The sequence below is a fragment of the Neobacillus rhizophilus genome, from assembly GCF_018343535.1.
In the GTDB taxonomy this organism is placed as follows: Bacteria; Bacillota; Bacilli; order Bacillales; family Cytobacillaceae; genus Neobacillus; species Neobacillus rhizophilus.
The window spans coordinates 288,357-403,699 of record NZ_JAGYPF010000001.1 but is presented as its reverse complement, the minus strand read 5'-3'; the positions used below and the strand labels follow the sequence as shown (position 1 = coordinate 403,699).

General features: G+C 39.5%; 125 protein-coding genes, 1 pseudogene and 1 riboswitch (2 of these 127 cut by a window edge). Of the genes and pseudogenes, 65 read left to right on the top strand and 61 right to left on the bottom strand.

The features are described 5' to 3' along the window. Positions 1–324: the start of a GNAT family N-acetyltransferase gene (locus tag KHA99_RS01955; RefSeq protein ID WP_213115751.1), read on the bottom strand. Its footprint begins 468 nt before the window's first position; 324 of the gene's 792 nt are visible here — the first part of the coding sequence; it begins with the start codon at positions 322–324; its stop codon lies off the left edge, out of view. A gap of 272 nt (positions 325–596) precedes the next feature. On the opposite strand from KHA99_RS01955, the gene KHA99_RS01950 reads away from it, so the two are divergent. From KHA99_RS01950 to pdxR, 5 genes are all read left to right on the top strand, one after another. Next, entirely contained in the window at positions 597–1,106 is a 510-nt protein-coding gene (locus KHA99_RS01950) for a YbaK/EbsC family protein (RefSeq protein WP_213115750.1), read from the top strand. Positions 1,107–1,259: 153 nt separating this feature from the next. Then, on the top strand, positions 1,260–1,400 hold the full coding sequence (locus KHA99_RS01945; protein WP_213115749.1) for a YrzI family small protein: 141 nt from the start codon (positions 1,260–1,262) through the stop codon (positions 1,398–1,400). A gap of 113 nt (positions 1,401–1,513) precedes the next feature. Then, positions 1,514–1,888, top strand: a complete 375-nt coding sequence (crcB, locus tag KHA99_RS01940; protein ID WP_213115748.1) for a fluoride efflux transporter CrcB — start codon at positions 1,514–1,516, stop codon at positions 1,886–1,888. After that, positions 1,885–2,247 carry a fluoride efflux transporter CrcB gene (gene crcB / locus KHA99_RS01935; protein WP_213115747.1) on the top strand — a complete coding sequence of 121 codons (363 nt, stop codon included), beginning with the start codon at positions 1,885–1,887 and terminating at the stop codon, positions 2,245–2,247. Before crcB (KHA99_RS01940) ends, crcB (KHA99_RS01935) begins: the two co-directional genes overlap by 4 nt. Positions 2,248–2,434: 187 nt before the next feature. Beyond that, positions 2,435–3,862: a MocR-like pyridoxine biosynthesis transcription factor PdxR gene (gene pdxR, locus KHA99_RS01930; RefSeq protein WP_213115746.1), complete on the top strand. Its 1,428-nt coding sequence runs from the start codon at positions 2,435–2,437 to the stop codon at positions 3,860–3,862. 271 nt (positions 3,863–4,133) lie between these two features. On the opposite strand, the gene KHA99_RS01925 is transcribed toward pdxR, so the two are convergent. Beyond that, positions 4,134–5,027, bottom strand: coding sequence for an alpha/beta hydrolase (locus KHA99_RS01925; RefSeq protein ID WP_213115745.1), 894 nt, complete (start codon positions 5,025–5,027; stop codon positions 4,134–4,136). Between the two features lie 101 nt (positions 5,028–5,128). After that, positions 5,129–5,533, bottom strand: a complete 405-nt coding sequence (locus KHA99_RS01920; RefSeq protein WP_213115744.1) for a hypothetical protein — start codon at positions 5,531–5,533, stop codon at positions 5,129–5,131. Positions 5,534–5,705: 172 nt separating this feature from the next. Here KHA99_RS01920 and KHA99_RS01915 point away from each other — a divergent pair, with 172 nt between their 5' ends. The 7 genes from KHA99_RS01915 to KHA99_RS01885 all read left to right on the top strand — a co-directional run bounded on the left by KHA99_RS01915 (position 5,706) and on the right by KHA99_RS01885 (position 10,297). Beyond that, positions 5,706–7,298, top strand: a complete 1,593-nt coding sequence (locus KHA99_RS01915; protein ID WP_213115743.1) for a long-chain-fatty-acid--CoA ligase — start codon at positions 5,706–5,708, stop codon at positions 7,296–7,298. A 166-nt stretch (positions 7,299–7,464) separates the two neighbouring features. Then, complete coding sequence (locus KHA99_RS01910) at positions 7,465–7,743, top strand: autorepressor SdpR family transcription factor (protein WP_213115742.1); 279 nt, start codon at positions 7,465–7,467, stop codon at positions 7,741–7,743. Then, a complete protein-coding gene (locus KHA99_RS01905) occupies positions 7,740–8,366 on the top strand; it encodes an SdpI family protein (protein WP_213115741.1) in 627 nt (208 codons plus the stop codon). The genes KHA99_RS01910 and KHA99_RS01905 overlap by 4 nt, the downstream gene beginning before the upstream one ends. 121 nt (positions 8,367–8,487) lie before the next feature. Further along, positions 8,488–8,979 carry an acyltransferase family protein gene (locus KHA99_RS01900; protein WP_213115740.1) on the top strand — a complete coding sequence of 164 codons (492 nt, stop codon included), beginning with the start codon at positions 8,488–8,490 and terminating at the stop codon, positions 8,977–8,979. 17 nt (positions 8,980–8,996) lie between these two features. After that, positions 8,997–9,503 carry a hypothetical protein gene (locus KHA99_RS01895; protein ID WP_213115739.1) on the top strand — a complete coding sequence of 169 codons (507 nt, stop codon included), beginning with the start codon at positions 8,997–8,999 and terminating at the stop codon, positions 9,501–9,503. Between the two features lie 78 nt (positions 9,504–9,581). Continuing rightward, positions 9,582–10,028 (top strand): SRPBCC family protein, encoded by a 447-nt coding sequence (locus KHA99_RS01890; RefSeq protein WP_213115738.1) that lies wholly within the window; start codon positions 9,582–9,584, stop codon positions 10,026–10,028. Between the two features lie 23 nt (positions 10,029–10,051). Continuing rightward, positions 10,052–10,297 carry a replicative helicase loader/inhibitor gene (locus KHA99_RS01885; RefSeq protein ID WP_213115737.1) on the top strand — a complete coding sequence of 82 codons (246 nt, stop codon included), beginning with the start codon at positions 10,052–10,054 and terminating at the stop codon, positions 10,295–10,297. Positions 10,298–10,352: 55 nt separating this feature from the next. Here KHA99_RS01885 and KHA99_RS01880 read toward each other — a convergent pair whose 3' ends face one another. Beyond that, the gene (locus KHA99_RS01880) at positions 10,353–11,189 is read right to left on the bottom strand and encodes a DUF4405 domain-containing protein (protein ID WP_213115736.1); all 837 of its coding nucleotides are present in this window, start codon (positions 11,187–11,189) and stop codon (positions 10,353–10,355) included. 215 nt (positions 11,190–11,404) lie between these two features. Between KHA99_RS01880 and KHA99_RS01875 the strand changes: the two genes are divergently transcribed. Next, the gene (locus tag KHA99_RS01875; protein ID WP_213115735.1) at positions 11,405–11,842 is read left to right on the top strand and encodes a GNAT family N-acetyltransferase; all 438 of its coding nucleotides are present in this window, start codon (positions 11,405–11,407) and stop codon (positions 11,840–11,842) included. Between the two features lie 33 nt (positions 11,843–11,875). Here the strand turns inward: KHA99_RS01875 and KHA99_RS01870 are convergent, their stop codons facing one another. From KHA99_RS01870 to treP, 6 genes are all read right to left on the bottom strand, one after another. After that, positions 11,876–12,925 (bottom strand): potassium channel family protein, encoded by a 1,050-nt coding sequence (locus KHA99_RS01870; protein ID WP_249366478.1) that lies wholly within the window; start codon positions 12,923–12,925, stop codon positions 11,876–11,878. Between the two features lie 159 nt (positions 12,926–13,084). Further along, a complete protein-coding gene (locus KHA99_RS01865) occupies positions 13,085–13,702 on the bottom strand; it encodes an RraA family protein (protein ID WP_213115733.1) in 618 nt (205 codons plus the stop codon). A 521-nt stretch (positions 13,703–14,223) separates the two neighbouring features. Next, a complete protein-coding gene (locus KHA99_RS01860) occupies positions 14,224–14,901 on the bottom strand; it encodes an SOS response-associated peptidase (protein ID WP_213115732.1) in 678 nt (225 codons plus the stop codon). 86 nt (positions 14,902–14,987) lie between these two features. Next, positions 14,988–15,701, bottom strand: a complete 714-nt coding sequence (treR, locus tag KHA99_RS01855) for a trehalose operon repressor (protein ID WP_213115731.1) — start codon at positions 15,699–15,701, stop codon at positions 14,988–14,990. Between the two features lie 14 nt (positions 15,702–15,715). Next, positions 15,716–17,383 carry an alpha,alpha-phosphotrehalase gene (gene treC, locus KHA99_RS01850; protein ID WP_213115730.1) on the bottom strand — a complete coding sequence of 556 codons (1,668 nt, stop codon included), beginning with the start codon at positions 17,381–17,383 and terminating at the stop codon, positions 15,716–15,718. 64 nt (positions 17,384–17,447) lie between these two features. Then, positions 17,448–18,872 (bottom strand): PTS system trehalose-specific EIIBC component, encoded by a 1,425-nt coding sequence (gene treP, locus KHA99_RS01845; RefSeq protein WP_213115729.1) that lies wholly within the window; start codon positions 18,870–18,872, stop codon positions 17,448–17,450. A gap of 457 nt (positions 18,873–19,329) precedes the next feature. Between treP and KHA99_RS01840 the strand changes: the two genes are divergently transcribed. Further along, entirely contained in the window at positions 19,330–19,881 is a 552-nt protein-coding gene (locus KHA99_RS01840) for a GNAT family N-acetyltransferase (RefSeq protein ID WP_213115728.1), read from the top strand. Between the two features lie 150 nt (positions 19,882–20,031). Here the strand turns inward: KHA99_RS01840 and KHA99_RS01835 are convergent, their stop codons facing one another. Then, on the bottom strand, positions 20,032–20,424 hold the full coding sequence (locus KHA99_RS01835; protein ID WP_213115727.1) for a thiol-disulfide oxidoreductase DCC family protein: 393 nt from the start codon (positions 20,422–20,424) through the stop codon (positions 20,032–20,034). 170 nt (positions 20,425–20,594) lie between these two features. On the opposite strand from KHA99_RS01835, the gene KHA99_RS01830 reads away from it, so the two are divergent. Together KHA99_RS01830 and KHA99_RS01825 are read left to right on the top strand one after the other, a co-directional pair. Then, entirely contained in the window at positions 20,595–20,966 is a 372-nt protein-coding gene (locus KHA99_RS01830) for a DUF2500 domain-containing protein (RefSeq protein WP_213115726.1), read from the top strand. Between the two features lie 160 nt (positions 20,967–21,126). Beyond that, positions 21,127–22,200 (top strand): NAD(P)H-dependent flavin oxidoreductase, encoded by a 1,074-nt coding sequence (locus KHA99_RS01825; RefSeq protein ID WP_213115725.1) that lies wholly within the window; start codon positions 21,127–21,129, stop codon positions 22,198–22,200. 176 nt (positions 22,201–22,376) lie between these two features. Here KHA99_RS01825 and KHA99_RS01820 read toward each other — a convergent pair whose 3' ends face one another. The 4 genes from KHA99_RS01820 to KHA99_RS01805 all read right to left on the bottom strand — a co-directional run bounded on the left by KHA99_RS01820 (position 22,377) and on the right by KHA99_RS01805 (position 26,623). Beyond that, positions 22,377–23,045: a YwrJ family protein gene (locus tag KHA99_RS01820; RefSeq protein ID WP_213115724.1), complete on the bottom strand. Its 669-nt coding sequence runs from the start codon at positions 23,043–23,045 to the stop codon at positions 22,377–22,379. Positions 23,046–23,230: 185 nt separating this feature from the next. After that, entirely contained in the window at positions 23,231–24,829 is a 1,599-nt protein-coding gene (locus tag KHA99_RS01815) for a hypothetical protein (protein WP_213115723.1), read from the bottom strand. Positions 24,830–24,885: 56 nt separating this feature from the next. Further along, positions 24,886–25,401, bottom strand: coding sequence for a hypothetical protein (locus tag KHA99_RS01810; protein ID WP_213115722.1), 516 nt, complete (start codon positions 25,399–25,401; stop codon positions 24,886–24,888). 151 nt (positions 25,402–25,552) lie between these two features. After that, the gene (locus tag KHA99_RS01805; protein ID WP_213115721.1) at positions 25,553–26,623 is read right to left on the bottom strand and encodes a CotH kinase family protein; all 1,071 of its coding nucleotides are present in this window, start codon (positions 26,621–26,623) and stop codon (positions 25,553–25,555) included. A gap of 191 nt (positions 26,624–26,814) precedes the next feature. Here KHA99_RS01805 and KHA99_RS30615 point away from each other — a divergent pair, with 191 nt between their 5' ends. The 4 genes from KHA99_RS30615 (at position 26,815) to KHA99_RS01790 (ending at position 29,664) form a co-directional block, all read left to right on the top strand. Further along, the gene (locus KHA99_RS30615) at positions 26,815–27,378 is read left to right on the top strand and encodes a hypothetical protein (protein WP_249366391.1); all 564 of its coding nucleotides are present in this window, start codon (positions 26,815–26,817) and stop codon (positions 27,376–27,378) included. Between the two features lie 30 nt (positions 27,379–27,408). Next, entirely contained in the window at positions 27,409–27,786 is a 378-nt protein-coding gene (locus KHA99_RS30610) for a hypothetical protein (RefSeq protein WP_249366390.1), read from the top strand. Positions 27,787–28,024: 238 nt separating this feature from the next. Next, complete coding sequence (locus KHA99_RS01795; RefSeq protein ID WP_284037926.1) at positions 28,025–29,380, top strand: arsenic transporter; 1,356 nt, start codon at positions 28,025–28,027, stop codon at positions 29,378–29,380. 137 nt (positions 29,381–29,517) lie between these two features. Next, entirely contained in the window at positions 29,518–29,664 is a 147-nt protein-coding gene (locus KHA99_RS01790) for a hypothetical protein (protein ID WP_213115718.1), read from the top strand. On the opposite strand, the gene dsdA is transcribed toward KHA99_RS01790, so the two are convergent. From dsdA to KHA99_RS01775, 3 genes are all read right to left on the bottom strand, one after another. Next, positions 29,661–30,998 (bottom strand): D-serine ammonia-lyase, encoded by a 1,338-nt coding sequence (dsdA, locus tag KHA99_RS01785; RefSeq protein ID WP_249366389.1) that lies wholly within the window; start codon positions 30,996–30,998, stop codon positions 29,661–29,663. The two genes, KHA99_RS01790 and dsdA, sit on opposite strands and share 4 nt — an antisense overlap. A 146-nt stretch (positions 30,999–31,144) precedes the next feature. After that, entirely contained in the window at positions 31,145–31,243 is a 99-nt protein-coding gene (locus KHA99_RS01780) for a YjcZ family sporulation protein (RefSeq protein ID WP_249366388.1), read from the bottom strand. Positions 31,244–31,336: 93 nt separating this feature from the next. Next, on the bottom strand, positions 31,337–31,618 hold the full coding sequence (locus KHA99_RS01775) for a DUF2642 domain-containing protein (RefSeq protein WP_213115715.1): 282 nt from the start codon (positions 31,616–31,618) through the stop codon (positions 31,337–31,339). 187 nt (positions 31,619–31,805) lie between these two features. Between KHA99_RS01775 and KHA99_RS01770 the strand changes: the two genes are divergently transcribed. Beyond that, positions 31,806–32,594 (top strand): hypothetical protein, encoded by a 789-nt coding sequence (locus KHA99_RS01770; RefSeq protein ID WP_213115714.1) that lies wholly within the window; start codon positions 31,806–31,808, stop codon positions 32,592–32,594. 57 nt (positions 32,595–32,651) lie between these two features. Here KHA99_RS01770 and KHA99_RS01765 read toward each other — a convergent pair whose 3' ends face one another. Next, the gene (locus KHA99_RS01765) at positions 32,652–32,831 is read right to left on the bottom strand and encodes a hypothetical protein (protein ID WP_213116939.1); all 180 of its coding nucleotides are present in this window, start codon (positions 32,829–32,831) and stop codon (positions 32,652–32,654) included. Positions 32,832–33,065: 234 nt separating this feature from the next. Between KHA99_RS01765 and KHA99_RS01760 the strand changes: the two genes are divergently transcribed. Both KHA99_RS01760 and KHA99_RS01755 read left to right on the top strand, forming a co-directional pair. After that, entirely contained in the window at positions 33,066–33,329 is a 264-nt protein-coding gene (locus KHA99_RS01760; protein WP_213115713.1) for a metal-sensitive transcriptional regulator, read from the top strand. Between the two features lie 153 nt (positions 33,330–33,482). Further along, positions 33,483–34,259 carry a sulfite exporter TauE/SafE family protein gene (locus KHA99_RS01755; RefSeq protein ID WP_213115712.1) on the top strand — a complete coding sequence of 259 codons (777 nt, stop codon included), beginning with the start codon at positions 33,483–33,485 and terminating at the stop codon, positions 34,257–34,259. Positions 34,260–34,356: 97 nt separating this feature from the next. Here KHA99_RS01755 and KHA99_RS01750 read toward each other — a convergent pair whose 3' ends face one another. After that, positions 34,357–34,677 (bottom strand): hypothetical protein, encoded by a 321-nt coding sequence (locus KHA99_RS01750; protein ID WP_213115711.1) that lies wholly within the window; start codon positions 34,675–34,677, stop codon positions 34,357–34,359. Positions 34,678–34,753: 76 nt separating this feature from the next. Beyond that, positions 34,754–35,911 (bottom strand): MFS transporter, encoded by a 1,158-nt coding sequence (locus KHA99_RS01745; protein WP_213115710.1) that lies wholly within the window; start codon positions 35,909–35,911, stop codon positions 34,754–34,756. Positions 35,912–36,122: 211 nt separating this feature from the next. Between KHA99_RS01745 and KHA99_RS01740 the strand changes: the two genes are divergently transcribed. After that, positions 36,123–36,890 (top strand): ABC transporter ATP-binding protein, encoded by a 768-nt coding sequence (locus KHA99_RS01740; protein WP_213115709.1) that lies wholly within the window; start codon positions 36,123–36,125, stop codon positions 36,888–36,890. Continuing rightward, a complete protein-coding gene (locus KHA99_RS01735; protein WP_213115708.1) occupies positions 36,877–38,802 on the top strand; it encodes an FtsX-like permease family protein in 1,926 nt (641 codons plus the stop codon). Before KHA99_RS01740 ends, KHA99_RS01735 begins: the two co-directional genes overlap by 14 nt. Before the next feature lie 17 nt (positions 38,803–38,819). Here KHA99_RS01735 and KHA99_RS01730 read toward each other — a convergent pair whose 3' ends face one another. Next, complete coding sequence (locus tag KHA99_RS01730; RefSeq protein ID WP_213115707.1) at positions 38,820–39,803, bottom strand: sensor histidine kinase; 984 nt, start codon at positions 39,801–39,803, stop codon at positions 38,820–38,822. Further along, on the bottom strand, positions 39,800–40,474 hold the full coding sequence (locus tag KHA99_RS01725; RefSeq protein ID WP_213115706.1) for a response regulator transcription factor: 675 nt from the start codon (positions 40,472–40,474) through the stop codon (positions 39,800–39,802). Before KHA99_RS01725 ends, KHA99_RS01730 begins: the two co-directional genes overlap by 4 nt. A 169-nt stretch (positions 40,475–40,643) precedes the next feature. On the opposite strand from KHA99_RS01725, the gene KHA99_RS01720 reads away from it, so the two are divergent. Then, complete coding sequence (locus tag KHA99_RS01720) at positions 40,644–41,153, top strand: hypothetical protein (protein WP_213115705.1); 510 nt, start codon at positions 40,644–40,646, stop codon at positions 41,151–41,153. Positions 41,154–41,298: 145 nt separating this feature from the next. Here the strand turns inward: KHA99_RS01720 and KHA99_RS01715 are convergent, their stop codons facing one another. Genes KHA99_RS01715 through KHA99_RS01705 form a run of 3 tightly spaced genes read right to left on the bottom strand, consistent with a single transcriptional unit; the run spans position 41,299 to position 44,612 of the window. After that, on the bottom strand, positions 41,299–42,939 hold the full coding sequence (locus tag KHA99_RS01715) for a PhnE/PtxC family ABC transporter permease (RefSeq protein WP_213115704.1): 1,641 nt from the start codon (positions 42,937–42,939) through the stop codon (positions 41,299–41,301). Further along, positions 42,932–43,693: a phosphonate ABC transporter ATP-binding protein gene (locus tag KHA99_RS01710; protein ID WP_213115703.1), complete on the bottom strand. Its 762-nt coding sequence runs from the start codon at positions 43,691–43,693 to the stop codon at positions 42,932–42,934. The genes KHA99_RS01715 and KHA99_RS01710 overlap by 8 nt, the downstream gene beginning before the upstream one ends. A 16-nt stretch (positions 43,694–43,709) precedes the next feature. Beyond that, positions 43,710–44,612 (bottom strand): putative selenate ABC transporter substrate-binding protein, encoded by a 903-nt coding sequence (locus KHA99_RS01705; protein ID WP_213115702.1) that lies wholly within the window; start codon positions 44,610–44,612, stop codon positions 43,710–43,712. 404 nt (positions 44,613–45,016) lie between these two features. Between KHA99_RS01705 and KHA99_RS01700 the strand changes: the two genes are divergently transcribed. Then, positions 45,017–45,487, top strand: a complete 471-nt coding sequence (locus tag KHA99_RS01700; protein WP_213115701.1) for a hypothetical protein — start codon at positions 45,017–45,019, stop codon at positions 45,485–45,487. A 128-nt stretch (positions 45,488–45,615) separates the two neighbouring features. Next, entirely contained in the window at positions 45,616–45,846 is a 231-nt protein-coding gene (locus KHA99_RS01695) for a spore germination protein (protein ID WP_213115700.1), read from the top strand. 84 nt (positions 45,847–45,930) lie between these two features. Here the strand turns inward: KHA99_RS01695 and KHA99_RS01690 are convergent, their stop codons facing one another. Then, a complete protein-coding gene (locus KHA99_RS01690) occupies positions 45,931–47,241 on the bottom strand; it encodes a nucleobase:cation symporter-2 family protein (protein WP_213115699.1) in 1,311 nt (436 codons plus the stop codon). Beyond that, positions 47,241–47,834: a xanthine phosphoribosyltransferase gene (locus tag KHA99_RS01685; RefSeq protein ID WP_213115698.1), complete on the bottom strand. Its 594-nt coding sequence runs from the start codon at positions 47,832–47,834 to the stop codon at positions 47,241–47,243. The genes KHA99_RS01690 and KHA99_RS01685 overlap by 1 nt, the downstream gene beginning before the upstream one ends. A 129-nt stretch (positions 47,835–47,963) precedes the next feature. After that, a riboswitch (purine riboswitch) is annotated at positions 47,964–48,065 on the bottom strand. Between the two features lie 279 nt (positions 48,066–48,344). On the opposite strand from KHA99_RS01685, the gene KHA99_RS01680 reads away from it, so the two are divergent. The 4 genes from KHA99_RS01680 (at position 48,345) to KHA99_RS01665 (ending at position 53,985) form a co-directional block, all read left to right on the top strand. Continuing rightward, the gene (locus KHA99_RS01680; protein WP_213115697.1) at positions 48,345–50,000 is read left to right on the top strand and encodes an AMP-binding protein; all 1,656 of its coding nucleotides are present in this window, start codon (positions 48,345–48,347) and stop codon (positions 49,998–50,000) included. Positions 50,001–50,011: 11 nt separating this feature from the next. Then, positions 50,012–51,559 carry an acyl-CoA carboxylase subunit beta gene (locus KHA99_RS01675; protein WP_213115696.1) on the top strand — a complete coding sequence of 516 codons (1,548 nt, stop codon included), beginning with the start codon at positions 50,012–50,014 and terminating at the stop codon, positions 51,557–51,559. A 245-nt stretch (positions 51,560–51,804) separates the two neighbouring features. Then, the gene (locus KHA99_RS01670; protein WP_213115695.1) at positions 51,805–52,995 is read left to right on the top strand and encodes a glycine C-acetyltransferase; all 1,191 of its coding nucleotides are present in this window, start codon (positions 51,805–51,807) and stop codon (positions 52,993–52,995) included. Positions 52,996–53,022: 27 nt separating this feature from the next. Then, on the top strand, positions 53,023–53,985 hold the full coding sequence (locus KHA99_RS01665; protein ID WP_213115694.1) for an L-threonine 3-dehydrogenase: 963 nt from the start codon (positions 53,023–53,025) through the stop codon (positions 53,983–53,985). A 316-nt stretch (positions 53,986–54,301) separates the two neighbouring features. Here KHA99_RS01665 and selD read toward each other — a convergent pair whose 3' ends face one another. Continuing rightward, the gene (gene selD / locus KHA99_RS01660; protein WP_213115693.1) at positions 54,302–55,354 is read right to left on the bottom strand and encodes a selenide, water dikinase SelD; all 1,053 of its coding nucleotides are present in this window, start codon (positions 55,352–55,354) and stop codon (positions 54,302–54,304) included. A gap of 176 nt (positions 55,355–55,530) precedes the next feature. On the opposite strand from selD, the pseudogene KHA99_RS31460 reads away from it, so the two are divergent. Further along, a pseudogene (locus tag KHA99_RS31460) lies at positions 55,531–55,716 on the top strand (Rdx family protein); the annotation flags it as partial. A gap of 75 nt (positions 55,717–55,791) precedes the next feature. On the opposite strand, the gene KHA99_RS01650 reads toward KHA99_RS31460, so the two are convergent. Further along, positions 55,792–56,196, bottom strand: a complete 405-nt coding sequence (locus KHA99_RS01650) for an Hsp20/alpha crystallin family protein (RefSeq protein ID WP_213115692.1) — start codon at positions 56,194–56,196, stop codon at positions 55,792–55,794. Positions 56,197–56,298: 102 nt separating this feature from the next. Here KHA99_RS01650 and selA point away from each other — a divergent pair, with 102 nt between their 5' ends. Beyond that, the gene (gene selA / locus KHA99_RS01645) at positions 56,299–57,705 is read left to right on the top strand and encodes an L-seryl-tRNA(Sec) selenium transferase (RefSeq protein WP_213115691.1); all 1,407 of its coding nucleotides are present in this window, start codon (positions 56,299–56,301) and stop codon (positions 57,703–57,705) included. A gap of 66 nt (positions 57,706–57,771) precedes the next feature. Here selA and KHA99_RS01640 read toward each other — a convergent pair whose 3' ends face one another. After that, a complete protein-coding gene (locus KHA99_RS01640; protein ID WP_213115690.1) occupies positions 57,772–57,912 on the bottom strand; it encodes a small acid-soluble spore protein P in 141 nt (46 codons plus the stop codon). 113 nt (positions 57,913–58,025) lie between these two features. Between KHA99_RS01640 and KHA99_RS01635 the strand changes: the two genes are divergently transcribed. Next, positions 58,026–58,295: a hypothetical protein gene (locus KHA99_RS01635; RefSeq protein ID WP_213115689.1), complete on the top strand. Its 270-nt coding sequence runs from the start codon at positions 58,026–58,028 to the stop codon at positions 58,293–58,295. Between the two features lie 62 nt (positions 58,296–58,357). Here the strand turns inward: KHA99_RS01635 and sspO are convergent, their stop codons facing one another. Then, a complete protein-coding gene (sspO, locus tag KHA99_RS01630) occupies positions 58,358–58,507 on the bottom strand; it encodes a small acid-soluble spore protein SspO (RefSeq protein WP_213115688.1) in 150 nt (49 codons plus the stop codon). A gap of 322 nt (positions 58,508–58,829) precedes the next feature. Between sspO and acnA the strand changes: the two genes are divergently transcribed. The 9 genes from acnA (at position 58,830) to KHA99_RS01585 (ending at position 68,684) form a co-directional block, all read left to right on the top strand. Next, a complete protein-coding gene (gene acnA / locus KHA99_RS01625) occupies positions 58,830–61,535 on the top strand; it encodes an aconitate hydratase AcnA (RefSeq protein WP_213115687.1) in 2,706 nt (901 codons plus the stop codon). Between the two features lie 607 nt (positions 61,536–62,142). Further along, positions 62,143–63,840, top strand: coding sequence for a ribosomal protection-like ABC-F family protein (gene abc-f / locus KHA99_RS01620; protein ID WP_213115686.1), 1,698 nt, complete (start codon positions 62,143–62,145; stop codon positions 63,838–63,840). A 116-nt stretch (positions 63,841–63,956) separates the two neighbouring features. After that, positions 63,957–64,493 carry a peroxiredoxin family protein gene (locus KHA99_RS01615; protein WP_213115685.1) on the top strand — a complete coding sequence of 179 codons (537 nt, stop codon included), beginning with the start codon at positions 63,957–63,959 and terminating at the stop codon, positions 64,491–64,493. A 209-nt stretch (positions 64,494–64,702) separates the two neighbouring features. After that, complete coding sequence (locus KHA99_RS01610; protein WP_066304847.1) at positions 64,703–64,834, top strand: FbpB family small basic protein; 132 nt, start codon at positions 64,703–64,705, stop codon at positions 64,832–64,834. A gap of 65 nt (positions 64,835–64,899) precedes the next feature. Continuing rightward, positions 64,900–65,040: an acid-soluble spore protein N gene (locus KHA99_RS01605; protein ID WP_213115684.1), complete on the top strand. Its 141-nt coding sequence runs from the start codon at positions 64,900–64,902 to the stop codon at positions 65,038–65,040. 134 nt (positions 65,041–65,174) lie between these two features. After that, positions 65,175–65,405 carry a small acid-soluble spore protein Tlp gene (gene tlp / locus KHA99_RS01600; RefSeq protein ID WP_213115683.1) on the top strand — a complete coding sequence of 77 codons (231 nt, stop codon included), beginning with the start codon at positions 65,175–65,177 and terminating at the stop codon, positions 65,403–65,405. 190 nt (positions 65,406–65,595) lie between these two features. Further along, a complete protein-coding gene (locus KHA99_RS01595; RefSeq protein ID WP_249366387.1) occupies positions 65,596–67,887 on the top strand; it encodes an AAA family ATPase in 2,292 nt (763 codons plus the stop codon). Between the two features lie 26 nt (positions 67,888–67,913). Then, on the top strand, positions 67,914–68,345 hold the full coding sequence (locus KHA99_RS01590) for an acyl-CoA thioesterase (RefSeq protein WP_213115682.1): 432 nt from the start codon (positions 67,914–67,916) through the stop codon (positions 68,343–68,345). Positions 68,346–68,369: 24 nt separating this feature from the next. Next, positions 68,370–68,684, top strand: coding sequence for a hypothetical protein (locus KHA99_RS01585; protein ID WP_213115681.1), 315 nt, complete (start codon positions 68,370–68,372; stop codon positions 68,682–68,684). A gap of 119 nt (positions 68,685–68,803) precedes the next feature. On the opposite strand, the gene KHA99_RS01580 is transcribed toward KHA99_RS01585, so the two are convergent. From KHA99_RS01580 to plsY, 4 genes are all read right to left on the bottom strand, one after another. Further along, positions 68,804–69,565 (bottom strand): CPBP family intramembrane glutamic endopeptidase, encoded by a 762-nt coding sequence (locus tag KHA99_RS01580; RefSeq protein ID WP_213115680.1) that lies wholly within the window; start codon positions 69,563–69,565, stop codon positions 68,804–68,806. A gap of 46 nt (positions 69,566–69,611) precedes the next feature. After that, on the bottom strand, positions 69,612–70,763 hold the full coding sequence (locus KHA99_RS01575) for a CapA family protein (protein ID WP_213115679.1): 1,152 nt from the start codon (positions 70,761–70,763) through the stop codon (positions 69,612–69,614). 539 nt (positions 70,764–71,302) lie between these two features. Then, the gene (locus tag KHA99_RS01570) at positions 71,303–71,473 is read right to left on the bottom strand and encodes a hypothetical protein (protein ID WP_213115678.1); all 171 of its coding nucleotides are present in this window, start codon (positions 71,471–71,473) and stop codon (positions 71,303–71,305) included. Positions 71,474–71,593: 120 nt separating this feature from the next. Further along, positions 71,594–72,193, bottom strand: coding sequence for a glycerol-3-phosphate 1-O-acyltransferase PlsY (gene plsY, locus KHA99_RS01565; RefSeq protein ID WP_213115677.1), 600 nt, complete (start codon positions 72,191–72,193; stop codon positions 71,594–71,596). A gap of 163 nt (positions 72,194–72,356) precedes the next feature. On the opposite strand from plsY, the gene KHA99_RS01560 reads away from it, so the two are divergent. The 13 genes from KHA99_RS01560 (at position 72,357) to KHA99_RS01500 (ending at position 87,689) form a co-directional block, all read left to right on the top strand. Next, positions 72,357–74,096 (top strand): glycosyl hydrolase family 18 protein, encoded by a 1,740-nt coding sequence (locus tag KHA99_RS01560; RefSeq protein ID WP_213115676.1) that lies wholly within the window; start codon positions 72,357–72,359, stop codon positions 74,094–74,096. 451 nt (positions 74,097–74,547) lie between these two features. Then, entirely contained in the window at positions 74,548–75,387 is an 840-nt protein-coding gene (locus KHA99_RS01555) for a sensor histidine kinase (RefSeq protein WP_213115675.1), read from the top strand. A gap of 90 nt (positions 75,388–75,477) precedes the next feature. Further along, entirely contained in the window at positions 75,478–75,897 is a 420-nt protein-coding gene (locus KHA99_RS01550) for a CoA-binding protein (protein ID WP_213115674.1), read from the top strand. 282 nt (positions 75,898–76,179) lie between these two features. After that, positions 76,180–78,159 carry a DNA topoisomerase IV subunit B gene (gene parE, locus KHA99_RS01545; protein ID WP_213115673.1) on the top strand — a complete coding sequence of 660 codons (1,980 nt, stop codon included), beginning with the start codon at positions 76,180–76,182 and terminating at the stop codon, positions 78,157–78,159. Then, positions 78,156–80,594 (top strand): DNA topoisomerase IV subunit A, encoded by a 2,439-nt coding sequence (parC, locus tag KHA99_RS01540; protein ID WP_213115672.1) that lies wholly within the window; start codon positions 78,156–78,158, stop codon positions 80,592–80,594. The genes parE and parC overlap by 4 nt, the downstream gene beginning before the upstream one ends. Before the next feature lie 99 nt (positions 80,595–80,693). Further along, positions 80,694–81,452 (top strand): YybI family spore inner coat protein, encoded by a 759-nt coding sequence (locus tag KHA99_RS01535; protein ID WP_213115671.1) that lies wholly within the window; start codon positions 80,694–80,696, stop codon positions 81,450–81,452. A 256-nt stretch (positions 81,453–81,708) separates the two neighbouring features. Next, complete coding sequence (locus KHA99_RS01530) at positions 81,709–82,167, top strand: MarR family winged helix-turn-helix transcriptional regulator (RefSeq protein WP_284037776.1); 459 nt, start codon at positions 81,709–81,711, stop codon at positions 82,165–82,167. An 18-nt stretch (positions 82,168–82,185) separates the two neighbouring features. Then, positions 82,186–83,913: an ABC transporter ATP-binding protein gene (locus KHA99_RS01525; protein WP_213115670.1), complete on the top strand. Its 1,728-nt coding sequence runs from the start codon at positions 82,186–82,188 to the stop codon at positions 83,911–83,913. After that, the gene (locus KHA99_RS01520) at positions 83,910–85,802 is read left to right on the top strand and encodes an ABC transporter ATP-binding protein (protein WP_213115669.1); all 1,893 of its coding nucleotides are present in this window, start codon (positions 83,910–83,912) and stop codon (positions 85,800–85,802) included. Before KHA99_RS01525 ends, KHA99_RS01520 begins: the two co-directional genes overlap by 4 nt. Before the next feature lie 219 nt (positions 85,803–86,021). After that, positions 86,022–86,303 (top strand): hypothetical protein, encoded by a 282-nt coding sequence (locus KHA99_RS01515; RefSeq protein WP_213115668.1) that lies wholly within the window; start codon positions 86,022–86,024, stop codon positions 86,301–86,303. Positions 86,304–86,471: 168 nt separating this feature from the next. Further along, positions 86,472–86,948 (top strand): CarD family transcriptional regulator, encoded by a 477-nt coding sequence (locus KHA99_RS01510; RefSeq protein ID WP_213115667.1) that lies wholly within the window; start codon positions 86,472–86,474, stop codon positions 86,946–86,948. 141 nt (positions 86,949–87,089) lie between these two features. Next, the gene (locus KHA99_RS01505; RefSeq protein ID WP_213115666.1) at positions 87,090–87,287 is read left to right on the top strand and encodes a sporulation protein Cse60; all 198 of its coding nucleotides are present in this window, start codon (positions 87,090–87,092) and stop codon (positions 87,285–87,287) included. 201 nt (positions 87,288–87,488) lie between these two features. After that, positions 87,489–87,689 (top strand): cold-shock protein, encoded by a 201-nt coding sequence (locus tag KHA99_RS01500; RefSeq protein WP_213115665.1) that lies wholly within the window; start codon positions 87,489–87,491, stop codon positions 87,687–87,689. Positions 87,690–87,903: 214 nt separating this feature from the next. On the opposite strand, the gene KHA99_RS01495 is transcribed toward KHA99_RS01500, so the two are convergent. The 3 genes from KHA99_RS01495 to KHA99_RS01485 all read right to left on the bottom strand — a co-directional run bounded on the left by KHA99_RS01495 (position 87,904) and on the right by KHA99_RS01485 (position 90,463). Continuing rightward, on the bottom strand, positions 87,904–88,329 hold the full coding sequence (locus KHA99_RS01495; RefSeq protein ID WP_213115664.1) for a universal stress protein: 426 nt from the start codon (positions 88,327–88,329) through the stop codon (positions 87,904–87,906). A 691-nt stretch (positions 88,330–89,020) separates the two neighbouring features. After that, entirely contained in the window at positions 89,021–90,109 is a 1,089-nt protein-coding gene (gene xerS, locus KHA99_RS01490; RefSeq protein WP_213115663.1) for a tyrosine recombinase XerS, read from the bottom strand. A gap of 192 nt (positions 90,110–90,301) precedes the next feature. Continuing rightward, the gene (locus KHA99_RS01485) at positions 90,302–90,463 is read right to left on the bottom strand and encodes a hypothetical protein (protein ID WP_213116938.1); all 162 of its coding nucleotides are present in this window, start codon (positions 90,461–90,463) and stop codon (positions 90,302–90,304) included. Between the two features lie 261 nt (positions 90,464–90,724). On the opposite strand from KHA99_RS01485, the gene KHA99_RS01480 reads away from it, so the two are divergent. Then, entirely contained in the window at positions 90,725–91,090 is a 366-nt protein-coding gene (locus KHA99_RS01480; protein ID WP_213115662.1) for a c-type cytochrome, read from the top strand. 227 nt (positions 91,091–91,317) lie between these two features. On the opposite strand, the gene KHA99_RS31305 is transcribed toward KHA99_RS01480, so the two are convergent. Continuing rightward, positions 91,318–91,725 carry a CBO0543 family protein gene (locus tag KHA99_RS31305; protein WP_254124615.1) on the bottom strand — a complete coding sequence of 136 codons (408 nt, stop codon included), beginning with the start codon at positions 91,723–91,725 and terminating at the stop codon, positions 91,318–91,320. Between the two features lie 348 nt (positions 91,726–92,073). On the opposite strand from KHA99_RS31305, the gene brnQ reads away from it, so the two are divergent. Then, a complete protein-coding gene (gene brnQ, locus KHA99_RS01475; protein ID WP_213115661.1) occupies positions 92,074–93,426 on the top strand; it encodes a branched-chain amino acid transport system II carrier protein in 1,353 nt (450 codons plus the stop codon). A gap of 137 nt (positions 93,427–93,563) precedes the next feature. Here the strand turns inward: brnQ and KHA99_RS01470 are convergent, their stop codons facing one another. The 7 genes from KHA99_RS01470 to KHA99_RS01440 form a co-directional block, all read right to left on the bottom strand. Continuing rightward, the gene (locus KHA99_RS01470) at positions 93,564–94,889 is read right to left on the bottom strand and encodes a cation:proton antiporter (RefSeq protein ID WP_213115660.1); all 1,326 of its coding nucleotides are present in this window, start codon (positions 94,887–94,889) and stop codon (positions 93,564–93,566) included. A gap of 154 nt (positions 94,890–95,043) precedes the next feature. Beyond that, positions 95,044–95,871, bottom strand: coding sequence for an SPL family radical SAM protein (locus KHA99_RS01465; RefSeq protein ID WP_213115659.1), 828 nt, complete (start codon positions 95,869–95,871; stop codon positions 95,044–95,046). 145 nt (positions 95,872–96,016) lie between these two features. Next, positions 96,017–96,772 carry an amino acid ABC transporter ATP-binding protein gene (locus KHA99_RS01460; RefSeq protein ID WP_213115658.1) on the bottom strand — a complete coding sequence of 252 codons (756 nt, stop codon included), beginning with the start codon at positions 96,770–96,772 and terminating at the stop codon, positions 96,017–96,019. A 22-nt stretch (positions 96,773–96,794) separates the two neighbouring features. After that, positions 96,795–97,508: an amino acid ABC transporter permease gene (locus KHA99_RS01455; protein WP_307851964.1), complete on the bottom strand. Its 714-nt coding sequence runs from the start codon at positions 97,506–97,508 to the stop codon at positions 96,795–96,797. A 12-nt stretch (positions 97,509–97,520) separates the two neighbouring features. After that, positions 97,521–98,228, bottom strand: a complete 708-nt coding sequence (locus tag KHA99_RS01450; protein ID WP_213115657.1) for an amino acid ABC transporter permease — start codon at positions 98,226–98,228, stop codon at positions 97,521–97,523. A gap of 21 nt (positions 98,229–98,249) precedes the next feature. Beyond that, entirely contained in the window at positions 98,250–99,122 is an 873-nt protein-coding gene (locus KHA99_RS01445; protein WP_213115656.1) for a transporter substrate-binding domain-containing protein, read from the bottom strand. Then, complete coding sequence (locus tag KHA99_RS01440) at positions 99,112–100,293, bottom strand: acyl-CoA dehydrogenase family protein (protein ID WP_213115655.1); 1,182 nt, start codon at positions 100,291–100,293, stop codon at positions 99,112–99,114. The genes KHA99_RS01445 and KHA99_RS01440 overlap by 11 nt, the downstream gene beginning before the upstream one ends. A 700-nt stretch (positions 100,294–100,993) precedes the next feature. Here KHA99_RS01440 and KHA99_RS01435 point away from each other — a divergent pair. Then, complete coding sequence (locus KHA99_RS01435; RefSeq protein WP_213115654.1) at positions 100,994–101,227, top strand: hypothetical protein; 234 nt, start codon at positions 100,994–100,996, stop codon at positions 101,225–101,227. 70 nt (positions 101,228–101,297) lie between these two features. Here the strand turns inward: KHA99_RS01435 and KHA99_RS31125 are convergent, their stop codons facing one another. The 10 genes from KHA99_RS31125 to KHA99_RS01385 all read right to left on the bottom strand — a co-directional run bounded on the left by KHA99_RS31125 (position 101,298) and on the right by KHA99_RS01385 (position 109,131). Continuing rightward, positions 101,298–102,191: a redoxin domain-containing protein gene (locus KHA99_RS31125; RefSeq protein WP_213115653.1), complete on the bottom strand. Its 894-nt coding sequence runs from the start codon at positions 102,189–102,191 to the stop codon at positions 101,298–101,300. A gap of 75 nt (positions 102,192–102,266) precedes the next feature. Next, positions 102,267–103,043, bottom strand: coding sequence for a sulfite exporter TauE/SafE family protein (locus tag KHA99_RS01425; protein ID WP_213115652.1), 777 nt, complete (start codon positions 103,041–103,043; stop codon positions 102,267–102,269). Between the two features lie 48 nt (positions 103,044–103,091). After that, positions 103,092–103,451 (bottom strand): rhodanese-like domain-containing protein, encoded by a 360-nt coding sequence (locus KHA99_RS01420; RefSeq protein ID WP_213115651.1) that lies wholly within the window; start codon positions 103,449–103,451, stop codon positions 103,092–103,094. Positions 103,452–103,718: 267 nt separating this feature from the next. Further along, positions 103,719–104,102, bottom strand: coding sequence for a DUF302 domain-containing protein (locus KHA99_RS01415; protein ID WP_213115650.1), 384 nt, complete (start codon positions 104,100–104,102; stop codon positions 103,719–103,721). Positions 104,103–104,431: 329 nt separating this feature from the next. Next, positions 104,432–105,559 carry an MBL fold metallo-hydrolase gene (locus KHA99_RS01410; RefSeq protein ID WP_213115649.1) on the bottom strand — a complete coding sequence of 376 codons (1,128 nt, stop codon included), beginning with the start codon at positions 105,557–105,559 and terminating at the stop codon, positions 104,432–104,434. Positions 105,560–105,598: 39 nt separating this feature from the next. Next, positions 105,599–106,168, bottom strand: coding sequence for a sulfurtransferase TusA family protein (locus KHA99_RS01405; RefSeq protein ID WP_213115648.1), 570 nt, complete (start codon positions 106,166–106,168; stop codon positions 105,599–105,601). Between the two features lie 42 nt (positions 106,169–106,210). Further along, on the bottom strand, positions 106,211–106,507 hold the full coding sequence (locus KHA99_RS01400; protein WP_213115647.1) for a rhodanese-like domain-containing protein: 297 nt from the start codon (positions 106,505–106,507) through the stop codon (positions 106,211–106,213). 11 nt (positions 106,508–106,518) lie between these two features. Next, entirely contained in the window at positions 106,519–106,998 is a 480-nt protein-coding gene (locus KHA99_RS01395) for a DsrE/DsrF/DrsH-like family protein (RefSeq protein WP_213115646.1), read from the bottom strand. Positions 106,999–107,050: 52 nt separating this feature from the next. Then, positions 107,051–107,278 (bottom strand): sulfurtransferase TusA family protein, encoded by a 228-nt coding sequence (locus KHA99_RS01390; protein ID WP_213115645.1) that lies wholly within the window; start codon positions 107,276–107,278, stop codon positions 107,051–107,053. Between the two features lie 188 nt (positions 107,279–107,466). Continuing rightward, a complete protein-coding gene (locus KHA99_RS01385) occupies positions 107,467–109,131 on the bottom strand; it encodes a CoA-disulfide reductase (RefSeq protein WP_213115644.1) in 1,665 nt (554 codons plus the stop codon). Positions 109,132–109,401: 270 nt separating this feature from the next. Here KHA99_RS01385 and KHA99_RS01380 point away from each other — a divergent pair, with 270 nt between their 5' ends. Both KHA99_RS01380 and KHA99_RS01375 read left to right on the top strand, forming a co-directional pair. Continuing rightward, complete coding sequence (locus KHA99_RS01380; protein WP_307851963.1) at positions 109,402–110,388, top strand: MBL fold metallo-hydrolase; 987 nt, start codon at positions 109,402–109,404, stop codon at positions 110,386–110,388. Between the two features lie 95 nt (positions 110,389–110,483). Beyond that, the gene (locus KHA99_RS01375) at positions 110,484–110,738 is read left to right on the top strand and encodes a DUF2533 family protein (RefSeq protein WP_213115643.1); all 255 of its coding nucleotides are present in this window, start codon (positions 110,484–110,486) and stop codon (positions 110,736–110,738) included. Between the two features lie 45 nt (positions 110,739–110,783). On the opposite strand, the gene KHA99_RS01370 is transcribed toward KHA99_RS01375, so the two are convergent. Both KHA99_RS01370 and KHA99_RS01365 read right to left on the bottom strand, forming a co-directional pair. Then, on the bottom strand, positions 110,784–111,269 hold the full coding sequence (locus tag KHA99_RS01370; protein ID WP_213115642.1) for an MltG/YceG/YrrL family protein: 486 nt from the start codon (positions 111,267–111,269) through the stop codon (positions 110,784–110,786). Next, positions 111,259–111,639 (bottom strand): hypothetical protein, encoded by a 381-nt coding sequence (locus tag KHA99_RS01365; RefSeq protein ID WP_213115641.1) that lies wholly within the window; start codon positions 111,637–111,639, stop codon positions 111,259–111,261. Before KHA99_RS01365 ends, KHA99_RS01370 begins: the two co-directional genes overlap by 11 nt. A 269-nt stretch (positions 111,640–111,908) precedes the next feature. Here KHA99_RS01365 and KHA99_RS01360 point away from each other — a divergent pair, with 269 nt between their 5' ends. Together KHA99_RS01360 and KHA99_RS01355 are read left to right on the top strand one after the other, a co-directional pair. Continuing rightward, positions 111,909–112,130, top strand: a complete 222-nt coding sequence (locus KHA99_RS01360; protein ID WP_249366467.1) for a ferritin family protein — start codon at positions 111,909–111,911, stop codon at positions 112,128–112,130. Between the two features lie 68 nt (positions 112,131–112,198). Next, entirely contained in the window at positions 112,199–112,546 is a 348-nt protein-coding gene (locus KHA99_RS01355) for a spore coat protein (protein WP_213116855.1), read from the top strand. Between the two features lie 58 nt (positions 112,547–112,604). Here the strand turns inward: KHA99_RS01355 and KHA99_RS01350 are convergent, their stop codons facing one another. Beyond that, positions 112,605–113,408 carry an RDD family protein gene (locus KHA99_RS01350; RefSeq protein WP_213115639.1) on the bottom strand — a complete coding sequence of 268 codons (804 nt, stop codon included), beginning with the start codon at positions 113,406–113,408 and terminating at the stop codon, positions 112,605–112,607. 101 nt (positions 113,409–113,509) lie between these two features. Between KHA99_RS01350 and KHA99_RS01345 the strand changes: the two genes are divergently transcribed. Continuing rightward, the gene (locus KHA99_RS01345; RefSeq protein WP_213115638.1) at positions 113,510–114,484 is read left to right on the top strand and encodes a stage II sporulation protein M; all 975 of its coding nucleotides are present in this window, start codon (positions 113,510–113,512) and stop codon (positions 114,482–114,484) included. Here KHA99_RS01345 and KHA99_RS01340 read toward each other — a convergent pair. After that, a protein-coding gene (locus tag KHA99_RS01340; RefSeq protein WP_213115637.1) for a DUF58 domain-containing protein crosses the window boundary here: on the bottom strand, positions 114,462–115,343 show its 3' portion. Its footprint extends 477 nt past the window's final position; the window shows 882 of its 1,359 coding nt (coding positions 478–1,359); the start codon falls outside the window, past its right edge; it ends in the stop codon at positions 114,462–114,464. The genes KHA99_RS01345 and KHA99_RS01340 overlap by 23 nt on opposite strands.

The following is a 115,343-nucleotide window of genomic DNA, read 5'->3' as shown; positions in this document are numbered from 1 at the left end:
TTTATTCCAAAGTTGGACAGGGGAGACAAGCTCTTCATATCGAAAGCCGCTGGCATACAATTCTTTGATTAAAGGTCCTTGATTTTCAATATTGAAGATATAGAATCTTGGGGTCAAGTTTCTTTTTTGATAAAAATCCAGTACCTCTTCAATGACAGACTTAGGATCAGAAGGAGCTTCATGGATATGCGCATGATTGGCATCATAATATACTGGCTGATTTTCATTATGAAACAAATACCCCCAAGATGTATCTATTCTATTTGTAAAGGTATCCAGGTAAGCAATGTCTAATTCTAAAACTTTACTAAATAATGAATTCACTTATTTAACCTCCCAATTGTGTATTTATTTCCATTAAATCATAATAAGCGATAGAGAGACTACAAAAACAGGAAAATGAGCCTAATCTCAGGGTGATTGCAAATGTATATCAATTTTATATTGTTTATGTAGATAAATGATAGCAGTATCTAACAATATGGTTGCAGGTATCCCTAAGTGCTGTAAAGCTTCAAAGATAAGCATTTGATTTGTTTAGCGTCACGAAAATTGTTATGATACTTCATAAAATTGATGGGAAAGGATGGAATAGAATGTCTTTAGAAAGTGTGAAAGCCCATTTCAAACAATGGGGACGGGAACAGGATGTGATGGAGTTTGATTCGTCGAGTGCAACAGTGGAGCTTGCTGCTGAAACCATCGGCGTTATTCCTGCGCGTATTGCCAAAACTTTGTCCTTCAGAGGGGAAGAAGAAAAAGCCATTCTGGTTGTGGCGGCTGGAGATGCAAAAATTGATAATAAAAAATTCAGGCAAACCTTTGGTATTAAAGCCCGCATGTTATCTGCCGAAGAAGTGTTGGAACAAACGGGACATGCTGTAGGCGGTGTATGTCCGTTTGGTTTAAAAAATGATCTAGATGTATATTTAGATGTTTCCATGAAACGTTTTGAAACTCTCTTTCCAGCATGCGGGAGCGCAAATTCTGCAATCGAGTTGACCGGTGATGAAATTTTCGAATATTCCCTCGCCAAGGAATGGGTCGATGTTTGCAAAGATTGGGAAGGTGCAGAGCTTCCGGAAAAGGTAGCAGTACGCAGCTAAAAAGATTTATTCTGTACATAAATTGATCAAACGAGATAAACTATTCTCAGACTAAAGGAGTAGGAAAATCTCCATCATAGTCACGATTTTAGAAATGGGAAATCCTTCTATACTTGAGATAAATAAAGGAAACATTAGAAGGAGGAACTCAAAATGAACGTGAATATGTTATTTTTTACCTTAACAATAAAAAAACGCAAAATAAGCATGGAAGAGGCCGCACACCAAGAGTTGGTCGATCAGCTATATGAGGAACATAAGGACCGGCAAATTTCCTCACATTTGTTTTTCTAAAATAGGGAATCTTTCTTTTTTAAAAATCAGGGTTTATAATAATTTTGTTGTTATCTCCTGCGGGGTGTTTCCTTGCAGGAGTTTTTTATATCGAAGCCAAGGGGGCATTTCGTTTGGTTTATTTTTTAGTGGGCATTACCGGTGCGCTAGGTGCAATTTTAAGGTATTGGATTGGGCTCTGGCTGTTTAAAGGTGATTCTTTTCCTTTTTCCACCTTAACCATTAACTTAATCGGGAGTTTTCTGCTTGCGTGGTTTACGACTAATTTGTTTAAACGGGTTTCGTTGCCACCTATGATTGCAACTGCGATTGGGACAGGGTTCGTCGGCTCATTTACTACATTTTCCACGCTCAGTGTTGAAACCGTCCAATTGTTTCATGATGGAAAAGTTGTTTTAGGCGTATTATACGTTGCTATTAGTGTTATCGGTGGTCTTATAATGAGCCGATTAGGATTTAAATACAGTGAGGTGGTACAAAAATCATGACATTTGTCCATTTAATACTGGTCGGATTAGGGGGATTTTTTGGCGCAATTGCCCGTTTTTTGATAAGCAAGCAGTTAAATGCAAATGCAGCAATTCCACTAGGAACTTTAACCGTTAATTTGGCCGGCGCATTTCTTCTAGGAATTATTAGCGGGGCTAAGACCGACCCAACGCTCGCCCTATTGTTTGGAACCGGGTTCATGGGAGCCTTTACCACTTTTTCAACGTTAAAATTGGAAATGCTACAATTCCTTTTGAAAAAACAAAAATGGCAATTTTACCTTTATACATTTTTAACCTACATAATCGGAATTTTTCTTGCTTACTTAGGATATTTATTGGGTAGCCAATTTCAATAAAGAAAAAAATGAGTTCGGATTGAGTTTACCCTCAGAAATTAAGAATTGGCAATCATGTATGTTTTTTTGGTTACGGATTCACTAAGAAAAAATCTTATAGGTGAACTCAATTTAATTGCAAACTGGTATAATCAAAAACATCAGATTAAATGATTTTAGTAGGGTCAGTTTTTGGAGGGGATTGGCAGTGCTTGAGGTAATGCCTGTATTGGTTCATAAAAGCCCAACGCCTTTATATATGCAGCTTGCGAACTTTATCAAAGGTGAAATTTTAAAAGGTAATATTAAACCTCTGGAAAAATTGCCATCCAAACGAAATTTGGCTAATTATTTGGGACTAAGTCTGAACACGGTTCAGTCTGCCTATGACCAGCTTTGCGCGGAGGGATTTCTGGAAAGCCGTCCGCGTTCAGGATTGTTTGTTGTTGAATTGCTGGAGGATTTAATGGTCAGTCATGATAAGGTGGAGCCTGTTGGGATGGCTGAGGAATTGAAGGAACCTGCTGAAAAAATAGATTTTAATTCAGGAAAGGTCGACCTAGAACATTTTCCATTGAGTGTATGGAGAAGGCTGTCGGTTCAAGCCTTATATGAGGATCAGTGGGATTTGTTTTATACTGGCAATCCGCAAGGGGAAAGGCTGCTTCGAGAGGAAATTGCCAAGTATTTATTTCAGTCTAGAGGTGTTCGTTGCACAGCAGAACAAATTGTTATTGGCGCGGGGACACAGGTTTTGATGGGGCTCCTTTGTTTAGTGATTGGAAGGGATGAAATTTATGCCTTGGAGAATCCAGGATTTCACCGGACAAGGGCAGTTTTGCAGAATTTAGGTGTCCTCACTGTTCCTGTTCCTTTAGATGAGGAAGGGATTACTGTAGAATGTTTGCACGGGAGCGGCGCCCGTGTCGTGTATGTCACCCCATCCCATCAGTTCCCGCTGGGAATGATTATGCCCATTGCTCGACGAATAGAATTGTTGAAATGGGCAGAAGAAATGGACGGATACGTTATTGAGGATGATTACGACGGGGAATACCGTTATAAAGGAAAACCGATTCCATCTTTGCAAGGGCTGGATTCATCCGAAAGAGTTGTTTATTTAGGCACCTTTTCAAAGTCGTTGATTCCATCCTTGCGAATCAGTTATATGGTCCTGCCTGAAGGACTGCTGGCCAGATACAGGGAGCACTTCATCATCTATAAACAAACGGTCTCCCGGCTTCATCAGGATACGCTTTATCGTTTTATGCACGAAGGTCATTGGCAAACCCATTTAAATAAAATGAGGACACTTTACCGGAAAAAGCAAGCCTTCCTGATTTCAGCGATTCATAATTTTATGGGTGAATGGGTGAAGGTAATCGGTGAAAAATCAGGTTTGCATATTGTTTTGGACGTTAGGAATGGCATGATGGAGGAGGAGTTGGTACGGAGGGCGATGGCTGCTGGAGTAAAGGTGTATCCGTTGTCTGTATATTATGCGGAGTTGGCTGGCGGGGTGGATTCGAAGGTTTTACTTGGGTACGGCGGGCTGTCGGAGAATCAGATTCAAGAGGGGATACGGGTTCTGGCGGATGCATGGGGGCTAACAAAAAGTGAAACGGCGAAAGGTTAACCGAAATTGGATATAGGACAAAAATGGGTTGGCAAAGAGGATAATGTTTACTAGAGGGTTTCTAAACGACAAAATGCTTTGGGTTGGGCTGGAAAATGACGTTCATAAAGCCGAAGAAGACCAAAATAATGGGATTTCAAGAGGGAAATGTCCTTCATAAAGGTGATGAGGATCATAACGAAGGGAATCCAAGAGGGAAATGTCCTTCATGAAAGTAATGAAGATCAAAACGAAAAAACGCCTGGAAGTCCCAAGCGTTTTGAATTTAACTCTATAACCCTAATCGCTTAACCACAAATTCCCCAATTTCATCGATATCCTGCTGGCCCTCCGGAATATTGAAGGTTTGGAAGACGTGCCACATATCATCCCAGATTTTCAAGCTGACATCTACGCCAGCCGCCAGTGCACGGTCCACTAAACGAATAGAATCATCCAGCAAAATTTCATCATTCCCGGCATGAACGAGCATGGGCGGCAGGCCTGTTAAATCTGCATAGATTGGAGATACGTGCGGGTCGCGCGGGTCCAGGTCCCGAATATATAAAGCTGGTACGAGACGAGACTGATCTGGGTTTAGCCATGGGTCAATACCTCTTCTTGTTTCCATTGATTCCCCTGTGCCCTCCAAATCAGTCCAAGGCGATAACAGGACGGTTAATGCCGGCAATTTGTCGCCAGCCTCACGTAAAGCAAGCAGAGTGGACATTGTTAATCCGCCGCCGGCCGAATCTCCGCCGATGATAATTTTTTCAGGAGAAACACCTGAATCAACCAGCCAACGATACACCTTTAGGGCATCTTCAACTGCTGCTGGATATGGATTTTCTGGTGCAAGCCGGTATTCTGGCACCAATACTCGGGCACGAGTTGACCTTGACAGTTTAGACGCCAGATATCTATGCGTGTTGCAGCTGCCCATTATGTACGCCCCGCCGTGAAGGTAAAGAAATACCCGGTCTTCTTCAGCGTTCGGAGCCGTTACCCATTCGGCAGGAATTCCTTCAATCGTTTTTTTTTCCACATTAATATCAGGGGCCACAGGAGTTAGTGCGGATAAGGCTTCTAATCCGTTTCGTGTCGCTTCAAGATTAAATTCAGCGAGTTGGTTTGTTAACGATGCCTTTAACATTTGACGTATCATTAAACTTTCTGAACTTACCATGACAAAATCCCCCTTTAAAAAATAAATACGCATTAGTACTTCGATAAAGTTTGGGGAATTCCTCCATAATGTAAAGAGATAATAAAACTTTCTGTCAGTATTTAGCGAGGTGTGACCGGTTTTACCGAAATTGCAGGGGAATGAGTTGTAACGATGCAGCCCTCCAATTGATTTCCCTTTAGTAACCCCAGTTCAAGCGCTGCTTTTATCTTTGAATCGTCGGGTTTCTTAATCACCTGAATGAGGTCGTTCAATTGCAGTTCTTCCAGTCTTTTCACTGTTTCTTCCTCATGGAATTTTTCAGATTTTCGGATTTGCCTTTGCAATTTAAAACCACTGACGGTAATTTCGCCCTTCGTGTCCCTTCCTACTAAATTATTAAAATAGCTTTGGAAAACATCTTTTAATTCATTCATTTCCAATTCGATTTCTTTTTTCTTTTTGTTTAGTTCGTAATACTTTGCCAACATCTCACCTGTTATCAAGGAATCATTGCCTCGAAGCATTTCCTCGCCCTCCTTTTACGAACGTACATTCTAATTTATGGGATTTCCCACCAAATTAGTACTCAGGTGCAATTAATTATTTTTAGACAAATTTTTGTATTTTTATTTAAAAATTTTATGATAGAATAATATTAAGTTGGAATATTCAAAAAATTAAAAAGAGGTGAAAAAAATGAATGTACCTTTAATACTTCCGGAATTTTTGGACCGGGCCGTTTCTCTTTATGGGGACAAGCAGGCTGTTTTTTGCGATGAACGAGTTTTTACATATTACGAGCTGAATGGGAGAGTAAACCAGCTTTCTCATGGGTTAAGGGCTTTAGGGGTGGAAAAAGGGGAACGGGTTGCGTATCTTGCACCGAACACCGTTGAAATGCTCGAAGGCTTTTATGGCGTTTTCCAGCTTGGGGCCATCATGGTGCCGCTTAATATCCGCTTAAAGCCTGAGGATTACTTGTTTATTTTAAATCATAGTGAATCGAAAGTGCTGCTGGTTGACCAGGACTTGTATCATTTAATCATTCCGATTAAAGAGCAGCTCGAAACAGTCAAACACATTATTGTTCAATATAAAGATGAACAAACCGATGAGGTAGATTATGAGAAATGGCTGGCCGGTTACCCATCAGGGAATTTCGATCGTTCTGAGCTCGATGAAGACGATGTCTGCAGCCTTCTCTATACAAGTGGTACAACAGGAAACCCTAAGGGAGTTATGCTGACGCACCGCAATAATTATCTCCACGCATTAAGCACGATGCACCACCTGCGCGTCAGCGACCGGGATGTCTATCTTCATGTTCTTCCAATGTTTCACGTAAATGGTTGGGGCTCGCCATTTTATTATACGGCGAACGGTTCTACACATGTTTGCTTGAAAAAGGCTACTCCTGAATCAATTTTTCAAGCTATTCAGAAGCATAAGGTGACAGTGCTGCACATGGCACCGACCGTGCTGAATTCTTTATTGCAATACTATGAAAAAAATAAACCGGTAATAGAGCATAACGTTCGGGTGGTCATTGCTGGTTCTGCACCGCCGCCGGCGTTTGTGACCCGCGTAGAACAGGAGCTTGGTTGGGAGTTTATTCAGGTGTACGGAATGACAGAATCTACGCCTCTTAGCTTGGTTTCAACAATCCGCTCTGAACTTATACACCTGGCACCCGAAACAAAAGCACGCATAAAAGCAAAAGCGGGTTATCCAATGATTGGTTCTGATGTAAGAGTAGTTAACGAGCATGGGGAAGAGGTAGCCCATAACGGCCAGGAAATTGGGGAAGTCGTAACAAGAAGCCACGGTGTTATGCTTGGCTATTGGAAAAACCCGGAGGCGACCATGGAAACAATCCGCAACGGCTGGCTCCACACAGGCGACATGGGAACGGTCGATGAATACGGTAATATTGAGATCGTTGATCGGAAAAAGGATATTATCATCAGCGGTGGAGAAAACATTTCTTCTATCGAAGTGGAAGGGGCGCTTTACGAGCATCCTGCGGTATTAGAGGCTGCCGTCATTGCAGTTCCACATGAAAAATGGGGCGAAACTCCACATGCATACGTTGTATTGCGTGAGGGTGCAGAAGTCAGCGAGGCGGAAATCATTTCGTTTTCCCGTGAAAAATTGGCTCATTTTAAAGCGGTTACAGGGGTCACCTTTGTAAAGGAACTTCCGAAGACTGCCTCTGGAAAAATCCAAAAGGTCCACCTTCGCAATGAATACTGGAGCTCAAAAGGAAAAACAGAACGGTTCGTTAACTAAAAAGTTTTAGAATTAATAAGCGGGTTGGATCTTTGTTTCCAGTCCGCTATTTTGTATTTTCTACAAGAATCAATTGCATTTATTTAACAAATTGGTTTATTATATATTTAGATAATTTTCTAAATAACTAAATTCATGCAATTAGTTAGTGAAAAGAGGGTTGACCATGAATGATGCTTTCAAGGCGCTGTCCGATCCAAGCAGAAGAAAAATACTCCATTTATTAAAAAAACAGGACTTGTCCGCAGGGGAAATTGCTTACCATTTTAACATGACAAAGCCAAGTATATCTCATCATCTAAATTTATTAAAACAAGCAAATTTGGTGGATGCAGAGAAAAAGGGCCAGCAAATTATCTACTCCTTAAACACAAGTGTATTTGAAGATGTTGTTACATGGTTTATGGACTTTATAACGAAAGATGAAGAGGGTGATAAAAGATGAAAAAATATTGGTTTGGCTTGTTTTTAGTTGTTATTACGTTCATTGCAACATGGATTGCTTATCCATATTTACCAGAACAAGTCGCAAATCATTGGAACTATAAAGGGGAACCAAACAGCTTCGTTCATAAGTCAAGAGGCGCTTTCCTTCTGCCTGGCATTATGTTAGTCTTTTATGTTATGAGGATTCTTTTGCCGAAAATCGACCCAAAGAAATCGAATTATCAGAGATTTGGAAGCGCCTATTCTTGGATCATGAATGGAATATTGTTATTTCTGTTCTTGTTTCAAGCTGTGCAAATTACCAGTGAACTAGGAATCATTGAGCCTCAACACGTTATTCCTGAATTAATTGGTTTATTATTTATCTTTATTGGTAACTTAAGTCCAAAATTTAAGCCCAATTATTTTATCGGAATTCGTACACCATGGACCTTAGCGAATGAGGATGTATGGAGAAAAACGCATCGCTTTGGCGGAAAGGTTTTTGTAGTGTTAGGTATATTGATGCTATTTGTACCGATAATACCGGCTGCTATCCAAGTCTATTATGTGGCCATTGCCATAATCGTTTCTTTAGCCCTTATTGTATTATCATCGTACTATTTTTTCATAAAAGTTTAACGTGAAACTCCCGAAATCGGGAGTTTTTTTTCTCCCTTTTTAGGTAAATTTTCCTTGTAAGAGGCGGGTGGAATCACTACAATTAATCTAGAAATAATTTAGTTTCAGATGGGGAGTCTGTTTGGGGGAGAATCGAAGATATGATATTGATTGGCTGAGAAATTTGGGAATCCTGCTGTTATTTCCATTTCATTCCGCCAGGGTGTTTGATTATTGGGATCCGCAGGATGGACCGATTTTCCCAGGTGTGGATATACTTATATCTATTTTAAGAACCTTCAATGTTTGGCTAACGCTTGCGGTGATTTTGGGTTTCGGTCACAAATTTTTGAATTTTCCTCACAAGGCTATCCCGTACATGAATGAAGCAGCATTTCCTATCTATATTATTCACCAGAGTGTTTTAGTTGTCATAGGTTACTATGTTTTAACAATCAATCTTGGTATGATTCTTTCGTTTTTCCTCATTATGGTCCTAACTTTGCTTATTTCTTGGCTAATATATGAGTTTATCATTAAGCGGACAGCCATTACGAGATGGATTTTTGGTGTGAAGGTAAACCGAAACAATCAAAAGAATTTAGTAATATGGGAGCGACACCATGAAAATTAAAATAGGTGGGGAACGATTTGAAGAGACATTTTTTTGATTCGCTAGAGGATGAAGCACTGGGCGGGGCATGTTTCGAGCCTTATATCCCGTTAATTCGCGGTAGGGATACGAAAGTAAAGGAAGAGCTATATCAAAAATTGACTACAGGGCAAAAGGCTTTATTCATGTTTTATGCTTATTTTAATCATGCTAAAAATTCAATAGAAGAATTTTATTGGTGGGGGGCATATTATTATGCTCAGCCCAGAGCGTGGAAGGCAATCAAAAACGGGCTGGAGTATTTTGGAGCAAATGAAATGATGTGTCTCTTCGTAAAATTGGAACAGCTTTTTGAAGCAGGGAATTTTTCAAGGAGTATAGAGGATTTTAATGTTTCCTATAATGACATTGAAAAGGACCCCGAACTCATGGAATCTATCGCGTTACTTAATATTGATTTTACCGAAATTAGTCCAAAGACGTTAAAGGATATTGGAGAAAAAATCAGGAGCAATCCAAGCGAATATATTCAGATAGTGGACTAATAAAAAGATATAATGGTATAAAATAAACCGTATGAGACAACCCTGATTATGTTAATAGGTGAAAGAGAGTGATTAGAAATGATTAATTTAACAAGGTTTCAAATTAAGAAACCTGCCAAAGATGTATTTGAGGCCTTTGTCGATCCTTCGAAAATCGGGAATTTTTGGTTCTCTTCGAGTTCAGAAAGATGGGCAGCGGGAAAGACCATCAAATTGGAATATGATTTGTACAATGCTGAATTGGAAATTAAAGTTGTTGAAGTAGAGGAGAATAATAAAATTGTCTTCTTTTGGGGTCCGCCAGAGGACGAACATACTGTAACCATCAGCTTAAAAGAAATGGATTCGTCCGGCACGATTATTGAAATAATGGAAGAAGGCTTTCAAGAGAATGACGCTGCATTAATACATAATATACTGGACAATAAAGAAGGGTGGGTATTTATGTTGACCTGTTTAAAAGCTTACCTGGAATTTGGCGTGAATCAATTACGGGGCGGATTACTGAACAATCATAATTCCTAGGGATTAGCCAAGGAGAACCTTCAATGACTAAACAAGAGGCGTTTAAACTGATTGTCTTGATTGAAAGGGTATATCCTCTCTTTGTGGCAAAAAATGAAACGGTCCAGCAATGGTTTAGCGTTTGTGCCGAGTTAGATTACAAGTTCGTACTTGGGAGGATTCACGAGCATATTAGAATAAGTCCATATCCCCCTGCAATTATTGATATTCTTTCTAAAGAATTGAAAAGTAACAATTGGATGAATGAATATCTACTCAAATTATCATAAGAAGTAAAAAAGTCCGGAACTATAAACCGGACTTTTTTTAATCACAGATACATTTTTATGTCATTTGAGGATGGGTCAATTTAGATTTCCGTTTTTTTCTTAAAATTCGCTTTTCAATATAATAAGTAGGAATGATGATCACTGCCCAAATAGCAAAATAGTTAAGAACTACGAGAAATGGATTGCTTGATCCTCCATGTCCTTCTTTTCCATGAAATTTTTCCTTTCGAAAATCTCCATTAGGAGGTCCTTGCTTTGGCATCGCAGTTGAGTTCTCTGTATTTACCGTATTTCCATTATTAGATGTTTGAGTACTTTGCTGCATTTGTATCGGTTTGAACTCACCCATGCTCGGTGTAGCTGTTGAAGCGAACCATTGAATTCCACCTGCTAAAATAGCGAGTGACAGGACAACGGATGCAATAACACCTTTCCTAAATTTCCCTTCCTTTGTTTTAAATGCCTTTTTGCAGATACTCATTACCCACTGCCAATGTACACCAACATGAAGTCCAACAAATGCAAGTGTGGCATCAGCAGATAATCCATGTAATTCACGAATAGTGTGATTTCCCTGAATGGCGAGACTTGGTAATACAACTCTAGAAATTAATATGCCTGTGATAATAACACCTGCCATCGAAATTAACAACAGTACTTTTAAAAGATAACTAAATCGTGTTTTATTAGGAAGCTTCGGGTCAAAGATCTTTTTCGTTGTATTGACCACCCAGCGATAGTTCAAGCCGATGTGTACTAGAATAGCTACCCCTATTACCAGTCCGGCAATTTCATGAAACGGCAATCCATCTAATACTCTTGGATTCATTAGCAGCACAAACGTGATAGCCATCAACAAATCGAGAACAATCTTTGTATAATTCTTTTTCATCTTAATTCCTCCAAATTGATTCACCTTAACTGTTTCCCATTATGGTGCGTGAACCTTAAGAAATCCTTAAGCCAAAAAATAAATCCTTATTTATTGAAAAAAGAACTTTTCATTTTTGGGGAATAAAAAAGACTATCAAAAATGAATCCAATTGAAGTAGAATAAAGTGTACCATAAAAAGGAATAAGGGGAAATAAAAGGGGAGAGGTGCATCAATGAACCTTATCAAAGCTACAATAAATGACCTGGATGCGGTAACGGAGCTTTTTGATTTATACAGACAATTTTACGAGCAATCGCCTGATACCGAAGGCGCACGGGAGTTTTTAAAGACGAGAATATTAAATGGGGAATCGGTTATTTTCGTTGCTTATGAGGGAGGGGAGGCGGTTGGCTTTACGCAACTGTATCCGACCTTTTCATCTGTTAGCATGCAACGGTCTTGGATATTGAATGATTTGTATGTGAAAAAAGAATACCGTGGCAAGGGCATCGGTGATAAATTAATCAATAAGGCAATTGAAATGGCACGGGATACTGGAGCAAAAGGTGTACTACTTGAGACAGCCTCTGACAATTTTCCTGCCCAAGGTCTTTATGAAAAAATTGGCTTCAAAAGAGAAACGCATTACTTTTATTATTTTTCTATTTAGGGGTGGGTGCTTTATCCACCCCTTTTTTTAAATTTATTTTTCAACTCTTGAAGTTAATTGGCTGATGGTCTCCTTATCACAAATGACAAACAGCTGTGCATCATTGGGAATCATTTGGTCCAGCTTTTGATTAATGTGCATGTCGCCCCGGTCGGCTACTAATGTTGCTCCTAGATTCAAGAGTTCAAAAAAAGCGTCTCGGTAGGTTTTCCATTCTTTCTTTTTCGGAATTTCATACATAGAATCTCCGTACTGTGTACTCATTAATTCAGAATACATATGGGTCACGCCATGCGAGAATAAAGAGCGTACGGCAGCATGCGAAATCATTTCCTGGGTTGGAATAAACTCATCGACTTGAACATGTTTGAACAATTGAATGTGGTTTTCATTAATGACTTCAGCCGTGACGTGAATATCTATTTTTAATTTTTCCTCAATCGTAGTGATAGCGGTCGCCACTAATAAGGTTTTGCCGTCCACTAGGAGAGGGTCCTTGGTTAAAAAGTTATCCTGCGCAATCTGGTCCGCAAAAATGATCACACCTTTGGCTTTTGGAAGGTTGGAATTCAAGAGTGTTTCTTCGTCAGTCGCATCTCCGCGGACATAAAACAGGCGTTCCTCCGAAATTGGAGCTTTTTCTAAGTTATCAATAATGACAATATCCGTCTTTTTGTCTGTCTTCAGAATTTCCTTTACAGCCAATTTTGTTTTTGGGCTCCAGCCAACCAGGATAATATGATGTTTCCCTGTATATTTCATCTTTCCTCCGACCTTTAACTTATCTATTACGTACACGGTATTGATGACTCTACCTACAAATAAACTGATTAAGCCAATGCCGGTGATATAAAGGAAGATGGTATAAATTTTTCCTGCATCCGTTACCGGCGCATAGTCACCGAAACCTACTGTCGCTAGCGTTGTTAATACCCAGTAGATTGAGGTAATGTACGATTCAAATGTTTTTGGCTCTATCCAAAAAATTCCAAGTGCAGCCAATAATATGTATAAAAGCACAAAAGGAACTAATATTTTATCCCGTAGCATAATCAAATGATAAAGAATCTTTTTTATCTTCATCCCCACAAGCAACCATCCCAGCCAAAAATCTTCATTGATAATCCTTATGTTTCCCAAACTTCGCCAAATAAGTATAAGAATTGAAAACAGTCAGGCAGCAATTTAAAGTAGGATGAAAAAATATAAAACCCCTATTCCTATAAGGAAAGGGGGTCATTTTTATTTGGAAAGCATTTCATCCAAATGTTTAAAAATCGCTTCACGATTGCCGGAAATCTTTTCTTCTCTTAGCTGGTCTTTTTTCAATTTGTTCTGAGATTTAGTTAAAACCTCTTGTTCAATTGATTGTGGGACTACAACTACTCCATCCGCATCTCCAACAACGATGTCACCAGGATTTATAGTGACTCCGCCACAGGAAATTGGGACATTGATTTCGCCGACACCTGCTTTGCTGCTTGCAGCGACCGCCGTTCCTCGGGAGAAAACAGGGAAGTTTAATTCTTTAATACCCACAATATCACGGATGACACCATCAACCACTAAGCCGCCGATTCCGAGAGTCTGCATCATGCCGACAACAAAATCACCGGCAATAGCACGGTATTGGTCTCCTTTGGCATCGACAACCAAGATATCACCCGGTTTAGCGTTGCGAATCGCTTTTAAAACGGCCAAATTATCACCGACCGGAATTTTAACAGTAAAAGCCCGCCCTGCAAGCTTGTACTCTTCCTTAAGAGGTTTAATGGAAGGGTGGAGGTTATTTAAGCCATCCATACCATCGGAAATGCAGGTTGTCGGCAGATTCTTAAATTCGTTTAATAGGTTATCCATACTAGCGATGCTCCTTTATGTAAAGTTTACTTTATTATACTACTATTCTAACAAATTGGAATATTAGGAAATTCATTGTTGAGAAGAACATAAAAATTGCCGCCGGCAGAAAAGCCAGACGGCCATATCGATATACTAAATAAAACTGCTTTTTCCTGTCCAACTGTCACTGATATCTTGGTCATTTACCGTACAAATCGGTATATAAAGCGGAACAAAGTCGCCGTTTTGCTCTCCATGCGGAAAAGGTGCTGGTAAGCGGTGAACCTCTTACCAAAAGGTATCACAAGCCGCCGCGATAAATAAAAGATGGAGCCACTAGAGATTTGCTGATGGTATTTTACATTGTATTCATGTTATGGGGGAATCAGACCATTTACACAGGTAGAGTTTTTGGACAAAAAAAAAGAAAGTGGCTTCCGGCCACTTAAAAGAAGGAAAAACTTAATGGGTTAGTACATCATATGACAGAATGTGGACGTGCATATAGGCAACTTGTCCATAGTCGAAAAAAATGTGCGTTAGCATATTTTTTGAATGAGATCAATCGAGTTGTTTTTTGGCGAGTTTACAAGTGAAGAGACTTCATACGCTTCCATCTGATTTTTATTAAAGGGCACAAGGAATTGTTTCAGGAAATTCGTATTCGTAATAGAGGGGTCAAGCCATGTATGTTCGTCCTCTGGTTTTAAAATGACCGGCATTCGGTCATGAATATCCATCATCAATTCGTTCGGGGCTGTTGTTATGACAGAGCAGGAAAAGACAGATTTCCCTTCAGTGGATTTCCATTGTTCCCATAGTCCGGCCATTGCAAAAAGGTTTTCATCCTTCAGTTTAATCCGCATTGGTGTTTTCGTTTTATCATCATTTCGTTTCCACTCGTAAAAACTATCAGCAATAATAAGGCAGCGCTTTTTCTGGAACGGCTTTTGGAAGCTTGGTTTTTCTGTTAAAGTTTCTGCCCGAGCATTGATCATTTTATGACCAATCGATATGTCTTTGGCCCAGGGAGGAATCAACCCCCATTTTAAAAAGCCCATCCTGTTGGACGTTCCATCGTTGATGACTGCCAATACCAATTGAGAGGGGGCAATGTTAAAGCTTGGCAAATAATTTTCCTCGTCAAGGAATGCTTGTATATCAAACCGGTCAAGAATCTGATCAATCGTTGCTGTTAACGTAAATCGCCCGCACATACTTTTCACCTCAGGTTCTTAAGTTAGGTTTATTGTAGCAAAAAATCAAAAAGGAAACCTCTTTTACAAGAGATTTCCATTCAGAATCAATGTGTTCTTCGAGCAAAGTCGACGAACCGAAACTTATCGGGACGGTGCCGGGATTCCGTGTATTGAAATAGACTGGCATCATCCAGGTATACAAGGTTTTTAATAACAACGATGTTATGAAAACCGCCAAGATCAAGAAGGGCACGGTCCTCATCCGTCGGTTCTTCAACCACTATTTCTTTTTTTGCAAAACTGATGGTAAGATTCAAGTCTTTTTCCAAGTACTCATAAATAGAATCTGCGCAGACTTCTTCCGTTAATTCAGGAACAAACTTTTTATTCAGGAAGTCCTTATCTAAAATGATCTTTTCTCCGCCGATTTCCCGTGTCCGCACGACCTTCCAGACCTGATCTTTCCCGGTAAGCTGGAGCTGCTGCCGAATATAGCCGTCAGGTTTCATTAATTCCAACTCATTCACGATGGTTCTTGGTTTCCGGCCCATTTTTTTCCCAAGTTCTTTAAAGCTCACCAGTCCGGAAACAGGGAAGTCGAACTTGGAGACATCAATGACGATGGACCCTTTGCCGCGGACTTTTTGAATATATCCATTTTGCGACAGCAAATTTAGCGCTTTTCGAATCGTTTCCCTTGATGTCTGGAATTGTTCCGTTAATTCATTCTCAGAAGGCAGCAGCGTCTGAGGTGAGATTTCTCCGCTTTTAATTTGTTCAACAATCGTATTATAGATGGTTAAATATTTGTTTGTCATAAAGACATCACCAATCACTTCTTTATATGGTAAACGATGGACTCATATGGCCGCAAATTAATTTGGCACCCAAGTGCAGCTGAATCCTCATAATTAGAGATTAACATTTCACAATGTTCACCATCAAGATGGAAGTGAGATGGGAGAGTGACCGTCTTTTCTTTTCCGTAAAAATTATTTAAAACTATCATTTTTTCAACGCCATTGGAACGAACATAAGCAAAAACCTCTTTGTCATCTTCTAAAATTAATTCAAAGTCGCCGTCCATTATGATATCATAATTTTTTCTAAGCTGAATGAGTTTTTGATAATAATAGAAGATAGAATCAGGATCCTGCATGGCATTTTCGGCATTGATTTCAGGGGAATTTTCCGCTGTATTAATCCAGGGAGTACCTTCCGTAAACCCAGCATTGCGGCTGGAATCCCATTGCACTGGCGTTCTTGAGTTATCCCGTGACTTTTGCTTCAAGATATCAAGGATTTCTAGTTCACTCATTCCCTCGTTTTTCTTGATTTCAAAAATATTAAAGGATTCCACATCACGGTAGTCCTCAATGGAATTAAAATTCGGATTGGTCATTCCGAATTCTTCCCCCTGGTAAATATAAGGGGTGCCCTGCATCATGTGGATTGCAGTTGCCAGCATTTTCGCTGATTCTTTATGGTATTTGCCATCGTCACCAAATCGCGATACCACGCGAGGTTGGTCGTGATTGCACCAGAAAAGGGCATTCCAGCCGCCTCCCTGATTCATTTCTATTTGCCAGTCAGACAGAATCTTTTTTAAGGCGTGGAAATCGAAATCCGCTTTCGTCCACTTATCGCCATTCGGGTAATCAACCTTCAAGTGATGGAAGCTAAACACCATATTTAATTCTTCCCGCTCAGGTTTTGTGTAATTGATGCAGTGGTCAATCGACGTCGAAGACATTTCGCCCACGGTAATCAAATCATATTTCGAAAAAACTTTTTCGTTCATCTCATGCAGAAACTCATGGATTCTTGGACCATCTGTGTAAAATTTGCGGCCGTCGGTGTCATCCTGCGGGAATTGCTGGTCTTTCGAAATTAGATTGATAACGTCGAGACGGAAGCCATCGACTCCTTTTTTTAGCCAAAAATGCATCATTTCGTATAAGGCTTCGCGGACCTTTTCATTTTCCCAATTGAGGTCCGCTTGGGTCACATCGAAAAGATGAAGGTAATATTGGCCAGTCGTTTCGTCATACTCCCAAGCCGAACCACCAAATTTAGACTGCCAGTTGTTAGGCGGTGCTCCTTTTACACCATCCTTCCAAATGTAGAAGTCACGGTATGGGTTATCCTTCGAGGATTTGGACTGCTTAAACCATTCATGTTCTGTTGAGGTATGATTGATGACAATATCCATCATGATTTTTAAACTTCGTTTATGGGCCTCTTTCAGCAGCCGTTCGAAATCTTCCATTGTGCCATATTCAGGATATATGCTGTAATAATCGCTAATGTCATATCCATTATCTCGTTGTGGCGATTGATATATAGGGGTGAGCCATAGAACATCGACACCTAATTTTTTCAAATAGTCGAGTTTATCAATGATACCTAGAAGATCGCCGGTACCATTACCGGTTGTATCCTTAAAGCTTTTAGGATAAATTTGATAAACGACTGCATTTTTCCACCAAGCTGTTAACATTTTTTGCACCTGCCTAATTTAGTAATGTGAAAAGGAGGGAGCTGTTCTCCCTCCTTGATTGGAGTTATTTTTTCAAAGAAAATTTATTCATTCCTGTTTTTGCAAAGATATTTGTTAACAGGAATGGAACTACAATAGCAATAATCATGCAGACTCCAAACATCGCCATATGTTTTGCTTGTATCGATAAGATACCAGGAAGACCGCCGACCCCAATTGAGTTAGCCATAACACCGCTTGCTACAGATACAACGCCTGCAACCATTGAACCAATCATTGCTGCCAAGAATGGGAAACCATATTTTAGGTTAATTCCAAACATCGCCGGCTCGGTCACCCCTAAGTAACATGAGATGGTCGCCGGAATCGAAACTTGCTTTTCTTCTTCGTTTTTGCGGTTGATGAAAATCATCGCAAGAACGGCTGAACCTTGAGCTATATTTGATAAAGCAATCATTGGCCATAGGTTTGTACCGCCAAGTTCACTCATTAATTGAAGGTCAATTGCGTTTGTCATATGGTGTAAGCCTGTAATGACTAGTGGGGCATAAGCAAATCCAAAGATTGCTGCAAACAACCAGCCGAATGAAGATGTTAAGCTTGAATAAACCACATGAGAAATGCCTGAACCGATTTGCCAGCCGATAGGACCTAAAATTGTGTGCGCAATTAATACAGCCGGAACCAGTGCGAAAAATGGCACAACAATCATCGAAATTGAATTTGGCACCACTTTACGCAGTCTTGTTTCAAGGAAGCCTAAAGTTAAGCCGGCTAGAATCGCAGGGATTACTTGAGCTTGATAACCAATCATCTTTATGTGTGCAAAACCAAAATCCCATGTCGGAATTTCTTTCGCTCCTGCAACGGCATATGCATTTAGCAATTGCGGTGATACTAAGGTAATTCCGAGAACAATACCAAGAATTTGCGATGCGCCCATTTTCTTGGCTACGGACCAGGTGATGCCGACAGGAAGGAAGTGGAAGATTGCCTCACCAATCAGCCAAAGAAATGAGTGGACACCGGCCCAAAATTGCGATACTTCTATAATTGTTTTTGTTCCATCATCTAATAGTTTTATATCACCGATAATATTTCGGAATCCAAGGATTAAACCGCCGACAACAAGGGCCGGAATTAATGGGGTGAAGATTTCAGCTAAATGCCCCATCATGCGCTGCAGCCAGTTCTGATTTTTCTTCGCTGCAATTTTCGCTTCTTCTTTTGATGCTCCTTCAACACCAGCAATTTTTTCAAATTCATTATAAAAGCTTGAAACTTCATTTCCAATGATGACCTGAAATTGACCAGCTTGGGTAAATGTACCTTTTACAAGTCCGATTGATTCTATACTTTTTACATCAGCTTTTGATGGATCATTTAAAACAAACCGCATTCTTGTTACACAGTGAGTAACGGCCGCAATGTTTTCTTTACCGCCAATATGTTTGAGTAATTCCTTTGAAGGATCTGTGTATTTACTCATCTGATTTCCCCCTAACGAATGGGTGATACCCCATTTGTTTCCTATATTTTTATCAAACCCTTAATTTTATACAGGTTTTGTATGCGTTTACCAGATTGTTTAGATGACCTGTATATACAAGTTTTGATTACGTTTTCATTATGACTTGTATATACAGGTTTGTCAACAATGAATTTTTACTGGAAAAGTTAGGTAAATAGTAGGGGGTTGGTAAAAAGGTATAGTTTTTTCCTGAATTTTTGAAATACTTTTGGTCTTTAACACTTTAAACTATTGAATGAATTTTTAGAAAATGTTACACTATAGATGTTTAAATTCTTCTGAGTTTAGACCTCCTAATTTGAGGCTTAGTTGTGACCGCTAAGTTCTCACTTTGGCCCTTGACTATGTTCAGGGTCTTTTTTTATTGGATTTTTGGGTATGATGATAGAAAGCACAATATGGAGGTTGTCCGTTATTGGAATTTAAAACAATTGATTACTGGGATGAGGCTTTGTGGGGCAAAGTTTTTCCCATCTATGAAGTGGCTTTTGCCGAAAAAGGGGCAAAACCGGAGAAAATCGTCCGTAACATGTTCCGGAAAAAGCTTTGTTTTTTGCATGTGGGGTTTTTGGACAACCAGGCTGCGGTGATGGCGATTAGCGGAAAGCTTGGTAGAATATCTGCGTTATTAATTGATTACCTTGCAGTACAAGAGGCATTTCAAAACCAGGGAATTGGTAATAACATGATTACTTATGTTAAAGAATGGGCGGCACAAGAAGGCCAATATGAGAGTCTTGTTATAGAGGTTGAATCAGACTTAACCCCCGAAAACCTCGCAAGAATTCGTTTTTGGGAAAAATGCGGCTTTACCATAACTGATTATATTCATCATTACATATGGGTACCTGAACCGTATCGGGCAATGTTTTTAAAACTGGTCCATGGCACCGCGCTGCCTGAAAGCGGTGAGGAAATTTTTAAGTATATTGGTGTCTTTCATAAAAAGTCGTTTACCGGTTCTTGAAAATTACGAGTTTTATTTCTGAATTTAACCCTTTTATTTGCGATTTTGCAATTATTATTTTGGAATACTAATTAGTAATAATCTTTTAGAAAAGAGCCTAAAAGAAAAAGCACCGCAAAAATGGGTGCTTTTTGTTGTTGTGGCCATATTTTAGTCTAAGAATCTACTTTTCCATTCCGGTCTTGGCAGCATGCAGGTTTCGTTTTTTCCGAACCATTTATAACGGTTTTTGGCGATTGTTTTATATAAAAGGTCGCGAATAGGTCGGGGGATGATGAACAGAACATTGAGTAGTTTCCATGCCCCAGAAAGTTCTCTGCAAATTTTTAGTGCTGCTGTTGATTCAAAGTGGATTTTTTCATTTTCTATAAAAACAATACTGTTAATGTCAGGGGATAAACCGAACTTTTTGAGCAAGTATTGCCCTGTTTCACCTTGTAAGGAAGCAAATTTGAAATGGCCAGAGGGATCTCTTTTTAAAATAAATTGGACACTGCTGGTGCAAAGATTACACACTCCATCAAATAGAATAATTCGTCCCATTTATTCACCAACTTTTTATTGTTTACTCGTTTATATTCACTAGCATAACATAATTTTAGCCGTGAATTAATGGCCTGTATTCAAAAATATCATTATTTTCCAAATTTATCTTGCAGGAAAACGAATCTAATCGTTATAGTTTAATCAGGGAGAAATAGGGGGCGGAAAAGATGGGTTTTGATGCAGGTTTTGATATGTTTAGTATTATGTCAATGATCTTCCCAATTATCTTTATCATTGTTTTTGGCTTTATTATTTTTTCATTTGCCAAAGGGATGAAAGAGTGGAGCAATAATAACAAACAACCGCGTTTAAATGTGGATGCAAAGGTTGTTTCAAAGAGGACTAAGGTTAGTGGCGGTGCTGGAGATGCGCCTTCAAGCACGTGGTATTTTGTGACGTTTCAGTTTGAAAGCGGGGACCGGACCGAATTCAAGGTAGACGGGCGAGAATATGGGCACCTTGCAGAAGGCGATACAGGAGAACTAATATTTCAAGGAACCCGATACCACGGTTTCACCCGCCGCCAAACCGGGCCATAAAAACATATATTCAGGAGAACCCTCCATAAGCTAGGGATTCTCCTTCTTTTTGGACAAATTTCCACAGTGAACGGACATTTGTACACGGACGGTGTCTGACACCATCAAAATGATGCACAAGAACCGTCCCCATTAACCAAAAAATTTGGAGGTAGAAAATATGTGGGAAAATTCTTTAACGAAGTTGCTTGAAGTTAGGTATCCGATTATTCAGGCGCCGATGGCTGGAGGGGTGACTTCTTCGGAATTAGTGGCCGCTGTTTCCAATAGTGGTGGTCTCGGAATGATTGGCGCGGGTTATTTAAGTCCAAGTCAATTGAGGCAGCAAATTCATGAAATTCGTGAGTTGACGTCAAGAAATTTCGGTGTGAATTTATTTGTTCCAAGTCCTTATAATGTCGATGAGGATAAGATAAACTATGCCAAATCCGTTTTAATGCCGCTGCAGGAGGGATTGGGAATAGAGGGAAATCCAAGTCTCCCTAGTTTTGAAGCAGACCTAAAGACGTTTCATGAACAGGTTGATATCATCATCGAAGAAAAAGTCCCAGTGTGTTCGTTTACCTTTGGGCTGCCGTCAGCAGAAATCATCGCCAAACTTAAACAGCATTCCATAACCCTGGTTGGAACGGCCACTACAGTACAGGAAGCGAAATTGAATGAAGAGGCAGGGATGGATGCGGTTGTGGTTCAAGGGATGGAAGCGGGCGGACACCGCGGAACGTTTTTAGGCGGGGACCAACAAAGTTTAATCGGTTTGATGTCCCTCCTTCCACAAGCAACTGACAGTATAAGCATTCCGATTATTGCGGCAGGCGGGATCATGGACGGGCGTGGAGTCATGGCGGCTAAATGTTTGGGCGCCTTAGGAGTGCAAATGGGGACTGCCTTCTTGGTATGTGAGGAAAGCGGTGCCAATAAACTGCATAAGCAGGCAATTTTAGAAGCGGAGGAGGACCAAACTGTTTTGACCAAAGCCTTTTCCGGCAAAATGGCAAGGGGGGTTAACAATCGGTTTATCCATAAACATGAGCAAATGGAGAATCATCTACCAGCCTATCCAGTGCAGAACGAACTGACAAAGGCAATCAGAAAAGCCTCGGCTGCTAAAGGAAACCACGAATATATGTCACTTTGGTCCGGACAAAGTCCAAGGCTGGCTAGAAACATAACTGTGAGCGAATTAATTGGCAGGATAATATCAGAGGCTGAAAACCTTCAAACGCATTTATAACTTTAAAAAACGGCCTGCCAAAAAAACAACAAAAAGGCTGAATCAGACTCAACAAGATTCTGGTTCAGCCTTTCTTATGAGTAAATTGTCCACGGCGGTGCTTGACACATATAGACACCACTTTATATTGTGCCTAGAGCTTGTTTACTTTACGGGCAGATAGGCATGGATAATTGCTAAGTCATGTGGAGGGTTTTGATGTGATGGAGGTTGAGGTAGACTGGGTCTTCTTTGGCTGAGATTAATTCGACGAAGTTGTTTTTTATGTTTTGGATTTTGCCTATGACATTTTCGTTTTCTCCAATGTTGAAGACAACTAGTTCTCCTTTTAGTTTTTCAATTTGGATTTCGAATGATCGAGCAAAGGTAATACTGCTTGGATTAACAGGTAAATTGGAGTTGCTTAGGCCATAAGGTCTTTTATTATTTGTGTAAGGTATAAGCCATTTTAAATGATTTAAGGAGATAAACATTGTTTTATAAATAGGTGAGTAAAACACAAAATAATTGTTCATGATGCTGATAATGTAACCATGCAGTGCTTGTTTACTTGTAACGTAGATTTCTGTAAAAATACCCTTCGCAGATGTAAGGATTTTTCTTAAAGAGATATCTTCATTATGATTATAGATGGGGGTAGGTTCATTACTGATTGTAATTTCCTCAATTTCATCCTGTTTGAGATACTGCCAGTTTTGTATATGAATGGTAGGGATGTAAAGATAATCAGTCCCGTTAAACAATACACACAAATCACCGCCAACATCAATCAGCATGCCGCTTAAAAGTTTCTTGCCAGCAATTTCAATTTTAATATATTTTCCAATTGCTTCTTTAAAATTCATTTCACACACTCCTTTCCAAAGAAGTGACGTTTACAAAAAGAGAGGGGCTTCAACATTCCCTTTCAATAAAAAAGTGGATGAACATAATGGACCCCGCTCACTTTTGTAAAAGGGGATTAGTGTGGACAATTAAAATGGTTGAATGATTAATTGATATTGTCATAAATAATAAACAGCTTTTTTTATTAATAAACTCTGAATCTCTTTATTTTTGCAGGTTCAGCAAACGAGTATGAGTTCTTGCCGGAGCCAGATGCCATTTCGGCAAATGGTAAAGATTTCACCATCGATCCTGACACGATTTCACCCTCGAATGGGGAAGGTTTTACATTTGAACCGACTGCTCCTTCACCGGCAAAACGGGAGGTTTTCTTTTCCTGCTCGAAGGCATTCCATATAAATCTCTTTTCTTTTTGTCCCTTTTCAGATTTTGTGGTAGCAGCTGGGGATTGCGCGGTTTCTGCTGTTATTTTATCTTTTAATATGGCTGGAGCGGTTTCCGTTGTTTTCATTTCTTTCTTATTTGGTGATACAGCTTCCGATTTTGTTTTTTCCTTTGTTTTAGCAGCAGTAGTATCCGACTTTGCCACTTGTTTTGCCTTTTGCTCATTTTTTTCTTTCGCTGTTCCTTTTTGTGAAACAACCTGTTTTGCCTTTTGCTCATTTTTTTCTTTCGCTGTTCCTTTTTGTGAAACAACCTGTTTTGCCTTTTGCTCATTTTTTTCTTTCGCTGTTCCTTTTTGTGAAACAACCTGTTTTGCCTTTTGCTCATTTTTTTCTTTCGCCGTTACTTTTTGTGAAACAACCTGTTTTGTTTTCTCTTGATTTTTAGATTTATTATCATTTTGATTATCGCTGTTCTTTTTTACTACAGCCTTAAGCAATACTGGAGCAGGTTTTTCCTCCGGTTTTGATTCCACATTTCCGGAGCTAGAATGACTTTCATCCTCATCCATGCAGGCAACAACCACCTGTTTTGTTTCCATATTTCCGGAGCTAGAGGAGCTAGAATGACTTTCATCCTCATCCATGCAGGCAACAACCTCCTGTTTTTTTTCCACATTTCCGGAGCTAGCGGAGCTAGAATGACTTTCATCCTCATCCATGCAGGCAACAGGACTTTCCAATTTAAACGGCTTCGACCAGACTGAATGATCTTGTACTGCCACCGGTTGCTCCTGTCTTTCCGCATTTTCTTTCTTTTCTGAGTGCGTCTCCGATTTTGCCGCTACAGCCTTATTATCCGATTTTTGGTTACTATTATCCTTTTTAGCTGCTGCTTTTTCCTTCGATTGTTCTTGTTTGTTTTCTGTCTTGTTTTGTCCTTCTGCTGCTTCCTTATTTTCCTTGGCTTTTTTTTCTTCTTTTATAAATCCTTTGAGAATATTGGACACATAGTCTAATTTTAATAAAATTCGTTCTTCACCATTAATCAAAGTAACAAAATCTGAATCTACTTCAGTAAGCACGCCGCAAAATCTTTGCTTATGGATACTTAGAATCGTGACCCAGGTGTGTTGAAATGAATTTAATAAAGCGATCAAGCTTTGTGTTTTTTGAAATGGTGTCTTAGTATTTAGAACTTTAAAGTCTCTTGTATTCTTCGTAATGGCCTGAATTTTATCAATTCGGTAGTAAAAGATAAATTTCTGGTCGGTTTCTAAGACAACATGGTCTTCTTCAACGCCAAGCAATTTACCTTTATAAACTTCCTCACCTACATATAGATTCACAGAGAAGCCTTTTAGCAAATCTAAAGCAGCAGTAAATTTCTCTAATCCCATTATTCAGCCTCCTAAAGAGATTATGGGTCGCTCCTCATAGGAGAAGCGACTCATTTTTAATCGTTACTTTCCTCTCTCGAACCCTCATCTTCCTCATTCTCATCTTCATCATTGCTCTCGTCGTACTTACTGCCGCCGGATTTGCCCTCTAGCAATAAACCATAACTAATGTTTCGGATATGCTTCATAGAAAAACGAACGACTTCTTCTTTCACAATTAAAGAAGCAATATCTTTACTTACATCATTTAGTACTCCTTCTAATGCTTCAGTTCCTCCGCGGTTAATTCGTATCCATTGATAGCGAATACTTTCTAAAAGTTTGACAAAGTTTTCGCCTGTTTTGTATTCGAAGTTCTTTGGAATATTCACACCGAGTTTCAAAAGATCCCTTGAACTCTCAGTCACACTTCTAATATGATTGGTTTTGTAATAAACCACGCCATCCCTTTCAGTTAAAAGAACAAAATAATCTTCAAAAACGGCCAATACTTTTCCCATCCTGGATTCAGGGCCACCCCGATCGACACGAATCGTTTTGCCCACGTATTGCATCATCGACTCTTTATTCATAACCCATAGTTTCCTCCTTATAATTAAATAAACATTTACACTGCATCTATATGTATCATGGGATGATGTTGTACTAATAAAGTAGCCTTTTTTTAACTAGTACCTGAAAAATAGGCAAAAAAAATATGGTCAAAAACCATATACTTAAGGCCTAAATTAAAATAGAAAGCTCGCTGTTTAGATAGGCATTTCTATTTCGAATAAACTCAAAAAAGACACTTTTTTCCTCGTCCAGTGTTGCCTCATCCGATTCAATATAAGGATCCAGGCTGATGTAGGGTTTTAATTTTTCAAATAGCTCATTGATAATCGGCGCTTGAACCTCTACGGTAAAATCATTATCTAAAATAGTGGATAGAATTTCTTTATATTTCGATTTGAATTCCGGGAAGTGTAGAATTCGCCCAGTTAAAGTGTTATATCCTGTAACGGGGACGTAATCATAATCAAGGAGTCGGCCATGGAGGTTTCTTCCCCAGGTACCGTCATAGTCCCATGGGCTGATTTCGTATAAATTTGTTTCTCCATTTTTGTAGAGTGCATAATTATGGATAAATCCATCGTAGTTTTGTGTACAGACTACGCCACAAAGCCATCTTAAATATTTGTCTACATCCAATATATTGACGATTTCTCTTTTAAAATCCTCATTTTTTAGCACATTTATCATCGCGATGAAGCTGCGTAAATGTTCCATGTCTTCTTTGTTGCCGTATTTTAGCGTATACCCCTGGTCTAGCCTCTTTTTAGGTTCATTTTTTTTCGTTATTAAGGAGAAGTTCGCTCGATTATTGGTTGCGTAAATGATGGCGCCATCCGGTAAATTTCTTTTTTTGAGTAGGTATTGGTCTAATGATTCTATTTCTAAGTAAATACCTTTGCAATACCCGTTAACGTATAAAAGTATATGGCGTGAGTGAGGTGAAATAACGCCTATCCGGTCAAAAAAATCGAGGGATAGTTTGTTTCTGCACAAGGATATATCTGAGAACTCGGCATTAAGATGAAGTTCATGGGCGCCATTCTTTGTAAATGGTTTTTCAAATACAACTCGGTAGGACCTTTTTTTCTTATCCCTAATTACATTGCCACGGTACGATAGGCTTATTTTATAGCGATTGTTGCCTATCTTTAACACAGCTGGGACTAAATCGTCATCCCATAGATCATATTCCAATTTTCTTAACCACTTAGGATTTATTAAAATTTCGTATTTTATCACTTTAATACCCCTATACCATATTTTATCTAGATATATGCAATAGATCTTGGAGGTGTGTATTTGTTCCTAAATGACTTTTAGTTTTGAAAAATATATATCTGTCTATATCAAAACAAACGCCAATATCATAAATTGAAAGAGAAAATAAATTGTATTGGAAAGTGGTGTATAAATGGTGTTAAATCTGGGCGTTGAAGAATTATTACAACAAGCAGAAGCAAATGGTGTACTTGCATTTATGCATAATAATCCTGTTGGCAAACACAAGAAAGGAAAAGGCGGTAAAGGTAAGGAATCTTCGGCAAGTTCTAGCAGCGGCACAGGCAGCACCGGAAGCACAGGCAGCAGTGGAGGTACTGGAAGTTCAAGCAAGAGCGGAAGTTCCGGTAAGAGTGGAAGTACCGGCAAGAGCGGAAGCAATGGCAGTACGGGCAGCAGCGGGAGTAGTGGAGGTACCGGCAGCAGCGGAGGTTCAGGCAAGTCTGGAAGCAGTGGTAAAGGGCCGCATAAAAAACCTAAAAAACCAAAAAAGCCAGGTCCTGGTCCAAAGAAACATCATAGCAGTGGTGGAACTGGCAGTGGCAGCAGCGGCAGTACAGGCGGCAGTGGAAGTTCCGGCAGCAGTGGAAGTTCGGGCAGCAGTGGAAGTTCGGGCAGCAGTGGAAGTTCCGGCAAGAGTGGAAGCACAGGCAGCAGCGGAAGTTCCGGCAAGAGTGGAAGCACAGGCAGCAGCGGAAGTTCCGGCAAGAGTGTAAGCACAGGGAGCGGCGGAAGTTCCGGCAAGAGTGGAAGCACAGGCAGCAGCGGAGGTTCAGGCAAGTCTGGAAGCAGTGGTAAAGGGCCGCATAAAAAACCTAAAAAACCAAAAAAGCCAGGTCCTGGTCCAAAGAAACATCATAGCAGTGGTGGAACTGGCAGTGGCAGCAGCGGAAGTACAGGCGGCAGCGGAAGTTCCGGCAGCAGTGGAAGTTCAGGAAGCAGTGGAAGTTCAGGAAGCAGTGGAAGTTCAGGAAGCAGTGGAAGTTCGGGAAGCGGCGGAAGTTCGGGAAGCAGCGGAAGCTCAGGTAGTTCGGGAAGTTCCGGCAGTAATGGAAAAAAGGGCGGAAAGGGTAAAAAGAAATAATCACACTGTAAAATATGTATTTTATGAAAATATGAAATAAAATCCGGTACTTTTATCCATAGTACCGGATTTTTGTTATTCTGTACCCGTTACAAAAGCCGGCAACTGCCTACATAATGAAAGGAAAAATTATTTAGTCTTTTGCTGATTTATGTGAGACCGAGATACTCGTTTAGGTCAAGCAGTCAAGGACAGGCGTAAAATAAACCATAGGACGAGGGGTGGGAAAAACAATTGCAAATCGATAAAACAATTGGTAAGGATGTGAAATTATTACTATTTATGACCAATCGACGGTTATCATTACAATACTAGCTTTTTTATTTACCATGATAATGATATTTCTCCGTCCAAAAAATATGAATGAAGCCATTCCTGCTTCCATTGGAGCGGTGATCGTTTTTTTAAGCGGAAGTGTTTCTACGGCGGACCTAATAGATATTAGTTCAAAAGTAACGGGGGCAGCCATCACCATCATAGCCACAATCGTTATGGCGATTGTTTTGGAAAGCATCGGATTTTTTAGCTGGACGGCATCTTTAATGTTAAAAGTTTCAAAAGGTTCTGGTGTCCGTCTATACTGGTATACTTTATTGCTTTGCTTTTTAATGACACTCTTTTTCAATAATGACGGAAGCATTTTGATCACCACACCCATTTTAATCTTAACGCTCAAGAATTTAGGCTTAAAAGTTCGGCAAATGATTCCATACCTTTTGAGTGGTGCTCTCATTGCAACGGCCTCAAGTGCGCCAATCGGGGTCAGCAATATCGTAAATTTAATTGCCTTAAAGATTATCGGAATGGACCTTTATATGCAAACAGAAATGATGTTTGTGCCAGGTGTTCTCGGACTTGTGTTTTTATCCTATCTGCTGTATTTGGTTTTCAAGAAGGAAATTCCTCAACAAATCTCCCCACACTCTTACTCCATTCCACTGCAAAAAAATCAACTTTATCACCCGCTCCGGAAAAATGACGATGTAATGTTTAATGAGAAAAAGAAATTGATGATCAATATGCTCATCTTCGTATTCATAGTACGAATCAGTTTATTTGTTGCTTCCTATTTTGGCATTTCTGTATCATTGGTGGCTGTATTGGGCTCCCTTTTTCTGTTAATCTGGAGATGGGTTTATTTAAAAATTAACCCAAAAGATGTTCTTGGAAAAATTCCCTGGCATATCTTAATTTTTGCATTCGGTATGTACGTGATCATCTACGGACTACACAATATTGGACTAACCAACTTGTTGCTGGTGCATTTAAAATCAATCGTGAACGACAGCCTGCTACATGCAAGCTTGACGATGGGTGTGATTACATCACTGCTTTCGAATATATTTAATAATCATCCTGCTTTGATGATTTCCACATTGGCATTAACAGAAATGGGCTTGGATCCGTTAATCATGAAAACTGTTTATCTTGCCAATATCATTGGAAGTGATATCGGGTCGCTCATCCTGCCGATTGGAACGCTGGCAACGCTTATTTGGATGCATATACTTAAAAACAATAAAATTCAATTTCCTTGGATGGAGTATATCAAAGTAACGATTCTCGTTATTCCGCCGACATTAATTTTTACCTTAATCAGCTTATACCTATGGCTGTTGCTAGTTTTTGTATAAATCCATTTAAAGGTACATGCCTAGTGCATGTACTTTTTTGTGTGTTTTTTACCTCATATTGTAAAAATGTAGTTCAAACCACCTCTTTCGATAAGGTATAATGAATCTATTATTATAGGTTTGTGAGGGAATAGGATATGCTGACACTTACCTTCAGCGGTAAAAAATGGCTGTTAAAAGAAGAGATGGATTTTCCAAGGAAAGTTATTGCTTTTGGAAGTCATATTGCCCAATTTGGGGGTACTTTAAAAAGGGCCGCAACAAAGCAGCCCTTAACTTATTAATTAACACCTTTTTGATAATACTTCTCCATCATTTCCTTTGGCACCATGCTTCCACCTGTCGCCCAAACGATGTGCGTACCATGGCTGAATTTTTCAGATAACGCATGCTTGCTCAAATAATCCGAAGCCTCACCAGCCAGCCACACAGGACCAATCATCCCAGCTAAGGCAGAAGGTTCTAAATAAATATTTTCTGAGTCTGCCAAATCCTTCAGCAGTCTATATAACCTCTCATCACTAACCGTATAAATTCCGCTTAAAAATGGCTCGATGATTTTCCCAACAAAGCCGGAAGGTCTGCCGACAGCAAGTCCATCCGCGTCGGTGAGATTATCTAGTCCAATATCCTGCACGGAAATTTGGTCATGAAGGCCTGTCATCATTCCCAGCAGCATACATGGGGAATGAGTGGGTTCGGCAAAGAAACAGTGAACACTCTCTTTAAACAGCTGCTTTAGACCGTAAGCCACACCGCCTGGTCCTCCGCCAACACCGCATGGTAGGTATACAAATAATGGATGATTTTCATCTACAGCTATCTTTAATTCTTGTAATTGATTTTTTAACCGCAATGCAGCAGTAGCATAACCTAGAAATAAGTCTTGGGAATTTTCATCATCAATAAAATGGCAGGACGGGGCAGCATCTGCCTGGCGCCGGCCTTCCTCAACCGCTTTGCTGTAGTCCGATTCGTATTCAACCACATTTACCCCTTTTGTACGAAGCAGATCCTTTTTCCATTGTTTGGCGTCCGCAGACATATGTACGGTTACGTTAAAACCTAGCTTTGCGCTTATAATACCAATGCTCAAACCGAGATTACCGGTGGAACCGACTGCAATTGAATACTGCGAGAAAAACCTACGAAAATGGTCACTGTCTAAAATCGAGTAATCGTCATCCATTGTTAAAAGCCCTTGACTCAAAGCTAATTTTTCCGTATGTTTTAAAACCTCGTAAATACCGCCCCTAGCCTTAATGGACCCCGAAATAGGAAGATGGCTGTCACATTTTAACCAAAGATCACCCGGAATTGGCTTCCCAAAATCTTGTTCCATTTTTTGTTTCATACTTGCAATTTTTACGAGCCGAGATTCAATTATGCCGCCCGTTTCCTGTGTTTCCGGAAACACTTTGGCGATATAGGGGGCAAAACGCTCTAAACGTTTCTCCGCTTCCTTAATATCCACCAATGTTAAAGTTAATTTTTCGATTCCAGCCGGATTTTGTTCAAACTTACCATTCGGCCAAAATACTTCCTGATAATTTATAAGCTGAATTAACAGCGAAAGCTCATGATTTTTTAGCTCAGTAAGGAATTTCGCTTTGTCCAAATTTATCACCCTGCCATCTATTATCTTAATTATTTTCATATTAACAAAAAAGATATTAAAATATCAGCTTGAAAGAATGAAAAAGACGATCTATTTTGGCAAATAGATCGTCTTTTTTTGGTGGATTACCATATTAACGGTATTTATTAATAATAGTAACCGCCCATAAAGCTTGCACCAACAATAATCAACAAAATAAACAGAACTACGATTAAAGCAAATCCTGTTCCTCCGCCGCCGCTCATGCATATCACCTCCAACATCTTTACTACAGGGTATGTCTGGAGGTTTTGGGGCGTATAGACAAACATGTATTTTTAATGCGGATTTTTACATGATTAGTTGTGCTCGTGATCACGGCTTTCATGGGATTCCTCTAACTCAGGAGCGGCGCCCATAAAACCAAATGGGCCTGTTGGCCGGATTTCTGCTCGGAACAGCGCTACGATTTCGAGAATCCTAATGATAATTCTGCGTCGAGCTGCCATTCTATTTTGCAGGACAATAATATCTGAACCGACTAAAAGCAGCCTTCCTTCAAAATTTCCTTGAGTTGTGACAACATTCACTTCTTCATTTACTAATTCATGGGCAAATTGATGAAATGTTTTATCGCTCATTCGTCTATTCATCTCCTCTCAGGTATAGTAAATGCAAAACATGGGAAAATGGGATTGTTTTTTTAAATTTTTTGGGTGGGAATTGGTAAATAGAAGTGAACCAAGAAGGCGCTTTTTTTAGTTTGGGAGTTTGTCTAACCAAATAGTTCACATCTGAATATTAATAACTATAAGGCAGGTGAGAAATATGTATTTGGTCGGTTTTTATTCTCCGAAAGCAAAGTCAGGTGTAACTGAACTGTCATTATCGATATATAATTGGCTTAAGGCAAACACAAATTTATCCGTCGCTTTTATATCATATGGGAGTCTAGAAAAGGAAGATTGTTCAAACGAATTGATCCATGAGTTCGCCAAACTGACATTAACGGAACAGAAGCGAAAAGTGAAAGCGATGAAGAAAAAACATGATATTATCATTTATGATGCTTCCAGTAAGCTTTCTGAAGGGGTTTTAAAGCTGTTGCCGATTGTAGACAGGTTATTTGTCGTGGGGGAGGAACATAAGGATTTTGCAGTAAAACTCCATCAAATCATCCAGTTTGATAAAATTTTTGATAAAAGCGTGAAGAATTTTATCACCCATTTAAGCGGCAATAAAACTTTTATCCTTCAGGAAAAAAAGGAAGATCGTGTCATCGGCTTTAATCATTCCAAAAAAGAAACAAATGAAATCGGGCAAATGATTTATACAGACTATTTAACCCACTATCTCCATGAAAAATTTATCGAAAAGAATGAAAAGATTCTGAAGAAAATAAGAAAATTACCGAAAGAAGACTTGTTTAATGGTTTATATGACATGGGCATTGACTTTGAAATAGCCCTGCTGTTTCAGAGGTATGTGATTTTGCGTGAGTTGTTAGGACAGGACTATTATGAAGCCCTCGAAGATTTGTTTCCTCTTTTAATTCATTCCCCATTTGAAGAGATATTAGAAAAATTCCAAAAAGAACTGTACATTATTTCTAAATAAACGAAAAATTCATATGTAATAAAAACTATAATGAGCGGAGCTGTGAAGCTCCGCCTATTAGGAGACAGTGTCGCTTTCAATATATGTTTCAAAAGCTGGATGATATTCTTTCTGATAATGCTGCTCTGGACAGGATTTTACGACAACTGAGCTTAATAAATTGGATTTATGTGTTTCCAACTCTTTATTGCATTTCGGACAATGTTCAACGAAAAGGTTTTTAAAAAAACGTATCACTCTTTAGTCCTCCTATCCCTTTAATTCCTATAGTTATACTATGAATTATACATTGTCTCCCTTAAATATCAATAGTTAACGTTTATTTTTATCATATGGGGTCATAAAAATTAGGTGAATATGGAAAAGTTAAATCATGGAGAAATGCAACTAATTTTAAGTAGGTTGACAATATACCTTTGTGGGTATAATATAAATCATGTCAATGCTTGTTTTTATTAGGAGGTAAGTGATTTGGACTATAATGATCAAATTAAAAATAGAGTCAAACGTATTGAAGGCCAGTTACGCGGGATATTAAAAATGATGGAAGAAAATAAGGACTGTAAAGACGTTATTACCCAACTATCTGCTTCTAGAACTGCCATTGATCGTACAATTGGTGTTATTGTAAGCTCCAATTTGGTGGAGTGCGTAAAAAAAGCAGAAGAGCAAGGGGATAAAAACATGGAAGAACTAGTAAAAGAGGCCGTAAATCTACTCGTAAAAAGCCGTTAAAATGAGTGGAGGTGCCCTCTTTTATTTTCTTCTTAAAAATACCCATATGGGTATTTGGGTTTGGCCAAATAAACATTTCTTGTGCAACCAGGCATCAACCTGTAATATTTATTGTGGGAAGGGACTAAATTGTTCCTTGCTTAGGGGGCAGTCATGGATATTAGTTTTATCATTACAGTTTTTATAATCGGATTCGTAGGTGCATTCCTATCGGGTATGTTGGGAATAGGTGGGGCCATCATAAATTTTCCGATGCTTTTGTATATTCCTCCGGCGCTTGGTGTCGGCCATTTTACAGCACACGAGGTTTCAGGAATAACGGCCATCCAGGTATTTTTTTCCACAATCGGGGGTGTTTTAGCCTACCGGAAGGGTGGTTATTTAAATAAAACTCTTATTGCCTATATGGGGATCAGTATTTTGCTTGGAAGTTTTATTGGGGGATTCGTTTCTTCGCAATTGCCCGAAAGCGGCATAAATATTGTATACGGTATTCTTGCTTTAATTGCTGTCATTATGATTTTTATCCCGAAAAAAGGGATTGATAATATTCCGCTAGATCAAGTGCAATTTAATAAATGGCTGGGGGCAACATTGGCCTTTATCGTCGGGATTGGAGCGGGCATTGTGGGGGCAGGAGGTGCTTTCCTCTTGGTGCCAATCATGCTTGTCGTTTTAAAGATACCGACCCGGATGACCATCGCCTCATCATTGGCGATTACCCTTATCTCATCTATCGGTTCGATTACCGGAAAAATCACTACCGGTCACGTCGACATTTTACCTGCGCTGATACTGGTTGTGGCCAGTTTACTGGCGGCGCCGCTTGGTGCAAATGCAGGGAAGAGAATGAATACAAACATTCTGCAAATGATTATGGGGATATTGATTTTGGCAGTAGCCATAAAGGTATGGATGGATATTTTATAAGAAATAAGGGCCGCTATTTTAGCGGCCTTATTTCTTAACGCATAAATTCAACTACGCCTCTGTCTTCGTCCAAACGGATTCGCCAATCGGCGAGTTTTCATTTATAATCATAATATTTTAATGTCTCAGTCTTGGAGGTGGGCACTTCTTCGGTTATATTTCCATTCTCGTCTTTATAAACCTCGTACTCCTGATAAGTTTCAAGAATATAACCACCCTTTTTTTCACGTTTCACAAGTTTCTCTACCATCTCCGGCATGTCCTCCGGCGGCTCTACACTTGCTTGAACCGCATGGACCGGCTGATCAGCTGTATAGGACAATTTTTTGTTTATAAAAGAATATGGTGAATCCAGATAGGCACCTAAACCAATGGTAATTAGCAAACCGCAGGCAGTTAAGTAGGTTTTTATTTTCATGAGTCCCGAGCTCCTTTAATAAATGAATTCTCGTAACCCATTTTATGCTCGTCCGATGAACATATGCCTTTGGCTTCTAAATGTTTGCCGGTTTCACGCGTGGCCGGAAAAATAAAAACAGGAAAAATGCCAGGATGGTGATTATAGCGCCTGAAATATAAGGTAGACCAATTGCCAGCGAAAACAGCCAGCCTCCAAGCGGCGGCCCAATAATACGGCCCAACGAGTCAAAGGATGACAAAAGTCCAGTTGAACTTCCGTGTCCTGCGGTTGATGTCTTCGTTAGCAGTGAAGAAACACTAGGCCGGATCACGCCATTTCCTAACCCAAAAATGGTTAAATAGATTGCTGCTGTCGTAAAGTTATGTACAAGTAATATAAGTCCAAACCCAATGGCTGAAACAATCATTCCACCTTGAATAACGACACTTTCTCCATATTTCTTTGTTAACCTGCCTACAAGTCCTCCTTGTACCAGTGCGCCGCCAAACCCCATAATCATGAAGATGTATCCCAGTTGTGTTGAATCAAGACCCGCTTTTTCAGCAGCAAAATAGGCAAAAGTGGCTTCCAAACCTGAAAGGGATAAGGAAATGAATAACTGCACAAAAAATAAGACGGAAACTTCACGAGTAAAGGCTTTCCAGATGGATCTTTTTTCTTCAGAAGTCTGTCCTGTTTCGTGTTTTGACTCCTTAAGTAAAAAAAATACAAGCACTAGGGTGATGGCTGCTGATCCGCTAGCAAGGAAAAAAGGCATACTCAAGCTGAATTTAGAAAAAATACCGCCGACAGCCGGTCCAAAAACAAAGCCAAGGCCAACCGCAGCACCGATAATTCCCATTCCTTTTCCGCGGTTTTCTTCTGTTGTAATGTCGGCAACGTATGCCATTGCCGTTGGCATATTAGCAGATGAAAGAATTCCTCCTAATATTCTGGCGACAAACAGCATCCAAAGCTCGGTTGAAATCGCTTGAATAAAGAATGAAAGGGCAAGACCGGTAATCCCTATCATCATGACCGGTTTTCGGCCAATGCGGTCAGATAGGCGCCCCCACATTGGTGCGAAGATCAGTTGCATCAAGGAATAGACCGCCATTAACAGCCCAAGTTCTGTAGGATTCGCCCCCATTTCCTCCGCATAAAACGGCAGGACCGGGATGATGATCCCAAACCCGACCATAACTAAAAACATGACAACAAATAGAATCGGTAAAGCAGTCTTTGTCTGCAAAGGATGTCAACTCCTTCAAATAAATCCAAATTCCACTAAATGAAACCCAATACCCATTATCACCCAGCATGCTAATATAATGCAACCATCAGTTGCTGCTCTCTCTTACAAAAATGTAAGGTTCACTTCAATTATCGTAAGGATTCATTGTGGAAAAAAAGCCAATAATTTCCTAAGATAAAACTAAGGATATTAGAAATGGGTGATATACATGGAATTAATATTAGAAGCAAAAGGGATAAACAAGGTGTTCGGCACAAAAAGGAACTCATACACCGCTTTACGCGATATTGATTTGAACATTACTAAGGGAGAATTCGTCGGTGTCATGGGGCCATCAGGTGCAGGGAAATCCACCTTGCTAAATGTTCTTTCAACAATCGAAAAGCCAACCTCCGGCCTCCTTCAATTCAATGGGAAAAGTCTGACAAACATGAAGGAGACAGAGCTTACTGAATTCAGAAGAGATCAAATGGGGTTTATTTTTCAGGATTATAACCTCCTGGATACTTTAACAGTGGAAGAGAATATTCTCCTGCCGTTGACCTTTAGTAAAACTCCGCAAAGGGAAATGAAAAGAAAGGTTCACGAATTGGCACGAAAGTTCGGGATTGAAGAAAATTTGGAAAAATTCCCGTATGAAATTTCAGGCGGGCAGCAGCAGAGGACCGCTGTATGTCGAGCAATCATATGCCAGCCAAAGATCCTATTTGCTGATGAGCCTACCGGTGCACTGGATTCAAAGTCAGCCTATTATTTGCTGGAAACTTTATCGGAACTACATAAGGAGCAGGCGGCAACCATCCTTATGGTTACCCACGACCCTTATGCAGCAAGCTTTTGTTCTCGTGTTGTGTTTATTAAAGATGGAACTCTTTTCACCGAAATTCGAAAAGGTGAGCAATCGCGAAAGCAGCTTTTCGGGCAAATTTTAGATATTCTCTCAAGTATAGGAGGCGGGCAATATGACGCTGTCTAAACTTGCCAGAAAGAATATCATCCGAAACATCCGCCAATATTTGCTCTATCTTTATTCGCTGGTCTTTAGTACGGCTATTTACTTTACCTTTGTTTCATTACAAAACAATCAGCAGCTGTTAAGCAGTACTGTAACAATTGGAAAACTGGAGTCAGCTTTTTTTGCGGCATCGATGATTCTCATGATTTTCTCAGGTTCTTTCATCTGGTATTCCAATTCGTTTTTTACCAGGATGCGAAAAAAGGAAGTCGGATTATACGCCTTATTTGGTATGAGCAAGAAAAAAATTGGCCTGCTGCTTTTTTATGAAAATATGATCATTGGGGCACTGGCTTTAGTGATAGGTATTGGCGCCGGAATATTGTTCTCCAAATTGTTCATGATGATAATTTTCAAATTAATGGGCTTTTCGCTGGAAGTGTCTTTTTCGGTATCAAGCAGGGCGATGTTGCAGACAATTGTGGTGTTTCTTATCATATTATTAGTGACCTCCATCCATAGCTATCGATTAATCTATCGATTTTCGCTTGCCGAGTTATTTAAAGCTGACCGTAAAGGAGAGAGGCTTGCGAAAGGGTCTGTCATAACGAGTATTTTAGCAGTTGTCCTGATTGGTGTTTCCTATCTATTATTTTGGAATCCGGAGAAGTTCACAATTATTCACTATACCGGAATTAGATTTGGCACCGCGGTATTTTTCCTTGTGGCAGGTTCTTACTTTTTTATGAATTCCCTAGCAGCCTATTTGTTAAAATTGATGAAGAGGCTGGAGACGGTTTATTTGAAAGGAAAAAACCTGCTTGGCATCACCAATTTATTATACAGGTTTAAAGGAAATGTCCTTATCTTGACCGTAATCTCTCTATTAAGTAGTGTGACACTATTAGCATGCGGAACCATTCTTGGTTTTTATTATCATATTGATAGAGTGACAAATGAGCACTTTCCCTACAGCTATATGTTCAAAATGAAGGATGTTGAAGTAAACAAAGAAATTGCAGCTTTGATTGAAAGGGCCAGTGAGAATAAGCCCCGATACCAACTCAACCTGGAGTATCTTCCTGTGGAGGCTGATTTGAACGGCATGGAAAGGGTACCAGATTTTTTTCAAACCATGCTGATCTCCGAAAATACATTTCAGAAACTAATGGAGGAAAGAGGGAGACCCGAATCCCTCCACTTAAAAAGAAATGAAGCAGCGGCCTTTTATGATGGAAATCTGGATGTAAAATCCGATCCTTATTCTGGAAAACAACTTGTTCTTAAGGCCGGACAAGAGTTAACTATTACTACCTATAAGCCATTTTCCCTGCTTAATCAAGGGGAGATGTTGTTCCCGCTGGTTATAAGTAATGCTCAATATGAGGAGCTAAAAGAGGGCATTTCACCACAGTATTTGCACATCTATAAATTGAAGAATGAGAAATCACTTGAAAAATTAGATTCCAAGTTAGAAAAGATTGTAAGGCCGCTTCAGTTTAATGACAATCTCCCTATCTATTCGAGTTTTTATGATAAATATCATTACGGACTTGAAACCTATGGACTATTAATCTACATCGGCAGTTTTCTTGGACTTGTGTTTATGGCCGCAACGGGAAGCATTATTTATTTCAAACAGTTGATGGAAGCAGCATCCGATAAGGCCAGATATCAAACCCTTAGAAAAATCGGCATTCCGGAACAGGAGATTAAAAAGACGGTGGCAAGACAAGTAGGATTTGTTTTTGTGCTGCCATTGCTGCTTGCTGTCAGTCATAGTGCAATGATTACTTATTTGCTATCCGAATTTTTACAGATTCCACTGCAGGTCCCATTTATGATTTTTCTTGGTGCATACCTTGTTATTTATCTGATTTACTATTTGATGACTACTGCTGGTTATGTGCGGTTAATAAAAACAAGCTCATGATGGTTGAGCTTGTTTTTTCACATTTGATGGATGTTATTCACCGTTTCTGGAAAGTGAAGGATCGCTTTTGTTCCGATATCCGTGGCAGATTCCAATATTAAAGTATGTCCTAGCTTTTCTGCTGTCTTCTTTGCTAGATACAGTCCCATTCCTGTTGATCTTTGAGGGCCTCTGCCGTTTTTTCCGGTAAATCCTTTTTCAAAAACACGGGGAAGATCTTCAGCGGGAATCCCGATACCTGAATCTCGGATGATAAGATTCCTTGACTTTGAGTCTGCGATGATAGTAATCTTGCCGTTTTCTTTCGTATATTTTAAAGCGTTCGATAGAACCTGGCGAACTATGTAGGTCAGTCCTTTTTTATCGCTCAATACAGTCATTGAGGAAACCTGTAAATCTAGTTTTATCTTTCTGCCGATGAAAGACTTGGATTCTCCAATGATTATTTCCTTCATCAACTTTTCCAAATCAATTTCCTGGATTAGATAGTCCTTATTAAAATCGTTAAGGCGGGAAAAGTGGAGGGCCTGTTCCACATAGCCTTCGATTTTATCTATTTCTTCCTGCATGCTTGGTGAATCGATTTCCGTCTCAAGCAGCAGGCGGCTGACGGCAATCGGGGTTTTTATTTCATGAAACCATTGCGTCATAAATTCGAGCTGTTCCTTGGCCGCCTCGTTTCGTTCATGTATTTGTCTTAAATATTGTTTCTCTAACTGTCTCAACATCTGGCTATATATTTGCTGTTCGTAAGAGGAGGAGGCAGGGATGCTTTCAAAGTCTTGAGACTGCCATTTGCGAAGCTGTCCCCTTTTCCGATAAAAACAACCGATAAAATATAAATTATATAAAAAGGTCGCCAGCAAGATGAGATAGAGCAGGCTACTATATGAAACCCTCAATTCTGGTTCAACACTGATTACGATAGAAATAACGGCAAGAATCGAATAAAAGGTAATAAGCTGCCATTTTTGATCTATAAGGTAATATCTGAATTTCATGGAATCATATATCCTTGCCGCTTTTTCGTTTCGATAAAATCTATGAGACCCAAATCTTCCAATTTTCTACGCAGACGTGCGATGTTGACGGTTAGCGTGTTATCATCTATAAAATTTTCACTTTCCCATAAGGCTTGCATGATTTCATCGCGTGTTACAATGGTTTCCTTCTTTTTCAATAATAAATAAAGAATCTGAAACTCATTTTTGGTTAAATCTATTTCGCTGTTATGGTAAGAAATATTCCCCTTATTTAGATTAAGAATTAAGCCCCTATGTTCGATAACTTCCTTTTCCTCTTGCTGATAAGTGTAAGTCCTTCGCAAAATAGCATTCATCTTGGCAGTCAGCACCTCTAATGAGAATGGTTTCTGGATAAAATCATCGCCACCCATATTCATTGCCATGACGATATCCATATTTTGATTTCGAGAGGAGATGAAGATGATGGGCACATTTGACAGTTGTCTGATTTTGCTGCACCAATAAAAACCATCATAGATTGGTAAATTGATGTCCAGCAGAACCAGATGGGGTTTGACTACCATAAACTGTTCATCCAGGTTCTCAAAATTTGTAATCTTACTAGGTTCAAACCTCCATTTCAATAGGTGTTCAGAAATAATATCTCTTATTTTTAAATCATCCTCTACAATCATAACCTTAAACAAGATATTCCACCCCTTCCATATGAACCTATTATACAAGGCAATAAACTGATTTGGAAAAATTAACTGTTTTGTAGGAGTAAAGTCGTATTTTTAATTTATAAATTTTGGAAAATTTGGTATGATTACGGTGCATAATCTCTTCTAAAATAAAAAATGGGGATGAGGGACTATGAATAAAAAGTGGGAAAAACAGATTGACCCTAATAATAAATACGGTGGTGCATTTATTTTAGGGGATAGGAACTTCGAACTTCCGGAAGCAGCTGTCGTTTCGGTCACAAGGGGAGAACATTTCAATATACCGCGCCTAATAATCAATGGATTTTTAAACCAAATGATCATGAAGGCGATGAGCAAGAACGATAATTTATTGTATGCTGAACTGCGAGGGCAATTAGATGGAGGAATTGGTCAGACATTGACCGTTTGGAAAGCAGGAAAAGACATGAATTCGTTCCGAACTGGCGGTATTCATAATTTTGCAAGGAAGTTTTTTAGCTGGGTGTTTTACAGTGGAAAGGTTCAATCCTATTTTTTAACATGGAAAGTAAACGGACATATCCCGACTTATGAAGAAGCGGCAGAAATCGTAACCACCTATGGCCGACATTTTGATGGCGGTAAGCTTGTGAGAAAGGCCCAGCAGCCGAAGGATTTAGACCATAAAAAACCAAGCTGATTTATGCTAGCTGTTTATTAGCTAGTTGATAGAATGTTTTTAGCAGATGTTTAGCCCGGTGTATAAATGATAGAACGTAATTGTTTTTAACCAAAAAAGCCGCCGATCCAATGATCGAGCGGCCGTTTTGTGTATAATATTCTCTCTATTTCACTGTTTTCCGAGTACTTTCCGATGCAAAGTCCGCGATGACAACAAGAATCATATAGCAAAGCAGCAGCAGGGTAATCTGCGTGTATTGGAAATAGCTCATGGCTAGTTTAAAATCCATGCCTAGACCGCCTGCACCAACGAATCCAACGACAATCGTGGTCCTCATAATTACTTCCCACCGATATAACACATAGGTCAGAAACCTTGGCATAACAATGGGAAGAATCCCGTAAAACAATGTCTCAATCTTAGAGGCACCAGATGCAGCCAAGTTGCGAATCGGCCTTGGATCCATATCCTCAATTACCTCTGCCCATAGCTTCCCAAGGATTCCGAAATTGTGCAAAGCAAGGGCAAGTGCGCCTGGCAAAATACCCGGTTTTAAAATGAAAATAATCATCATCGCCCAGACCAATTCCGGAACGGAACGGGAAAAAATATAAACGAGACGGACCAGACCGTATAGCGGCCAATTGTACCATTTTTTCGAAATGGTCAGGTTACCGCTCGCAATATTACGCGCCGCTGGAATCACCGTTAAACAGGCTGCAATGGTCGAAAACCCAATCGCCATTACGCTCATTTCCAGCGTCTCATAGGTCAGTTTTAACGCAGAAGCCCAGCTTTCGGCATCGAAAAACGCAGGATTGTTTTCATTTAAACCTATTAATCCGCCGAAAAACTTTCCCGCGTATTCCGCATTTTGATCAGAGAATAGGTCAGATATATCGGCATGGTCGATAAAATAAATATATATCCACGAACCTGCAATTAGCAATGCAGCCAAAAGAGAGGCACGCCATCCTGTACTGAAACCGCGACGGCGCTTTCGATCTGTTAAGCCTTTACGGACAAAATTACTCCAAATATCTACAAGTACAACCAAGGCAATCAAATAAAATACATAGGTCCAAACTTGGTCGTATTTCAAATCGGCCAGCGAAAGCTGAATTTGATAGCCCAGACCGCCGAGGCCGACAAAGCTCATAATTGCCGAAGAACGAATCGAGCATTCAAAACGGTACATCGTATAACTAATCATATCAGCCCTAACTAACGGTAAATACCCGTAAAAGAGGACCTCAAGTTTGGAGGCTCCGGCTGCCCATAAAGCCTTTATTGGCTCTTTGGGTACATCATTTAGCATATCGGCGAAAATTCGTCCAAGAATCCCGCCGTAAGGAATTGCTAAGGCAAATATGGCAGCAAACGGTGAGAAACCGATGGCAGCCACGAACAGCCACGCCCAAACCAGTTCGTGAATCGAACGGGTAAATCCTAATATTCCTCTGAAAAATACTTTATTGGCCAGTCTAGCTGCCCGTGAAGATGTTAACGTCCCCGATGCGAGGACACCGACAATAAAAGCATAAATAATGGCTAAAGACATTCCAGCTACGGCATAGGCCAAAGTAATCCAGGCGGCTTCAAGACCTTTCGATAATACTTCAGGACTCAAATCCGGTTGAAAGAGGCCTTTAAAAATTTGCCCCAATGTTGGAATCCCGCCAGCATGGTACACCTCATCCGCATCCCATTTAACCGCAAACAAACTCCATCCGAAAACTGCCAGCAAAATCAATGAAAGAATAAATCGTTTATGGAGCCGAAAGGAGGTTTTCCATTTATGCATGGCTCGAATGCTCCTTTAGACTATACAATTCGGCTAACATTTCATCGGTTACCTTTTCTGTCGGTAAATCAAAAAGGATCGCCCCATTTTTTAAGGAAATGATTCGGTCAAAATATTTTCGTGCATAATCAACTGAATGTAGGCTGGCAATTAGCGTTTGGTTATCCTCTGAAACAATCTTAGTGAGCATCGACAGAACGTCATCAGCCCGTGCCGGGTCAAGGGAAGCAACTGGTTCATCTGCCAAAATAATTTCCGGTTTTTGAACCAATAGTCTAGCCAATGCAACACGCTGCTGCTCACCGCCGGAAAGGGTGGAGGTGATTTCATGAGCTTTATCCGTGAGACCGACACGTTCAAGCGCCATAAGTGCCGCATCTTTTTCCTGTGGGACGAGCAGAGATATCAATGATTTCACGGTTCCCCAATCCGCTAATTTTCCCGCCAAAACGTTATGAATCACTGCTAGTGGACCGATTAGATCAAATTGCTGACGGATAACCCCAACCTTTTTCGCGAAGGCTTTTCCTCTTTTATAAGTAGAGATGTTCTGCCCGTCAATGAGCATTTCACCACTTTCTAAAGGTACGAGGCGGGCAATTGAATTTAACAGCGTCGATTTTCCGGCGCCGCTCGGTCCAATCAATGCCACCATTTCTCCTTGTTTAATGGTAAAAGAAAGGGAAGATAAGGCTATCTTCCGCTCAAAATGTTTTGTTAAATTTTTTACATCAATCATGATTTTTGAAGTCATAGATGACAAACACCTACTATTTAATAATCTTTAGTTCTTTGGCTACTTTTTCAATTTTGCTATAGTTATCGTTTTTCGTTTCGACAAATTTGTCAGTTTGGAACAAATCGGCTATTTCTTTTGGCTCGCCATTGAAAGAAAGGAGGGCATCCTTAATTTTTTGTTCTGTGCCTTTGCCAAACTTCTTGTCGATCTCTTTATTAATGGTCCAGTTATAGTCATAGTAAGGAGGGGTTGTATAGAATACCTTTACCTTATTTGTATCCACTTTCCCTTCTTTAACAGCTGCTTCCCAAACGGAAATATTTAATGCACCAGCCTGGAAGGAACCGGATTCGATTAACTTATAGGTTGTGTCATGTGAGCCGGAAAAATTAGGATTACCATTAAAGTCTTTGTTCGGGTCAATGCCAGCTTCGGATAGAAAATAACGTGGCATTAAGTGGCCGGATGTCGAACTTTCACTACCAAACGTAAACGATTTTCCTTTTAAATCCTTCAAGGAACTAATCCCGGAATTCGGCTGGGTGATAAACACTGATTGGAATTCAGCATCTCGCGGACGCTGAACGATGGATTTAGCCTCAGGGACAAGGTTTCTAGCCTGTACACTTGTTAATCCGCCAAACCAAGCCATGCTGATTTCACCACGCTGGAATCCTGTTACTAAAGCGGCATAATCAACAGAAGGAACGAACTCTACCTTTAGGCCAGTTTTCTCGTTTAAGTATTTAGCCACAGCATCCATGCCTTTTTGCAAGTCGGCGGCATTTTGGTCCGGAATGGCCCCAATTTTAAACACTTGTTCTGTTTTTTGTTCTTTCTTGCCTTCACTAGATTTTTCATTATTGCTTTGACCACAGGCGGCTAAAGAAAATACCATCATCACCAGGATCATTACAGAAAACCACTTTTTCATAATAGAAACCCACCTCAATTGTTAATTGCATAAAAATGAATTAGAAAAAAATATTAACCTTCATAATTATAAGGAAATGTTAGTCCATAATAAATTCAATTTATCGATTTATTCAATAGGTTAGTATCGATTATTCATATAGATAAAACCCCTGTCGGTCTGACAGGGGCACTAGATTTGATTCTATACAGCTTGCTGTGACCATTCTTCTACATTCCAAATGTATGCGATAAACTTTCAACATTAAGTTGGCTCATTTTTTATCGTAATTCTCGCTTTTCAACAAAATCCATACATTCTAACATATTACTAGATTGTTGTATGTTTTTCACTGAAAAAATATTGTAAACAGAAATGAATAGGTTTTGGCCTTGGGGGCAATTTAATGAAAAAAGGATAAATGTATGATCGGATTAATTATCGCCATCCTCATTTTTAATTTTATCGCTTTTAAAGGCAACAAGGTTTTAACTGCCAATCAAATCGTTCACATTTGGTGTTTTACAATTGCCTTTCAAACGACCTTCGATGTTTTTATAGAATTTAAATACCACGCCTATTGGTATTTCAGTAAAGAAGTGGATTGGGCTGGCGAAATTCCTCATTTGTTCGTGGTCCCAGCTGTTAATATGATTTTTTTAAACTGGTTTCCCTTTAATGGAACATATGTAAAAAAGGCTTCCTATATCATTTTATTTGTGATTGCAATCTTATGTTACGAGATGATTACTCTATTTCCGGAACCTTGGGGCTACTTCCATTACGGATGGTGGAAACTTTGGCATGCTGCCATTTTAGACCCTATTCTGTTGCTCATATTATTGGGGTATTACAGGTGGATATGCCGCATTGAAAGAAGGACTGTTTGCCGTTAATAGTTTTCACTTAAGAGAGGGGGGGAAGTACGCTCTCTTTTTTTTTTTTTCTGATGAAATCGTATATACAGGCTCCGATGCTTGTACATATTCTAATAAAAATGACAGTCGCGCAAGGAGGGAGGGCAATGGGCATATTCAAGGATGGTATCAGCATCGGAACCGTTTCGGGAGGAATCGTAAACTTTGGCGGGGCAGTGATTATTTCACCCATTTCGATTACCAATACCGTTTCAGGTTCACGCTCCGGAAATACGGATCCCGGTGGATCAGGAAATTCGGCAATAACTGCCGCAAGCAATCTGCTTCAATCAATTGCGGGTAATCAGGGATTATTGGGTTCAGGAAATACGAGATAATCTAGAGCAAGAAGTGCAGGAAACAGAGGTAATAATAAGGCGACAAATGGAAGACGGGGCCGATAGCAGCCCCGTCTGATTATTTTATGAAACCTTTAAGCCTTTTGCAGTCTGCACCTGCGCCCGCTTTGCAGGTTTAATGACATTGAAGACAATGTTTAGAAAGATGGCTGTTAAACTGCCTGCAACAATCCCGCTATTCGTAAGAATCTTAACACTCTCAGGAAGATGTGCAAATAAATCCGGAACGGTAGTTACACCTAAACCAACTCCAACAGAACAAGCAATGATTAATAGATTCTCCTGTGAAGAAAAGTCTACTTTACTAAGCATCTTGATTCCAGAAGCAATGACCATCCCAAACATAGCAACCATTGCTCCTCCAAGTACAGCAGTCGGGATAACTGTTGTTAACGCCGCAATTTTCGGTACAAACCCTAGAAAAATTAAAATTCCGCCCATTGTATAAATAACGCTCTTATCCTTAACCCCAGAAAACTGGACAAGCCCAACATTTTGCGAGTAAGTGGTGTACGGGAATGAATTAAAGAATGCTCCAATCACACTTGCCAATCCTTCTGCACGATACCCTTTCACTAAATCCTGTTCCGTCAACTTTCGGCCCGTGATATCACTTAAGGCAAAATAAACACCAGTTGATTCTACAAGACTTACAATTGCTACAATTGTCATCGTAATGATCGGGGCCAGTTCAAAAGAAGGAGTTGCAAAATGTAAAGGCGTTACCATATGAAACCAGGATGCATCACCAACTGCGGAAAAATTAACTTTTCCCATGAACGTTGCAGCAACGGTACCTGCTATCAAGCCTAATAATATAGAAATGGCGCGTATGAACCCTTTAAAGAAACGATAAAGAATAATGATAAATAATAACGTACCAAATGCCAGCACAATGTTTGAAATCGAACCAAAATCAGGGCTTCCCTGACCGCCGGCAACATTATTCATTGCGACAGGAATTAGGGTCGTTCCAATAATCGTCACAACAGAACCCGTTACGACTGGAGGGAAGAAGTGAATCAGTTTACCAAAGTATTTTGCAATCAACATGACAATTAATCCTGAAACTAGGATCGAACCATAAATGGAGGACATGCCATACTGATTTCCAATGGCAATAATCGGGCCTACTGCTGTAAATGTACAGCCAAGGACAATCGGAAGACCGATCCCAAAATAACGATTCTGCCATACCTGTAATAATGTAGCGATACCGCTTGTTAATATATCAAGAGAAACTAGATAGGCAAGCTGTTCGTTCGAAAGCTTTAGAGCACCGCCAATAATAAGTGGAACAATAACTGCTCCTGCATACATGGCGAGAACATGCTGAATTCCAAGCGATGCTGTTTTAAGTGATGAATTTTTCATTATACTAGCTCCTCTACTTTTTCAGATTTAAAAGTGACTTCACCGTTTGCGAGGGAAGCAACGCGGGCTAAAGATTCAACTCTTATTCCTTGGTCGCTAAGCATTTTTGCACCGTCTTGGAAGGACTTTTCGATGACTATTCCTACTCCGGCCAATTCGGCGCCGCTTTGGTTGACTATGTCAATTAAGCCTAGGGCGGCCTGGCCATTGGCAAGAAAGTCATCAATAATAAGAACTTTGTCCTCAGCATTCAAAAACTTTTGTGCAATTGAAATTTCGTTAGTTTCCTGCTTTGTAAAGGAATGTACAGAAGCAGTGATCAATCCTTCGGTTAATGTAAGTGATTTTCTTTTTCTGGCGAAAACAACTGGAACGTTCAGCTGTAGGCCCGTCATGACTGCAGGGGCAATGCCCGAAGATTCAATGGTGACAATTTTGGTGATTCCCTCGTTAGCGAAGCGCTTCGCAAACTCTTTGCCAATTTCCAGCATTAATGCTGGATCAATTTGATGGTTTAAAAAAGAATCAACTTTTAGGATTTGGTCTGATAAAACCTGCCCGTCATTTTTGATTTTTTCCTGTAATAGTCTCATGTTGTACCCCCATTTTTTAAATATAAAAAAACCCAAAGGCCGTCCCCACATCAGATTGAGTGAGGTAATGGCCTTTGGGCTTAGTGTCCGAAAGGAATAGAATGGAAGTACGCTTAGAAAGAAAAACATCCGTTCTCATTACCCACTCATAGTCGAATCGTTTACGGCAATTCGGTAGAGACTTGCGGGCCATATTCCCGCGATTATATGAGTGAAGCCTTATTGAATTCATTTCAAATTATATCACGGTAAATGGAGAAATCAATCACTTTTTTTGCAAAAAGCGAATAATATACTTATATTTTTTTCGCTTTGTTCGTCTTTTGGAAACCTTTCCCGTAAGTATCATAGAAGGATTGAACAATTAACCTATTTCAGTTACTATTAAAATGTACGTATATATCAGAAAATTATGAAAAGGTAAATAAATACCCCAAGGGGATACTAACCGGTTAGGATGTTTGGGCCCAATCATAATTTTCATATAAAGAATAATTGGAGGAATGAAAGATGGTTGAAAAAATCCGCCCATATTGGCCAGCTGATGTACCTGCCAACTTTACCTATTTACAAGGTGAAAAACCGCTTTTTGCTTATTTAGAGCAGCATGGGAACGAGCGCCCAAATGACACAGCCTATATTTTTTATGGACAAGAGGTCACTTGGGGCCAACTCTTGGATTACGTGAATCGCTTGGCTGGCTATTTACATAAAAAAGGGGTTAAGAAGGGCAGCTGCATCGCCCTTTATTTGCAAAACTGTCCGCAATATATTATTGCTCATTTCGCCATACAAAAACTGGGTGGAACGGTTGTGCCACTGAACCCAATGTTTAAAGAAAATGAATTGGCCTATTATTTCGAAGAAGCACCAATTGAAGGGATTATAGCTGGTGCAGAAATTTACCCTCTTGTCAAAAAAGCGATGGAAAAGTCCCGCCACCTGAGCTTTATCGTGACTGCTAACTATCAAGATTTTCTCCCAGACCAGCCCGAATGGAAGTTTCCAGAAGAATTGCTTGTACCAAAACAACACCTCACAGAAACAGATGATTTCACCACGATCCTTCAAACTGAAAATCCTTACGAACATACGGAACAAGTTGATTTGTGGAATGATATTGGGTTAATGGTCTTTACCTCCGGAACCACCGGACGCCCAAAAGGAGCTATGCTCACGTATGGTAATGCCCTGTTTAAATCCGCATCCGCTGCCCATTCAAACGTTATGAAGGAAGACGAAATTTTATTGGCAAGTGCTCCATTATGCCATATTGCTGGAATGTTGATGGGTTTAAATTCAACCGTTTATTCAGGCCGGCCGTGTGTTTTATTTACCCGTTTTGATCCGCTTGCAACGGTTGATGCCATTGAAAAGTACCGTGTTTCCTATTGGTACAGCATCGCGCCCATGAATTGGGCCATTTTACAAATTCCAGGAATTGCCCAAAGAGACTTGTCCAGTTTAACAACCAATCTGGCCACCAGCTTTGGAGTTCAGGTCACGCAAGAGCTTTCAGACAAATGGAAAGCGGTTACGAAGGGCTGCCCGTTATACGAGGCTTCCTATGGTTTAAGTGAAACCCATACATGTGACACCTTTATGCCAAAGGATAAAGTGAAGTTTGGTTCTTGTGGAATCCCTACTTTTGATACAGAGATTCGTATTCTTCATATCGAAACAGGTAAGGAAGTGGCTGCAGGCGAGCAGGGTGAAATTGTCGTGAAAAATCCCGGGGTGTTTAAGGGGTATTTAAACCGGCCGGAAGCAACAGCCGAAACGCTTAGGGACGGTTGGGTTCATACCGGTGATATCGGACGCCTTGACGAGGATGGATATTTGTATTTCATGGGACGAGTAAAAGAAATGATAAAAAGCTCAGGCTATAGTATTTTTCCAGAAGACGTCGAAGCACTTCTCAATTTACATCCGGCTATTCGCCAATCAGCCGTTATCGGCGTTCCTGATCCAGTTAAAGGAGAAGTTGTCAAAGCATTTGTCGTGCTGCAGGATTCGAATAAGGAAGGCTTGACTCCTGACGCGATAATCTCCTGGGCAAAAGAAAACATGGCTGCGTATAAATATCCACGTTATGTAGAATTCATTGATCAGCTGCCAGCAACATCATCCGGAAAGGTATTGCGAAAATTATTAAAAGAAGAGTAGGAGATTATACAATGGAGTTATTACAAAAATTATCAAAGGATTTACAAGAAAGAAAAGAAGCTGCACTTTTAGGTGGTGGATGTGATAAAATTGCTGCCCAGCACGAACGTGGACTTTTAACTGCACGCGAAAGAATTGAAAAATTCGCTGACGCCGGCAGCTTTATGGAGCTTGGCATGTTAAATACCTCCGATGTAAAGGGAACCGAGCATAAAAGCTATGGGGATGGACTGATCATTGGTGTCGGTAAAGTGAATGGTAGATCAGCCGTCATTCAGGCCGGGGACAAGACTGTTTTTGCCGGGACGGAAGGTGCTGTTCACATGCGAAAATCCAAAAGTATCCATGAGTTTGCGGTTAAAAACGGCCTCCCAATGTTTGCACTGCACGAGGGCGGCGGATTGCGGATGCCGGATGGAATGGGTTCAGACGGTTTCAGCGATAAACTTTTCCCGCGTGAGATGCTGACAGTTCACCGCCAAGTACCGACGATGACGTCCATTTTGGGAGATAGCTTTGGAGGTCCTACATGGACTGCTGTTTCTTCCGATTTCGTCACCCAGCTGCAAGGAACCTGTATGGCGATTGCCGGCCCACGGATGCTTGAGCTCGCGAACGGGCAGAGGATGATACCGGAAGAATTAGGCGGAGTTGATATTCATAACCGCTTTACCGGGCAAATTGATGATGATGGGGCGACGGAAGAAGAATGCTTTGACCAGATGAAAACCTTTTTTTCATACATGCCGCAAAACAGCGGTGAACGCCCGCAAATGAGACGGACAAATGATGATCCATACCGCTTGGTAGATGAGGTTTTCAATATACTGCCGCAGCAAAACAACCGCGTCTATGATATGAAAAAAATTATTGAAACGATTGTTGATGATGGCATCTTTTACGAATATCAACGGAAATTCGGCAAAGGCTTGATTACATCGTTTGCCCACTTGAACGGGCATGTGGTCGGAATTATCGCCAACCAGCCAAACCAATTTGCCGGAGCACCTGGACCGCATGAGTGTCAAAAGGCGACTGAGTTTATTTGCCTTTGTGACTCCTATCATATCCCGCTGATCTTTCTGCACGATACCCCAGGTTTCCGCATCAGCAGCGAGGCAGAGAAGGCAAAAATGCCTACAAAAATTATGGTCTGGAATCAGGCGTTGGCTTTATCGACTGTACCGAAAATCTCCGTTGTCATCCGTAAAAGTATCGGTGCTGCATACGGGAATATGTGCGGTCCGGGCATGGGCGGTGATTTAGTGGTAGCTTGGCCAAGCGCGGAAATTAATTTTACCGGACCAGAAGTCGGGGTGAATGTCGTGTTTGGCCGCGAATTGGCACGCTCTGAAAATCCAAGTGAGGAACGGAAAAAACTTTTGGAACTTTGGTCATTTGATAGTTCACCATATAAAGCGGCAGCGAAGCATTTGATTGACGATGTCATCCAGCCCAATGAAACACGAAAATTCCTTTGCCAGTCACTTGAATACTTATTAACCTCAAAGCGTGAAAAGAGCGAGAGGTTGCTAGCGACATGGCCGACAGGTATATAAACATTTGGAACCTTTCCATTTTGGAAGGGTTCTTTTTTTTGCGATCCAAATGGGCAATCTAATAAAAAATATTTTTAAAAAAATGTCCACCTGGGGTGAACATTCTTGTGGAAATGTGATAAAGTATAGTAAATGAATCCTTTTATAACAGGGTTTATAAGGAGAATAAATGTCCACCTCAGGAGGACAATTGTATTTTTTAAAAATACATAAACATCGTTTTTCATGATAAAGGAGGATTTGATATGTCCAGTAAAAAGCTAGAGCATTTTTTAAATGAAAATCTTGAGGATTTAAAGGGAAAAGGCCTATATAACGTCATCGATCCGCTTGAAAGTCCAAATGGACCGGTGATTACGATTAACGGCAAGGAACTTGTCAATCTTTCTTCCAATAATTATTTAGGATTAGCAACCGATGAACGGTTGAAAAAAGCTGCTGCCGAAGCACTTGAAAAATATGGAGTGGGAGCAGGAGCTGTTCGGACTATTAATGGAACTCTCAAGCTTCATCTGGAACTGGAGGAAAAATTAGCTGAGTTTAAACATACAGAAGCAGCCATAGCTTATCAATCAGGTTTTAATTGTAACATGGCGGCTATTTCCGCTGTCATGGATCAAAACGATGCGATATTATCAGATGAACTTAACCACGCTTCTATTATTGACGGATGCAGATTGTCAAGAGCTAAGATAATCCGTTTCAACCATTCTGATATGGATGATTTGCGCGCCAAAGCCAAAGAAGCAGTCGAGTCTGGTCAGTATAACAAAGTAATGGTCATTACCGATGGTGTTTTTTCGATGGACGGGGATATCGCGCTGTTGCCAGAAATTGTCAAAATCGCCGAGGAATTTGACTTGATTACCTATGTAGACGATGCACATGGTTCAGGTGTACTTGGTGATGGTGCAGGGACGGTCAAACATTTTGGACTCTCCGATAAAATCGATTTTCAAATTGGTACTCTGTCAAAAGCAATCGGAGTTGTCGGTGGTTATGTTGCCGGAAAGCAAAACTTAATTGACTGGCTGAAGGTTCGCAGCCGTCCGTTCTTATTTTCCACTTCCTTAACACCTGCTGATGTAGCAGCAAGCAAACGTGCAATCGAGATTTTAATGGAAAGTACTGAGCTTAATAAAAAGCTTTGGGAAAACGGAAACTATTTGAAAAAAGGATTAAAGGACTTGGGCTTTAATATTGGAAACAGTGAAACGCCGATTACTCCATGTATCATTGGCGATGAAAAATTAACTCAGGATTTTAGCATACGGTTAAATGAAGAAGGGGTTTATGCGAAGGCGATTGTATTCCCGACCGTTCCTCGCGGGACAGGACGGGTCCGCAATATGCCGACAGCAGCCCATACAAAAGAAATGCTTGATAAGGCCATTGCCATTTATGAAAAAGTCGGCAAGGAATTAGGAATTATTTAAAGATTTTACTGACAGAGGATGATATAGATGAAACGTATATTAATAACGGGTGCTTTAGGTCAAATCGGTTCTGAATTAACCTTAAAGCTTAGAGATATTTACGGAGCGGACAATGTTATTGCTACTGATTTAAAGAAAAACGACAGCGAAGCGGCATTGAGCGGTCCGTTTGAAGTGGTCGATGTGACGGATGGTAAAACGATGGTGGAGACGGCCCGAAAATATAAGGTGGATACGGTGATGCATTTAGCGGCCCTATTGTCAGCCACTGCCGAAGCAAAACCAGTTTTCGCCTGGAATTTGAATATGGGTGGACTGTTAAATGCGCTAGAGACAGCACGCGAAATGAATGCACAATTTTTCACTCCAAGTTCAATTGGTGCTTTTGGTCCATCAACACCAAAAGACAATACGCCACAGGATACGATTATGCGACCTACCACCATGTACGGTGTCAATAAAGTAGCTGGTGAGCTTTTGGCGGATTATTATTTTGAAAAATTCGCTGTTGATACGCGTGGACTGCGTTTCCCTGGATTGATTTCATATGTGGCTCTGCCTGGCGGCGGCACCACCGATTATGCTGTTGAAATTTACTATGAAGCAGTGAAGAATGGACGGTATACTTCATATATTGATAAAGGCACCTATATGGACATGATGTATATGCCGGATGCATTGAATGCCATCGTGGATTTAATTGAAGCGGATGGTTCTAAGTTGAAACACCGCAATTCCTTTAACGTGTCTGCGATGAGTTTCGATCCGGAAGAAATCGCGGCAAGCATCAGAAAATATATACCTGGATTCAAAATGAATTACAATGTCGACCCAACTCGCCAGAAAATTGCGGAAAGCTGGCCAAACTCTATCGATTCCAGTGCGGCTAAGGAAGAGTGGGGCTTCAAATTCGATTATGACTTAGATAAAATGACGAAAGATATGCTTGATAAATTAAGCAAAAAATTTCAATTAAAAATCCCGAGCTAATGCTTGGGGTTTTTGTATTCAATAAGTAACTCAACATTAAGGAATTAGTAGGTAAAGCGAGGATATTATTTGAGGTAATTTTCCGTTAAAGCCTTTGCCGCAATAAAGGTATGATTGTAGACTGGGTTAGAAAAAATAATGTTATTAAGTAGTGTTCTATTGGACAAAACAAGGATTGGAACAGGTCGAAATGTTCAATAGGAGCGTTCTATTGGACAAAACCAGGTTGGATATAGTCGAAATGTCTATTAGAGGCGTGTTATTATAGAAAACTTGCTCTCCAACAAAAAACAGCGAAGCCACAAAGGCTTCGCTGTTATCTTTTCACATAGATTAATTTATCATTTTTCTCGGTTACTCCACCAATGATGGAGGCTTTCGCTAATCCGCGCGAATGCAAGTTATCCATGTACCGCTTTGCATCCTCTTCGGCAATTGATACAAGCAATCCCCCTGAAGTAATCGCATCACATAAAACAAGCTGCTCTTCCGGAAGAATGTCCTCGTACACAACGTCATCAGATAACCATTTATGATTAGACTTAGAGCCGCCGGGGACTACGCCATTTTTCGCTAATTCGATGGCCCCTTCAAGAATTGGCACCTGGTTAAATGAAATTTCAAAGCTCACATCGCTGCCTCGTGCCATTTCGCTTCCGTGTCCTAACAGTCCAAAGCCGGTCACATCGGTTACAGCACTTGGAGTAAATGGGAAGAGCTCTTCAGCAGCGGTTTTATTCAGCATTGCCATTGTTTCCGTCACGGCTTGTTCTTGCTCCGGAGTTACGGCACTTCTTTTAATCCCGGTTGTCAAAATTCCAACGCCAATTGGTTTTGTCAATATAAGGATATCTCCTGGCTTTGCACCAACATTTTTCCAAACTTTTTCCGGATGGACAATTCCTGTCACGGATAACCCAAATTTCGGTTCCTGATCATCGATGGAATGGCCGCCAACCGTGAGGGCCCCAGCTTCTTTAACTTTATCTGCAGCACCGCGTAAAATATCTGCAAGCATATTCGCTCCGAGTTTTTTAATAGGGTAGCCGACGATATTCAATACAGTCTTCGGCTCGCCACCCATCGCGTACACATCGCTTAATGAATTTGCGGCTGCAATCTGGCCGAACATATACGGGTCGTCCACAATTGGAGTAAAGTAGTCTACTGTTTGAATCAGTGCAATCGTATCCGTTAATTGATACACACCCGCATCATCGCTAGTTTCATTCCCGACAAGTAATTCGGGAACAGGGTCTTGTTTTGGTAAAAGACGCAAAACTTGCGTCAGGTCCTCTGGACCAATTTTACAGCCTCAACCTGCCTTAGTTGATAAAGAGGTTAGGCGAATCTTTTCCTGCTCACTCATTATGTACACCTCCCATTAAATAGTATACCTATTATACTAATAGGTGCAAAATATTTGCGGAATAATAGTTGAAAAGATAAAATGTTTCTAACATATACATAATGGAAAGCAGGAGGACATCAATGAAAAACTTTCATGTAATTGTTGAATTTTGCATGCAGTGAAACTACGCACCAAAAGCCGCGAGTTTCGCGGAGGAACTAATCACGCATTTCCGGCGTGATATTTCAAAATTGGAATTGATTCCGGCCTCGGGAGGAATCTTCGAGGTTACCGTGAACGGGGAAAAAATCTACTCTAAAGATGAAATAGGGTTATTCCCAGATACAGAAGACATTATTAAAATCATGGAGTCAAAATAATAAAAAACCCTCACAAACGTGAGGGTTTTTTATTGCCGGTAATTTTATTATGTAAACTGCGAAATAAAAAGTAAATCAAGGCAGCGTAATATACCGATTTTTTCCTGATCCATTATTTATTTTTGAAATAAAAATTTCTAACACATTATTTTGGAAAGAAGCGTTTATACAATGATAGATAATAGGAAAAGGGAAGTCGATGGTGCGGGTCTTTTTTGGATGTCGTGATGGGAATGCGTAAGAATGTTTTTGCGCTGTAATGATAAGCTGAGTATTATCAGTTTTTACTTTAATCTCCGAACTGACATATTCATCTAATGATGCCTCTACAATCCAATCTGTTTCGGTTTCGTATATATCAATTCTAAATTGATATAAATCACAATGGGTTGTAAATGGGTCCAAAAAATAATTTGTTAACCATTTTTCCATTTTCTCAAAATCAACAATAGAATTTCGAGGCAGGTTTTTCTTTTTCAAAATATTATTCCTCCTTACACGTTTCATTTTATTCAAGGAGCCGAAAAATGTTAAAAATGCTATAATAGGACAAAAGAAGGATTTTAAGGAGATATTTATTGCATGAAAGAAACCTTGCGCAGCATTCCACCTGTACATGAGCTTCAACATCACCCACAGTTTAAAGTGCTGATTGAACAAAATCAGCTTGATGCAACAGCCCTGACTGGTCTTTTAAAAGACATTCTGGATGAGATTAGACAAGCAATCATCCGCCAAAAGTGGCAAGGGTCATTGCCTGGAACGGAATCGTTTATCGATGAAATTTTTCAACAGCTGCAATATAAAATTAAAAAACAGCTTTCCTATACATTAGAAAAAGTTATTAATGCAACAGGCACGATTTTACATACCAATCTTGGCAGGGCCAGGTTAAGCAATGCTGCTATTCAACATGTAGTGGAAGTAGCGCAAAACTATTCAAATCTTGAATATAATTTAAATAAAGGGGAACGTGGTTCCCGCCATAGTCATGTTGAAGCCTTGATTAAAGAGATTACTGGGGCCGAAGCGGCGATGGTCGTGAATAATAATGCTGCTGCTGTTTACCTCGTCTTAAGAGCCTTGGCCAAAAATAAAGAGGTCATTGTATCAAGAGGACAGCTAGTTGAAATCGGCGGATCGTTTCGAATTTCTTCTATCATGGAGGAGAGCGGTGCGAAATTAATCGAAGTTGGGACAACCAATAAAACTCATATTTATGATTATGAAAATGCGGTGACTCCCGACACGGCTATCATCTTGAAAGTTCACACCAGCAATTTTAAGGTAATTGGTTTTACGAAATCGGTTGAGTCAGAGGAATTAATTCAGCTTACAAAAACCCGTGAAGATGTCCTTTTCTATGAGGATTTAGGAAGTGGTGCATTATTTGACCTAAGAAACCATGGAATTGGGGACGAGCCGATAGTCAAAGAAGTACTCGGAATGGGTGCGGATGTTGTTACATTTAGCGGAGACAAGCTGTTAGGAGGTCCGCAGGCCGGAATTATTGCTGGGAAAAAGGCAATTATTGACCGATTGAAAAAACACCAGCTTGCGCGGGTGGTGCGGGTGGATAAAATGACACTTGCAGCTCTTGAGGGTACATTACTAGATTATGCCCGTGGTGAAAAGACGATGAAAAATATTCCGGTCATCCGTGATTTATTAATTTCTGTCAATGAATTAGACGAAAGGGCAACAAACTTTGTTACAAATTTGTTACAAAGGACAACTGCTTTTCAGGCAAATATTTTTCAAGCTACAAGTCAGGTTGGAGGAGGCACTATGCCGGATGTGGAATTGCCTGCAAGGGTCATAGCCCTGCGGCATGAATCCTTAACGGCCGAGCAGCTTGGCAGGAAGTTAAGAACGGAGTCCAAGCCTGCTATCATTGGCAGAATTCAAAAGGATGAATTTTTGATTGATTTGCGGACTGTTACTAAGGAGGAAGAGGAGCAGCTGCTAGATACATTGTTACATATTTAAGAAAAACGAAAGCATCGTTTCAGTGGATTCTGAATCGATGCTTTTTTCGATTAGCTAATCGTTAAATTACATATCATGGCTTGAATTATGTTTTTGACGCGTATGGTTACGATTTTTCACCTTTTTCGACCCGCTTAAAGGCTCCGGCTGGCCGGATTGTTTTGGGGCATTTCTGCGCATATCTGTCCCATCATTTTTGTTGGTCATCATTATCCCTCCTCAACAGTTAGGATGCGGTCAATCATTCTTTTTATGTGCTGAATATTTTTTTTTGTTCTGTACAATTTAATGGGTAAACAATTTAAGGAGGAATACTAAAGGTGCAAAGAAATCCTTATAACAAGAATAAACAGGAAGCTTTTCAAGCTGCTCAGCAGGGGTTTGAGAATGCACAGGGACTTTTCGAAACCATTGTCAGTGACAGTGCTAGCTATGGACATCAATTAAAGCATTTGAAAAATGAAGTAAATGAGGCGTATCAACAAATTGAGAATGCGCTCGAAGTGGCTTCTGAAACACAAAGGGCACAGCTAGAGCGTTTCCAGAATGATCTAAAACAAATTGTTACTGAAGTAAATGACTTTCAATAAAATTGAAAAAGCGGGAATCCCGTCCCGCTTTTTCAGTTCATATTAATATTCAAATAAGAAAATTACTGATTCTTTTTACGTTTCTTATTGTTTCGTCTTTCCATTTCTGTAAGGGGTTCATTGGCCATCTCTTCATTATAGCCTGCACCCATACCTTGCGCACCTGCTGCATTCATCCCTGGTATGACATGCTTCGCCTTTTTTTTCGCCATTAACCTTCACCTCCTGTTAAAATTACTATCTCCATTCGGACGAAATTAATGACAAATAAAAGTTTTTTTGCCATAATGTAAGAGGGAATCCTTCGGATGGCAAAAGAAAATTTTACATAGGTAATGATAGTTTTTTCGAAATATTCCGAACAAATTACATAAAAAAACATAAGAAAAACTTATCAATCACAATAACTTTCTTGTTATTTACTTATGTAATCGGTTGTATTAAGATTATTTTTGTGAGAAAAGTAAAAGCCGGATGGGGATTTTTCAACTTTTCGATTTTTGTATTTTTATGACGTATAAGGGGGTTACTACCATGGCGAAAAATGATGTGTTTAACGCACGATCTTCCTTTGACGTAAACGGCAAAACTTATCATTATTACCGTCTAAACGCTTTGGAAGAAGCAGGCATTGGCAACGTGTCCAAATTGCCTTATTCCGTAAAAGTATTACTTGAATCCGTGCTCCGCCAATATGATGGCCGTGTTATCACAAAAGAGCATGTTGAAAATCTTGCAAAATGGGGAACGGATGAGCTTAAAGAGGTGGATGTACCTTTCAAGCCTTCCCGTGTAATTCTTCAGGACTTCACTGGTGTTCCTGCAGTTGTTGACCTTGCTTCCTTAAGAAAAGCAATGGCTGACCTTGGCGGCGATCCAGACAAAATCAATCCTGAAAAAACAGTTGACCTTGTTATCGACCACTCTGTACAGGTTGACGCATATGGTAACGAAAATGCCTTAAAAGTTAACATGGATTTAGAATTCGAACGTAATGCTGAGCGTTACCAGTTTTTAAGCTGGGCACAAAAAGCATTCAATAACTACCGCGCTGTACCTCCAGCAACTGGTATCGTCCACCAAGTTAACCTTGAGTACTTGGCTGATGTTGTTCATGTTGCAGAAGTTGACGGCGAGCTTGAAGCTTATCCAGATACACTTGTCGGTACTGACTCTCATACAACCATGATCAACGGTCTTGGCGTGCTTGGCTGGGGTGTTGGCGGTATCGAAGCAGAAGCAGGCATGCTTGGCCAGCCTTCTTACTTCCCAGTACCAGAGGTTGTAGGGGTTAAATTAACCGGTGAACTGCCAAATGGTGCAACTGCTACTGACCTTGCTTTAAAAGTAACACAAGTTCTTCGTAAGCATGGCGTAGTTGGCAAATTTGTTGAATTCTACGGACCAGGCGTTTCTTCATTACCGCTTGCTGACCGTGCAACAGTTGCAAACATGGCTCCTGAATACGGTGCAACTTGCGGATTCTTCGCAATTGATGATGAATCACTTGGATATATGCGCTTAACAGGCCGCGATGAAGAAGCAATCAAAGTTGTTGAGGCATATTGCAAAGCTAACGGCTTATTCTTCTCACCAGCTGATGAGCCAGTTTATACTGACGTAGTCGAAATCAACCTTGCTGAAATCGAAGCAAATCTTTCCGGTCCTAAGCGTCCGCAGGATTTAATTCCACTTTCAAAAATGAAGGAAGAATTCGTGAAGGCTGTTTCTGCTCCTCAAGGCAATCAAGGCTTCGGCTTAGGTTCCGATGAGCTTGAAAAGTCTGCAACCGTTAAATTTAACAACGGCGACGAAGCAGAAATCAAAACAGGTGCTGTTGCGATTGCTTCTATCACAAGCTGTACAAACACTTCTAACCCATATGTTCTAGTGGGTGCAGGTCTTGTTGCGAAGAAAGCTGTAGAACTTGGAATGGAAGTTCCTAAGTTTGTAAAAACTTCTTTGGCACCAGGATCTAAGGTTGTAACTGGTTACCTTCGTGAATCCGGATTGCTTCCATACCTTGAGCAAATCGGCTTCAACCTTGTTGGTTACGGCTGTACAACATGTATCGGTAACTCCGGTCCATTAAAAGAAGAAATCGAAAAAACAATCGCGGAAAACGACCTATTAGTTACATCTGTTCTTTCCGGTAACCGTAACTTTGAAGGACGTATCCATCCGCTTGTAAAAGCTAACTACCTAGCATCACCACCGCTAGTTGTTACTTATGCATTAGCTGGAACAGTTAACGTTGACTTCGAAAAAGATCCTATCGGAAAAGACAAAAACGGCAACGACGTCTTCTTCAAGGATATCTGGCCAACTACTGCTGAAGTAAATGAAGTAGTAAAACAAACTGTTACACCTGAACTGTTCCGTAGAGAATACGAGAACGTGTTTGGCGACAACGAGCGCTGGAATGAAATCAAGACTAGCAACGAGCCTTTATATACTTGGGATGAGGATTCAACTTATATTGCAAATCCTCCATTCTTTGAAGGTTTATCTAAAGACCCAGGTGAAGTTGAGCCATTAACTGCTCTTCGCATCGTTGGTAAGTTTGGCGACTCTGTTACAACTGACCATATTTCACCTGCAGGAGCGATTGGCAAAAATACTCCAGCTGGTAAATATCTATTAGAAAAAGGCGTTCAGCCTCGTGACTTCAACTCTTACGGCTCCCGCCGTGGTAACCACGAAGTTATGATGCGCGGTACGTTCGCAAACATCCGTATCCGTAACCAAATCGCACCTGGCACAGAAGGCGGCTTCACAACTTACTGGCCAACAGGCGAAGTTATGTCCATTTATGATGCTTGCATGAAGTACAAAGAAGAAGGCACTGGCTTAATGGTTCTTGCTGGAAAAGACTACGGAATGGGATCTTCCCGTGACTGGGCTGCAAAAGGTACTAACCTATTAGGCATCAAGACTGTTCTTGCTGAAAGCTTCGAGCGTATCCACCGTTCTAACCTTGTATTAATGGGCGTTCTTCCACTTCAATTCAAAGAAGGCGACAACGCTGAATCACTTGGTTTAACTGGCAAGGAAACATTTGAAGTTCAAGTTGACGAGAACGTAAAACCACGTGACCTTGTAAAAGTTACTTCTACTGCTGAAGATGGCAGCAAGAAGGAATTTGAAGTAGTTGTCCGCTTCGACTCTGAAGTTGAAATCGACTACTACCGTCACGGCGGAATCCTGCAAATGGTTCTTCGTGAAAGATTACAAGGCTAATCCTTTAATAATAAAACACCATGCGTGAAATCGCATGGTGTTTTTTTGTGTTTTCTTAAAAAAATGGAATATTTGTCCAAGCATCTACCTAATTAGAACCATATAATAAAACACAAAACCAATCTTTTTTTGTATATCGTAAAAGAGGAGTGAGTAATATGGGATGTGGTTGTGGAGGCAAGTCATCCAGACAAGTAAGACCCAATAATGTAAATTATTATTCGCCAAATCGAAGAAATGTTTATAGAAGGCAACCAGATAATTTGAATAATCAAGAAGGTCAAAATCAAGTACAACAAGATAATAATAACAAAAATCAGAAGTAATCCATAAATCCTCCTTTTGTATTTTGTTGACAATCCTGCTTATAATTGCTTAGAATGAGATTAATCAATCGTAAAGGAATGAAAAAAGGGCCGATGAAGTTTTAATCTTATTTTTCAGAACATGATTCGAATAAACGAAAAATGTTGAACCTGAAGAATGGGATAAGTCTGTCCTTTTTATGTCCTGATTATAAGCTGCTAATAACCTTTAAAGAGGTTTATTTCGTGTTGCTTTTAATAAGACATTTTACTCTCTTCAGGTTCATGGAGGGAGTTTTTTTATGAACAAAAATAGAGTTATTTTAAGTATAAAAGGATTAGAAAAGAGCTTTCATTTACGAAAAATCTTAGATGAAATTCAGTTGGATATTAAATTTGGTGAAAGAATCGGTCTTGTTGGTTACAACGGCAGCGGCAAAACGACATTGGCAAATCTCATCTTGGGAAAGGAAGTGCAAGATCGTGGCCACATAGAAAAATCACCTGATCTGAAAATAGGCTACCTATCTCAATCAATTGATTATGAAGTAAATGATTTTCAGGAATCCTTAAAAATATGTGAGGTTTTTCAGCTCGCCAGCGAGTTAGGGTTGAAAAAGGTTCAAAATTGGCAGGATGAAAGGCTAGAGCATTTAAGCGGCGGCGAAAAGCTAAAACTTGCTCTTTCAAGTATATGGGCTTCAAAACCGGACCTGTTAATTTTGGATGAACCGACAAACCATTTAGACCTTAAAGGAGTTAATTGGTTAATTTCTGAAATAGAAAAATTCCCGGGTTCTGTTTTGATTATCTCACATGACCGACATTTTCTTGATCAAACAGTTAACCGGATTTTTGAGTTGGAGGCTGGAAAGCTTCAGTTTTACCAAGGTAATTATAGTGAATACCGTAAGGAGAAGGAGCGCAAAATAGCGAACCAAAAGCATCAGTACGAAGTGCAGCAGCGCCAGATTGAACGGGTAGAAGAGCAAATGGACCAATTAAAATCCTGGTCGGATAAAGCGCATAGAACTTCCACAAAAGAGGAAGGTTTTAAGGAATATCACCGGGTCAAAGCAAAGAAGCGTGACGCACAAATAAAGTCAAAAATGAAACGACTGCAGAGTGAACTGGGCAAAAACAAGGTAGATAAACCTTTGGAAGAAGCAACGGTTCAATTTGAGTTTGACAGCTGCGGAAAAAGAGGGAAGCGTATCATTGAGGCAAAAAATCTGTCCATGGCTTTTAAGGGCAGATACCTTTTCCGAAATTCCCAATTTTACATTAATTATGGAGAGCGGATTGGACTCCTTGGCGAAAATGGCTGCGGGAAAACAACGTTAATCAAAATTTTTATGGGATTGGTTTCGCGGACTGACGGAGAATTGTGGAAGAGCGATTCGTTAAGAATTGCTTACTTAAGCCAGGATGTTGCTGATTTACCTGTTGAAAAAACAGCAATCGAAGCATTGGGATTAACCGACCGCGATCACATTTTTAAAGCAAGAACCATGCTTGCCAACCTGGGGCTTAAGGAACAATTCATTACAAAACCTATTGGAACGTTAAGTCTTGGTGAACGGACCAGGGTTAAGCTTGTTGACATGTTATTGAAAGACTATGATGTCTTAATTCTGGATGAGCCGACTAATCATTTGGATTTGCCCAGTAGAGAACAGCTTGAAAAAACATTATCTGAGTTTACTGGGACAATTATCACCGTTTCTCATGATTATTATTTTTTAAATAAACTTTGTAATCGGCTTTTGGTGTTTGAAGATCAGCAAATAAAGCGATTTGAAATGGGACCGGAGGAGTTTTTTAATAAAGAGAATAAAAAAGATGAAGGGGACCAAAAAGAAATCCTAATGGTAATTGAAAACAAAATTGCCGCAGTACTTGGGGAGTTAGCACTTATTGACCGCCAAGATCCAAAATATCCTCTATTAGATAAAGAATTTAATGAATTGCTAAAACAGAAAAGGAATCTGATTGGGTAAGGGCCTCAGGGCTCTTCCCTTAACTGTCACAAAATCGAAATATGTATGCTTTGTTTCAACTGAGTTTATAGTGTAAAATCAGGGTAATTGGATTATGTATAAAGGAGAGATTCGGGATGGTGAAGAAAGTCATTGCTGCCGTGTTATTGATATCATTATTAACCGTAGCAATCGTCCAAGCAGTAAATAAAAAGGCAGAGAAACCCGAAACCGCAAGCCCGACAGCAGCTGCTCAAAACGGCCCGGCAATCGGCGCCAAAGCACCTGATTTTGAACTAAAAACATTGGCTGGAGAAACCGTCAAGCTATCTGATTTAAAAGGTAAAAAAGTTATGCTTAACTTTTGGGCGACTTGGTGTCCGCCATGTAAAGCTGAGATGCCTGATATGGAACAGCTTCATAAAGAAGCGGGTGACGATATAACCATCCTAGCGGTAAATATCGATCCGCAATTGGATGTTCAAGGATTTGTGAATGAATATAAAATAACTTTCCCAATCCTGCTTGACTCTGAGGATGCAGTAAATGAAAAGTATCAAGTCCTATCAATTCCATCGACATATTTTATTGATAGCAAAGGAGTCATTCAAAATAAATTCGTTGGTTCCATGAAGCTTGAGGAAATGAAGGAATTTACAAGCAAGTTGAAATAAACGTTGGATTAAACATCCAGCGTTTTTTTTTTGGCTAATAAGAAAGTATAAGTGCAACTACGCCTCTGTCTTCGCCCTTAGGGGGCTCGCCAATCAGCTAGTTTTCATTATAAAAAAAATAAAGAATTAAATTTTCAAAAAGTTGTAATAATTTAAACCGTTATTGGTGATAATAACTGTTAGAATAGGACATAAGGAAGGTGATACAAATGAGAAAGCCAAGAAAACGTTCTTTTGCGGAACTAGTATCTGAAAATAAATCACAACTTTTAAAAGACCGTGCTGCAATGGAAAAAATTGAACAGCGCATTGAAGCAAAGCGCCTCGGTAAAGCTGAGTAATTAAAAAAGATTACCATTCATTCATCTGCCCCCTTTGGACAAAATGTTAGTAAGGGGGGATTAGAATGGGTAAAGGTTATCAAACAAAACGCTTTAGGCCGGACCATATCGGTACACAGCCGCAAAGTGCCGGTGGAAATAAGGGCAAGAAAATGCAGGATACATCCGGCCAACACGCCCAGGTTATGCAAACTAAAGGCGAATAAATATAGAAATCCAAGACCCGTGTGCACTTGCGCAGGGTCTTTTTAATTTGATAATGCAATTTTTTCTGTGATATTTTTTAGTCTTCGTTACAAACTATATCTGTAACATGAACAATTTCTTAGGAGGAGTTAACATGCCTTATAACAACAAACCAAATCCAGATGATCGCAGCGATAATGTTGAGAAACTGCAAAACATGATTGAAAATACGATTCAGAATATGGAAGCGGCTGAAGAGTCCATGTCTTTCACTGACAGCGAAACACAGCGCCAGCAAATTCAAGAGAAAAATCAGCGCAGACAGGAAAGCATCGAATCTTTCCGTTCAGAAATTAAGGATGAGGCCAATAACAACCAGGGATAAAAAAGCTAAGGACCAGTTCTTCAAGGACGGTCCTTTTTTTGGCTAATAAGAAAGAATAAATTCAACTACGCCTCATGAACCGTCCTAACGTACTCGCCAATCGGCGAGTTTTCATTTAGTTCCCAAATTTTAAGTTATCAAGCCCGATGTGTTAAGATAGAAGGGAATTTCTTATGAAGAGTTGATCCTATTGAAACATGAAATGAACCAAATAAAGAATTGGAAAATGGAACTTCAGCAAAATGGAACTATCAAGGATGAAGGGCCAATTATTGCTGCTTTGGAAAAGGAAAGAAATCCTTTAATCTTATCGGACCTATTGACCACAGCGGCATTATCAAGACTTGGACGTAATAACCAGGACAGCATAGCCGTCCCAATGCTTAAAAAAGCTCTACAGTTGGACCCTGATAATAAAAAGGCAACGGAATATCTTTTTCGAGCTGACTGGAAAAAAATGAAGGATATTCTCGCTCCACTCATCTTTCCACCAATAAGGGAGACCGATAACCGAACAGCCAAGAAGAAAATTGCTGAGGAATACATAGAAATATGTAAAAGCTTTTTAACCGAAGCAGAGGATGCACTGCATGATCTTGAATCAAAGTCTGGAACCCCTTCACGGATGGATCAGACTGAACCCTATCGTCAGCTAAATGCATTATTATCTTTGGCAATTGGAGAAACCGCCTCATTATTAAAGGCTGCCGAAGAATATGATCAATCGATTACTGGTGTTTTTCATACTTCCGTCTACTATGAGGATTTAAAAAATCATTTAGCCAACCTCGAAAACATTAAAGTAAAATGGCAGGAGTTATTTGTTGAAAGTAATCATGAAGGCCAGTCTGAAAAAAAGGCGTTGGAACAGCTGAATGATATGGTTGGTATGGCTACGGTTAAAAAAAGAGTAAATGATTTCTATCAAGTGTTAAAATACCAAAAACAGCGCAAAGAACTTGGCTTTAAAATAAAGGATGAATTCAGCCTAAATATGATATTAACCGGGAATCCGGGTACTGGAAAAACAACGGTCTCCCGGCTGCTTGCAAAAATCTATCATGAACTGGGCGTCCTCCCACAGGAAAAAGTGGTTGAGACCAACCGTTCGCAGCTTGTCGGCTCATTTGTCGGCCAAACCGAAGAAAACGTCCGAGCCGCAGTGGAAAGGGCAAAAGGCGGCGTGTTATTTATTGACGAAGCCTATAGTCTGAAGCGGGAAGGCCAGACTGGAAATGATTATGGACAAGCAGCCATCGACACTTTGGTTGCCTTGATGACAAGTGAGGAGTACGGCGGGAAATTTGCGGTAATATTAGCAGGATATACCGAGGAAATGCGCAGCTTTTTAGAGGCTAATATGGGACTTCGCAGCCGTTTCCCACAATCTAATATGATTCATTTACCAAATTATTCGAATGAAGAGTTGATCCAAATCGCCGAAATGGCGGCTGCTGATAATGACTATTTGTTTACAGAGGAAGCAAAAGTGGAAATCAATCATCGTCTTGATCTCGAGCGGGTGGACGAGTCATTCGGAAATGCTAGAGCAGCTCGTAATATCGTGTTGGATGCCATTTTTAAAAAAGGATCAGAAAACAATAGCGAAGATGAAATTTTGAAATTTATCCTTTTAACAAAGGAAGATTTTCTTTTAGAGCAGCCTGAAGGTAAAGAGTCCCCGCAGGATCAGCTTGATGCCTTGATAGGTCTTGGGCCATTAAAAGAAGAAATTCGTTCATTAGTTTCATTTGTAAAAATGCAGCAATACCGTCGCAACAATGGTCTCCCGACCGTACCCATTCAACTGCATTCCGTTTTTACCGGCAATCCGGGAACCGGAAAAACTACTGTAGCTAAAATCTATGCCGAGCTGCTAAAGGAATGCGGTATTTTAAAAAGAGGTCATTTAATTGTAACGAGCAGAGCGGATTTTGTGGCAGGATATGTAGGGCAAACGGCCGGTAAGACAAAGAAGAAAATTAGGGAGGCTCTTGGCGGGGTCCTGTTCATTGATGAAGCCTATGCCCTCCTTGGGTCTACAGCAGGAGACTTTGGAAAAGAAGTAATCGATACGCTTGTTGATGAAATGACCAAGCATAATGATAATTTGGTTGTCATTTTAGCGGGTTATCCTGTTGAAATGAATGAATTATTGGAAAGCAACCCGGGGCTCCGTTCACGGTTTAAAAAGTTTTTCTTTTTCCCTGATTATGCACCTGAGGAACTGCTGGAGATTATCGTTTTCTATGCCGGAAGTTATCAATACAAACTTACAGAAAAAGCTAAAGGTCTGCTTACACAGTCTATGGAGAAGGAAGCTTTCAAAGGAAACGGACGGATGGCAGCAAACCTGGTGGATGAAATGATTCAGGCCCAGGCCAAAAGATTGATCAATTTAGAACACATCGAAAATCTATTGGAAAAAGCACAGCTACTTGAAGCGGAGGATGCAGAGGCGGCGCTTAAAAAGATAAAGTAAAAGATACCATGAAGGGGACGAGAAAGATGGAGAAATATTTTATTTCTAAAAGGGAAATACATCTGTACTATGCGGACACAGATATGATGGGCGTTATTTACCACGCCAATTATCTGAAGTTCTTTGAATTGGGACGGACTGCGTTAATTGAAGATCTTGGCTACAACTATTTATCCATGGAGGAAGCCGGTTACTATGCGCCGGTTTATGATATTCAAATTACCTACAAAAAACCATTACGGTACGGCGATCAAGCATTCGTAAAAACCTGGGTCGCCCATAACGATGGAATTAAGACGATTTACGGCTATACAATAATAAATGGAAATGAAGAAGTATGCGCTGAAGGTACTTCGACCCACATTATTGTGAAAAAAGAAAATTTCCGGCCGACATCATTTAAAAAAGTATTTCCGGAATGGTACTTGAAATACGAGGAAATAAAGAAACGGGACTAATCACAGACCCAGGAGGTAATCAGGTTGGCGTTTGGCATTAAAAAACGGGATATTGATGAATGGAAAAGAAAAATCGATTCTGGAGAAATCGCCTTTCTTACTCATTATTGGCTTGATGACCGCTTCCCCGGCTATAAAACTGTCACAAAGGTTGGCTGCGAGGATTTGGATAAGCTGGCTGCCTGGGGAACGAGATATGGTTTAAAGAAGGAATGGATCCATCACCGCAAGGATGGCTATTCTCATTTTGATTTAATCGGCCCTCGGCAAAAAGATATTTTAATACAAGAGGGACAGCTAGAACATATTTGGGATCGTGAAGAAGGCTCACTTGAATAATAAGTGGGCCTTTATTTTCGCTAATAAGTATAAAATTTCTCGAATTTCATACTTTACGCATAAATTCAACTATGCCTCTGTCTTCGTCCTAAGGGACTCGCCAATCGGCGAGTTTTCATTTATACAGGAAGCACCATCAACCCGCTGACTAATAGTAGAGCTATTATCGATGCATGAAGAAAAATAGTAGGGTAAATACTTTTTGTTTTTACCGTAATAATAGCAAAAAATAATCCGATTAAAATAAACAGGATGGTTAATGTAAAGGTTTGGCTAAATAATGAAGTGTTGAAGCCAAAGGCGATGCTTGTCATGACGACCCCTATTTTATTGCCTGCAGTGAGCCTTAAATGGGGAAGGAGAAGACCTCTCCACAATACTTCCTGTAATACAGCATAGGTAATCGAGAACACTAGAATATATAAAAAGGACTGCCCATTGACAGGCATTTTTTTCATATACAAAAGGATGGGGAAGCTTAGTAAAATAACGATAGAAAGTATCAAATAAATAACTTGGGCGGAAGAAGGAACAGAAGGCCTCCCAAAGTAGCTGGACATTTTTCGCTTAAATTTAATTAAAACATAGCGAATCATGAAGATTGGGATAAGCAATAAAAGTTGATTAAACATCACAAAAGAAAAGGCAGACAATCGAAAACGTTCAAGGAATTGACTAGCGTAACCAACCATCAGATTTCCAAGAAAAAACGTTATCAGGACCCACGTGAAAACTCTGCTTTCTTCCTTCAAAAAGGCAATGAACAGCAGCAATACGATCATGAAAGCAAAAAATGGAGTAAATATGCCTCTTGTGTAAAGAAAAGTCATGACCATAAATATAAAGCCTAAAATGATGCCAATGACATTTTTTTGCAGCACCAAAAATCCCCCCATACGCCTTTTACTCAAACAAAAAGGCCCCGACCTATCGGAGCCATTGTACCATATGCTGCTGGATTTCTTGATATTTTTGCTCAGCTTTCGAAAGACCAAACGTCCCGGCTGACTCAAGCGGCACCACACGATAATCTCGATTCGGATTCCTCGTTACAAATGTAGGATAAAAATTAGGATTTGAAAGTACAACTGAACTTCCTTGTTCCGTTGTCTGCTTGGTAACCTCAACCTCGGCCATTCCGCCAATATCTTTATATTCACCGTATTGGGCGGAAATGAAATTACCTAAAGAATAAACTACAAAGGTTTTTCTACCATCTGGATTATCAATCCATTCCATCGGCTGAAGAACATGCGGGTGGGAGCCAAAGATGATATCAGCTCCTTCTCCTGCCAGAAAGCGGGCCAGATCTTTTTGGTCGGTGTTCGGGATTCGCTGGTATTCATTACCCCAATGAATACTTACAACTACCACATCTGCTTTGTCTTTGGCACGATGAATTTCTTCTTGCATATGATCGCGGTTAATCAGGTTGACTAGATAGTCTTTTCCTTTTGGTACAGGAATTCCGTTAGTTCCGTATGTATAGGAAAGAAAGGCGAGCTTAATCCCATTTTTCTCTATAATTCTTAATGTTTCTCTATCCTTTTCATCGACAAAGCTGCCGACATAGCGGAGACCAATCGCATTTAGATAAGCCGCTTCCGACTGAATCCCGCGTTCACCCTTGTCCAATGAATGATTGTTTGCATTGGAGACGATATCAACACCGTTCATAGCTAATGCATCGGCAACCGAGTGTGGACTATTAAAGGTCGGATAACTGGAAAGTCCAAGTTCTGTGCCTCCAAGAACGCTTTCCTGATTGGCGGTAAGCACATCAGGCTTTTCTAAAAGCGCTTTCACATTTTCGAACATTGGGTCGAAATTATAGCTCGCCCCGTTAAAGGCATCCTGATATACAGGACTGTGAATTAGAATATCCCCGATGGCACCAACCGTTATTTTTTGTGTCAACGAATGCTGGAGGTTTTCCATGGGCCGGGACTTGTGAATTGTTGTTGCGTAAACTTTTGCGGTATGATTAGATTGGCTTTGTTGTTTAATCAGGAGGACAGTGGCAAGGAGAGAACAGCCAATAATAATCAACAAGGACGGAATAATGGATTTTTTCATCATATTCTTCTCCTATTATTATTTTGGTTTAATTGTTCTGTGTATCTTTTTATTCTTTGATAATACTATAAATTATTATCTGGCAAATTAAAACATATTTTGACAACATTTTTTTTAACAAGGATGTGATTAAATTGTTTAAAGTAACGGAAGCGGCGTACCGAGTATTAATTAAAACCGTGAATAACGAGAAGAAAACTGCGGATGAGGAACTTTATCTGCGTTTAAGCATGGGAATTGGCTGAGGGGGACCAAAGTTAAATCTGTCTCTGGAGGAGCGGAAAATTAAAGGAGACCTCACCTTTGAGTTTGAGGATCTGATTATTATCATTCATGAAAAGGATTTTGTATATTTTGACCATACAAAGCTAGATTACGTTGAAGATGTAATGGGCAATAAAAAATTTCAATTGTTAAAGATATAAATAAAAACTCGCCGATTGGCGAGTCCGTTATGATGGTTCATAAGGCGTAGTTGAATTTATTCTTTTTTATTAGCCAAAAAAGGCGGAGCTCCAAAATGGCGGGCTCCGCTGTCTTATTTAATCTTCCATTTCCTCAAAAAACTCGATTAATTCTTCAAAATTTCTCGTGACCTTTACAGGAGAACCTACACTCATTTCACCGGATAAAAATTCAATTATAAACTCGTTTACGTCATTGCTATCGGAAACAACACTAGTGTAAATATAGTCCTGGGCAGTTTTTTTCATCTTGTTTCCCTCCAGTCAGTAAGCTATCTTCCTATTTTTATTTTACTTTATAAATTACTTACTGAATGGAAGGAATATGAAATTTATATGAAAATTATAAAAGGAACCAATGAGGTTCCTTTACAGCCATTTTATTTTCGGTTCTGTCTTATTCACGATTCTACGAATATTAGCACGGTGCCGGTAAATAACGAACGATGCCATCAGGGTGATTACGATAAGTAAAGGAATGTCCCATTTTTGTACGAACCCCATGGTAATGACATAAATAATACCGATAATTCCAGCGATCATTGATGATAAAGAAACATATTTGCTAATGTAAAGACTTATAAAGAAAGCTACTACCAGAGTCACGAACAAGATTGGGGCGCTGAACAAAATGACGCCGCCAGATGTAGCAACTGCTTTACCACCTCGGAACCCTGCAAAGATGGGGTAGGTATGTCCAATAACAGCCAATACACCTGGAATCAGTGGGTTCATATCAACATGAATCAGATAGGGCAGTGCTGCTGCTAGAGTCCCTTTTAATATATCAGCAATGGTAACCGCTAATCCCGCTTTCACTCCAAGTGTTCGAAATGTATTGGTTCCCCCTAAATTGCCACTGCCATGCTGGCGAATATCGGTTTTATAAAAAACTTTCCCGACAATTAAGCCAGAGGGGATGGAGCCAAGCAGATAAGCAAGGATTAGAACAACAATAATTTGAATCATTAACTATTTCTCCTCCAAAAAAAGAATCCAGTTCTTCTATTTTACCATGTTATTTTGAAAAAACACTATCTCTTAAATAGTTTATGAGTCAAAACTCCTATAAAAATGTCTTCCCATTTCATATGTCATACCGTACGATAGTATCTGGGGAGGAACAATATTTATGGCTCGTATAGAATATCAAAAAAGTAAGCCAAGTTCACAAAAATGGCTGCTGGGAGGATTGGCAGGAAGCATTTTCCTGATTATTTCCTCGATTTTTATATTTTTCTATCCTTTTGCATCAGAAGAGAAAAAGGTCTATTTTAACGGAAGCAGCCCAATTTTATTTAAAGGGGCACAGCAGGGCAATGCTTTAATTGAAGGGAACAATATCTATATTCCATTCCATTTTTTAAAAGAAAGTATGGACCACTCCATCACTTACGATGAAAAATCGAAATCCGTCATTATTACCACTAAAGATAAAGTAGTGCAAATGCCGACCGATTCGTTAACGTATTTTGTCAACGAAAAGCCTGTTTCTTTACAGCTTTCGCCTATCAAATCGATGGATGGCGATATCTATCTAGCTCTTGACTCCATTCTTGCTTTTTACCCGATTCAGTATCATAGGCTTCCACAAACCGGTGCCATTTGGATACAGCAAGACGGGGAAACATATCAAACTGGAAGAATTATAGATAAAGATATCAACAGGGAAAAGCTTAGGCTTCGGACAAAAGCTTCGTGGCAATCCCCTTATACTGCAGAAATGAACAAAAAGGAAGCTGTTTCAATCGAGGGAGAAAAGGAAGATTTTTATCTTGTCAGGAAGGCTAACGGTATCAGCGGCTATATCAAGAAAGAGTATGTGAAAAAAGAAGAATCCGTGAAAATTTCGATTGTCCGTGAAAGTAAATCATTTCAACTGCCGAAAATAACCGGGCCAATCCATTTGACATGGGAAGCCGTTTATACAAAGAATCCAAATGCCGCAGCGATTCCTGAAATGGCTGGAATTAATGTGGTTTCTCCAACTTGGTTCTCATTGGCGGGAGAAGATGGTTCCATCAAAAACCTAGCATCATTGGAATATAGCAAGTGGGCTCAGGCGAAGGGAATCCATGTGTGGGGACTGTTTTCTAATTCCTTTGACCCGGTATTGACAAACAAAGCTTTCAAGGATTTTGAAACCCGACAGAAGATCATTCGGCAGTTGCTTTATTTCAGCCAAATGTATCAGCTGCAGGGAATCAATTTTGATATCGAAAATGTAAATCCTGAGGACGGACCAATGGTTACACAATTAATAAGGGAGGCAGCCCCATATTTGCATGAAGCGGGTTTAACTGTATCGATGGATATTACATTTTCCGCCGGTGAGAATAACAATTGGTCCTCATTCTATGAAAGGCCAAAGCTTGCTGACATTGCGGATTATTTAATGATCATGGCTTATGATGAACATACCGCAGCTACAGGCCCTGGCAGCGTGGCGAGTCTTCCATGGGTAAAGCGGAATTTGCAAAAACTGCTGACGGAGGTGCCGAAGGAGAAACTTATATTAGGGGTTCCATTGTACGCCCGGCTATGGAAAGAACAAACGAAAGCTGATGGTACGAAAGAGGTCATTGCTCAGGCGCTTTCTATGGAGAAGGTGAAGGCATGGCTGACCGAGCGAGGATTGCGGCCTGCCTATGATGAGGAAAGCGGGCAAAATTATGCGGAATATTATGATGAAACAGAGAAGGCTAATTATAAAATTTGGATTGAAGATGAAATGTCCTTAAAGAAGCGGGCTGAATTGGCAGTGAAATATGAATTAGCCGGAGTCGGAAGCTGGTCAAGACTTTTCGCTGACCAAACGGCATGGACTGCTCTTAACATCCTTTCTGAAAAAAATATCACCAAAAACGAATAACTGGCATGTGCCGGTTCAGGCTGTCGAGAAACTATCGATAGCCTTTTATTTTATCCACTTTCTTTAATGATACACTGCGTTAATTTGTTATAACAATATTAATAAAAGGCCTTTCAACAGGCCCTTTTGCCAGGGATAATCAATAAAAATTTGGTAATTTAGGTTTGAACAAAATTAAAAATTGCCGAGAAAAATACCCTTTTTCGACAATCTGAACTGGCATGTGCCGGTTTTTTGTATTTATTTCCAATAAATTAGGGAGATTTAAAGGCAATTTCTTTACAGAAATATGGAGAATTTTCAAACCATTTGTTAATTCGGTGGAAGGGATGTATCTGTTTTTCTATAATTTAGCTAAAATAAATATAGAAACATAAAGAATAACAGGCCAATATTAATCCACTTGGTCGGTTTTATCATATCTACCATGTTCTCTAAGGGGTGAAAAAACATGAGGAATGAAAAGGAAAATACAAACTTTCAAGAGCTGGCGGAACAATATGAAGCAATCAACAGAATGTTAGAAAACCGGTTACAAGAGGAAATCGTCAAGAATAAGGAAAAAGATCTTATTTTAATCCAGCAGGCAAAAATGGCAGCGATGGGCGAAATGATTGCTGGCATCGGCAGCCAATGGCGCCAGCCTGTAAACAGTTTATTAATGTTAATCCAAGATATCAGAGCTGCCTTGGAATATGGTGAAATAAACGGTCAATACGTCGATCGATTTACAAGAGAAAGCGTGATTCAGCTTGAAAATATGTCGAGGACATTTAGTGATTTTCGGAAATTCTATAAGCCCAATCTTGAAAAAAAATTGTTCTCTGTCAGTGAAGCCATTGAGGATGCGTTGTCAATCTTTTCAATTTGTCTCAAAAACCACGGGATCCAAGTGGACTTTATGTACAGGGGACAACAAATGGCTTACGGGTACCCGAATGATTTCAGTCAAATTGTCCTAAGTCTTTTAATGAACGCTAGGGACTCTTTTGTGGAGAAGGACATTAAGAATCGAAAAATTATCATAAAAATTTGCGAATCAGATAAGTATATTACGGCAGAATTTAAAGATAACGCAGGGGGAATTGAACCTTTCTTGCTAGCTAAGGTATTTGACCCTTATTTTACATCGAGAAGGCAAGGAACTGGACTTGGGCTTTATATGTCTAAAACCATGCTGGAAAATATGAACGGCTATATTTCTATTGAAAATAATGGTGAGGGGGTCAGTGTTTCCATTTCGGTCCCTAAGGTTACTTCCGCTGTCAGACCTGAACTGAACCCGATTTAAGTTGGCTTCCGATTCGTTGGAAGCTTTTCATTATATATTTTTAGTAGATAAAGGTACAATAAGGAAAATATGTTTCTAGGAGTGAAAGAAATGACTATAGAAAATCCAAGCCTTGAAGAAATGGGCGCTATTTTAAAAAACGCAAAAAGGATTGCGGTTGTCGGTTTAAGCAATAATCCCGACAGGACCTCTTATCAAGTATCTAACGTCATGCAAAAGGCGGGCTACGAGATTATTCCCGTAAATCCGACGATCGATGAAGTGCTCGGTGTAAAGGCTGTAAAATCATTAAAGGATATTGAGGGCCATGTAGATATTGTTAATGTTTTTCGCCGCTCAGAGCAATTATTCGATGTGGCAAAAGAATTTGTTGAAATTGATGCTGACGTATTTTGGGCACAGCAAGGACTCGAGAATGAAGAAGCCTATCAATTTTTAAAGGAAAAGGGCTATACCGTCATTATGGACCGCTGCATTAAGGTTATCCATGCTTTAACAAGATCAAGATAACATGAAAAAAAGCTGCCAACGATACTGGCGGCTTTTATTTTTTCTGTCCAAAATATAGGGAAATTAACCATACGAAAAACGATTGTTTTAAATTACTTATTTGCTAAATCGAAATAAATCGCTAAAATAAAGCATAGACGCCAAATGATCTTATGGTAAAATTAAGTAACAAAACGTTTGTTCTATTATTGTTTACGGAAAGAAAAATACATTTTTTATAGATAGCAGGAATCTGTTTTTTAGAATTGTTTTCTTTTTGTAGGGATGAAAGGGGTATTTTTAGTGGCAAGAAATCAACAAGCTTTTGAATACAATGATGATGCCATACAGGTACTAGAAGGACTAGAAGCAGTCAGAAAGCGTCCTGGAATGTACATTGGCAGCACCGATTCACGAGGACTGCATCATCTCGTCTATGAGATTGTCGATAACGCTGTCGATGAAGCGCTTGCAGGCTTTGGTGAACACATCATTGTCAAAATACACAAAGATAATTCGATCAGTGTCGTCGATAAAGGCCGCGGGATGCCGACGGGTATGCATAAAATGGGGAAACCGACACCGGAAGTCATCTTAACCGTGCTTCATGCAGGCGGTAAGTTCGGGCAAGGCGGATATAAAACAAGCGGCGGATTGCACGGTGTTGGTGCTTCTGTTGTAAATGCATTATCAGAATGGTTAATAGTCACCATTAAGAGAGACGGCTTTGTTTATGAACAGCGTTTTGAGAATGGCGGTAAGCCTGTCACAACACTCGAAAAGATCGGCAAAACCAATCAAACCGGAACAACGATCCATTTTAAGCCTGACACCACAATCTTTTCGACTACCACCTATAATTTTGAAACATTGGGTGAACGATTACGAGAATCTGCCTTTTTATTAAAAGGCTTAAAAATAGAAATCATCGATGAGCGAAACAATCTTCATGAGGTTTTCCATTACGAAAATGGAATCGAGGCTTTTGTTGCCTATTTGAACGAGGAGAAAGATTCTCTTCATCCTGTATTCAGCTTTGAAGGCACGCATAATGGCATTGAAGTGGATTTCGCCTTCCAATTTAATGATGGCTATTCTGAAAATGTTCTATCATTCGTTAACAATGTCCGCACAAAGGATGGCGGTACCCACGAGGTTGGTGCTAAAACGGCGATGACGAGGGTATTCAACGATTATGCACGCAAGGTTGGTTTGCTGAAGGAAAAGGATAAAAATCTTGATGGTGCCGATATTCGTGAAGGATTATCCGCGATTGTTTCCGTTCGTATCCCTGAAGAACTATTGCAATTTGAGGGTCAGACAAAAGGGAAATTAGGAACAAGCGAAGCACGGTCTGCTGTTGATTCTGTTGTTTCCGAGCATCTTTCTTACTTTTTGGAAGAAAATCCGGACATCAGTTCCCTGCTTGTTAAAAAGTCGATTAAAGCCTATCAGGCACGGGAAGCGGCCAGAAAAGCGCGTGAAGATGCCCGAAGCGGGAAAAAGCGCAAGCGCACTGAAACGGTATTGTCAGGGAAATTGACACCTGCCCAATCACGAAACCCGCAAAAAAATGAACTCTACTTGGTGGAGGGTGATTCCGCGGGGGGCTCAGCAAAGCAAGGTCGTGACCGCCGTTTCCAGGCTGTGTTGCCGCTAAGAGGTAAGGTTATTAATACAGAAAAGGCCAAGCTTTCCGACATTTTTAAGAATGAAGAGATTAACACGATTATTTATGCTATTGGCGGAGGAGTCGGTTCTGATTTCAATATTGAAGATATCAACTACGACAAAATCATTATTATGACAGACGCTGATACGGACGGAGCGCATATACAAGTTCTTTTGCTGACGTTCTTTTACCGCTATATGAAGCCGCTTGTAGAAGCAGGCAGAGTGTTCATCGCCCTTCCGCCGCTCTTTAAAGTCAGCCGTGGCACAGGCAAGAAAGAAATCATCGAGTATGCCTGGAATGAAGATGAATTGCAGACAGCCATCAAAAAGGTCGGCAGGGGTTATATTATTCAGCGTTATAAAGGTCTTGGCGAAATGAATGCCGACCAGCTTTGGGAAACAACCATGGACCCAGAAACTCGAACGCTGATTCGGGTGAAAATTGACGATGGTGCTCGTGCAGAACGCCGGATCACCACGCTAATGGGTGATAAAGTTGAACCGCGCCGCAAATGGATTGAAAGTAACGTCGCATTCGGATTGGAAGAAGACGATACGATTTTAGAAAATGAAAACATCTCTGTTGCAGATGAGGGGGTTGAAGGATGAGTGCTAGTGAAAAATTCCGCGACTTACCTCTAGAGGACGTCCTTGGCGACCGTTTTGGCCGCTATAGTAAATACATTATTCAAGACCGCGCTTTGCCAGATGCTAGAGACGGTTTAAAGCCGGTTCAGAGAAGAATTTTATATGCCATGCATGTCGAGGGCAATACCCATGACAAAGGCTTCCGGAAAGCCGCCAAAACCGTTGGTAATGTTATTGGTAACTACCACCCGCATGGTGATTCGTCAGTTTATGAAGCGATGGTACGGATGAGCCAGGACTGGAAGGTTCGTAATGTGCTAGTGGAAATGCACGGCAATAATGGTAGTGTTGACGGGGATCCGCCGGCAGCGATGCGTTATACCGAAGCACGGCTTTCGGCGATTGCTGCTGAGCTATTGCGTGATATTGAAAAAGATACGGTTGATTTGATTCCAAACTTCGATGATACATCTAAAGAACCAACCGTTTTGCCAGCAGCGTTCCCGAACCTTCTTGTTAATGGATCTACAGGGATCTCAGCAGGTTATGCGACTGATATTCCCCCACATCACCTAGGCGAGGTCATTGACGGTGTGATAATGAGAATGGATAATCCAGGTGTCACTGTTGATGAATTAATGACAGTGATAAAAGGACCTGATTTCCCAACCGGCGGAATTATCCAAGGGATCGACGGAATTAAAAAAGCTTATGAAACTGGTAAAGGAAAAATCATTGTTCGCGGAAAAGCGGAAATTGAAGATGTCCGCGGCGGCCGACAGCAAATCGTTGTAACGGAAATTCCGTACGAGATCAATAAAGCCAATCTCGTGAAAAAAATCGATGAATTCCGCCTCGACCGTAAAGTCGAAGGAATCTCAGAAGTTCGTGATGAAACAGACCGAACCGGTCTTAGAATCGTCATTGAACTTAAAAAAGATGCCGATGCAGCGGGAGTTTTGAACTATTTATATAAAAACAGCGACCTGCAGATTTCCTACAGTTTTAATATGGTCGCCATCTATAACAGACGGCCCAAACAAATGGGGCTTCGCGAACTGCTGGACGCATATATCCAACATCAAAAAGAAGTCGTGACAAGAAGAACTACCTTTGATTTGAACAAAGCAAAAGAACGCCAGCATATTGTTGAAGGCTTAATGAAGGCCTTATCGATTCTCGATGAAGTGATTGCCACGATTCGGGCATCAAAAGATAAGCGTGATGCGAAGGATAACTTAATCGCTAAATACGCGTTCACAGAGCTTCAGGCAGAAGCAATTGTCTCTTTACAGCTTTATCGCTTAACAAATACCGACATTACGGCTTTAAGAAATGAAGCGGAAGAATTGGCTAAAAAAATCGAAGAGCTGACTAGCATATTAGATAGTGAGAAAAAGCTTCTTTCCGTTATTAAAAAAGAGTTAAAAGAAGTGAAAAAACGCTTTGCTGATGAACGCCGTTCGAAAATTGAAGCAGAAATTCAAGAGCTGAAAATCAACCTAGAAGTTATGGTGCCAAGTGAGGATGTCATTGTGACGGTTACTGAACATGGCTATGTCAAACGGACGAGCCAGCGCTCTTATGCCGCTTCCAACGGTCAGGATTTTGCCATGAAGGAATCAGACCGTATCTTAGCGCAGCTTGATATGAATACACAGGATGTTCTGCTCCTGTTCACGAATAAAGGGAATTACTTATATTGCCCAGTTCATGAGCTTCCTGATATCCGCTGGAAGGACATGGGTCAGCACATCGCGAACATAATTCCAATTGACCGCGATGAAGATATTGTCCAAGCCATACAGGTAAAGGATTTTGAAACAAACGCGTTCCTTGTCTTTATTACCAGAAACGGTATGGTTAAGAAAACCGAACTGAAGCAATATCATGCCCAGCGCTATTCCAAACCACTGGTGGGCGTGAATCTGAAAGATGATGATCAGGTAATTGACGTCCATTTAACAGATGGTACAAAGGAGATATTCCTAATTTCACATTTAGGCTATGCCTTATGGTTTGACGAGGAAGAAGTAAGCATTGTTGGACAGCGGGCAGCCGGGGTGAAAGGAATAAATCTAAAAGATGGCGATTACGTGGTTGGCGGTCAGGCTCTTGAGCCAAACAGTACCCAATCCATTGTAGTGGCCACCCAGCGCGGTGCATTGAAACGAATGAAGTTACGTGAATTTGATAAATCATCCCGTGCAAAACGGGGCGTTGTGATTCTTCGTGAACTAAAAGCCAATCCTCACCGAATAATGGGCTATGTTGCTGCTAAGGATCAGGATGAAATATTTATACAGACAGAAAAAGGCAATATTGAGACAATAAAAACTTCAGACATAAAATTTAGTGACCGCTACTCCAATGGCTCTTTCATTCTAGATGAAGGAGTAAATGGAAAGGTGACAAGAGTTTGGAAGGTCGAAGGTAAAGAAATCCCAGCTGAATAATATTTTCATAAGGGCTCTCTTAAAAAAGAGGGTCTTTTTTTTCATCTTTTTTCCATTCCTGGGCATACTAACTAATAATCAGTATGGGGAGGGATTTATGTGAAAAAAGAAACGCTTTTAGCTGTTTTTGCTTTTTTTATGGTTTCGCTTTCTGCCATTACAGTTGTTTATGCCATTGAAGAAAGAGCAAAAGTGATTACGATATCGAAAGAGGAAGAAGATATCACAGGTGATGGAAAAAACGAGGTCATCCAATTAAAAGGGGAACCCTACCAGGATGATGAAAATAGTTACCTAAAAGAAATTTTCATCGAAATAGATACTTCAGATGGGAAAACTACGACAATTCCACTTGAAAGTGGAGCAAAAGCTGCACTGCAACTGGCAGATATTAATCATGATGGCATAAAGGATGTATTTGCCACTGTTGATACTGATGGCAGCGGCGGAATCGTCGATACATTTTTATGTACGCTTAAAGATTTTGAAAAAAAGGATCTAAGAGTCTCTGAGCCTCTTGATATGGAAACTCATTTTTTAGATGGCTATAAAGCAGAAATCAAAATTAACGCTACAGGTAAATCCTATCTTTTCGACCTTAGAGATCGAAAGGATTATTATAAAAAAATGGGGCTTTATCGAAAAGGAAAACTGAATGAACCAACCGAATTAATGGTGAACCCTTTTAACAGTCTTGAACCTATCCAATTAGATGGGGGAAAATTGGGGTTAAAAGGTATTCAAAAAGTTACCGGAATTGCAAATGCAGATACGATTGCATTAGTGGAGTCTATCTGGTCTTATACAGATGGAAAATGGAAATTAGTTAAGGTGGAAGTAAAAAAAGAAGAGGTTTAGGATAAAAACACAGGAAACCCCTGTGTTTTTTGATGGTCTAGGGCGGCTAGTGTCCTTCGCTCTCCGCCCTACGATAAGTCAACATCGAATCGCTTTCGCTCTTCGTGTTTCCTTTATCTCAGTTGGAGAGCTCCAGGACATACGCCGCTGAACAGGGCGCTTGCGCTTTTGTTCTTGACCGACAAATTGTTTACGAATTATACTTAGGTTGGTAAATAAATTAGTAACCTATCTATTTTGTAGGAGGTGGATAAAAGTGGCAGATTATATTAATAATGCAAATACCACACAAAAACTTCTAAGGGCATTTTCACAGTTTAGAAAATCCGGGTGGCATGATCGGCAAATAGCCGGCTATAATCCCAGTGAAATTAAAGTTCTATTGGCGATAAGGCATGAAACAAACGAGGAGAAACCAGATATGAAGGTTTCCGAGATTAGCAGTATTCTTAGGGTTACGTCTCCAACAGTTACGCAGATTGTTAATAAGCTCGAAAAGGATGACCTTGTTGAACGCAACACCGACCCCATTGACCGACGCGCTGTCAATATTCACCTAACAGAAAAAGGCATCGAAGTTACGAACGAAGCTAAGAAAGCCTTTACTGAAACCTTTGCTGGTTTAATTGATTATTTAGGGGAGGACGACAGTGAGAAGCTTGCTGAGCTTCTCAATAAAGTTTTTAACTATTTCGAGCATACCTATCGTCAATAAGAAATGGAGATGACCAAAATGCTTAAATTAGCGAAATTCCTAAAACCATTTCAGTTCCCTGTTATGCTTGTTTTGGTATTAGTGCTTCTGCAATCCTTGTCTGAACTGTACCTGCCGACATTAATGGCTGATATTGTTGATAAGGGTGTAGTAACAGGCGATACGCATTATATTTGGAAAATTGGCGGGTTCATGCTAATCGTTGCGGCAGGCGGCATGATTTGCTCTGTCAGTGCCAGCTTTTTTTCCGCTAAAGCTGCATCAGGTTTCGGAAAACTATTGCGAACCAAAATCTTCTCTCATGTCGGGGATTTTTCCTTACAGGAATTTGATCAATTTGGAACAGCATCACTCATTACGAGAACAACAAACGATATTACGCAAATACAGCAGGTTCTAATCATGATGCTGAGAATGATGGTCATGGCTCCGATGATGTGCATCGGCGGCATCATCATGGCTTTATCCAAAGACGCCAAACTTTCTTTGGTACTCGCTGTGGCGATTCCCATATTAATCATCATTATCTTAATTGTACAAAGAAATGCCATTCCATTATTTAAAGCAATGCAGGTAAAACTTGATAACCTAAACCGTGTTTTACGGGAAAATTTAACTGGAATTCGTGTGATCCGTTCCTTTAACCGAATCGAGCATGAGAAAAAGCGGTTCGATGAAGCAAGCTGGGATCTTACGCAAACCGCTATAAAGGTCAATAAACTGATGGCTGTTATGATGCCGACGATGATGATTATCCTAAACCTGACAACAGTAGCGATTATCTGGTTTGGAGGCATCCGCATCAGCAATGGGCACATGGAAGTGGGAGACATGATGGCCTTTATCCAATACGCGATGCAAATCATGTTCTCCTTCCTGATGTTATCAATGATGTTTGTGATGATTCCAAGAGCTTCTGTTTCAGCGGGAAGAATTATTGAGGTGCTAGATATAACTGCTGATATTAAAAATCCAACAACTCCCCGTCCCCCAGTAAGCAGCAATGGGGAGGTTGAATTTCAAAATGTCAGCTTTTCTTATCCAGGAGCTGAAATGCCTGCTATTTCGAATATTTCTTTTAAAATGAGGCAAGGTGAAATCACCGCGATTATCGGCGGAACCGGATCAGGTAAATCAACGCTTATCAATTTGATTCCTCGCTTTTATGACGCTGGCAGCGGCAAAGTGTTGGTTGATGGAATCGATGTACGAGAAATGACTCAGGAATTACTTCGAAAAAAAATTGGCTTTGTCCCGCAGCAAGCCGTTCTTTTTACAGGAACTATTTCGGAAAATATATTATACGGCAAAGAAGAGGCATCGGATGAAGAAGTGCGACATGCCGCTGAAATTGCCCAAGCGGCAGAGTTTATTAACGAAATGCCTGAAGGCTACAACACGCTGATTGCCCAAGGAGGAACAAATGTTTCGGGCGGGCAGAAACAGCGTTTATCCATAGCACGTGCGCTTGTCCGAAGACCGGAAATCTATATTTTCGATGACAGCTTTTCCGCTTTAGATTTTAAAACAGATGCCAAGCTTCGGGCGGCATTAAAAGAAGAAACTCAGCAATCTACAGTATTAATTGTTGCCCAGCGAGTCAGCACCATCATCGATGCGGATCAGATTATCGTCCTTGATAATGGCGAGATAGCTGGAATTGGTAAACATAAAGAGCTGATGGAAACCAGCAAAGTTTATCGTGAAATTGTCATGTCTCAGCTTTCTGAGGAGGAAATTGCATGAGTAAAGATTCACAGAATCATAGACCTCAACAAGGACCGGGTCCTCGGGGGCCAGGCGGCGGATTTGGTCCTATGGGAATGGGTGCCCCAGTTCAAAAAGCAAAGGATTTTAAAGGAACACTGAAGCGGTTAATTACCTATTTAAAGCCATATAAAATGCAGCTTATAGCGGTTCTCATCACGGCCATCATCAGTACTATTTTTGCCATAGTCAGTCCAAAAATCATGGGGAAAGCGACAACCAAGTTGTTTGAAGGCTTGATGATGAAGTTTCGTGGTGTGCCTGGAGCAAAGATTGATTTTGAATACATCGGGCATATCATTTTATTATTAATTGGGCTTTATATTTTAAGTGCTGTTTTTGCATACATTCAGCAATATATTATGGCAGGAGTGGCACAAAAAACAGTTTACCAGCTTCGTAAGGAAGTAGAAGAAAAGCTAAACCGTCTGCCATTAAAATATTTTGATGCACGCACCCATGGTGAAATCCTTAGCCGGGCAGTAAATGATGTCGACAACATCAGCACCACCCTGCAGCAAAGCTTAACCCAGCTGATTACCTCAGTGGTTACCCTAATTGGTGTTATTGTTATGATGCTTTCGATTAGTCCGCTAATGACATTGATCGTGGTGGTGACACTGCCACTTAGTTTTATTGCGACAGCAAATATTGCCAAACGTTCACAAGCCTATTTCAAGGGACAGCAAAAGGCGCTTGGCCAGCTAAACGGACATGTTGAAGAAATGTATACCGGCCATAAGGTTATTAAGGTTTTTGGACGTGAGGAAAAGTCTATTGAACAATTTGAAGAAATCAATGAAAGACTTTATCAAGCTGGCTGGAAGGCGCAATTTATGTCAGGGTTGATTATGCCATTCATGTCGTTTATCAATAACATTGGTTATGTACTTGTATCTGTGGCAGGCGGGATATTGGTCACAAAAAAAGCGATTGAAATTGGCGATATTCAGGCATTTATCCAATATGCCAGACAATTTTCCCAACCGATTACCCAGACCGCGATGATTGCCAATGTGATTCAGTCAACGGTGGCCAGCGCAGAGCGGGTGTTTGAAATCCTCGATGAAACAGAGGAGATTCCGGAAGCTGCTACAGCAAAAAAGCTAGCTGATCCAAAGGGCGAGGTAAAATTCGAGGATGTTTCTTTCGGATATAAAGAAAATGAATCATTAATCGAGGATATGAACATTGAAGTAAGACCAGGGCAAAAGGTTGCCATTGTTGGCCCGACCGGAGCGGGTAAAACAACACTAATTAATCTATTAATGCGTTTTTACGAAATCAATTCCGGTAAAATTTTGATTGATGGAATCGATACACGGGATATGAAGAGAGAACACCTGCGCGGTTTATTTGGAATGGTGCTGCAGGATACATGGCTCTTTAACAGTACAATTCGTGACAACATCGCGTATGGAAGGGATGGAGCAACAGAAGAAGAAATTGTTGCTGCTGCACAAGCTGCTAATGCAGACCACTTTATCCGCACGTTGCCTGACGGCTATGATACGATCTTAAATGAGGAAGCTTCGAATATTTCTCAGGGGCAAAAGCAGCTATTAACAATTGCTAGGGCAATTCTTGCAGATCCCGCGATGTTAATCCTTGACGAGGCTACAAGCAGCGTTGATACCCGGACCGAAGTCCAGATTCAAAAGGCGATGGATCATTTGATGAAGGGTCGCACAAGCTTTATCATAGCCCACCGGCTATCAACTATCCGCGACGCAGATATTATTCTAGTCATGAACAACGGCCGAGTTATTGAAAAGGGAAATCATCAGGAATTGTTGGAGAAAGACGGGTTCTATGCAGATTTATATAATAGTCAGTTTTCCGGTGGACGTATGAAAAATGCAGGATAAATTTACAAAAAAGCGCCAAGAACTGCTTTCCTAGTGAAGCAGCCCTTAGCGCTTTTTTTGTGCAATTAGATTGAAATAGCGACAATTTATTTATTGCCTGCAAAGGGATTGAAACTTTTGTAGCTTATTTCAATGGGAAGTAAACGCGGAAAAGATAAATATTCATAAATGGTTTATGGCGTAATTGACATATACTATTAACATTAAGGAGATGAAAAAATGGAAGAAGATTTTTATTTCTCAAAAAAACAATTTATTAAAGGTTTAAAGATGCCGAAAAGTATAGATGGCTTGATGATGAAAAGAGGGGATGTATCACTCGCTAAGATTAATGGTGAATGGAAAAAATACACAGAATCTGTACCAAGAGGAAGAAAACCATTATCGAATCATGATGATCTGGTTTTGATTGGCTATGGTAACGATGTTGAAATTGAACGTGAAAAGCTTTCACAGGAACAAATTGAAACTTTGATTATAGAAATGGAAAATAATCATTAATTCAAAATACTAAACAACGAACAATGGGCATCTAGCCCATTGTTTTTTTTACTAACAGATCAGGGGAAAAGTGTTGACAATGACTAAAAATAGATGATATAATTAAAAATTTTGTTATTTTGGAGTCGTATGGTATACTTAAGATGTACTAAATTTGGAGGTGGTTAGTTGTTTCAAGTTGGTGATTGCATCGTTTATCCAATGCAGGGAGCAGGAGTTATTGAAGCAATAGAAGTAAAGGAAATTCAAGGTGAAAAACAGCAGTATTATATAATAAATATGCGAATCAATAAAATGCAAGTCATGATCCCTATCGCAAAAGCAGACAAATCAAGAATTCGTTTAGCTACCGATTTGATTACACTTGAAAACGTATTGGACATTTTTTATCATGGTGTAACCGATACAACCCTTTCGATGAAAGAAAGATACAAAATTAATTTGGAAAAACTTAAATCAGGTAATATCCAAGAAGGTGCTGAAGTTGTACGGGACTTAATGAGAATAAACAAAAATAAATCGCTCAATTCAAGCGAAAAGCAGATGCTGGAGAGTGCGCGAAGGATTTTTATTAGTGAACTTGGTTTAATTAGAGGTATAACTGAAAATCAAGCAATAGATTTATTAAACAACAAGGTAGGATAAATGTTTTATTTCAAAGTTTAACTTTCACGCGCAAGTCTTTAAGAAACCCCTTTTGTTTAAAAGGGATTTTTTCTTATGTTTTGAACATTGTTCTCATATTAAAGTATATTCTAGAAATTTCTATAAAGGGAGGGAGAAAAAATGTACGAGGCAAAAGGTTTTCAAAGTACAGACTTTGCAGAACTTATTCTGCTTGTTAATGATTTTCTTGGCACATTAGAGGTGGGAAAGCTTATTGATGTTAAATACAATTCTGTTCCTCTTGCTGTAAGCGCACATACAGAATATGGGGTTTATCCAGATACAAAATACACCGCAATGATTATAATAAAGAAATAGTCATCTTAAAAAGTCTAAAAGTCTAACTATATGATAAATTTTTTGTCTTCTTGCAATTTTTTACAAAAAATGCGATAATTAAAAGGAATTATTTTTGTTCGGTGTAAAGGATTGGTCTAAGTTTGAACTTTTCGTCTTGATCATCACTGAGAGCAAGGATAGTATTACATTGTGTGTATTTACACACTAGGAGGCAACACAATGGAAAAAGGTAAAGTAAAATGGTTTAATGGCGAAAAAGGCTTCGGATTCATCGAACGTGAAGGTGGAGAAGACGTATTCGTACATTTCTCAGCGATTCAAGGCGAAGGCTTCAAAACATTAGATGAAGGTCAATCAGTAACTTTTGACGTTGAGCAAGGTAACCGCGGACCACAAGCATCAAACGTTCGTAAAGCTTAACAAAACCAAAAGAGGCTGTCCCAAAAGTGTAACTTTTAGGGGCAGCCTTTTTTTATTTAATTGCTCTATTAAATTTCCAAATAACTTGATAGCTGATTCCCGTTATAATCCCTTATTAAAAGGGGAGGGTAGGCAGAGGGGGAAGCAGGAATAGACCAGAGGGAATCATCAAGAACTGTTGGAACAAGATGGTTTTTGTGCAGCATTTTTTATACTATTTAATAATTAAAACAGGGCAATGCGCTAGCTGGGAAACTTTCTGGCTGACGCTTCCGAGCATTAACCCTTTAATATTCCCCAAACCTCTGCTTCCTATGACAATCAGCTGATAGTTTAATTCATCTGCTTTTTTAGCAATTTGAATCGCTGGTTCTCCCATTACATAATGGGTTTCAATCTCAATTCCTTCTTCTTCTGCAAGAGTAATCGCTTGTTGTAATAGATCACGGCCTTTTGTCTCTTGGTCAGTATAAATATTATCAATCGTTTTAATTGGCATCCCGTCGACAATTTGTAAATTTTTCTCCACATGGATAACCCCAATTTTAGAAAATCTTTCCTTAGCAAATTTTAAAGCGGTTTGTAATGCTTTTTCACTCATTTTAGAACCGTCTATGGCTACAAGAATCCGATTGAACATAGGATCATCCCCAATAAATATATTAATTTTTTAATGTATTTAAGTATACATTATTTTATTGAAGAATTTGCTTCTACTACAGAAATACCTGCTTTTTGTGAAGCAGCTTTTTTTCCGAACAATAAATAGTGTAATGGTAAACAAATTACTGCAATTATTCCAAGTAAGAAATATAATCCGTCATACATGATAAAATTCGGCCACTTTAATTCGAACATCGGCTTTAAAGAAAAACAAAGGGGGAGGAGGGGAGGCATTTTTCAAATCGCTGATGGAAGTGATAAGCAAGATCTCAACAATTATACAATTATTGGATTTTTAGATGAAACTAGCTAGATATTTTTAGGGAAGAGGCACCAAATAAGCAAAAATATAAGTTCAAACTCAAAGTTAATTTTAATCGCAAATTTATTATTTATTAGGGAGTTAAAGTGATTTAGCTGCTAGTTATTAATTTCCGCTTCGAATCAGGAAAGAAATATGAGTATATGTAGGTGTATTCAGCGAATCTATTATAAATAAATTAATTACTGAAAAAATAATAGCTAAAAATTTTGTTTTGTCTCACTATCTTAAGTATACTCTACAATTGAGATACCACAAGTATAATTTACTATAAATATATTATGTAAACTTATAAATTGAAATAAAAAAGGGGGAGGCTGCTATTTAATACAGCCTTCGTATCATTTTAATCTATTTGTTCCTTCGGCATATCCATCTTATCAACAGCAATCTTTAAGTCATCATTCTTAATATGCGTATAAATCATCGTAGTTTGAATCGATGAATGACCTAATTGCCGGCGTAATTTTGGCACATCATTGATTTCACCATGATATCTGGTTGCAAATGAATGCCGTAATTTATGTACGGATAATGATGGTTTTCCAAATGCAGTTGCATATTTTTCAATTAATTTTTCAACTGATCGCGCTGTCAGCCTTCTTGTTTTGCCTTTTGGACCTATCGGAGCAGCCACAAATAATGCTTTCATATTTTTATCAACCTGGTATTTAGAAATCCTGTTTGCCAGGTATTCCTGTAAATCATCCATGGCCGTTTGGCTAAAATAAACAAATTGTTCTTTATTTCCTTTGCGAATCACTCGTGCACAATACTTACTGAAATCAATATCTTCAAGATCTAAACCAATTAGCTCAGAAAGACGTAATCCAGAACCTAAAATCAACGATACAATCGCGGTATCACGTTCTTTATTTAATTGATGAAAATTGAAGATTTTTTTGTTTTCTTTATTGATTTCACCGTATTCCTGGGCGACAAAGAGACGAAATCGCTCATATTCATCTCCAAGCAGAATTTTGCCTTCCATTTTATTTGCCTTCGTTTCCATACTTTCCTTAACTTCGTTAAACTCTATTTTCGCCATGACATTACGATTAATATAGGGTTCCAAATCCGGTGTTTCCGCGATGTTTTGCAGGTAATTAAAAAGGGATTTTAACGCAGATAATTTACGGTTAACGGTTAATTCTTTGTTATTTAATTCGTAATGAAGAAAATTTAAAAATCCTTCGACTTCAATGACTGTCATTTTTTCAAGACGTTCCAATGGGATCTCTTTGATGCTGCCGGACCATAATTGCTCAGTAATCATCCAGTTAAAGAAGATTTTATAGTCGTGACAATAGTTGAACAACGATGCAGTAGAAAGTTTTCGTAATTTATGATTTATGTATTCTTCAACATACCAAGGGAGTTCATTAAGCATTGCCTGGAGCTTTTTGAAATTTTCCTGTTTTGCTGGATTTACCATAATAACACCTCTACTATATTTTACCTCCTGAGGATTATTTCGTCAAATTTATATTTTACGTAATTATTTTATTTTGCGATGATTTTACTTTTTGCTAACTATCCGTCCGTATATTCACCAGCCTATGAAAATGTGAAATAAAATGCCATTCCCGTGTCATAACCCCTTCGATAGCTTTTTCAACAATCAAATTTAAAATAGATTCTCTTGAGGAAATGTCCGATGTGACGTTGGACGGATTATCATTTCATTAATCGCAACATTCTCTGGCTGTTTAATAGCAAAAGCAATGGCACGAGCTATTGATTCAGCATCAATCGCACCTTCATAAATCTTATCGATTCCTGGCTTCAAGCCCACCCTTCTGAATCATAGGCATTCTATGCAGTTTTCCTCTTTAATGCGTAGTTTCCATTTAACTGCTCATACTTATATTAAAGGGTATTTCGGTTTACTTTTTCGCAAGGATTAGTGTTCGCACAAACAACATTTATCTTTACATTAGAAGCTTTCCATTATAAGCACCAAAAATCCTTTCGTTGGTAAGAGTTAGACTGAGTTTGCACTTCATGTTTATTTCTTGTAACTAAAAAAATATAATTGGGAGTCGATTTTATGAAAAACACTGTTTTGATTACCCTGGCCATCCTAGTGATAGGAATTGGCGGATTTTTTGTACTCAGCAATGTGCAAGACCAGAGGGAAAAGGCACAAGAAACGCCTGCAAAGAATGAAGGACAAGAAGGAAAAGGAACGGTATCCAAAGTGGACGGTGAATCCATCTATAAGAACACTTGTGCCGGCTGTCACGGAGATCAATACCAAGGCGGAGTTGGGCCATCTTTAAAAGGAGTAGGTTCCCGTTTATCGGATAAGGAAATCGAGGACATCATCCAACATGGCCGAGGCGGTATGCCATCTGGCTTGGTGTCCAAAGAGGATGCGTCAGGAATGGCTGCATGGCTGAAAACATTAAAATAATTCTCCCCTGTTTTAAAAAAAAAGAGGGAACTTGAATAAAATTAAGTTCCCTTTAGTCTATAATAAGCCAATACCTTTAAAAACCCCTGCTCTCCTGCTTTATTTAGGAAATCAGGGGTTTGCTCTTAAAAAGCTACTATGAACATTAACTTAACATAAAGAAAAGAGAAAAATCTTGTTGCAGAATTGCACTATTTAATCCTCTTGAACACGTAAGTATTTAAATGTTAGGTTATATTTTGCTTTCCTTTAAACTGATCTATTTGCTTTAATAAACCAACGAACCCTCTAATTGTAAATAAAGTAAAATTAACACTTGCAAAAGTATGGAATGGTGACCATTTGTTCCATTTGAACAATCTAGTGTTCTTTTCCATAATCCATTGCCCAATACTCATAGGTACACTAAAAATTAAACTTTTAAGTAAAATCTTCGAAAATTTATCATTGTATGAAATCTTAACCCAAATAACACTCAAAATTGGGAAAAATAATATGTCATAAATAATATTTGTCTTAAAAATTTTTGGAAAAGGCCGAACTGGATACTCCACTCTTTTCGTTCCAACAACATAAGCATCAATAAGAGTTGCAAGTACCCCTTTCGAGAAAAGAATTAGGAGATTTTCTCTCATTTTTGTTCCTTTAAATATAAATGGCAAAGAAAAAACACATAAAGTTGTGAGTAAATTTAAGAGCTTTTTCCCATAAAAAACACCCTTCCAAAGTGTTAATAAATGACATTATTACAATTACCTAATTAAAGAAATATTATCCTAATTAAAAGCTCAATACATATAAAAAGCTAATCGACCGCTTCCCCCTATTCTGATAGTTGAGTATAAATTCTGGAATGGCCCCCACTTCCTCCGATATGATACAAGATCAGCATATATCAACTTGCTCCAGCAGTCATTTCATGATAGCCAACTAGTCTAAATGGTGTTAAAATAAATGAAATTCATCTAGAAGGAGCAACATGCATGCATCAAAAAATATCATTCTCAACATACGCAGTCATTGGCACAATGCTGTTTGGTATGTTCTTTGGGGCAGGAAATTTGATCTTCCCTATTCAGATGGGACAGTTAGCCGGTACTAACTTTTGGCCAGCTTTAATTGGTTTTCTTGTAACAGCAATTGGTTTGCCGTTTATGGGGATTTTAGCATTCGGGCTATCCGGAAGTAATGGACTTCGTGAATTAGCAGGACGGGTCCATCCGAAATTTGGAGTCGTCTTCTCAATGGCCCTTTACTTAACCATAGGTCCGTTTTTCGCGATTCCACGAACAGCAACAGTACCTTTCGTGGTCGGTTTCGAACCATTTATTAATCCAGAGCAGGCCAGTTTATATCTTGGGCTTTTCAGCTTCGTATTTTTTGCTATCGTATACTATTTCTCATTAAATCCAGCAAAAATTATAGACTATATTGGAAAATATTTAACACCTGCATTTTTAGTATTTTTATTCTTTTTAATTATTATCGCGATCGTCAAACCTATGGGGCACTTTGGAACACCAACAGGTGATTACAGCCAATTGGCGTTTATAACTGGTTTTAAAGAGGGTTATAACACGATGGACGCCCTTGCTTCATTAGCATTTGGTATTGTTGTCATCAATGCTATTAAAGGACAAGGGATCACCGATAGGAAGACAATTGCAAAAGCAACATGGAAATCAGGTATTTTTGCTATGGGACTAATGATGCTGATTTACGGCCTCATTACGTATATGGGGGCATCAAGCGTATCTTCTATTGGTACATTCGATAATGGTGGATTAATCTTTGCTAAGGTCGCCCAGCATTACTTTGGACAATTCGGTGCGATCCTTCTTGCGATTATTATTGTATTGGCATGTCTAAAAACGAGCATTGGACTTATTACCTCTTGTAGTGAATTTTTCAATAATATTTTCCCAAAAGTAAGTTATAAAATGTTCGTACTTATCCTATGCCTTGTGTCATTTATCATCGCCAATTTTGGCCTAAACAATATTATTCAATATGCTGTTCCAGTATTAATGCTATTATATCCTTTAGCGATTGTTCTGATTTTGTTGACGCTTAGCTCATCATTTTTTAAACATAAGCAAAGTGTATATGCAGCGTCTATGTTCCTTACCTTTTGCGTAAGTTTTTTCGATGGTTACAGCACGTTAGTTGGCAGTTTACCTGAGGCAACCATTTCTTTATTCGAAGCCATTAAAGCTTCGTATATTAATTATTTACCGCTTTACAGTATTGGTCTTGGATGGATTTTACCAGCAGTAGTTGGTGCGATTATCGGCTATTTCTGGCCAAACGGGTCCAAAAAGGTTGCTATGCAATAATAAATTAGAGCCACCTATATCTTCTAGGTGGTTCTATTGTTCTTTTTGCAAACCAGTTTGTATATAAAATCAGAAATCAAATTGATTTGATAACTAATTAAAGGAACCAAGAATCCCTGGTTCCTTGTTTAATTTCCTTATTTAAATTTAAATGAGGCTATTTTATCATCATCATTTCTTAATTTCGGTATTACATTTTCATCTCCTGGCATTAGTCTCCAGCCTTTGTTTACGACTATCCGCAGCCAAGTTCCCGGTAACCAAGATGTCACGAGCGCCAACATTACAAGGATTGCGAAAAATTCCTGATTGATAATTCCTGCTGTATACGCAACAGAAGAAAGCACAATTCCAGGTCCGCCCCGGTCGTTAATGGCCAATCCTAAATTAAAGCTAGTAAATGGATCTTGTTTGATAATCCTTGATGTGATATATACTGCTATTGTCTGAGTTAAGGTTGCAAATAATAAATAGCCAAAGAAGAATAGTGGGTTAAAATGTCTTATAAGGTCAAGTTGCAATCCGACTGTTGCAAAGTAGATGGGAATAAACCATGAAAAGGAAATATTTGAGACACCTTGTTCAAGACGTTCTGAAACAGCTTTTGGCAAGGCTAATTTTGCCACAATTCCGGCAAGGAGTGCACCGAATATCGTTTCCACGTGAAGGTTACCGGCAAGTGATGCAAGTATGAACATAATGAACAGGAAGTAGCCTAGGTTAGAAGATCTGAACAATAGATTCTGCCTAACTATGGTCAAACGTTTAAATAGAATATATCCAAAAAATAATGTTCCAAAGATAAAACCGAAGGACATACCAATGCTTTTAAAAGCTGTTCCGGCAGTATAAACACTTCCCTGGCTGGCAATAGCAGTAGCGAAGCCGAGTGCAACCCATAACAAGATATCATGTATCCCGGCACAGGCAATGACAATCTTAGCAAAACGAGTTTCCATAATGCCGAGGTCATTGAAAATCTTGGATATAACAGGAATGGATGTGATGGCGATGGATATCGCAATGACGATTTTGATTGCCAGTGGATTGTTTGCTGTTCCTAAATATGGCGATATGTTAAATAAATCAGCTGCAAACCAACCAACAATAAACGCAGGGATTGTTGACCCAATAACTAAGGCTGATGTAATTTTAGCATCTTCCCTATTAAAATGTGTCTGAAATTTTAACCCTGAACAGAACATCAACATCAGCAGACCAAATTGATAAAGAAGGCCAAACAACTTATCCTCTCCGGGAAATCCCAGGAACATCCATTCAAAGGTGTCAGGAAAAAAATGACCTAAAATGGTCGGACCAAGGACTAATCCTGCCATAACTTCGCCAATTACACGTGGAATGAAAATCCGTTCCACTAGGTATCCTAGTAAATGTGCCATGGCAAGTAAGCAGCCCATAGCAAGCAGAAAATGACTTATCTCCGTTCCTGTTAAACTAAACACTGATAAAATCCTCCTCAATTACCCATTTGCTTTAAGGTATGAGGAGATAGTACTTTAAGGGACTAGGTATCTTACTTATTATTTTAAAATAGGGCTAGTTGACGATGGATATTTGTCCAATATATATACAATTTTTAAAGGGTGTTCATCTAAATCATTTTGGGAAAGCTTCGTCTTTAGAAACTCTAATTATGGCGCTAGGAAAATACTTTTTAAAAAACTTTTCGACCCTTACATGTAAATCTTTTTGATACCAATCTGATAATCCGTGCTCTTCAAATACAGCCGGCATTCCTAACCTCGCCGAGCGCTTTCCCATCGAACCATCACCAATACTAAGCGTATCGATCCAAATATGATCCACGATGCCTTCCAATACTTTTGGAAAATCTGGGGTAAATGGCAAAACGGGAGAAATCGAGGCTTGGGTGGATATTCCGGCATCGTGAACTTCTTTAACCGCTTTTAACCGCGATTTAATTCCAGGTGCATATGGTGCAAAAATTTGCTTTACGTCTTCCCTATCTGTTTCAATCGTCATGGAAACAAGGGAATTACATTTGTCTTTTAATTTTAACAATAAATCGATATCTCTTGTGATGAGTGGGCTCCGTGTTTGGATTTGAAGAAAATCAGGCGGGTTTTCCAGCATTTCTTCCAGTATGGCCCGTGTAATGCCTGCTTTTCGTTCCATTGGCTGGTACGGATCTGTTGCAGAAGACATAAAAATATTCACCGGTTTGTTATTCTTGCGAAGTTTTATTATTTCATTACGGTAATTCTCCGCTGCATTTGTTTTAATGTCTAACCATTCTCCCCATGGAATTCCTTTAAATCTTTGGATGGGCATTTCCCTAACATAGCAATACCAGCACGAAAAGGCACAGCCACTATATGGATTCAACGAATGAGTAAATCCAACATCTAAATAACCTTTTGCTTCTGTAAGGATTTTCTTAACAAGTGTTTCATTAATGTTCATATTTATTTCCACATTTCACCTCTCTTCTACTAATTATACCTATTATCCCTTTTCAACACATTCGACACAAACCTCGTTAAACCCCTTCATTACAAATAATTAAGATTCTACAAAAGTTGATAATCTATAGCCTCATCATCGTTCCTCAAATATTATAGATATAATCCTCGGGAATGACCCGTTTTAGGAACTGTTGGGTTCTTTCTTCTTTTGGTCTTGAGAAGATTTCCTCAGGGGCATCTTCTTCTACGATGACTCCGCCGTCCATAAAGATGACTTTGTTTGCTACATCTTTTGCAAAAGACATTTCGTGGGTCACGACTAGCATAGTGGTTCCTTCTTTTGCGATGGTCTTCATGACGGTTAATACTTCGCCGACTAATTCGGGATCGAGAGCAGAAGTGGGCTCATCAAATAAAATAATATCGGGATTTAATGCAATTGCCCTTGCTATTCCTACCCTCTGCTGCTGCCCTCCGGACAGCTGGCTGGGATAGGAATTTATTTTATCTGATAAACCGACTTTCTCCAATGCCTGCTGCCCAATCTTATAGGCTTCTGCTTTCGGAACCTTTCTTCCAATAATAAGGCCTTCTGTCACATTCTCTATTGCTGTTTTATTATTAAATAGATTATAATTCTGAAAAACAAATGCAGTCTTTTGCCTTATTTGGTGAATTTGCTTTCTGGTAGCCGATTTGAGGTTCACAACCATATCCCCGAAAATGGCTTGCCCCTCATCGGCCTGTTCAAGAAAGTTGATACACCGGAGTAAGGTTGTCTTCCCAGAGCCGCTTGGGCCAAGAATGACAACCACATCCCCCTTTTCAATCTTTAAATCTACTCCTTTTAGAATCTCATTCTTACCAAAGGATTTATGGATATTCTTTATCTCTAACATGACTTTCCCTCCAATCCTGATTTCAGGCATCCACTGCTTTATATTTCCGTACCCGTTTTTCATACAGCTTAAATAAGTATTCCACTAAACTGCATAAAAGAAGATAGACGAGAAAGATATCGATGTATGCTTCAATATAATTGTAGCCGACATTAGCTGCCACTTGAGCCCTTAAGTTAATCTCCTTTAAAGACAATGCATAGCCTAATGAAGTAGCTTTGATGAGATTGACCGTTGCTGTACAAATATTGGGCAATGCAACGACCAATGTTTGTGGAATGATAATCCTCCTGAATGCCTGGACATTGTTCAACCCAACGGAATAGGCAGCCTCCAGCTGCCCCTTGCTTACTGTGCTGATAGCGGAGCGAAATACTTCTATTAATATAGCAGTCGTATTCAAGGAGAAAACAATGAATGCATACCAAATTGGATTGATATCGTAAATATTCGTTTTAACATGGTACTCTTCAAATATTGGCTTTAATAGTAATGGGACACTGGTAAAAATAATAAAAATTTGCACAATAACAGGTGTCCCTCTCACAAACGAAACATACACCCGCGCAAGCTGGCTGATGACAGGAATTCGATTGATCCGTGATAAGGCAAGCAAAAATCCCAAAGGCAGGGCAATCAGCAGCGAAACAATGGTAATGATCAATGCTGTAGGTACCCCGGATAATGCAATAAAAAAGGTTTTAACTAAAAATTGATAATCCAAGCCGACCGACACTCTGTCACCCCCTTACGTTGTTTTGATTAGCTGCTTGCCCTTGCTGAATATTTTCTCCAGCTTGGAGAAGAGTTGTTCTATTAAAATGGATAAAACCCAGTATATAAGCGACAATCCAAGATAAATTTCTAATGAATGAGAATTATAGTTATTGGATATGATGAGACTTGCTTTACCCATAATATCCACCAGCCCTATGGTATAGGCTAACGACCCCTCTTTCATTAATTCAAGAAAGCTGTTGCCGAAATTGGGCAATGCTACTACAAACGCCTGCGGCAAAACAATTCTCCTAAATGCCTGTGCCGGGCTTAGCCCGACACTAACCGCAGCCTCAAATTGGCCCCTGTCAATTGCTTCATACGCTGTTCGCATCACCTCAGACATCAAAGCACCAAATTGAATTGAAAAGGTGATGACAACAAAGACAGCAGTTTGAAGAGTATTCAAGTCTGTACCAAAATTACTAGCTATGGCCGGAAGTCCATAATAAACTAAAAATAACAGAACAATTGATGGGGTACATCTTATGATGGTGGTATAACAATTGGCGATCTTTTTCGCTATTTTACTCGTTCCCAGCTTCATCAACGCTAAGATAAATCCTAAAATCGTTCCGAACAAAACCGAAAGACCTGCAACCATAAACGTTACTTTTAAAAATGGAATAAGCTGTGGTAGTGTATCCCAAATGTAGGTAACATCAAAATACTTTTCCATGTGTTGCCTCCATTTTAGTTGTTATCTTTTTACAGTATCCAATAGTTTAAATAAATCATTATTATAGAATTTCACCATAATATCGTTTGTCTTCTTTTCTTCTTTTAATTTCTTAATGGCTTTGTCATAGGCATCGGCAAATTCTTGTTCTTTTTTGTTGAATAAAGGCCAGGTTTTGACAACCGTAAACTCATTATAGACAACCTGATCGGCTAAATTATGATAAGGACCATCTTTAGCAAGAACTTGCTTTTCGTATGTTGCTCCTAAATAAATACCGCCGTCTACACGGCCTTCATTTACCCATTGCACAACATCCACTGAGAACGCATCTCCGGCCTCCAGTTTGACCTTATTATCAGGATTGGCTTGGTTATACTCATCCACGATGGTATATTGAGCATTGCTTGCCGCTATCGGCGCTAATGAAAGTTTCTTTTTTGCAAAATCGGATAAATCTTTGACATCTTTATTTTCTTTTTTCAACAAAAGGCCGACGCCGCTAAGTCCAAGGAATTCTTTAGGAAAAATATAGCTCTTCGTTCTTTCCTCTGTAAACCAGGCATTTTTTACCCCGACTTGATATTTTCCCTGCTGCACCCCTACCAATAAGTCCTCACTAGATGTTGGCACATATTCAAATTTGTATTCTGGAAGTGCCTTATCCACCAATTTCATTACTTCAAGTTCATATCCAGTCGGATTACCCTTTTCATCTACATATCCAATAGGTTTTCCTCCTTGATCAAACGCTACTTTAACGGTTCTAACTTCTTTCTTTGCATCTCCTGAATCTGACTTTGATCCTGTTGTTGTCGTGGAACTGCATCCTGCGATTAGGGTAAATAAAGCAGCTCCTGTTGCTGCCATTTTTAATAACTTATTAATTTTCATTGGTTTTTCCTCCCTTAGATTCATATTGTTGAATAGCTGTTTGAGCTAATTTTGAAATGGTTAAATCATCCATAGGCGGATTGTGAAGCCCTGCCCGGACATCCCGGTAATAACGCTGCAGGGGATTGGCCAGTTGTAAACTTTTAGCTCCCACTAATCGCATCGCCTTGTCGACGACTGTAATGGCTGAATTGGTCACGATATGTTTGGCTACTAGCGCTTCATTCGTAATGGTTTTATTACGTACATCATCCATGTAAGCTTCTGCTGCACCATAAAGGGCAAATCGTGCTTTGTATAATTCCAAGTCCATCTCTCCTAACAAGGACTGCACATTCGGAAGTCCAGCAATCGTACCCTTTATACTATTGGGCGAGTGGGTATTGGCAAAATGGAGCGCGTAGTCCCTGGCTTCCTGCGCGATTCCTAAATAGGCTGCAGGAATGAGCAGACCCCATCCATTCAATTTGAACCCCGTATTGTAGCTTGGAATTTCCACCAAGTCTGATTCATCCACCGCTACATTTTCTAATACTAGATCGTGGCTTCCGGTACCACGCATGGCGATTACATTCCAATTTTCCTCGATGGAGAGACCTTCTGCTTCTTTTGGAATAAGGAAAAAGCCAACAGTTTCTTTTTCTTCTATCCAGGCGGAGGTTAGGAAGTAATCCAGCTCCGGTGAGCAGGTTGTATAGCTCTTGCGGCCATTAATCACCCATTTTTCCTCTATTTGCTTGGCAGTGGTTCCTGGCCTCCCGCCGCGGATCGGACTGCCTGTCGCTATTTCACTCACGGCTCGGTTAATAATCGCACCGTTGTTGACTTCTTCTGCAAAAAATGCGAGTTTTTCAGAGTTCCAATAACGATTTTCGAATAATTCTCCCACTGTCATTAAGGTCCAGCCAATCGATAAAGCTGTACTGCCGTCAAAGCTTCCCAGTTTTTCTTGTAAAAGAATGGCATCATAAAGGGAAAAGTCGGAGCCGCCTAACTCTTCTGGCAACGTTACCTTGGTATAACCGATTTTTCGCAAGGCTTGAATATTCTCATGAGGGAAACGGCCTTCCTGATCAATGACTGCTGCCCGATCTTTAAAAACCGGTTCCAATGGTGACAGACGTTCAAGCCACTCACGTTGTTTACTATTTTTAATAAAAATTTCTTGCATCCTTTCCGGTCCTCCTAAAATTTAAAAATAAAAAAACTGCTCCCGTGGTATGGAAGCAGCTTTCAGTGGACTGATCAGCTAAGCTCAGATTAAATATATTTTTAAAATATTATGAATCTATCACTTATAATAAACTTCATTAATCCAATGTGTCAACTAGGAATTTAAACTTTTTTTCATGGTGTTATAAACAAAAAAAGACCTGGACAGGTCTTTTTTACTAACAACAGGCACCCGTATTACCAATCAGAGAAATGCCTTTTCCATCTCCGCTTCGGTCAAGGGTTAGGCCTTCTATATTAGGTTCAATAATAGGGTCAATTGCGACTGTGATTTCATTTATTGTGACGATTATATCGTCTGTATCCGGCTCATCCAGAGCCAGTCCAATTCTTGGCTCCCCTCAGCCAAAGCCTTCAAAAAAGATACGAATGTTGTTGGCATTCTCTTCTTTGAACACTTGTTTTAACAGATCACGAGCTTGGTCTGTGATGTTCATGTTCAATTCCTCCTGTTTAATAATCACCTTTTATTTTAACCTATCGTGGTGTTAGAAAGTAATGAAATGCTTAAAAAGTTTGCTAAAATAGCGTTTTTTTCAAAAGTTAATTTATTTGTCAAAATTACCCCACTCCGTATTTGAAAAAACAATATAAAATTAAATTGTAGTAAGAATGCAACTATTAAGGAGGACGAAAAAATGAAGAAAATAGCAACAAGTGCGTTTACCATCATCTTATTGCTAGGGTTGGGTACTGGCGTTTTAGCGGCCAGTGACCAGATTGCTTGCAAGGTGGGAGATTTCAAAGAAATGCTGCCGATGATGCAGGATAAACACCCGCAGCTAAGTGAAAAGCAATTAAAAGAAATGCATAAAGATTGCGTAAATCAAATGAAGAAAGAATCAAGTACTAATTGTATGATTAACAATTAATATTAAAAAAGCACGTTCTAAGAGGAAGACTCCCGCTTAGAATGTGCTTTTTATTTCATTAACCCATTATTTAATTCATACTATTAATCAAATCTGTCATCATTTCTTTATCCATTGGGCCAACAATTCTTTCATGAATGATACCATTTGTATCGATGAAATAACTAGTTGGAATCGTAATGGCTTGATATACGTCACCTATTTCTCCGTTTTCATCAAGTAAGACAGGAAAGGTTAATCCGTAATCCTTCACAAACTGTTCAACGCTTTCAGGATTCTTCTCAGATGTGGTTAAGTTTACAGCAACAATTTCAACATCTTTCCCTTTTTGTTTCTGATAGAAATCTTTCATATGAGGCATTTCTGCTTTACATGGCGGACACCAAGTTGCCCATAGATTTAAAATTACCTTCTTCCCTTTAAAATCAGACAATCGAACATTTTGTCCCTCTATATTTTTCAATTGGAAATCTGGAGCTTTGTTTCCTTCTTTTATTCCAATTTCAACAGAACTTTTGAGCTTTGACTCCCCTTCTTTTACAGTTTTTTCAATAGAAGTAGCAAAATCATACATTGTCCATCCAATCAGCCCCGATAAAGCAGTTACTGCTAGGATTTTTTTGATAAGCGGATTAGGAATATTTATTTTCCGTCCTTTGAGAATGAAATAGATAATGGAACCGATCATGGCAAGAATCAGACCTTTGCTTCCTCCAGTAAAATACAACAAGGATAATGGACTATTCATCACAATAGATGGTTCGAGAACGATTAAACTTCCCTTCCAAATAAAAAACCCTAAAATTAATGTATTCACCAATAAATCAAATACTTTCTTATGTAACTCTCCTTCATATGTTTTTTTAACCCAAAATTTGATGAAAAAGAGAACAATCAGTATACCGACCCCAAGCAGCAGCCATTTTAGCGAAATAGAAAGTGAACCAATTTGTATTACGTGCATAGGCCCTCCTTTTTTAAGGCTTTTACCTATTATACTACAAGGGGTATATTAAAAGGGCCAAATTGGCCCTTTTAATCATAATATTTCCATCCAAGTCTTCACTGCAGTTGCCAGGATTAATATCCCCATGATTATCTGCAAAACCTTAGTATTCACCCTTTTTCCGGCATTTGCACCTATCGGAGAGGCAAGGAGACTGGCTACTACCATGATGATTGCAGGTACAATTGGTACTTGTCCCGTTGATATTTTTCCGGTGACTGCACCGATTGAAGAAATAAGTGTAATCGCTATAGATGAGGCAATCGTCATTCTCGTCGGTATTTTTAAGACGGTAAGCATAATCGGCACCAATAAAAATGCCCCTCCTGCACCGACAATACCTGCCCCAATTCCTACAATGAAAGCAAACATGGCAGCTAGCCATTTGTTAAATTTCACTTGATCGAGCGGAATATCATCTACGCCCTTCTTAGGTACAAACATCATAATCACGGCGATTAACGCTAAAATACCATATACGATGTTGATTCCGCTTTCCGGCATGTGAGTGGAGCTGAATCCCCCAATAAAACTTCCTAGTAAAATACTAATTCCCATATAAGCTATCAGAGTTTTATTCAAAAATCCACCCCTGCGGTAAACCATAACACCGCCTATTGTGGCAAAGAAAACCTGAATGGCTGTAATTCCGGAAACCTCGTGTGCTGAAAAATGGCCAACTCCAAGAAGTGCAGGGATATACAATAACATTGGGAAATTGATAATGGCGCCGCCTATTCCCAACATCCCTGATATAAAAGAGCCGACGAAGCCAATTAGGAAAAGCGTAATGAGTAAACTGATATCCATGATGTCCTCCTTTTTAGGAAAGTGACCTCTAATCGGAAGCCTTTATTGTTAATGCCAGGCACTCATACCGCCTCTAACATTAGTTACTTTATAGCCCAAATTTTTTAATTGGCTACTTGCTTTTTGGCTTCTCATGTCACTTTGACAGATCACAACCACTTCTTTATCTTTCGACAGTTCTTTCTCCGCTTTCTGTGCAAGTTGGTGGAGGGGAATATTTTTGAATCCTTTGATATGGTTTCCTTTAAACTCTCCTGGTGTTCGGACATCAACAAACTGTTTGTTTTTATCATTTAAGATTGAATTTAACTCCGCAGTTGAAATATTAGTAACACCTTTTATTGGCAGGAACCGTTTAATGATAAAGATTATAAATAAAGCTATGATGATGTAATTTAAATATTGCATGGAAATCTCCTAATATTTATACCTATACGGGTATTTGGATTTATAAAAAAATATGAAGATGTACTTTATCTCATTAAAACTAATTTAACAGCATTTCTCTATTGAGTTTTTCTTTAAAATAAATTTATTTGGTTTAACAATGGTATAGCTTACAACCTTAAAACCCTTTTTCCTTAAAAAACGTATCCCTATATTTTTTTAAGAAAATTGGAAGCTACTAAGTGAATCTGCCTTTTGGGAATTTCATTAAAATGTCGTTCAGCTAATTTAAATACTGTTCTTTATGCAATTTGTTAAGCGGTCTTCTATGTCACCTGCAAATTGTTTCATCTTATCATCTTGTAAAAGATTTATAAGTGCTGTTGGTTTAGGCATGCCAATTTTTGTTTTTCCTTCGCTTTTATAAACAACAATTTTACACGGCAGAAAATATCCAGCCATTTCATTTTTAGTTAACACTCTTTGCGCCTCGTGTGGGTTGCACACCTCCAGCACCTTAAATTCTTTATCGAACTCAAGCCCTTTTTCCTGAAGCTTTTCCTTGATATCAAACTTCCACAAAACACCAAATTTTTCGGCCTTTAGGTTTTCCTCCAAAGATTGAATGGCCTCTTCGATATTTTTATTTGTAACAACCGTAAAATCAAACATTCGTTTCTTCCTCCTTCTGTTTTTCTATATCCGATTTTAATCCACCACGTAGAGTATTCCATATTCTACATTTAACAATTACTAAGAATCGAAAGAAAGAGCATGACCTTAAAATGTCACACTCATTAGAAAAAGAATCACATAAACGCTTTATAAATTAGGTAAATAACTCCTGCCAGGAGCCAGACTAATGTGCCTGGTCATATTGGTATCGGTTGTTTAACCGGGTTTCCATCTCCAGAAACATTAGTTTTGCTAATTCCTCAAGATCCAGTCGTGTTGCAATCGTTTAATTGTTTTTTTTCCTCAGTCATTGTTAAGTCCCCTCATTATCGAACCGCACAACGGTTAGGACCGATTTCCATTTCCTGCTGTTGGTCGATATCCGGATTGATTTTTCCCATATTGGTTTCACGGATTTCCTGATACGCATTTGGCTGCGGCGGCAGGTTTTCCGTTACGATTTTTCTGAATACATTTTCGTCCTCAATATTAAGACCATGGTTTTTGGCGAACAATTCCCCTAATTTCTCTGATACACTGCCATCTTCGTTTAGCTCTTCAATAATCATAAAATGGGCTGGAAGAACAACCAAATCTTCTGATAGCTCTTTATATCGTTTATACAGAGTTTCTCTTAAATCGCCAACCCAATCTTCTGCCTTTCCGGCAAGGTCCGGTCTGCCGATTGAATCTATGAATAAGATGTCACCCGAGAGTAGGAATTTGCCATCCACAACAAAGGAAGTGGAACCGATTGTATGCCCTGGAGAATATAGGGCGTTAATATCAATCGTAGTATTTCCAATTGTCACATGATTACCATCTTCAAGTGCCTGATATTCGAACGTAACTTCAGTTGCATCCCTTGGGGGCAGCCAGTACGTAGCACCTGTTTTTTCGGCAATTTTGCGGCCGCCGGAAATATGGTCAGCATGAAGGTGTGTATCAAATACATGAGTAATTTTTGCCCCAATTTCTTTGGAGAAATCAAGATAAATATCCGTCATCCTTGTTGCATCAATCAGCGCTGCCTCGCCGCCTGAAACTACCATGTAAGACAAACAGCCTTTACCGATTCGAACAAATTGATATAGTTCCCCTCCATCAGTTAAGTCTCCAACTTTAACAGGCTCTAGATGTTCACTCCAAGTTTTCATGCCACCTTGTAGGTAAGAAACATCGTGGCCAGCATCAGATAGCATTTCCGCTACCATAACGGAAGACCCTTCTTTCGCACAAACGACTAATACTTCTTGATCAGTCGGGATACTGTCTAGAATTTCTTCTACACCATCAAGTAGTTCGAAATATGGAATATTTAAGTACTGGAAGTTGTCACCTTCAATTTTCCAATCTTGAAAGTCAGACTCATTACGGACATCGAAAATAAACAGTTTTTCTTTGTTAAAAACCTTTTTCGTTACTTCCTTTGCTGTCATCAAAGTTACTGTCATCCTCTGTTACCCCCTAAGGTATATTTTTACCTAAAAAAATTATTTATTTAATCCGATGGTATTTCCTGTCCATTTACTCATACCGGGTATGACGTTCATTACCTTTTTAAACCCTTGTTCCGCTAATTTTTGAGCAGCAAAATCACTGCGGCTGCCAGTCCGGCAAATCACGTAAATTTCATCTTCACTATTTAACTCAGATAAACGCTCATCTAATTCATCTAAAGGAATCGAAATAGCCTGTGGAATATGGTTAAACGCGTATTCTGCCGATTCTCTTACATCAAGTAAAATAATGTTGTCATTGGCAGAACCAAGTATCTTTTCAAGATCTTCGTTATTTATGACATTTGGATGTTTTTTTTCAATTGTTTCATCCTTTGAAGATTTTCTCAGGTAATGCTTAAACACTCCACCTTCTTCAATAGTCCCCAAATATTGGTGGCCAGTGCTTTCAGCCCAAGCTTTCATATCCGCTTTTGAGCCTTTATCGGTTGCTAAAACTTCGATAACTTGCCCTGCTTCAAGGTTATTCATTGCTTTTTTCGTTTTCACGATGGGCATTGGACATGCCAAGCCCTTAGCATCTAATACGACATTTGCCTTCATGTGTGTCCTCCCGTTTTACCTGCAAGGGTATTTTTGAAAAAATTATTCTATTTTACCTTCCCAAGCAAGCATACCGCCTGCCATGTTAATGACGTTAAAACCGTAGCTTTTAAGAAATTGACAGGCACGTCCGCTTCTTCCGCCGGAACGGCATACCATGATATACTCTTTTGTTTTGTCTAACTCATGCATACGAAACTCAACCAGCCCTAATGGCATGTTGATAGCACCAGGAATTTTACCTGTTTTCACTTCATCAACTTCGCGAACATCAATAATGTTTAATTTTTTTCCTTCGTTTAATAAGTTTTCCACTTCTTTTGCATTCATTTCTCTCATTGTGCATCCTCCTATATAAACAGATTTACATTACCATCTTCTGCATCTGCCAAATACGCAGCCACTCCTGCATATTCGATGTGATCCATAAGTTCTTCTTCCTTAAGACCCAATAAATCCATTGTCATCGTACAGGCAACTAGTTTTACATCCTGTTCTTGTGCCATTTCAATTAATTGCGGCAGTTCCAGGGCGTTATGTTTCTTAATAACATCTTTGATCATTTTCTGACCGAAGCCGGCGAAGTTCATTTTAGAAAGACCCATTTTGTCAGCGCCTCTCGGCATCATCTTTCCAAACATTTTCTCCATAAAGCCTTTTTTCACTGGAATGTTTTCATCCTTGCGGAGAGCGTTCAGCCCCCAAAATGTGTGGAAAATGGTGACTTCATGATCATATGCAGCAGCACCATTTGCGATTATATAGGCTGCCATTGCTTTATCGTAATCGCCGCTGAACAAGACAATCGTTGTTTTTTTCTTTTCTGTCATTGTAAACCTCCTATTTTTTTACCCGCTAGGGTATCTTAATGGATAAAAAAATTTATCCTTTTTTAATCCAAAACTTTAACACGCCATTTTCTTCTTCAAAATTTAAAACTTCGTGTCCACCAGACTTAGCCCATGCTGTTAAGTCATTTTTTGCACCTTTATCTGTTGTAAGGATTTCCAACACTTGACCTGATTCCAACTCATTCATTGCTTTTTTTGTTTTTACAATCGGCATTGGACATGCAAGTCCTTTTGCGTCTAAAACCTTTGTAATATTCATAAAAGAATTCCTCCCTGTTGTCTATTTAATTACCCGTATGGGTATTGTAACTTTGAAAAATAAAAGAGGGTATTAACCCTTTTCAAATTCATAATTGCTTTCGAACAATATTGATTCTATACCCTAATAGGTATATTGTCAACGTATAAAATTTTATGACTTTATCAGCTTGTCATTTGTGGTGGTTTCTACTTCTTTTTTATATTCGTTCCGTACACAGCTGAATAGGTTTTCCATCCACCATCAACATTTTTCACTTTGAATCCATGGTTTTTCAATATCCGGCTTGCTAAATATCCCCTTAAGCCTACCTGACAGCTGACATAAATCGTTTGCTCCCTAGGAAGCTCTCCTAGCAGTTCCCTTAGGTCATTTAAACGAATATTGATCGAGCCTTCAATATAACCAAATTCACGTTCCATCGGTTCACGGACATCGATTAAAAGTCCTCCCTCTGAGACAATTTTGTTTACCTCATGCCATTGAATATGTTCCAATTCCCCATCCATAATATTCGTTGCCACATAACCCGCCATATTGACTGGATCTTTGGCTGAAGAGTATGGCGGTGCATAAGATAATTCCAGGTTCGTTAAATCTTCAACCGTTAAGCCGCCTTTAATTGCTGTAGCAATCACATCAATACGTTTATCAACACCGTCTGCACCTACCGCCTGTGCACCGTAGATTTTCCCAGTATCCTTATCAAAGATTAGTTTTAAGGCAATCGGGGCAGCACCAGGGTAGTACCCGGCTTGTGAACTAGGGTGGATGTGAACGCCTTCATACGGTACACCCAATCGTTTTAATGTTTTCTCGCTGTTGCCAGTTGCGGCAACTGTTAAATCGAATAACTTAGCGATAGATGTTCCAAGAGTCCCTTGATATTTTTCCGTTTTTCCCATGATGTTATTAGCGGCAATCCGCCCCTGGCGGTTAGCTGGTCCCGCAAGTGGAATCATCGTCTTGGTTCCATTAATATAGTCGACAACTTCTATGGCATCGCCGACAGCATAAATATCCTCATTGGAAGTTTGCAGGAATTCATTGACAATGATACCGCCTCTTTCTCCTAGCGCGAGTCCAGCGGCCTTGGCAAGTTCATTTTCCGGCCTAACACCGATCGACAAAATGGTCAAGTCGGTTTCGATTTTGTTACCATCAGAAAGAATGACGTTGCTCCCGTGGTTGGCAAAGGCTTGAACTCCATTTTCTAAAATTAGCTTTACCCCTTTGTCCCTTAAATGAGTGTGCAAAATAGAAGCCATTTCAAAATCGATAGGTGCCATAATTTGATTCGCCATTTCAATGATGGTGACTTCCAATCCTCTATCTACTAAATTCTCTGCCATCTCAATCCCAATAAATCCGCCGCCAATGATAACAGCTTTTTTAGGGTTTTGTGAGTCTATGTAGCTCTTGATTTTATCCGTATCCGGAATGTTTCGTAAGGTAAATAAGCTTTGATGATCGTTTATTCCTGGGATGGGAGGTACAATTGGCCTTGCTCCAGGTGATAAAAGCAATTTATCGTACGATTCTTCATAAACTACATCAGTTTGCAAATTTTTAATTGTAACGGTTTTGTCAGTAGGGTTTATTTTAATGACTTCACTTAGATTGCGGATATCAAGATTAAACCGTTCTGACATACCTCTTACCGTTTGTACTAATAATTTGCTTCGGTCTTTAATCGTTTCACCGATGTAATATGGCAGTCCGCAATTTGCAAATGAAATATGCTCCCCACGTTCTACAAGAATGATTTCCACATCTTCACTTATTCTTCTAAGTCTTGCTGCAGCAGTAGCACCGCCTGCAACTCCGCCAACGATCATTACTTTCTTCGTCATATTAATTACCTCCACAACATATTTCAGTATACCCGCAGGGGTTAAATACCTATATGGGTATTATATAATGCGAAGAATATATGTAAATAGTCAATTAAAGATAGTCACATAAATACCACAAAAGGACCTAACTAGAACGGAACTAATTATATGTATTTCCGATACATTTACTATACATCCTTTAGAATTTTTTGTATAATATGAATATTATTGTTTTAAACAAACGTTCAAAAAATATATATTATTTAAAATTTAATTGAGATTAGTGAGGTGTACATTTTGTTAGATATAAAAAAGGACTGCAGCTTGGTCATACCGATATCGATTCCGGAGAAGCTTGGAGGGTTAAAAACGGTCAATTTTTTTCTTGTTAAACAAGGAAAGTCGTTATCATTAATCGATGCTGGGTATAATTCGGATTCTCATTGGGAGGCACTAAACCTGGCATTGAATCAAAATGGCTTGGTTTTACAGGATGTAACCGAAATAATTTTAACACACCATCATATTGATCATGTTGGTTTGGTAGACAGAATTGTCGATACCCATCCCATTCCCGTTTATGCCTCTCCCCTATCCATTCCCCGCTTAAAAAGAGACAATGATTTTATGGAAATGAGGGCTGAATTTTTCGCAAAGCTTTATTATGAAATGGGATGCGGGGAAACTGGTGAGAAACAAATTGCTTATTTAAAGAAAGCCTTACTGCGTAATAAGGGTAAAGCAATGCGTGCAGAAATTACAGCTATAAAAGATAATGCATTCCTTGGTTTCAGTATTTTAGAAGTGCCTGGACATTCCCCTGATCAGTTGGCATTTTTAAATGAACAAAGAAAGCAGTTATTTGCCGGCGATTTATTAATTGAACACATTTCAAGTAATGCCATTGTTGAGCCTGATGAAAACGGGAACAGATTGCCAACCATTAGGCAGCAGATTGATTCCTTAAACAAATGTGCTGCCATCCATATTGATTCTGTTTTCCCTGGGCATGGAGCGGTCATTCATAATCCCAAAGCACTTATTCATAAGCGATTAGAGCGGATTGAAGAAAAATCTGAGCTCATCTTGAGATATATCCAATCCGGTCATTCTACAGCCAATGAAATTGCGCAGGTATTATATAAAAATACCTATAATGAACAATTTTCTTTAGTTATGTCGGAAATTATTGGCCATCTGGATTATTTGGAAGAGAAGAAGAAAATAACTATGAAGAAACTGCAGGGTATTTGTCACTACAGCGTTAAGCAATAGCCTTATCTGAGGTAAAAAGTACACTCAGTTAAAATACTAGTTTAGCATCTAAAAGGATGATATTATTGATATATCGTCTTTTTAGGAGTGAAAAAATGAGTGTACATAAGGATTTAATCAAGCATGCAGAAAATCAAAATAAATCTTATCAAGAGTTTTTGGCTCTAGATCAGCAGCGTGAAATGTATATTGAAGAAGCAGTTGAATTATGCAAGCAGGGTAACCCCTTTTCTACGGATAAAATTAATGAAGTGACAAATAGAATGAATAAGATAAATTTACGGATTATATCGATCAGAAAAAATGTTACAGCTGAAATGGTACAGGAGTATGTGAATAAATTACGTTAACCACAAAAAGACACTTTCCAATCAATGGAAAGTGTCTTTTTTCTTCTAATGAAAAATAGCCGCTATGATTTGGTCATATGACATACCGCTATCAACGGTATATGTACCTGGTCGTAATTTGTTTTGCAGACCTCTCGCCTCGATATCTTTTGAGAATTGGAAAGCATCAGGAACAAGATTAGCTGATACTAGCATTCTCCCGACATCAATGCTTGTCATGCCGTCTGCAACATTAATGACTGCTTGTGATACATTTTGCTGCTGTGCATCCGCTGGAGGGGCAGCTTCTTGTTGAGCCGTACCATTTTTCGCGGCATCCAGATTTTTGTTATACTCATCTTTTGTTTGCACAATATAGCCTGCGTCGGTAAGCTTCTTTTTCATTTCATCCTTTGATACAGAAGCCTGATTTGATGCTAGCTGTCCTGTTGCCTTTGAAACATGGCTGTCGCTTGAAAAATAAGCAATGGTGCAGATACCTGTCGCCAATAGAAGACCCGCTGAAAAACTGCTGATTAGGTTAACCTTCATTGGCAACCAATCTCCCTTCAGCTTGTGATGATTGATAAACAGCGATAATTTGCTTGACTTCATTTTCGGAAACCTGTTTTTGTTGAGCAATGCTATCAATGGAGTATTGGCGTCTGTATAAGTCTAGTACTTCACGCTTTAATATTTTTTCCTCCATGGAAAGCTGAACTCCCGTCTCTTTCGTGACAATTTCCAAATCAAGTTCCATGTTGCGAAGTGATTCTTGCATCCCATTTATTTCTTTCATCACAGATATATGAACAAGGTCAATTTCATTATGGTTTTTCTTAGCAGTTTGACGTTCTTTCAGGATTGAGAATATCAGCAGCAAAATGGATACAACAAACAAAATGGTTAATGTCCATTCCATTAAGACAGTCTCCTTTCACATTCTATTAGTATCACAAGTTCTTATTATACATCCCAAACCTATATTTTTCGACTCTTATTTTTCAAACACAACAAAAGTCGCATAGATTTGACAAAAAGCGCCATGCAAAGAGAGGCATTTACATAATAAAAAGGAAAATAGTTCATTATAAACATGAATAGATATAAATCGTGAAAGGAGTTTTTTAGGTGCAAACCAATCAAGTCCCGATTCCCGAACCGCCTCAGGCGATCACAACCAAGGATCTTATGTATTTAAAAGATGCCATGTCTTGGGAGCTTCTAGCATTTAAGAAATTACATTTTCTAGCGGAGCATGCAACTAATCAGGATGTTAAGCAAGCTCTCGACCAAGCAGGGCAAATGCATCAAAAGCACTATCAAAAATTGCTCTCTCATCTGCAAGTAAATAATAATACTGTATTATCAAGCCTGCAAAATGCGCAGCAGCAGCAACAGCAAATGCATTAGAATGGAGGTATTTAAAAGTGCAAAACCAGCAAATGCCACAGAATCAACAAAGGCAGCAAGGTCAGCAAATGCAGCAGTCTCAGAATTCTAACCAGATTGCCAATCCACAAGCAGGACAATTGCCAAAAGTAAAAGGTCCGGAAATGAACGATCGTGATTTTTTAAATGATGCTCTAAGCACCTGCAAATATATCACAGACAGTTTAAACATTGCCGTACGTGAAGCAAGCCATCAGCAGCTCCATGCCGATTTATTGCAAATGTTAAATGAAACTCACCAGAGCAGCCGGGAGTTTTTCCAACTGATGTTTCAAAATGGATGGTATAAACTTGAGGCCGAGGACCAGCAGAAGGTCAATCAAGCACATCAGCAATTTAGCAATTACTCAAGCCAGTTTCCTTACCCGCTTCAATAGAATAGTCATCGGCATAAATAAACGGGCAGCGTGATCACTGCCCGTTTCATGTGCTTATTTAAAGTTCAAACTCCCATTCCTCACGTAAATGTAAGTAAAGTAACAGGAGCAAGTTTTCAAGCTCTATATCACTGTGACCAGTAGCTACAACACCGATTTTTGGAAGCATAATCTCAGCAATTTGCCCGGTTAATTGTTTCCGCTCTGCAACGGGCAGCTGGACAAAGCGACCCGCATATGTACGGATCAACTTCCACTCCTTCATTCCTAACGATCTTAGCGCCCATTCATCAATGATTAAATCCTCTTTGGAAAGACCCCTATTTAGAATTTCTTTCTCAATTCCTGAAGGCTTTTTCTTAGCTTTAGTACCCCGTTCATGAACCACAACTGTCCCAGCAACCAGGTCACCTAGTCGCTTATGCTTGGTATGAAAAAACACCATCAGCATTCCAAGAAAATACCCCGCTGGCAGAGAATCGACAATTCGCATTAGATTGCGAATAAAGCTTGAAAGCAAGGTAATGCTGTGTCCATTTTCTTGAATAACCCTGATGCCCATCCATTTCTTGCCTAGGGTTCTGCCGCCATAGAAAAATTCAAAGGCAAAAAAGTATCCCCAATTTATAATGAATATCACAATAATCGCAATGGCAAAAGGGACAGTATTCTCTTCTAAAAAAAAGGGAAAAGACGACATGCCTTTCATGATGAAAATAACTAAAATAATGCACAAAATATTAAACATCATTAAGAGTAATTGATCTATGATAAATGCCGCAGCTCTGCTGCCTAATCCGGCAAGGCTAAACTGAAGTGAGACGTATTCCGGTGTTTTAATATCCATTTGTTCATGATTCAACAGGGTTCTCCCCTTTCTAGATGATAAAGTTTCCTATTTTTCTACAAAATTACTATAATAAGGAATAGAAGAAAAGATTAACGGCAAAAGATGGTGAAAAAATGAATGTTAAACAATTTATTAAGCAGTATCGCGAAGAATGGAAACAGCTTGAACAGTTAATAGCCACACTAAGCAAGGGTAGGAAGACGATAACTGGAGACAAGATTATACTCTTCTCACGCCTATATCAGAAAGCGGCGCAGAATCTTTCTTATAGCCAAACGTATTATCCTAATGACGAAGTAACGCAATATTTGAATGGACTTGTTTCAAAATCGCATAATCTTTTATATAAAGACCAGGTATCAAGCGTTAAACAAATTCGTCATTTTTTTGCCGCCAAGTTTATCGGCTTATTATTAGAACAATGGAAATTCGTTGTGGCCGCGATGATTTTGTTTGCAATCGGCGCGATTGGAAGCTTTCTTTCTGTCTTTAATGACCCACTCCATATTTATTCCATTCTTCCTCCAGAAATTGCCCGAGGCGTTGACCCGGAACAACTCGGAAGCAGGGATGGTGCGGTCGATTCCTCACTCATGTCGGCTAGTATCATGACGAATAATATAAAAGTGGCCATACTAGCTTTCGCTGGTGGTATAACCTTTGGAATATTAACTGTTTATTTGCTTATCTACAACGGCATTATCATTGGAGCACTTGCAGCTCTTTTCTGGCATCACGGCAAAGCCTATGATTTTTGGGCATATATTGTTCCCCATGGCATGATTGAGCTTACAGCCATTTTTATTGCCGGTGGAGCTGGGCTATTAATGGGCTATAAGCTCTTTGTACCAGGTCCTTTTTCAAGAGGGTACCAATTGAAGGAACACGGAAAACGCTCTGTCCAGCTCCTTATTGGAACTATACCTTTATTCATCATCGCCGGAATCATTGAAGGTTTTATCACACCGGCAGCCATCTCGCTTGAAGCTAAATATATGGTAGCTATCTTGACTGTTTTGGGTTTAGTTCTTTATATTGTGTTCGGAAAACTGAAACTCAATCATGCTATAAAAGGTTCTGATTCATAATCTCCATATAATGGGACACAGCGGTAACCGCTAATTTTTCCTCACGGGCCTCTATCATTGGCAGGCCCTGCCTTTCCCATTTGTTTTTCTCCCTTTTCTTGTAAAGCATTTGCTGCTGGGCAATGCTCTTCAACATTGTCGCTTGAACATCAATCGGCTCCGCTTTTGTTCTGTTCAAAAGAGTTCGGTCCTCAACCCCAATCATGAAAAATAAATGCCGCTTTCGAAGCCGTTTAAGGTAAGCAAGAGCATTTTCTTCATGTAGAAAGGTCTGTATATCACTAAATAATAAAAGCAGGCTTCGTTTCTTTTGCATCATTTCCAAATATTGTAGAACGGCTGCATAGTTTGATTCTACAGCATCAACTTTTAAATGGTAAATGGACTGGAGAATGGTTTGCAGATGAGCCATTCCCTTGGCCGGTGGAACAAAAGTCTTAATTTCATTTGAAAAAGCTAGAACGGACACATAATCCCCTTTTTGAAGAGCAGCAGCGGCAACAGTTACGGCAGCTTCCAGGGCTCTTTCTATGCGGTTGCCTTTTTTCAGTTCTGCCCCCATCATACGGCCGCAATCAAGCAAAATCGTAATATACTTACCATGCTCAGGTTCATATTCGTTTGTCATTACTTCCTGAAGCTTAGCGGTTTGCCGCCAGTTAATTTTCCGCGGATCATCCCCAACCACAAAGCTCCTGATTTTCGAAAATTCCCCAACCCCGCTTTGCTGCTTGCGAATTTCCAAACCTTCATACAATAAAAAATGCTGGCCATTTTCTAGATACTGCTTTGTTTCCGTTAAATCGGGAATTACACGAACAGTATCAGGTAACTCTACTGTTATTTGCTTTTCCCACAA

Bases quoted from the DNA above. Each gene is read 5' to 3' on its own strand.
- KHA99_RS01950 (WP_213115750.1), top strand. From the start codon at position 597: ATGTCTTTAGAAAGTGTGAAAGCCCATTTCAAACAATGGGGACGGGAA.
- KHA99_RS01945 (WP_213115749.1), top strand. From the start codon at position 1,260: ATGAACGTGAATATGTTATTTTTTACCTTAACAATAAAAAAACGCAAA.
- crcB (WP_213115747.1), top strand. From the start codon at position 1,885: ATGACATTTGTCCATTTAATACTGGTCGGATTAGGGGGATTTTTTGGC.
- KHA99_RS01925 (WP_213115745.1), bottom strand. From the start codon at position 5,027: ATGGTAAGTTCAGAAAGTTTAATGATACGTCAAATGTTAAAGGCATCG.
- KHA99_RS01920 (WP_213115744.1), bottom strand. From the start codon at position 5,533: ATGCTTCGAGGCAATGATTCCTTGATAACAGGTGAGATGTTGGCAAAG.
- KHA99_RS01915 (WP_213115743.1), top strand. From the start codon at position 5,706: ATGAATGTACCTTTAATACTTCCGGAATTTTTGGACCGGGCCGTTTCT.
- KHA99_RS01910 (WP_213115742.1), top strand. From the start codon at position 7,465: ATGAATGATGCTTTCAAGGCGCTGTCCGATCCAAGCAGAAGAAAAATA.
- KHA99_RS01905 (WP_213115741.1), top strand. From the start codon at position 7,740: ATGAAAAAATATTGGTTTGGCTTGTTTTTAGTTGTTATTACGTTCATT.
- KHA99_RS01890 (WP_213115738.1), top strand. From the start codon at position 9,582: ATGATTAATTTAACAAGGTTTCAAATTAAGAAACCTGCCAAAGATGTA.
- KHA99_RS01885 (WP_213115737.1), top strand. From the start codon at position 10,052: ATGACTAAACAAGAGGCGTTTAAACTGATTGTCTTGATTGAAAGGGTA.
- KHA99_RS01880 (WP_213115736.1), bottom strand. From the start codon at position 11,189: ATGAAAAAGAATTATACAAAGATTGTTCTCGATTTGTTGATGGCTATC.
- KHA99_RS01875 (WP_213115735.1), top strand. From the start codon at position 11,405: ATGAACCTTATCAAAGCTACAATAAATGACCTGGATGCGGTAACGGAG.
- KHA99_RS01870 (WP_249366478.1), bottom strand. From the start codon at position 12,925: ATGAAGATAAAAAAGATTCTTTATCATTTGATTATGCTACGGGATAAA.
- KHA99_RS01865 (WP_213115733.1), bottom strand. From the start codon at position 13,702: ATGGATAACCTATTAAACGAATTTAAGAATCTGCCGACAACCTGCATT.
- KHA99_RS01860 (WP_213115732.1), bottom strand. From the start codon at position 14,901: ATGTGCGGGCGATTTACGTTAACAGCAACGATTGATCAGATTCTTGAC.
- treR (WP_213115731.1), bottom strand. From the start codon at position 15,701: ATGACAAACAAATATTTAACCATCTATAATACGATTGTTGAACAAATT.
- treC (WP_213115730.1), bottom strand. From the start codon at position 17,383: ATGTTAACAGCTTGGTGGAAAAATGCAGTCGTTTATCAAATTTATCCT.
- treP (WP_213115729.1), bottom strand. From the start codon at position 18,872: ATGAGTAAATACACAGATCCTTCAAAGGAATTACTCAAACATATTGGC.
- KHA99_RS01835 (WP_213115727.1), bottom strand. From the start codon at position 20,424: ATGGGACGAATTATTCTATTTGATGGAGTGTGTAATCTTTGCACCAGC.
- KHA99_RS01830 (WP_213115726.1), top strand. From the start codon at position 20,595: ATGGGTTTTGATGCAGGTTTTGATATGTTTAGTATTATGTCAATGATC.
- KHA99_RS01825 (WP_213115725.1), top strand. From the start codon at position 21,127: ATGTGGGAAAATTCTTTAACGAAGTTGCTTGAAGTTAGGTATCCGATT.
- KHA99_RS01820 (WP_213115724.1), bottom strand. From the start codon at position 23,045: ATGAATTTTAAAGAAGCAATTGGAAAATATATTAAAATTGAAATTGCT.
- KHA99_RS01815 (WP_213115723.1), bottom strand. From the start codon at position 24,829: ATGGGATTAGAGAAATTTACTGCTGCTTTAGATTTGCTAAAAGGCTTC.
- KHA99_RS01810 (WP_213115722.1), bottom strand. From the start codon at position 25,401: ATGAATAAAGAGTCGATGATGCAATACGTGGGCAAAACGATTCGTGTC.
- KHA99_RS01790 (WP_213115718.1), top strand. From the start codon at position 29,518: ATGCTGACACTTACCTTCAGCGGTAAAAAATGGCTGTTAAAAGAAGAG.
- KHA99_RS01780 (WP_249366388.1), bottom strand. From the start codon at position 31,243: ATGAGCGGCGGCGGAGGAACAGGATTTGCTTTAATCGTAGTTCTGTTT.
- KHA99_RS01775 (WP_213115715.1), bottom strand. From the start codon at position 31,618: ATGAGCGATAAAACATTTCATCAATTTGCCCATGAATTAGTAAATGAA.
- KHA99_RS01770 (WP_213115714.1), top strand. From the start codon at position 31,806: ATGTATTTGGTCGGTTTTTATTCTCCGAAAGCAAAGTCAGGTGTAACT.
- KHA99_RS01755 (WP_213115712.1), top strand. From the start codon at position 33,483: ATGGATATTAGTTTTATCATTACAGTTTTTATAATCGGATTCGTAGGT.
- KHA99_RS01750 (WP_213115711.1), bottom strand. From the start codon at position 34,677: ATGAAAATAAAAACCTACTTAACTGCCTGCGGTTTGCTAATTACCATT.
- KHA99_RS01740 (WP_213115709.1), top strand. From the start codon at position 36,123: ATGGAATTAATATTAGAAGCAAAAGGGATAAACAAGGTGTTCGGCACA.
- KHA99_RS01735 (WP_213115708.1), top strand. From the start codon at position 36,877: ATGACGCTGTCTAAACTTGCCAGAAAGAATATCATCCGAAACATCCGC.
- KHA99_RS01730 (WP_213115707.1), bottom strand. From the start codon at position 39,803: ATGAAATTCAGATATTACCTTATAGATCAAAAATGGCAGCTTATTACC.
- KHA99_RS01720 (WP_213115705.1), top strand. From the start codon at position 40,644: ATGAATAAAAAGTGGGAAAAACAGATTGACCCTAATAATAAATACGGT.
- KHA99_RS01715 (WP_213115704.1), bottom strand. From the start codon at position 42,939: ATGCATAAATGGAAAACCTCCTTTCGGCTCCATAAACGATTTATTCTT.
- KHA99_RS01710 (WP_213115703.1), bottom strand. From the start codon at position 43,693: ATGACTTCAAAAATCATGATTGATGTAAAAAATTTAACAAAACATTTT.
- KHA99_RS01705 (WP_213115702.1), bottom strand. From the start codon at position 44,612: ATGAAAAAGTGGTTTTCTGTAATGATCCTGGTGATGATGGTATTTTCT.
- KHA99_RS01700 (WP_213115701.1), top strand. From the start codon at position 45,017: ATGATCGGATTAATTATCGCCATCCTCATTTTTAATTTTATCGCTTTT.
- KHA99_RS01695 (WP_213115700.1), top strand. From the start codon at position 45,616: ATGGGCATATTCAAGGATGGTATCAGCATCGGAACCGTTTCGGGAGGA.
- KHA99_RS01690 (WP_213115699.1), bottom strand. From the start codon at position 47,241: ATGAAAAATTCATCACTTAAAACAGCATCGCTTGGAATTCAGCATGTT.
- KHA99_RS01685 (WP_213115698.1), bottom strand. From the start codon at position 47,834: ATGAGACTATTACAGGAAAAAATCAAAAATGACGGGCAGGTTTTATCA.
- KHA99_RS01680 (WP_213115697.1), top strand. From the start codon at position 48,345: ATGGTTGAAAAAATCCGCCCATATTGGCCAGCTGATGTACCTGCCAAC.
- KHA99_RS01675 (WP_213115696.1), top strand. From the start codon at position 50,012: ATGGAGTTATTACAAAAATTATCAAAGGATTTACAAGAAAGAAAAGAA.
- KHA99_RS01670 (WP_213115695.1), top strand. From the start codon at position 51,805: ATGTCCAGTAAAAAGCTAGAGCATTTTTTAAATGAAAATCTTGAGGAT.
- KHA99_RS01665 (WP_213115694.1), top strand. From the start codon at position 53,023: ATGAAACGTATATTAATAACGGGTGCTTTAGGTCAAATCGGTTCTGAA.
- selA (WP_213115691.1), top strand. From the start codon at position 56,299: ATGAAAGAAACCTTGCGCAGCATTCCACCTGTACATGAGCTTCAACAT.
- KHA99_RS01640 (WP_213115690.1), bottom strand. From the start codon at position 57,912: ATGACCAACAAAAATGATGGGACAGATATGCGCAGAAATGCCCCAAAA.
- sspO (WP_213115688.1), bottom strand. From the start codon at position 58,507: ATGGCGAAAAAAAAGGCGAAGCATGTCATACCAGGGATGAATGCAGCA.
- acnA (WP_213115687.1), top strand. From the start codon at position 58,830: ATGGCGAAAAATGATGTGTTTAACGCACGATCTTCCTTTGACGTAAAC.
- abc-f (WP_213115686.1), top strand. From the start codon at position 62,143: ATGAACAAAAATAGAGTTATTTTAAGTATAAAAGGATTAGAAAAGAGC.
- KHA99_RS01615 (WP_213115685.1), top strand. From the start codon at position 63,957: ATGGTGAAGAAAGTCATTGCTGCCGTGTTATTGATATCATTATTAACC.
- KHA99_RS01610 (WP_066304847.1), top strand. From the start codon at position 64,703: ATGAGAAAGCCAAGAAAACGTTCTTTTGCGGAACTAGTATCTGAAAAT.
- KHA99_RS01605 (WP_213115684.1), top strand. From the start codon at position 64,900: ATGGGTAAAGGTTATCAAACAAAACGCTTTAGGCCGGACCATATCGGT.
- tlp (WP_213115683.1), top strand. From the start codon at position 65,175: ATGCCTTATAACAACAAACCAAATCCAGATGATCGCAGCGATAATGTT.
- KHA99_RS01590 (WP_213115682.1), top strand. From the start codon at position 67,914: ATGGAGAAATATTTTATTTCTAAAAGGGAAATACATCTGTACTATGCG.
- KHA99_RS01575 (WP_213115679.1), bottom strand. From the start codon at position 70,763: ATGATGAAAAAATCCATTATTCCGTCCTTGTTGATTATTATTGGCTGT.
- KHA99_RS01570 (WP_213115678.1), bottom strand. From the start codon at position 71,473: ATGAAAAAAACTGCCCAGGACTATATTTACACTAGTGTTGTTTCCGAT.
- plsY (WP_213115677.1), bottom strand. From the start codon at position 72,193: ATGATTCAAATTATTGTTGTTCTAATCCTTGCTTATCTGCTTGGCTCC.
- KHA99_RS01560 (WP_213115676.1), top strand. From the start codon at position 72,357: ATGGCTCGTATAGAATATCAAAAAAGTAAGCCAAGTTCACAAAAATGG.
- KHA99_RS01555 (WP_213115675.1), top strand. From the start codon at position 74,548: ATGAGGAATGAAAAGGAAAATACAAACTTTCAAGAGCTGGCGGAACAA.
- KHA99_RS01550 (WP_213115674.1), top strand. From the start codon at position 75,478: ATGACTATAGAAAATCCAAGCCTTGAAGAAATGGGCGCTATTTTAAAA.
- parC (WP_213115672.1), top strand. From the start codon at position 78,156: ATGAGTGCTAGTGAAAAATTCCGCGACTTACCTCTAGAGGACGTCCTT.
- KHA99_RS01525 (WP_213115670.1), top strand. From the start codon at position 82,186: ATGCTTAAATTAGCGAAATTCCTAAAACCATTTCAGTTCCCTGTTATG.
- KHA99_RS01520 (WP_213115669.1), top strand. From the start codon at position 83,910: ATGAGTAAAGATTCACAGAATCATAGACCTCAACAAGGACCGGGTCCT.
- KHA99_RS01515 (WP_213115668.1), top strand. From the start codon at position 86,022: ATGGAAGAAGATTTTTATTTCTCAAAAAAACAATTTATTAAAGGTTTA.
- KHA99_RS01505 (WP_213115666.1), top strand. From the start codon at position 87,090: ATGTACGAGGCAAAAGGTTTTCAAAGTACAGACTTTGCAGAACTTATT.
- KHA99_RS01500 (WP_213115665.1), top strand. From the start codon at position 87,489: ATGGAAAAAGGTAAAGTAAAATGGTTTAATGGCGAAAAAGGCTTCGGA.
- KHA99_RS01495 (WP_213115664.1), bottom strand. From the start codon at position 88,329: ATGTTCAATCGGATTCTTGTAGCCATAGACGGTTCTAAAATGAGTGAA.
- xerS (WP_213115663.1), bottom strand. From the start codon at position 90,109: ATGGTAAATCCAGCAAAACAGGAAAATTTCAAAAAGCTCCAGGCAATG.
- KHA99_RS01480 (WP_213115662.1), top strand. From the start codon at position 90,725: ATGAAAAACACTGTTTTGATTACCCTGGCCATCCTAGTGATAGGAATT.
- KHA99_RS31305 (WP_254124615.1), bottom strand. From the start codon at position 91,725: ATGAGAGAAAATCTCCTAATTCTTTTCTCGAAAGGGGTACTTGCAACT.
- brnQ (WP_213115661.1), top strand. From the start codon at position 92,074: ATGCATCAAAAAATATCATTCTCAACATACGCAGTCATTGGCACAATG.
- KHA99_RS01465 (WP_213115659.1), bottom strand. From the start codon at position 95,871: ATGAACATTAATGAAACACTTGTTAAGAAAATCCTTACAGAAGCAAAA.
- KHA99_RS01460 (WP_213115658.1), bottom strand. From the start codon at position 96,772: ATGTTAGAGATAAAGAATATCCATAAATCCTTTGGTAAGAATGAGATT.
- KHA99_RS01450 (WP_213115657.1), bottom strand. From the start codon at position 98,228: ATGGAAAAGTATTTTGATGTTACCTACATTTGGGATACACTACCACAG.
- KHA99_RS01445 (WP_213115656.1), bottom strand. From the start codon at position 99,122: ATGAAAATTAATAAGTTATTAAAAATGGCAGCAACAGGAGCTGCTTTA.
- KHA99_RS01440 (WP_213115655.1), bottom strand. From the start codon at position 100,293: ATGCAAGAAATTTTTATTAAAAATAGTAAACAACGTGAGTGGCTTGAA.
- KHA99_RS01435 (WP_213115654.1), top strand. From the start codon at position 100,994: ATGAAGAAAATAGCAACAAGTGCGTTTACCATCATCTTATTGCTAGGG.
- KHA99_RS31125 (WP_213115653.1), bottom strand. From the start codon at position 102,191: ATGCACGTAATACAAATTGGTTCACTTTCTATTTCGCTAAAATGGCTG.
- KHA99_RS01425 (WP_213115652.1), bottom strand. From the start codon at position 103,043: ATGGATATCAGTTTACTCATTACGCTTTTCCTAATTGGCTTCGTCGGC.
- KHA99_RS01420 (WP_213115651.1), bottom strand. From the start codon at position 103,451: ATGCAATATTTAAATTACATCATCATAGCTTTATTTATAATCTTTATC.
- KHA99_RS01415 (WP_213115650.1), bottom strand. From the start codon at position 104,102: ATGTTTGATTTTACGGTTGTTACAAATAAAAATATCGAAGAGGCCATT.
- KHA99_RS01410 (WP_213115649.1), bottom strand. From the start codon at position 105,559: ATGACAGTAACTTTGATGACAGCAAAGGAAGTAACGAAAAAGGTTTTT.
- KHA99_RS01405 (WP_213115648.1), bottom strand. From the start codon at position 106,168: ATGAAGGCAAATGTCGTATTAGATGCTAAGGGCTTGGCATGTCCAATG.
- KHA99_RS01400 (WP_213115647.1), bottom strand. From the start codon at position 106,507: ATGAGAGAAATGAATGCAAAAGAAGTGGAAAACTTATTAAACGAAGGA.
- KHA99_RS01395 (WP_213115646.1), bottom strand. From the start codon at position 106,998: ATGACAGAAAAGAAAAAAACAACGATTGTCTTGTTCAGCGGCGATTAC.
- KHA99_RS01390 (WP_213115645.1), bottom strand. From the start codon at position 107,278: ATGAATATTACAAAGGTTTTAGACGCAAAAGGACTTGCATGTCCAATG.
- KHA99_RS01385 (WP_213115644.1), bottom strand. From the start codon at position 109,131: ATGACGAAGAAAGTAATGATCGTTGGCGGAGTTGCAGGCGGTGCTACT.
- KHA99_RS01375 (WP_213115643.1), top strand. From the start codon at position 110,484: ATGAGTGTACATAAGGATTTAATCAAGCATGCAGAAAATCAAAATAAA.
- KHA99_RS01370 (WP_213115642.1), bottom strand. From the start codon at position 111,269: ATGAAGGTTAACCTAATCAGCAGTTTTTCAGCGGGTCTTCTATTGGCG.
- KHA99_RS01365 (WP_213115641.1), bottom strand. From the start codon at position 111,639: ATGGAATGGACATTAACCATTTTGTTTGTTGTATCCATTTTGCTGCTG.
- KHA99_RS01360 (WP_249366467.1), top strand. From the start codon at position 111,909: ATGTATTTAAAAGATGCCATGTCTTGGGAGCTTCTAGCATTTAAGAAA.
- KHA99_RS01355 (WP_213116855.1), top strand. From the start codon at position 112,199: ATGCAGCAGTCTCAGAATTCTAACCAGATTGCCAATCCACAAGCAGGA.
- KHA99_RS01345 (WP_213115638.1), top strand. From the start codon at position 113,510: ATGAATGTTAAACAATTTATTAAGCAGTATCGCGAAGAATGGAAACAG.